The following is a 106,041-nucleotide window of genomic DNA, read 5'->3' as shown; positions in this document are numbered from 1 at the left end:
AGGCTTTTTGCTATGGGTCAAAAACAGAAAATGGCAGTGAAAGCCCCTCACCCCAACCCTCTCCCAGAGTACCAACCGGGAACATCCTGAACATCCGAGTGGGGGAGAGGGAACAGTCCGGCGTCGTGGATAAGCCCGTGCTGCTTCGGGAAGTGGGAACCTTTGATTAGCCATACTACTTCTGCAGTGATGAGTAAGCCTAAGTATGGAGTATGACGCAGGAATATCAGCGAGCTCGATCGATTCCCTCTCCTGGGGGAGAGGGTTAGGGTGAGGGGAAGTATGACTCGATCTGACAAATTAACCTGCCGGAAGACCCAGCAGGCTAACTCTTTGCAGAAGGGCCGAGTCGACCTCAGCCCAAATCAACACCTTAGTGTGCACTCCCCTGCGAAATCCCCAGCCCGGTTTGTGAACGTACAAACTGGGAACGGAATTTCACGCGTTCTTGCTGCCCAACCAACGAATTGTCGGTCACAGAGAAGAACCAGGTGCCGATAAAGGCGACCAACATAGAGAACAGCGCCGGATATTCGTAAGGGTAAATCGGTTTGGCATGGCCGAGGATCTGCACCCAAATAGTCGGGCCCAGGATCATCAGGATCACTGCGGTTAACAGACCAAGCCACCCGCCGATCATTGCCCCGCGCGTGGTCAGGCGTGACCAGTACATGGAAAGAATGATGATTGGGAAGTTACAGCTGGCCGCAATGGAGAATGCCAGCCCCACCATAAAGGCGATGTTCTGCTTCTCAAACAGGATCCCCAGCGCGATAGCCACCACCCCGAGCAACACCACGGTGATTTTGGAAACTTTCAGCTCATCACGCTCGGTCGCTTTGCCATTCTTGATGACACAGGCATAGAGATCGTGAGAAACCGCAGAAGCACCCGCCAAGGTTAGCCCGGCAACTACCGCCAGGATCGTGGCAAAGGCCACCGCAGAGATAAAGCCAAGGAAGAAGTTACCCCCCACCGCGTTAGCCAAATGCACCGCCGCCATGTTATTACCGCCCAGCAATGCCCCACTGGCATCCTTGAAGGCCGGATTGGCACTGACCAGCAGGATTGCACCGAAACCGATAATAAAGGTCAGGATATAGAAGTAACCGATAAAGCCGGTGGCATAGAACACGCTCTTACGCGCTTCTTTGGCATCGCTAACGGTGAAGAAACGCATCAGGATATGTGGCAAACCGGCGGTACCGAACATCAATGCCAGACCCAGGGAGAGGGCGGATATAGGGTCGGAGACCAGTCCGCCCGGGCTCATAATGGCAAGCCCTTTCGGATGCACCTTCACGGCTTCGGCAAACAGGGTATTGAAGTCAAAGTTGACAGATTTCATGACCATCAGCGCCATAAAGCTGGCACCGGCCAACAGCAGCACGGCCTTGATGATTTGCACCCAGGTGGTAGCCAGCATGCCACCGAACAGGACATACAGCACCATCAATATACCGACCAAGACAACGGCGACGTGATAATTGAGGCCGAAAAGCAGCTGGATCAATTTGCCCGCGCCCACCATCTGGGCGATCAGATACAGCGCTACCACCACCAGGGAACCACAGGCTGAAAGTGAGCGGATCGGCTTCTGTTTCAGGCGGTAAGAGGCCACGTCGGCGAAGGTATATCGGCCAAGGTTACGTAGCCGCTCGGCAATCAGAAACAATATGATTGGCCAGCCAATCAGGAAGCCGATGGAATAAATCAGCCCATCATAGCCGGAGGTATAGACCAGCGCGGAGATACCGAGGAACGATGCTGCAGACATAAAGTCGCCAGCGATAGCCAGGCCGTTTTGCAACCCGGTGATGCGCCCGCCAGCGGTGTAGTAATCCTGACGAGAGCGGGTACGTTTGGAAGCCCAGTAGGTGATGTAAAGGGTGGCACCCACGAACAGCAGGAACATGATGATGGCCTGGATGTTCAACGGTTGGCGCTGTACGGCACCTCCAATGGCATCGGCATGGCTTAGGCCTGGCAGGGCCAATAGTGTGGCAGCTGAAAGTAGGCGCTTCATTGCTTCACCTCGCGCAGGATTTCAGCATTCAGGCGATCAAATTCACCGTTGGCACGGTAAACGTAGATCCCGGTTAACACGAAAGAAATCACGATCAATCCCACGCCAACCGGGATCCCACGGGTAATGGTTAATCCGGGGCCGAGTGGAGTTCCCAGCCACTGAGGATCGAAGGCGATCAGTAAGATAAAGCCGACGTACAGCGCGAGTGTGATCAGTGACAGGAGCCAGGCGAAACGGCTGCGCTTTTGCACCAGCTCCTGAAAGCGCGGGTTTTCTTCAATCCTTTGATAAATATCTTCATTCATCCGAGTTTCTCCAATAGGTATTGAACAAGTACGCCACGCGATACCCTTCCAACTGGCAAATTGGCGCTCTGCGGGCCACCTTGGCCCATCCCAGCCAAATGTCTGGGATCGGCTTTACTGCAGTTGAAAGCTTTCAGGTATACAGGCCGTTCAGCTGCGCATGGCAGACGAACGGCCGGAGGCAGCGCGGATTAGGATGGAACTTTCATTGATTGTTTCTCTTCCAACAGCTTTTCGACTACAGCCGGATCCGCCAGCGTTGAGGTATCCCCCAGGTTACTGGTATCACCGGCGGCAATTTTGCGCAGAATACGCCGCATAATTTTGCCAGACCGCGTTTTTGGTAAAGAGTCGGTCCAATGGAGAACATCTGGCGTGGCGATTGGCCCAATTTCCTTACGCACCCAGTTGCGCACTTCGGCATACAGTTCCGGCGTTGGCTCTTCCCCATGATTCAGGGTGATATAGGCATAAATCGCCTGGCCCTTGATGTTATGCGGAATACCCACCACCGCGGCCTCGGCAATTTTGGGGTGGGATACCAATGCGGATTCAATTTCGGCGGTGCCCAGACGGTGGCCGGAAACGTTCAGCACGTCATCGACGCGGCCCGTGATCCAGTAATAGCCATCTTCGTCACGGCGTGCGCCGTCACCGCTGAAGTACATGCCTTTAAAGGTAGAGAAGTAGGTTTGCTCGAAGCGGTCATGGTCACCGTACAGAGTTCGAGCCTGGCCCGGCCAAGAATCGGTGATCACCAGGTTGCCTTCGCAGGCGCCTTCCTGCGGTGTGCCCATATTGTCGACCAATGCCGGTTGCACGCCAAAGAATGGGCGAGTGGCGGAGCCAGCCTTCAGCTCGGTAGCACCTGGTAACGGGGTGATCATGAAGCCACCGGTTTCGGTTTGCCACCAGGTATCAACGATCGGGCATTTTGCGTTACCAATCTTGTTGTAATACCACTCCCAGGCCTCTGGGTTGATGGGCTCACCCACGGAACCCATAATGCGCAGCGAATCGCGTTTGGTGCCTTCGATTGCTTTGTCGCCTTCGGCCATCAGGGCGCGGATTGCCGTTGGTGCGGTATACAGGATATTGACCTGATGCTTATCCACTACCTGTGACAGACGGTTTACGCCTGGGTAGTTCGGCACGCCTTCAAACATCAGCGTAATGGCACCGCAGGCCAATGGGCCATATAACAGGTAGCTATGGCCGGTAACCCAGCCCACGTCGGCGGTGCACCAATAGACGTCGCCATCGTGGTAATCGAAGACGTATTTGAAGGTCAGCGCGGCGTAAACCAGATAGCCTCCGGTGGTATGTACCACGCCTTTCGGTTTGCCGGTTGAGCCGGAGGTATAGAGGATAAACAGCGGATCTTCCGCGTTCATCTCTTCCGGTGGGCAGTCGGCAGAGACGCCTTCGGTCAGCTCATGCCACCAGAGATCGCGCCCTTCTTGCCAGTAGCCCGGCTTACCGGTGCGCTGGAAGACCACCACGTTGTTGACGCTTTTCACCCCTGGGTTCTTCAGCGCATCATCGACGTTCTTTTTCAGCGGTACCGCGCGGCCAGCACGCAGCCCTTCATCAGCGGTGATCACCAGTTTGGAGTTGGAATCGATAATACGGCCAGCAACGGCTTCTGGGGAAAAGCCCCCAAAGATCACCGAGTGCACCGCACCAATGCGGGCACAGGCCAGCATGGCGACGGCGGCCTCAGGCACCATTGGCATATAGATGGCCACCACATCACCTTTTTTCACCCCGAGCTTTTTCAGCACGTTGGCGAACTGGCAGACATCGTGATGCAGTTGCTTGTAGGTGACCTTGGCCGATTGGGTCGGATCGTCGCCTTCCCAGATGATGGCGGTTTGATCGCCGCGTTCGGCCAAGTGGCGGTCCAGACAGTTCGCCGCCAGGTTAAGGGTGCCGTCTTCAAACCAGCGGATGCTGATATGACCAGGATCGAAAGAAGTGTTCTTCACTGAGGTATAGGGCTTGATCCAATCGAGGATCTTGCCGTGCTCGCCCCAGAATGCCGCTGGGTCTTGTACAGATTGTTGATAATACTGCTGGTATTGCTCCGGATTGATCAGGGCACGATCTGCAATTGCAGAAGGAATGGCGTGTTTGTGCAGTTGGCTCATGGTTTTTCTCCTTAGAATTGTTAATGATATGTCAACTGATGGTTAAGTATAGTTTGCCATGACGCTTTGTTTCTTTTTTGGGCGGCAGATCACGCAACGAAGATGTTGATTTGTAATAGTTACTGTCGTAATTGTGTTGTGTAACTGTTTGGTTGACGGTGAAAAGACGGTAATGGGCGTATTTCTGTTAAAAAAGTTTTTAGATAACTAAAAACATTAAGCGTGAGGCATCGGCTTGAGGGTGCAGGAAACAATAAGTCCGAGGTTATATTTTACAGCGAATCAGAATCTATTAATAACTGCTATAAATACTCAGCGTAATTGTTAACTGCAATATGTCGACGGGTTATTTTTTACTGCCGTTATTATGTTGGTTTTTTGAAAGTACAAATAATAAGTTTTATGAATTGTTTTGTTGTCATTTATTAGTTACATGAATCATATTGAGCGTTGTCTCAGCTGTTAAAGGGGGGCACATGAGGACTTTGTTTTCTTTTGCAAAACCTTTTGTTAACAATGCAGAAACATATTTTTAGACTAAATATGCAAATGCAATGACAAATCACGCACTTTTATTTGGGTTAAAAATCGTCCTATCCTATCGACTATTGTTCTGCTCAAGCTAAAATTATGTTTTTTAGAACAAGTAATTATGTTTCGATACGTTTTTTGTTTGTTGGTTTTTTGCTGGTGAAACGGACAAAACCGAGATGAAACAAGGCTTGCAGAAGCCCGCCTTCAGATGGTACAGATTCATACTGCGTTACACCAAGGGCAGTTGGCGCAGAGGTTCACAAACATAAGCCTGCAATAAATGATTAAGTATTCCTTCCGGAGCCTAGGTGCTTTTTAACACGTTGGCACGGAGTCTTTGAGGACTTTTTGGGTATGAAAAATGTGAAAATCAGCCTGGCCTGGCAAATCCTGATCGCGTTGGTATTGGGTATTATCCTGGGCGCAGTGCTGCATAATCAAACAGAATCACGTGAGTGGATGGTCAGTAATATATTGAGCCCCGCCGGTGATATCTTTATTCGTTTGATCAAGATGATCGTGGTGCCTATTGTTATTTCCACGCTGATCGTCGGTATTGCCGGTATTGGCGATACCAAAAAGCTGGGCCGTATTGGATTGAAAACCATTATCTATTTTGAAGTGATCACCACCATCGCGATCGTCGTGGGTGTGACATTGGCTAATGTTTTTCAACCCGGGCACGGCATTGATATGTCGGCGTTGACCGCGGTCGATATCTCACAGTATGAAAAAACGACGGAACAGGTGCAAAGCGGCTCACATAGCCTAGTGGCCACCATCCTTTCGTTAATTCCTTCTAACGTGTTCTCGTCGATGGTCAAAGGCGACATGTTGCCGATCATCTTCTTCTCGGTGCTGTTTGGGCTGGGGCTGTCTTCCTTGCCGAAAGAGACCAAAGAGCCGTTGCTGAAGGTGTTCAAAGCGGTGGCTGAGAGCATGTTCAAAGTGACCCACATGATCATGCGTTACGCCCCGGTCGGGGTGTTTGGCCTGATCTCGGTCACGGTAGCCAACTTCGGTTTTGCTTCGCTCTTGCCGTTGGCCAAGCTGGTGGTGCTGGTTTACTTCGCCATCGCCTTTTTTGGTTTGGTAGTTCTGGGGGCTGTTGCGCGGCTGTGTAACCTGCGTATCTGGACGTTGATCCGCATCTTGAAAGAAGAGCTGATCCTGGCTTACTCAACGGCCAGTTCGGAAACCGTGTTGCCGCGCATTATCGAAAAGATGGAGGCCTACGGCGCGCCAAAATCCATCACCAGCTTCGTGGTGCCTACCGGATACTCTTTCAATCTGGACGGTTCTACGTTGTACCAGAGTATTGCCGCCATCTTTATTGCACAGCTATACGGTATTGAGCTGTCGCTGGGACAAGAGATCATTCTGGTTCTGACGTTGATGGTGACCTCAAAAGGGATTGCCGGTGTGCCAGGTGTCTCCTTTGTGGTTCTGTTGGCGACCTTGGGCAGCGTGGGTATTCCGCTGGAAGGTTTGGCGTTTATCGCCGGCGTTGACCGCATCCTCGATATGGCGCGTACGGCTCTGAACGTGGTAGGCAATGCGCTGGCGGTCTTGGTGATTGCCAAATGGGAACATCAGTTCGACCGTAAAAAGTCGCTGGCTTATGAACAAGAGTTCCTGGCCAGTAAAGTGACTCCTGCCAATCAGGCTTAAGTCGCTCCATCTCTTTTTCTCAAAACCCGCCATCGGCGGGTTTTTTTATTGAATGATGGCTAAATTGCTTCAATACTGGCGCTCTCTGTAAGGCCTGCTCAGGATGAGATTTGCCCCATGAAAAGATATGCGCTGTTGCTGGTGTTGCTAGCCCCCTATGTTCAAGGGCAGACGCTGGATGCCAACGATCCGCTACGGCGTGTCATTCTGGATCAGATGCGTGCCAATATCGGTTATCCCACCGATATCCAGTTTGTGGTTAAACAGCTGAGCGTTTCCGGCTCGCAGGCCTATTTCTGTGCCACCGCTAAAACCAATGATGGTAGCGGTAGTGCCAAAATTAACGGCAAGACGGTGGTCTACGATCGAGAATTGCAGCAGTCAGCGGAAGGCTTCTGGACGACGGTGAGCAATTTTGACTCCTATGTCGACTCACCGGCGCAGGCCCAATGCCATAGCACTATTCAAGATGAACCCGCAGCGAGCGGGTGCCAAAACGTCGGCCTTTATGATGCGGAGCGTAAACCGTTGCTGGACGCGGTCCGGCGCAGTTATCAAGGGGGGATTGCCCAACCCAGATTTGTGGTTTCTCACCTGTGCACAACCGGCAAGATGGCGTATTTCTGCGGGCGACTGGAAGGGGAAGAGAGCCAGGATCGGCAAGGGATGAATTACTACGATGCAGTTATGGCCAAAGATGCCAAGGCAGAGTGGCAGGCGCTGATGGTTGAGAGCAAGACCGTGGAGAAGTGCAACTTCAGTGGGCCAGCCTCGGCGATCACCGAACAAAAGCTGCTGGAAGCGGTAAATCAGCCGCTCCTCTCGGTGGCTCCTCAGGAGATCGATGACAGCCTCAAGGTCGAGATGCTCACCCAGTTCCAGCTATTCCAACAGGCGGTCAAGACGGCCGATATGGCCTATTTAAAGGCGCATATTGTCTTCCCGCTTGAGAACGTCGCTGATACCTTCCTGGCAGGAACGCCTGATGAACATCAACAGAGCATTACCCCTGCGTTGTTTGACCACTATGCGCAGCAAATCAGGGATGGTCTGAAGGAAATACCGCTGCTGGGTGTCAACCTCACTAAAAAGCAGGTGACTGATTTCCGGGTAAATTCATTAACCCCGTTGGAGCAGGCCAGAAAATACTTCCCAGCCGAGGAGGACGGGCAGTTCTATTACAATGATGGGGCGAAGAAAGTGCTGGTTGAAGGCACCTGCGATTCGGTCGGTTCGGGTGATTTTGAGGACGGAACGCTTGCCGTATTTATCGGCACGGGTTCCAACCTGCTGATCCCTGGGTTGTCAGAAGCCTGTGAGGGAGGTATGCGTGTAGAGTTTACTCTGCAACAAGGCACGCTGATGCTGACCAGAATTGATTTTGTCGGTTAAGCCGCTTACCAACCTAATCAATCTCTCACTTGCGCTGCATGAACTTACGCAGCGCTATCATGCCGGTCATCAAGATGGCTCCAGGCAACCAAACCCACAGTAATTCCGACATGATCACCGCATGCCCAGCAGGAGTCAGGTATTTCTCGAGGCTAAACGGCGCTACGCGGATCACCTGCCAGGGCGCAAAGAAACGCTCGTCACTCCATGGCCACAGCCAGCCGACGCCTTTGCCTCCGGTGGTCACCGAATCCAGCAAACTGTGGGATAACAGCGAGATAAACAGAAACAACCAGGTCTTGACGGGGTTAGCCTTGAACCAGCGGTAGAACAGCAGTGCCAAGCTAGGCATCAGGAATGCAAACAGCAGTGAATGCGTGAAACCGCGATGACCAAACTGATTGCCGTAAGCCACGCCGAATTTAAACGCTAATACGTCTGCATCCGGCAGCATAGAAAGAACCACGCCTGCGAGCAGCAAGCGGGCCGGTATGATTTTCTGGCCCAGCCCTAAACCAAGGCATAACGGCACTGCGGCGTGGGTAACGATCGTCGGCATAACTCTCTTCCATGATGAGGGGTAACGCTGTGCTTATTATGGTATAGCCATATCCTGCCGATCGCCACTTCGCTGCACCATCGAAATAATGATGCCGAATAACTCTTCCTTAGCCTGGGCTGCCGTAATCGCACCACAGCTGGTGGCGTAGGATAGCCCTTCTGCAGAGCCGAGCATACCCCATAGCGCGGCATCCTGAAGTTGGTTATCGCAGCAGAAGGGGGTAAAGATCTGGCGGCATTTCTCGATGAACACCACGGCGTAATCATTCCTGATTTTCTCAAGCTCGGGAGTACCGGCTAGTGCAGCCATGACGCTAGGCATCTCACGGCCTTGCAGCAGCACGCACTCAATGTAGGAAGTGGCAATGACCGAGGCTAAGGCTTCTAGCTCCGGTTTGGTATTTTGGATAGCTTCATCCATCCGTGCAGTCTGACGATTATCAAACTCTTGATACAGCGCGGCAAACAGGCCCGAACGGTTGGTGAAGTGATCATACACCACCGGCTTGGTGACGCCCGAGCGTTCTGCCAGGTGGCCGAGCGTCAGCGCTTCGGTGCCTTCTTCATTAATGATTTCCCATGCGGTTGTCAGCAACTGCTGATAACGCTCTTCTCTCGATAGCCGAACTCGTGAATGTGGTTTGGAGATCATGGCAATATTTACCCGTTGACAGTGTTATATACTAAAGGTAACTTACCGATGGTAACTTACTGTTGGTATATAGAGTACGTTTTATACCTCGCCCTGACAATAGGAGTCACCCAATGCACGCGCTCATCGTTGTGTCTCATCCTCTCGATACGTCATTAACCCATGGTGTTGCAGCAGCCATCGCCGAAGGGATAACGGCGACCGATCCCGCCCATACGTTTGAAATTGCCGACCTTACCCAGGAAGGTTTCAATCCGGTGTACGGTGCCGCTGATATCGCCGCATTTTTAAAAACGGCCACTGTTCCAGCGGATATTCTGGCAGAACAGGCACGAATTGATGCTGCGGATGCCCTGGTTCTGGTGTTCCCAATCTACTGGTGGACTATGCCTGCCTTGCTTAAGGGGTGGATAGACCGCGTGTTTTCCAATGGCTGGGCTTATGAAGAGACGGCAGATGGGGCAGTGGTCAAAAAACTGGGGCATTTACCGGTTCATCTGGTTGCCCTGGGGGCGGCAAGCAAAGGCGTCTATGACCGGCATGGTTTTACCGATGCTTTTAACGCGCAGATAACGCACGGTATTTTTGATTATTGTGGCGCTTCGGTTAAGACATCTGAAATGCTACTGCTGCCAGAACTGGGGGAGCCTAAGGCTTATCTCGATGCAGCGCGTCAAATCGGGCATGCTGTTTTTCAACCGGCTTACGCCGAGTAGTCCGTTGAGGAAGAGTCGCAATAAAGCTTCAAGAAATCAGTTGCGAGCCTCTTCCCCATTAAAGACTCTCGATCTAGTCCCCCAACGTTATCATCAACATCATCGGCTCAAGGGGGGGAAGGTTCAAATCCTACACGTATACGGAATTCTCTGACCTCAACGGATAACGCATGTACCAGCATTCCGCGAATGCCAATAGTTTCAGCAACCTGGATAACACGTAATTTTCTGTCTGATCACTTTGAGCTGGGGGCTGTTATCCCTACAGCTTGGCACATACTGCAGTTACGTGGCCCAAGATAATCCTCTATGGTTTAATAGTAATTAATCATGAAGGTCACAGCTGCATCGCCTTGTTGAGGCTCAGATCAGCAACCAGCCTTTTCAGCCTGAGATTTTCTTCTTCGAGCTGGCGCATGTGCTTCAGCTCTGAAGGGGAAATCCCACCGTATTTTTTACGCCACGTGTAAAAGGTGGCATCAGAGATACCCAGTTTACGGCAGACTTCAGGCACCGATGTACCTAGCTCGGCCTGTTTCAGGGCAAAGACAATCTGTTCTTCGGTGAATCGCGACTTTTTCATCGGCACAACCTCCACTCAGGGGAGTGTTTATCATTCCGGAATTCTGTTTCTGAATGGAGCAGGATTTTGGGGTAGGGTCATATATTCACTGCCCCCAGCCTTCAGCCAGTCCCTGTCCTGCCGTGACGGTGAAACGATTTTTGGCACGTGATACCGATTCAGGTGAATCCCCTCTGGTTACCGCATCACGGCTTTCCATGGCAGTCATAAAATCCAGATAACCATCAGAGGAAAAGCGGGACGCCGCCAGCGACAGGTTACTATTGGTTTCAGCAATCACTTTGCTGTATCTGAACCAATTAAAAAAATTAAGCATATAACTTTAACCAAGGCTATTTAATTTCGGCGTTAAACAAATTAACGGCACCGTAGTCGTTAACAAATTCACCGCTCACGGTATCCCCCTTATTAGAGGGTACTGCCAAGGTCAGGGTAGATCTCGGTGCTACCATTTCGCCTTCAATTTTTTTGCCATTTACCATCAGGCTGACAAAAGACACATAATAGGGGGTTGGGTTGAATGCCTGCAGGCTGCTGCCTTTTACGCTCCAAGTGACTGCCTGAGCGGCATCATTCGCGTTACCTGCCAATCCTGCTGGGCGATAAAAGACTTTAATGCGTGAGCGAAACGCCATTTGCAGGTAGTTTTCATCAGATTTTGCCTGTTTCTTGGCGGGCACCTCTAGTACGTTGAGCCAAAATACCGACTCTTTATCCATGGGTAACGATCCCTCTGAGTAACTAATCTGTAACGTCTGGCCCTTGCCTCCCTCTACTCGGTTTATTGGGGGGCTCAGTATAAAGGGAACCTTAATCGCTGCCGGCTTGGCATTGATATCACCCGTATCCAACCAGCTTTGGATCAAAACGGGAGAATTACCCGTATTATTAAGTCTGACGCTGACTTCTTTTTGATCTGAAGGATAAATAACTCGTGTCCCGTTAATCACGATACTTGCCAAACTATGAGTACTGAATAGGGCCACCACGGCTAAGCCAGCAACTCGTAAAATGTTATGAAAGGGAAAACACATAAAGTCTCCTGAAGTAGATTATTTGGGAGGGGAGCCCTTCCCTCAAGGCATTACTTGTATTGAATAGAGTAAACAACATTGCTGACGACGGTGCCTGGGGTGGTTGTACCCTCAGCATAATACTCAACAAAATAGGGCAAGTTAGTGCTACCAGACTTGACGTTTACAAACGAGTTACCGTTGATCTGTTCCGCGTTACCCGCTTTGATCACCGTTTGAGAAGTACTGGTGCCATCACGCAATTGCAGGCTGACGTTTTGTGCCGTACCAGTGTTATTAAGGCGGCCGGTAAGAACATCTACCGCAGCACCAGCTTGAAAGAAAGCGGAGGCGGTTTGCAAACTACCACTGCAGTTGGCCAGTGTCAGGGTGAAACCGGTGAGCCCGGCCGTCTGTGCCGCACTTCCTAGTTGACCAATACTAACAATTGGCAGGGTAACAATCGGGTTGCTAGCTTGGCCGTTGACAATGACTTCGCAGGTGTTATTACTTAACTGCCCCTGAAAATTGATGGTACCGTCAGAAGCAGCCTGCGCCAGACCAGAAGAGAGCAGGACGCCTGCAATAGCAGACAGAATAAATTTGTTCATTTACATTCCTTAATTACAGTTAACAAGGCACTGTGATTGTAAAAAGACGCTTAGAATAAGTACGTTAGTTGTAGAGCAAGAGCCCCTACCACCAAATAGAGTGTTCTCTCACCAAATTATCAGTAATAAGAAGACTATGCTTAACCTTTCCTATATAAAATAAAGAGATGACGTTCTATTTTTTAAGTGAAGTGCATTTCAATGAGGTGTAGCATAGAGATAAAATATAACCTCTGTAAATATAGTTTTTTCTATGGGTGATAAAAATAAGTTATTTTAAAAAATAAAAACCTTATAAAACAATGAGGATTATTTATAATTATTTTTAATACCCCTAGTATTTATTATTATACCTAACATTCATTACTTTTAGTTATCACCGATAGAAAATACTTCCTTCACAACGACCAAGTAAAATCTTATACTGGCTATAAATAAAACTAGGATTGCATCTGTTATTGCATGGATTCGTCTTTAACTAAAGCCATTAGCATATACAATATGTCCTTAATGGCTTTCTTTACAGGGAGAGGAAACCCTATCCAACCGCTAAATATCGTAGCTGCTAGAGTAATGAAAGTAGCAATGAGAGTGGAGGTTTAAAGAAGAAAGTCTTACCAAAACGTCATATCTCAAAAAAACACGAGGAAGTAATGAGAAGGAAAAAAGTCGTTTTGCAATGTTCCTGTAATTTTATGAGAACAGGGTTAGAAGCATTAATTAAAGATACAGATTTGTCAGTATCTCTTGATATTGTAGATACTAGTGACAGTTTTTCAGACTGTGAGGACGCTTTAAATGCCTTGCCGGTAGTAAATTTAGTCATCCTAACGGTCTGTAACCGTGATTATAACTTGGCCTCACTCTTGCAACTTGTTGGAGAGCGTTTGCCGAAAATGCATCCCAATAGCAAAGTTGTAATGATAAGTGATATAGCCGATGTCAACCCACTTAAATGTTACTTTAGTGGGTTGAGAAACGTCAGTATCATACTGAATAAGACAATAACGCTTGATGAGTTAAGCAGGGAATTGCTGAGCACTACCGCAAATAATGAGCAAATCTTCGGTAAAAGTTCAACTATGCTCACACCGCGTGAATTAGAGATTCTGCGCATGCTGCTGGAGGGTGATGCCGCTAGAAAGATAGCTAACGACTTGAAACTAAATTTCAGGACAGTAAGCCACCATAAACGTGCAGCCTTGGCTAAACTGGGGGTCCGTTCCTTATGTCCCTTAGTGAATTTGATAGGTAAAAGAAAATATAACAAGAGGGTTTCATCTTGGGGGAGGACCTTGGGTCAAATAAGAGTAGATAGCGCATTAAGTAGTACGGCAATATAAATTTATGGGTATAAAAGGGAAAGAAAGTAGCATAATGCTGGTGGTGGTTCGTTACTGATGAATTTAAGGCATATGCCCTAATACATTAACCGTCAACTTTGTGGGGAGTTGCCATGACAGCATCAGCCATCAATATCTCGTTTTATCTTGTCATTGCCTGTTTTTAACTAAGATAAAAACGAATTAATAGCAGCGTCGTTCCCTAACCGGTTTTGTCTTAAGAGGGTTTTATGTCCCTATAATGGAATATAAAAATCTTTAATATAGTGAGAAACAGATATCATCGTTATGAAAAATCTGCCCAAGCCTAACCAGCTTAAAGTATTCCAGTCGATTATCGAACACGGGAGTTTTCGGGCTGCAGCCAAGGCCCTGCATCAGACACAGCCTGCATTGACACAGTCAATGAATGAACTTGAGAAAATGTTAGGCACTTCACTTCTGATGCGTGGGCCGCGTGGTGTGGTACTCACCGAAGCAGGGAAGCTTTTTGAACCCCGAGTTCAATTGGTGCTGAAAGAGTTGGAGCGCGCAGTCAATGAAGCAAAGCAACTTAGCGCCACCTCTCAGGGAACCATTGAGTTGGGGAGTTCGTCGTTACCCTTTTTTACCATGTTACCAGCTGCAATCCAGCGTTTTAATAAACGCTTTCCGCAGGTCAACATCAATCTTACGGAAGGACAAATTTCCGAGCTATTACCTGCACTGAGGGGAGGGGAATTAGACTTTGTCATCGGCGCAACGTCGCCTGAAACGATCCTGGCTAGCGAATTTATTGAAGAGCCATTCTTTACCACTCCTTTTGCCGTGGTGGCACACCGAGATCATCCATTGGCTAAGAGTACTTCGCTGAGCCAGCTCAAACAGGCCAAATGGTATTTACCCACGGCGAAAATTGGTTACTTCGGTGAACTTGATGCACTACTGTTCCCCGAAGGGGAAGAGAATACACAGACCATTATCCGGGGGGACACGGCGGCCATCACGTTGCAAATGGTGATGAATGCTGGCTTTTTGACAGTGGCCGCGAAAGAGATGCTTCAGGTACCTTATCTAAGCCAGCAGTTGTGCATAATACCGATCGAAGAGCAACTACCCGATGCGTCCTACAGTTTTATCTACTCTCATCGTTTACCGTTGACGATGCATGCCAGGACCATGATAGATAAACTGCAAAGGGAATGTAAGATCTATCCTTGGTCCAGTGAGGTTGAATAATCAATGGCTTTACCCGTCGTCCTTCAAGTTGCCGCGGTGGTGAGTAGCCGCAACTTGAAGTGACATGAGCATAAATCGTTACGCCTCCCGCTATCTTGTTGTAATAAATTGATATTTAATAATATTACCGAAGACTAAATGGATTCTGTGAGACAAAAATAGTTGGTGTTTACATTTTTGGGTTCAGCATCTAAGCTTAAATTTATTCACTCTCAAGTTGTTATTTAGTCTGAAAATAGATGGTGGACTATGAAAGAACTTCCAAAAATCAATCAGCTCAGGGATTTTCAGGCGATTATCTATTATGGAAACATCAGAACCGCTTCACAGGCCTTGTTCAAAACCCAGCCTGCGATGACCAAAAGTATTCAGGAGTTAGAGCGGATTTTGGGAGTGTCATTATTATCCCGAGGTCCGCAGGGCATGGTTTTGACCAAGATGGGGCGTGTTTTTGAACATAGGGTTAACACGCTACTTAACGATCTTGAAAGAGCAGTAGATGAGTTGCATCAATTGAGTCAACAATCTCAGGGCAACGTAGTCTTTGGTTGTTCACACTTGCCTGCTTTAAGTGTGCTCCCTTCTTTGGTTAATAAATTTCAAGTCCAACACCCAACATCCAATATTACCATCATTGAAGGGCAACTTTGTGAACTGGTGAATTCACTTCGGCTAGGGCGATTGGATTTTTTTATTGGAATCGCGTCACCTGAGATATCAATGAGCGAGTTTATTGTTGAGCAACCGATCAAAGCGGAATTTTGTATTATTGCCAGAAAGGGGCACCCTCTCTCTCACTGTCGTTCATTAAGCGAATTGCAAGGGGCAAAATGGTATTTCCCTAGTACCAGAACAGGATATTATAAAGAGCTGGAGAAATTTATTTTCCCAAAAGGGAAGGGAAGCGCAGATATCGTGATTTATGGTGACTCATTGAGCATTGGTGAGCAAATGGTGTTAAATGAGGATTATTTTTTTATTGGCCCCAAGGCGGTTCTCGATGTCTCTTATGTAAAAGATCTTATCACAGTTATACCTATAAAAGAAAAACTGCCTGATGCCCTATATGTTCTGATTCATAAACAACAACATGGGTTGACCCCGCTGGCTAAACAACTGATGGATGAAGTCAAAGCGGCATGTTTAAAACTTCTCTCTGAGGAGAATTGATACTACGGAAGATTGTTCCCAAGAAGATGCGACCTAATTTGATCGCACCTTCCTTAACCAGACAGAGTCCTTATAGTGGGAAACGTAATATGGCGTTAAGATCGGCACCGGAAGGTAAATCGTCGCTGCGTACTGCTAAAACTCTTGCACCGGTCGCCATCGCTCTTTTGGCAATCTCGTCTATTAAATCGTAGGTGTCATCCTCATCATGGTCACTGAAAGTGATTAATCCCTGCTCATCAATGGTGCCTTTCAGCTTGCAGTCGAGGTTAATCAGTAACAAATCAATGGCGCCGAATGTGGCTGCTCTTGCCGCATCTGAAAGATCCTGAGTGACCCGGCGTTCTCCTAAGCGCGTTTCAAAGCGCGAGGCTAACGCGTTCAATTGCTCCTGATAATAGTTATCCATTAACGGCCGCACCAACGTTACCAATTCAGATGTACCAAGGTGCTCTGCATTTTTGAACAGCGTTTCATCTGCCAGGTTAGCCAACGAGTTTGTTGAGCGGTAGATTGAGGCCAGCGGCTCGGTACTGACAAGGAGAAGCGGAGAATCATGTCTGGCAAACAGTGGACGTAACGCCTGGTCAATTTTGCGAGTATATTGCGCGAGTCGCACTTTATGATGTGTCGCTCCATGATGGTGGTCATTCAATGCTGCATCCCCCATAGCATCCTTCATGGAGGTGGGCATCTCTGGCACTGTCATCTCTTCTGCGGGAGCATCAGCAAAAAACTCGATCAGGCGCGTCTGGTTTTCAGAGAGTGCAAGGATGTAGGCCGAATGTGGGAAGGTTAACGCACGCAGTAGTGGTTTAAGGTAGAAACGTTTGCCCACCTCTAGTCGATTGGATAGCTCATTTGCCAGCCGGTAAGTTCGGATACTGTCTGGTGTTGCAAGCACCGCCAGGCTGCGTGCATGCAGGTCCCAAAATGACTCATCTTCCAACACAGAACAAAGCTGTTCTTCCAACAAGGCAACACGGCGTTTATCCAGGCCACTGTCTGCAACCTGCAGCAGCGCCTCCTTGATGAAGTTACCAAGTTGAATTTTACTGGCCTCTAAGTGCTGACGTAGAGGCGAGGTTTCAAGATAAATCGAGATACAAGCATCCGCATGAATATCAGCTAAATAGGCATATTCTTCACGGCTAGGGATATCAACATAAAGCATGTGCACCTCGCAGAATGACAATATTATTTAGGTGGTACGGCTTCCTTGGGGGCTTTCCGCTAACATTTTGGTGAGAGCCTTAAGCAGACAAACAGCCCGTACCTTAACAATAGTTGCTTCCTTGCTGACCGGGGGACAATCAGGTGTTTTTTTATGCTGTTTTAATGAGGTACTCGTAAGACCTACATCGCCTACGCCGGAAAAGCCCAGCACAGCAGCCGCACGAGTATGGGATGCAATCTGAAATAGGCTTAAAGCCAGGAAGGTCGGAAAAGTTTGTGTGAAGGTAGCGAAGCGATGCTTTTACAGGCCATTGGTACCAACTGCGTCGAGCCTTTTTCGGGAGTGCGATCTTCGGCCTCAAGCTCTTTCGCATACAGGCGCCCCAGTAACCCGGTATCCCACATCATAATGGCCAGCCCCCCAAGGCCAAGTGAACGAACAAAAATCAATCTCCAGATGGCGATGTCTACAGCGAGCAGGTTACTCGTTGTATCCGATGAACTGATGGGAACTCCTAGGATTCAGGGTTATATCCCTATGTAGTAAACAGCTTGAATTTAGCAGATAGAGCTTAACTCGACCTTTCGTTCTCTTGATTACAAGGCGCTTGACACAAAGGTATTACGAAATGCTCGCTATAATTATTTGTGATCATTGGTTTTTTTTGAATGCGCAGCCAGTTTTTTCATTAATGGCGGATTGCGGAAAAAGAAACTCAATCTATTGCCAATGTAGTCGCAATTCATTAATGGTCACATTTTGCTAATGCTTTAATGCCTGTTTTCTTGATTTAATTAAATGTTCTTTATTTTTACAGTATTCATGCTGTCAATTTCCATGCGCTAATTAATTGATTTTTTATAATTAAATTCACAAGGGTTGGCTGGTTGTCTGTTTCGTTCGAGTTTTTGTCTTAATGAGTCATTTTCAAATACACAACCAAGCATTAGCATCACTTACAGCAGTACTTAACCTGAGGAAATGCTAAAAATGAGTGTTTTTATGCATAAACAACAGTGCGGTGATATACTTTCAACGCAGATAGAAATTATTGGGCGACATGATGAACAAGCTGAGAAATCACGGGAATATATTTCTAGGGTTTATCATGATAATTACAAGGCTACAGCTAATCCTGATCCGGATATTATTATTACTTGCAAGGATAAAGATTCTGGGGAGTTGCTCGCTTGTACCGGTATTTCTTTTTCTGCGCTAGGTCAATGCTTATTTTCTGAACGTTATCTAGATGCGCCGCTTGATGTATTAATTTCTCAGCAAACGGACCATGTATTATCTCGCCATCAAGTGGTGGAGATTGGTTCGCTAGCTTCTGATAATCCCAACGCCGCCGCAGATTTCATCCGCATTGTTCCCATTATTGCGTGGTTAATGGGCAGCAAAGCGATTCTGTGTACCTCCACCCGACGCCTGCGTAAATTATTGGCCTTCCATCAAATCCCCTTCACCATGTTAGCAGAAGCATCTTCCGCACGTCTTTCACCAGAAGAGAAAGTCGCCTGGGGTAGCTACTACGATCAGGCACCACAAACCGGTGTGATTTTGCTAGAGCAGTGTGGGCATTTGTTTAATCACTTTTGCGGGCGTTTGGTTTTCTCCGAGTTTGAACATCTGGTGCGCTCAGCCTTGGGATCATCGCAGGTAGCGGCATGAATATCCTGAATGCAATTTTGGCCCAGGCTGAAAAAAATCCGCAGGCGGCTGCGGTGATCCAACTACATAGAGCTCAAGATGGCCATTATCGGGAAACGACATACTACACCTATGAGGCACTTATTCATGAGGCGCACCAGCTGGCAGCAAAGCTGTTGGCGCATATACAGGGAGGAGCTCTTGTAGGCGTGGTGATGGGGAATACGCCGGAGTGGGTGCTGGCTGATGTGACACTGTTGTTGGCCAACTTGATTGAAGTCCCGGTTCCGTTGGCATTCTCAGGTGAGCAGGCGGCTTGGTTATTGCTCAACTGCCAAGTCATCTTAACCGATGAGATTGGGGCCGAACGCTTAGCGCATTGGCAGCAGAGCGGATTGCAACTCGCTGGTGCGATAATGGCGGTAACCTGCGGTGAAACGCCGACGCAGGCGCAGCCACTAAGGCATATTGCTGCACGTATGGCTGAAGATACCATTATTAAAGTGATTCACACATCCGGTACTACTTCGCAGCCTAAGGGCGTACTGATACGTCGCCACGGTTTAGATGCGTTGGTTGACGCGCTTTGGCTGCGAGCCGCAAAGGATGATTACCAGCGCTATCTGAATCTGGTGCCATTGAGCCTGTTGATTGAACAGGTGACAGCTCTGTATATGCCATTGACCTCCGGCGGTGCGGTGGTAATGCCGCCGCGTGATATGCCCCCGCTGGGTAGCCCAGGTGTCACGGCTTTAGAACGGTTGGCGATCCTTCGCCAGGCGAGCCCTTCATCGCTGACGTTAACCCCTGCGTTGGTTGAGGCGTTGGCAGAAAAAGCGCAGGCACATGGCGATAAGCCGGGCCTGATGACTGCACTGTTTGGGCGAGAAACGGTGCCACTGTTGGCAGCCGGTGGTGCACCGGTTAACGCAGATATCTTGTTCGAGTTGGAGCGGCTCGGTATCCCAATTTATCAGGGGTATGGTTTGAGCGAAAACAGTTCTGTTGCCACCTGGAACTCGCGCAATGCCAACCGTATTGGCACCGTGGGTAAGCCGCTAGCACACGTCGAAGTCAGAATCAGTGAAGAGGGTGAGCTTTGCTTGCGTAGCACTTCACTATTTGCAGGCTATTCGAATGAAGATCCCAGCAGTTGCTCAATCGATGAGGACGGATGGCTGCATACGGGCGATCTGGCGACCCAGGATGACGAAGGCTATATCTCGATCATTGGCCGCAAGAAAACCATGATCATTACTGCGAATGGACGCAACATCTCGCCTGAGTGGCTGGAGTCAGCCTACCGCACTGTACCCGGAGTTTTGCAGGCCATCGTCTATGGTGACAAGCAGCAGTTCCTCAGCGGCATCTTTGTGGTGGATGACATTGCACAAGCCCAAACCATACGTCAGGCCATCATTACGTTTGCCCGAGAAAATCTCAATGAGATCGAACAGATTGCTGAACCGGTCTTACTACCACATAGCCCCGAAATTATGGAACACCTGTTTACCGTTACTGGTCGCCCGCGCCGTAACGCCGTATTTGATTTTTTGCCCAACATGAGACTGCCATAGAATGAATATTCGTGAAACTACACATGTCAGTGATACCGGCCTGATAGTTACTTCTCTGGACGAGGGTGATGTCACCAGTCTATTGCCACATTACCTGTTCTCACAACTTACGAGGCACGGTTATATTGTATTACGTGGTTTTAAACACAGCATTGAACTCTTCTCGCGTCTGGTACGCCAAACTAGTGGCCGTATTAGTCTTGATCCAGCTCGTAGCTTTAACGGTGATACAGCGCAAAAGGTTGATGCCGGTTACGATAAAGTGGGCCTGCACTGTGAGAATGGAAACAGCCCGTTTTGGCCCGATCTTTGCTGGTTTTATTGTCAGAAGGCACCTGAGCATTGTTCACAAACCACCGTCTGCGATGGCAAACAGGTCTATCAGCACCTTACCCCGCATGCTCGTGCTGCGTTTAGCGCACAAGACATCATGTACTCCCGTCGCGTGGAAGAAAAAAAGTGGAAAACGTATGCTTTCCACGTGCTTGCCAGTCAGCCAAATGCTCCTGCCAGCATAGAGGAGACCACACTGGATCACCTATTATCGCTGGTCGTGGGTACGCCAGGGGCGAGTATTACGCTTAACGATGACGGCGCTATTCGCTATCGGTTCGAGACGCCTGCTATCCGCTCCAGCCGCATTAATCCGCGTGAGGCACTCAACTTTGCTAACAGCATATTTGGGCCATCCAACAACTATGAGAAGCCGTTGATCACTTTTGCTGATGGCGAGGAAATCCCGGCTGATCTACTCGCAGAAGCCGAGGCTGTGTGCGATCGCTTCACTTATGACATTGGTTGGCAGCACGGTGACATCGTGTTGATCGACAACACCCGCGTGATGCATGGTCGCCGCCAGATCGAAGATAAATCCCGCACTATTTTCAATGCGCTTTCTTATATTGCCTGATGGAACATTCCTCATGAATATTTTCAAACAGATCAATGAATACGCTCATCTCAACTATCTACATCCTAACCGAATGCCGTGGGAGCAAGCGGCAGTGGGTGACGAACTGGATTTCCTTTCGTGCGCGTTGGTAGGAGAAGCTGGTCAGGAAGATAAGGCCGTGGCCTATCTGTACAAAGAACTGGCGCAATTGGCTGAAATTGAAATGCATGTGGCCACTGTTATGAGCCGCACTTTGTGTGAATTGCAGGCCGATAACACTCCGTTTATGGCGGAGGATGGCCTTTATCACGCGGTTTCGTGTTTCGCAGCGGAAGAAATTAACCACGCCAACAGTTTCTATCAGTATGTTCGCCACTTATCGGGGCGCGATATCAAGCTGGAGAACAACCTGTTCAAACAGCGTATCGAACTTTACTGCGATGAGAATGATGCACCGCTAATTAAGCTGGCGGCATTATGCTCCACGGCCTATGTGGGCGAATCGATTATTACTGTCTTCGAGCGTCGGCTCAAAGTGTTGGATCCTATGCAACATAGTTTCCTGACGAAGCTGCTGCATTTCCATGGGCTCGACGAAGCGCGCCATATTCAGTGTGACCACGCTATTTTTGAGCAGGTAATCCCTACCTTCACGGCGGCAGAACGTAAGCGCATGCATCACTTGATCCAAGAAACGGAAGCGCTGAATACTCAATTGGCGAAGGCAAGTGCTGAAACGGTGAAAGCGGCGTTTGATTTGGATTACACAGAAGGGAATCACGCGGCGAAAACCCAGTTGGATATGACCATGCGCTTTCGTGAAATCGTTCAGTCTGGCGATGTGATCCGCAAAGTGGATGACTATATGGATGAAGAGACTGCGGCAATTGTTCGCCAGTTATCTCAGGCGTCGCGGGTTCATACGGGGTTGAGGCATTTATGAAAGAGCAAACATTAATAGCGGCAGAAATACCGCAAAAGAAGCAGAGTCTGGGCGTATTGGCAGTGATCGCCGCGCTATTTTTGGCGGCCGTGGATAGCACTATTGTTGCCACTGTGCTGCCTACAATCGGTCAACAATTGGGCCATCCTACCCTCTACCCCTGGGTCATGTCTGCTTTCCTGTTACCAGTTGCTTTGGTGGCTCCGTTAGCGGGAGCCTGTGGCGATAGACTCGGTGTTTCAGCAACGCTCAAGCTTTTCCTAATGTTATTTTTAGCGGCTTCGGTTCTCGCTGCATTGAGCCCAAGCATGCCTGTATTGATTCTGGCGCGGGCATTGCAGGGAGTGGGGGCCGGAGGCATTATTGTATTGTCTTATTCGCTGCTAGCAGCCCTGTTTGACATTGAGAAACGAGGGAAAATGCAGGGCATGTTGAGTGGGGTATGGGGGCTTTCTGCGATTGTGGGGCCTCTATTGGGAAGCGTGCTTGCAAGTACGCTTGGTTGGCGCATGATTTTTTGGTTCAATCTCCCTGTGGGCCTTCTGGCATTGCTGATGTTATGGGTAACCCCGACGGTAGGAAAAGGGGGGGGCAGGGTACGTGTCGATATATTGGCACAATTGCTGTTGATGATTTTAGCAAGCAGCCTGTTATTGCTCTTGAGCCAGCCTAAAGGTATGAACGGGATCATACCGATATTATGGGGCATGATGTTGGTGTCTCTGCTGCTGTTAGGGTTGCGTGTTCGCGCATGTCCAGAAAGTAGTCCCATTCCGTTACCATTCCTTCAGCGTAGGGCATTGTTTTCAGTCATTATTTTGGTGTTACTTTCCAGTGCGTGTTTATATGCCTCGGTCACGTTGATACCCTTGGCTCTGAGCCAACAAGCGGGTTCGGCAGTAGTAGCTGGTCTACTGATTATGCTGGCAGCGATGGGATGGGTGATAGGGGCGGCATTCTGTGGCAGTAAGTTGTCCCGAACAGGCTATTTGTATATGGCGCTTTTCGGCATGCTTTTGCTGGCGGCAGGAGCACTTTTGATGATCCCAGCCTTGGGGCACCATATGACCGCGTTGGTGGCTTTTGCGCTTCTGTTGATCGGGCTGGGAATGGGCTTTACGGCTACCACCACGTTGGTTTTTACACAAAATATAGCACCAACCGATCGTTTAGGAACATGGACCGCAACCGTGCAGTTTTTACGTAATTTGGGGGCTGCATTGGGGGTAAATGCTCTGGCTACCATACAGCTTCATTTGTCCGATGTTCATGCTTTTCAGGTTTGCTTCGGTATTCTGGGGGTGAGTATGCTGGTGGGTTTGTGTTTTACGCTGTTACTGCCCCGCACATACCCGAAAAAATAAGTATTTGGTGGAAGAAATGGATGAAACAACAGATTACGATGCATTGGTGATTGAACGAGTGCTAGACAGGGTGGTGGCGGAGGAAAATTTACCCCACAGCCACCCGCTTGGGCAATTCGTTTTGGTTAATCACGGGGTACTTTACGGACATACGCCGGAGCAACACTGGTTACTTAAACCCGGGATGGCTGTGTGGATACCTCCTAATACAATACATTGGGGACGGGCCTATAACCGTGTTGATCTGACAGTCTTCTACATTACGCCAGAACTGTGCTACGCACCCACTTCCCAAATTAAACTGCTTGATTCTTCATTACTTATCGTGGCGTTATGTGAGCGGTTGGCGGCTGCTAAGCAGCCTCTCACAGAGGCACGTCGCAACAGTATGTTGCAAATGCTGTTTGAAGAGATCGAAGAACAACCCGATAGCAATCTATCTTTGCCACTACCGAAAGATAGTCGCCTTAAAAAGGTCACTTGTAGCCTAATAGATAACCCAGCCCAGCGCCGTAGCCTGAGTGAGTGGGGGAGTCTGGTTGGGGCAACAGAGCGCACGCTAGCCCGCCTGTTTCTCAAAGAGACCGGGATGCGTTATACCGAGTGGCATAATCGTCTACTGCTTGCAGTAGCCTGGCAGGGGTTGGCTAAAGGGCTTTCTAACGGTCAGATCTCTGCAATGTTAGGCTTCTCCTCTGGAGATTCTTTTGGCCATTGGTTTCGACGAGTCGCCGCTAATTGCCCAGGGAGAGTCCGGAAATGTTTGCAGGATTATCCCTTGCGTAAGATTGATTAATCAGACAACGGCAAATTGTCCGTTTCATTCTATAAATTGTTTATTTTGAACATTCCTGCCATTTATTTTCTCACGTACTGTATAGCGCAATGCTGATATGAATGGAGAAAATGATGTTAAATTACGATTTTATCAAAGTAGTACATGTTCTGGCGGCTGTTGCTGCAACTGGGCCATTGCTGTTTTCTCCTTGGCTTTCCGCACGTTTAAAACGTTGCCAAGGGGGGAATAAAACCCTGCTGTTAAACGGCTTGAGTGTGGCTGATACTTATTACAATATTGCCGGTTGGGTACTTATGCTTAGTGGGATCGTCATGTTTTGGTTACAAGACTGGCATCAAGTATTTCAACTGTGGTTCATCCTCAGTGTGTTGGTATTTATCATTGATTCACTTGCCGAAAAACGCTTGCGCGATCCTGCAAACAAGGCTTTGGCCACGTTGCAACCCGGCGAACCCGGTTGGGACGAGAATACTTCTCGCTTACATAACGCGGTGAGTACTCAAATGGTATGTACCTTGTTGATCTTTTTCATCATGCTGCTACACAGCCAGTTACAGATAAACCTGTTGGCGTTTAATCTATTTTCCCATTCGCTTGGGTAACTGCTCCCCGCCGTACATGAACTGCACCCCAAAAAGTTGGGCACCAACTGAGTAAGGTGCATTTTTATGGGCAAACCCCGCCACACTCTGGAACTTCGTATTGCTGTCGTGAAGTTCTACCTCTAGAGTCACAGGTTAAATTTCCCGACCCAAGGGCTATTCCGGTCGTTTGACCACAGTTGTAACAGCATTTCCTTGAATCGTTCTGCTGCTGGGCTAAGTGAGGCCTCACGGCGTTGAATCAAACCGAGTGTTCTTCTCACCACCGGTTCAATCAAGGGGCGGCTCACCAAGGTAGGGTGGTCATCTTTGGGCATGGCCAGGCTGGGAAGTGCTGCAATCCCCAAGCCCGCCTCAACCAGCCCCAACGAGGTAGAAAGATGGCGAACTTCGTAAAACCAATTCGGATCCCACTTGGTATTCTCCAGGGCTTTCTCAATGAGAAGGCGATTACCACTTGAGCGTCTCACACCAATAAGTGGATACCCATCCAATTCCTCCCACATCACCAATGGCTTTTGAGCCAAAGGATGGTCTCGTCGACAAGCCAGCACAAAGGGCTCATTAACTAACGGCATGAATTCAACGTTGGGATGTGTGACATTGATCATGTTAATGCCGAAGTCAGCATCGCCATTTAGCACCGCTTCCAGGCAATTATTTGTACCGTGCTCAAGGATCACCGGGACTGTGATTGCCTTACTCACGTTCGTTGTACACGTGATGATTGGAATGCCGTGGTGGCAGTTTTTAATCAGTCAGGGTTTTTTGTAGAGGAAAACGTTTAGCGGGCTTATAACGGGGGGAGTTTTAACCCAAAAGCAAAAAACCCGCCATAGGCGGGTTCTTCTAAATGATGGTGCCCGGACTCGGAATCGAACCAAGGACACGGGGATTTTCAATCCCCTGCTCTACCGACTGAGCTATCCGGGCAACGGGGCGCATTAAACCGTATTGGCCGTGCGGCGTCAACGGATTTGTGACGAAAAACGTGAAAACAGCGCCGATTGCTGGCTTTTCAGGCAAAGGCCGCGTAATTCTACCTCTGTTGCCACCAGGTCACAGCGTTGCGCGCTTTAGCTTAACGCACCGAACTTACGGCACTGGGCAATATGCAAGATATCTTCGGCCAGCCGTTTGGCTACGGCGACATCCTGCAACTGGCGTTTTATCAGTAACTTGCCCAAGCAACCCTCCTGCACCAACTCCATTTGTTGCGCTACCGAGTCGGCGTCGTCGGCATCCATCTCACGCAACAGATCGCGGGTGAAGTCCAGTGAGGTGAGCTTCTGCTGCTCGGCCAGTTGATGGATCGGGTGGTCGCTCTCAGGGAAGAAGCTACAGGCGGCAATAAACAGGCAGCCAGGGTAACGTTCATTCTGTACGTGCTCTGCCAGCACGTCATAACGCGCCAGCAGCTTTTGCTGCGGGCTCAACGTCTCATCAAGCTGCAACTGGCGGCGCCAGGTATCAATTTGTTGGCCGTGGTAGCGCAGGCAGTCATACAGCAGTGCCTCACGGTCTGGCCAGAACGGTTTGAAATCGCTGTATGGCACACCCAGTTTTTCTGCCAGCATTTCCAAGGTGGTGGTCGCCAGGCCCTGTTTTTCCAACAGCTCCAGGGCTGTATTTAAAACCTGTTCACGTTGCACTAGTGCTCCCTCCAAAAAATGTTCTGAAACTCAGTGTCGTTTACCGAGTGGTTTTCTGCAAATGTGCGTCGAAGGCTTCTGCGTTCATAAAGCCCGTCACGCGAGCTGCGGGTAACTCTTTGCCATCTCGGTCAAAGAACAAAATGGTCGGCAAGCCAAGCACCTGCAAGTGCTTGAGCAAGGCTGCCTGTTCGGCATTGTTGGCCGTTACGTCGGCCTGCAGCAACACCGTATCGGCCAATTGGGCCTGCACCGCCGGATCGCTGAAGGTGTACTTCTCAAACTCTTTGCAGGCGACACACCAGTCCGCATACAGATCCAGCATTACCGGCTTGCCCTGCGCCTGTTGCAGCGCCTGGTTAAGCTGCTCAACGTTACTGATACGGGTGAAGTTCAGATGTGGCTGGGCCGCCTGCTCAGAGGCGGCGTTGCCGAATGCCCAGTCTTGCAATGGGCGCGCCGAAATCACCAGCGCCGCCAGTAGCAGCACCTGGATGGCTCGCGTCCAGCCACGGGATGATTTCAGGCTCAGGACGAATGCCCAGCCGAAGAATGCCAGGCCGAGCAGGCTCCACAGGCGCAGCCCCCAGACGTCGCCGATCACCCGCTCAAGCAGGAACACCGGCAGCGCCAGGATCACAAAGCCAAAGGCTTCTTTGACGTACTGCATCCACGGGCCGCTGCGTGGCAGCAGGCGGTTGCCGAAGAGCGTCACGATCACCAGCGGGATACCCATCCCCAAGGCATACAGATAGAGCGTGCCACCACCGGCCCACATATTACCGCTTTGGGCGATGTACAACAGGATGGCGCTGAGTGGGGCGGTGGTGCATGGCGAGCAGATCAGGCCTGCCAGAGCGCCCATCACAAACACGCCCACCAGCGAGCCACCCTGCTGGGTGTTGCTCCAGTTGGCCAGCCGCGTTTGCAGTGAAGAGGGGAGCTGCAAGGAGTAGCAGCCGAACATGGACAGAGCCAGGGCGACAAACAGCACCGACAGACCGATCAGCACGTAAGGGTGTTGCAGCGCGGCCTGGAACTGCAACCCGGCGGCGGCAACCACCAGGCCGAGCAGGGTATAGGTCAGCGCCATGCCTTGCACATATACCACGGCCAGCACCAGAATGCGCCCGCTGCTGTGTGGCCGCTCACGGCCCAGAATAATGCCGGAAATCAGCGGATACATCGGCAACACGCAAGGGGTAAACGCAATACCGATACCAATCAACAAGGCCCACAGAGGGGAGAAGGGCAGATTGGCCGGTGCTGTTTCTGCTGGTGCTACGGTTACCGCTGCTGCGGGCTCTGCGGCAAGCGCCACTGCGCTCAGTGGGATCACGCGGGTTTCCGGTGGATAGCAGAAACCGGCCTCAGCACACCCTTGATAGGTGACGCTCAGGCTGGCATTGTCACCCGCCTGCAACAGGGGAATGCTCAGGGCCAATGGCTCCTTGAATATCGCCACTTCACCAAAGAATTCATCTTTATGCTTCAGCCCGGCGGGCAGTTCGAACTGGCCTAGCGTTGCCTGCTGTGGCACCAGCTTGATTTGCTGGCGGTACAGGTAGTAACCAGGGCGGATTTGCCAGCTTAGCGTCAGTTGGGGGCCCTGTTGTTTAAAATCAAAGGCAAATGCCTGATCGACGGGGACGAACTGGTTGCCCGCGTTTTGGCCGAACAGTGAAGCCTGAGCCGCAGCGGGCAGGAAGAACAGGCTGCACAGCAGCAATATCAGTTTAATGAGGCGTTGATCCATGACAGGTAATCTTTATCTCCAGCCATCACCGGCAGTACCAACAGTTCGGGTGTCTGGTACGGGTGATGTTGTTTCAGGTAGGTGAGTAGCGCTTGTTGATGCTGGCGATCGCTTTTAAACAGCATCTGCACTTCGTATTCCTGTTGCAGTTTCCCTTCCCAGTAATACAGCGATGTTGCCCCAGGCAGCAGCGTGGCGCAGGCCGCCAGTTTCTCCCCCAGGACGCGTGCCGCCAGCTCTTGCGCTGTGGCTTCATCGGGTGCGGTACAGAGTATGACGATAGCTTCGCAATCAGACATCTTCGGCCCTCTCAACCAGGTTTGGTAACAGGGCACTATACCCTGAAGCGGTGTTGGCTAGAAGGTTAGATTATCAGCAGCAGGGGAATGAGGCGGAGAAAGCGGGGCCGAAGCCCCGCTTGAGGATCACAGAATAACGCTGCCAATCAGGAAGCCGAAGATGACGGCAAACGCCACACCCAAGGTGCCAGGGATCAGGAACGGATGGTTAAACACGAAACGCCCGATGCGTGTCGTTCCGGTATCGTCCATCTGTACTGCCGCCACCAGGGTAGGGTAGGTTGGCAGAATGAACAGGCCAGAAACGGCAGCAAAGGAAGCGATCGCCGTCAGCGGGGTGACGTTCAGGGCCAGCGCCATCGGCATCAACGCCTTGGCAGTGGCGGCCTGAGAGTACAGCAGCGCCGAACAGAAGAAGAAGATCACCGCCAGCAACCAGGGATGGGATTGGATCACGGTACCTGCAGTCTCTTTAATCCAGTCAAGGTTGGCCTGCACAAAGGTGTCACCCAACCAGGCTACGCCCAGGATACAGATACAGGCGCTCATCCCGGCCTTAAAGGTGCTGGAGTTCAAAATCAGGTCGGTTTCGATGCGACACAGGATGGTGGTCAGGGTGGCCACGCTCAGCATGATGATCAGGATAGCATTGGTGGTGTTCATCAGCGGCGTCGTCACCAGACCCATGCTTGGGCTGTTGATGATGGCATAAGCCACTACGCTCAGTACGCCAGCCAGGAACAGCAGCACGGAGGTTTTTGCACGCGGTTTGATCACGATGACGTTCTCACCACGCAGGGCAACCAGACCTTCTTCGAAGCGCTTTTGATACACAGGATCGTCAGACAGCTTGGAGTCAAACAACCAAGTGACCAGCAGCGACATCAGTATCACAGCCAGGAAGGTGGAAGGGATCACCACCATCAGCAAGTGTAGGTAACTCACGCCGTGGCCTTCCATAACGGAAGACATATACACCACCGCTGCCGAGATAGGCGAAGCGGTTATGGCAATCTGTGCGGAAACTACGGCAGTAGACAGTGGACGGCAAGGTTTGATGCCTTGCTCTTTAGCCACTTCTGCAATTACCGGCAGGGCCGAGAGGGAGATATTACCGGTACCGGCGAAGATGGTCAGGAAATAGGTGACGATTGGGGCCAGAATAGTGATGTATTTTGGATTTTTGCGCAGCAGCTTCTCGGTTTGCTGCACCAGATAGTCCATCCCGCCAGCGACCTGCATGGCGGCGATAGCGGCGATAACCGCCATAATGATTGAAATAACGTCGAAGGGAATGCTGCCTGGCTTAACGCCGATCATCGCCAGTACCAATACCCCAAGACCGCCTGCAAAGCCTATTCCGATACCGCCCAGTCTGGCCCCCAAAAAGATGGCCAGTAGAACGATCACCAATTCTACTACTAGCATAGTGTTTACCCCTTAAAATGGATTTTTATGAAAACCAAAGGTTGCAACTTTGTATTCTTAGAAAGAAAAAAGGCACGCTATCCAGAGGATTAGCGTGCCTTTCAGGCTACCGGATGAGTCTATTATTGTTCATTTTCATCTGTATAGCGTTTCGCCTTATAGGCCGGGTGCATCAGGTTCTCTACGGAGAAGATGTCATCCAGCTCAGCTTCGGTCAGTAAACCGCGTTCCAGCACGACTTCACGTACGCTCTTGCCGGTTTCAGCACAGATCTTGCCGACAATGTCACCGTTGTGGTGGCCAATGAACGGGTTCAGATAGGTGACGATACCGATAGAGTTAAATACGTAGTACTCGCACACTTCTTTGTTGGCGGTAATACCGTTAATGCATTTTTCCAGCAGGTTATAGCAGGCGTTGGTCAGAATGTGAATCGATTCAAACATCGCCTGGCCAATCACCGGCTCCATCACGTTCAACTGCAGCTGGCCTGCTTCGGCGGCCATGGTAACGCAAGTGTCGTTGCCGATCACCTTAAAGCAAACCTGGTTAACCACTTCTGGGATCACCGGGTTCACTTTGGCTGGCATGATTGAAGAACCGGCCTGCAGTTCAGGCAGGTTGATTTCGTTCAGGCCAGCGCGTGGGCCGGAAGACAGCAGACGCAGGTCGTTACAGATCTTGGACAGTTTGACCGCCAGGCGCTTGTGCGCACTGTGCACCATTACGTAGGCACCACAGTCGGAGGTGGCTTCGATCAGGTCTTCGGCAGGTACCACCGGCAGGCCACTGACTTCCGCCAGTTTCTTAACCGCCAGGTGTTGATAACCTTCCGGGGTATTCAGCGCGGTACCGATCGCCGTTGCGCCCAGGTTCACTTCCAGCAGCAACTCTGCGGTACGGTGCAGGTTACGGGTTTCTTCATTCAGCAACACGCTGAAGGCATGGAATTCCTGGCCCAGGGTCATTGGCACTGCGTCCTGCAACTGGGTACGACCCATTTTCAGGATGCTTTCGAACTCTTTGGCTTTACGGTCAAACCCTTCACGCAGTTGGTTGATAGCATCGATCAGTTTCTGGTTGGAGGCGTAAACCGCGATGCGGAACCCGGTTGGGTAAGCGTCGTTGGTAGACTGACACTTGTTGAGGTGATCGTTAGGGTTCAGGTATTGGTATTCACCCTTCTGGTGGCCCATCAGCTCCAAGCCGATGTTTGCCAGTACTTCGTTGGTGTTCATGTTCAGCGAGGTGCCAGCACCCCCCTGGAACACATCCACCGGGAATTGATCCATGCATTTGCCTTTATCCAGTACTTCATCACATGCCTGGATGATGACGTCGGCAATTTTACGTGGGATGGTTTGCAGCTCTTTGTTTGCCATGGCGGCGGCTTTTTTTACCATCACCATGCCGCGCACAAACTCAGGAACGTCGCTGATTTTACTGTTGCTGATATAGAAGTTTTCAATCGCACGCAGAGTATGAACACCGTAGTAGGCTTCTGCTGGGACTTCACGTGTTCCTAATAGGTCTTCTTCGATACGAATGTTGTTTGACATGAGAACCTTCTCTATGTTGCTGCCGAATATAATTATGTGCAGGATAACAAAATAATGTTGCCGAGCGGGTCAACTGCGGAAGTATTGACCGCAGCTATTGTCGCTGCCCAGATCATATGCTGGTTGGTAATAAATGAATGAACGTAGATCACTATCTGGTGCTTCAGCAAATGACAGCTTTTGATTTCTGTGAAGAGCTTCACGTTTGCAACATAGAGAATAAAAAAGATCGCCCGGTTGAAATGGCGGCCGGAAGCCCCCATTGTAGGAAGGTTGGCCGATTAGCGGCCCCATTTATCACGTATGCGCCATCGGGCGGGTACGCCGACTCTACCTAGAGGAGAGAACCAGGTGCGCTGGTTACCGTTATTGCTGATATTTCTACTGGCTTACATAGAGATATCCTTGTTTATTAAAGTTGCCGCCGTGTTCGGCGTGGCAATGACGCTGCTGCTGGTGGTGTTTACCTCCTGCGTCGGCGTTTCCCTGGTGCGTAATCAGGGCATGAAGACCTTTGTGCAGATGCAACAGAAGCTGGCGGCGGGCGAAAGCCCGGCAGCGGAGATGGTGAAAAGCGTTTCTCTGGTGCTGGCGGGGTTCCTGCTGGTGATACCGGGCTTCTTCACCGATTTCCTTGGCCTGTTGCTGCTGTTACCTCCGGTGCAGAAATCGCTGACGCTGAAGCTGATGCCGCATCTTGCCGTTTATCGCCCAGGCGGTTGGGGCCAGAATGGTGGAGCCGCCAACGGCAATACCTTCGACGGTGAATTCCAGCGCAAGCAAGACGACCGCTACACCTTGGATCATCAACCCGACGAGCACGACAAGCGTGACGATCGCTGATAATTCCCCCAAACGCGGCCAATCGGCCGCGTTTTTGCTGATGGCGTTCACGGCAGGCCATCAAATCGAAAATTTTTTTGCTGCTGCCCCTTGAAGGGGGATGGAACGCCCCCATTTCAAATCCCACGGAGCCGGTATCAATAATCCGGCGGACAACCCTAAATCTGATAGAAACCTTCTTACAGGAGAGCGTTCAATGAGTATTCGTCCATTGCATGACCGCGTTATCGTCAAGCGCAAAGAAGTTGAATCAAAATCTGCTGGCGGCATCGTTCTGACTGGCTCTGCAGCGGGTAAATCTACTCGTGGTGAAGTGGTAGCCGTTGGTAAAGGACGTGTTCTGGAAAGCGGCAACATCCAGCCGCTGGATGTGAAAGTAGGCGACATCGTGATTTTCAACGACGGTTACGGCGTGAAAGCAGAGAAGATCGACAATGAAGAAGTGTTGATCATGTCCGAAAGCGACATTCTGGCAATTGTTGAAGCGTAATAACGCTTTATAAATCTTCTGAACTGAACGAGTTGAAGGGAAATACCAATGGCAGCTAAAGACGTAAAATTCGGCAATGACGCTCGCGTGAAGATGCTCCGCGGTGTGAATGTTCTCGCTGATGCAGTAAAAGTGACTCTGGGCCCGAAAGGCCGCAACGTAGTGCTGGATAAATCCTTCGGCGCTCCTACCATCACCAAAGATGGCGTATCTGTTGCTCGTGAAATCGAACTGGAAGACAAGTTCGAGAACATGGGTGCACAAATGGTGAAAGAAGTTGCCTCTAAAGCGAACGACGCTGCGGGCGACGGTACCACCACTGCAACCGTACTGGCTCAATCCATCATCACCGAAGGCCTGAAAGCTGTGGCTGCCGGCATGAACCCGATGGACCTGAAGCGCGGTATCGACAAAGCGGTTATCGCTGCGGTTGAAGAACTGAAAAAACTTTCTGTACCTTGCTCTGACTCCAAAGCTATCGCTCAGGTTGGCACCATCTCTGCAAACTCCGACGAAACCGTGGGTAAACTGATTGCAGAAGCGATGGAGAAAGTGGGTAAAGAAGGCGTGATCACCGTTGAAGAAGGCACCGGCCTGCAAGACGAGCTGGACGTGGTTGAAGGTATGCAGTTCGATCGCGGCTACCTGTCTCCATACTTCATCAACAAGCCAGAAACCGGTTCTATCGAGCTGGAAAGCCCGTTCATCCTGCTGGCTGACAAGAAAATCTCCAACATCCGTGAAATGCTGCCAGTGCTGGAAGCCGTTGCGAAAGCGGGCAAACCACTGCTGATCATTGCTGAAGATGTTGAAGGCGAAGCATTGGCGACCCTGGTGGTTAACACCATGCGTGGCATCGTGAAAGTGGCTGCAGTTAAAGCACCTGGCTTCGGCGACCGTCGTAAAGCCATGCTGCAAGACATCGCTACCCTGACTGCCGGTACCGTGATCTCTGAAGAGATCGGTCTGGAGCTGGAAAAAGCTACCCTGGAAGATCTGGGTCAGGCAAAACGTATCGTGATCAACAAAGACACCACCATCATCATCGATGGTGTGGGCGACGAAACCACCATTCAGGGTCGCGTTTCCCAGATCCGTCAGCAGATCGAAGAAGCGACCTCTGACTACGATCGTGAAAAACTGCAAGAGCGTGTTGCTAAACTGGCTGGCGGCGTTGCCGTTATCAAAGTTGGCGCCGCAACTGAAGTGGAAATGAAAGAGAAGAAAGCCCGCGTTGAAGATGCCCTGCACGCTACCCGTGCTGCGGTAGAAGAAGGCGTGGTTGCTGGCGGTGGCGTAGCGCTGATCCGTGTAGCAGACAAAATTTCTGGCCTGAAAGGCGATAACGAAGACCAGAACGTGGGTATCAAAGTTGCCCTGCGTGCCATGGAGTCTCCACTGCGTCAGATCGTGATCAACGCCGGTGAAGAAGCTTCTGTGATTGCCAACAAGGTGAAAGCAGGCGAAGGCAGCTTCGGCTACAACGCTTACACCGAAGAATACGGCGACATGATCGCGATGGGTATCCTGGATCCAACTAAAGTGACCCGTTCTGCTCTGCAGTACGCGGCCTCTGTAGCTGGCCTGATGATCACCACCGAGTGCATGATCACTGACTTGCCGAAAGAAGACAAGTTAGACATGGGTGGCGCTGGTGGTATGGGCGGCATGGGTGGTATGGGCGGAATGATGTAATTCCCCTCACCTCTGTGAGCTAACCACAAAACCCGGCTTCGGCCGGGTTTTTTTATTCCTTTCTTCTGTGTGGGGCTGATTGTTGCGCCCGTGTTTTTCATCGTCAGCGGCTACTGATGCGTCAGTGCTGAATTTGATGATATTTTTGCAGACCGTATCTATTAAGCGTGTAAACTGATAGTTCATCAGCTGTCGCTCAAGACGTTGACCAGGCACCAGTGGCCGGTGGCAACGGATGCTTAAGAGATGGCAACGCTTTCTGATAAGCTTTTGCGTAATTCTCAACATCATATGGGGAACAAGATGCGGATTAAAGCCTTACTGGGTCTATCGGCAGCGGTGCTGCTGGCAGGGTGCAGCAGCACCAATGAACTGACCGCCGCAGGTCAACAGGTCAAATTTACCGACACCAAGCCTGCTGCAGAATGTCAGTTGGTAGGCGAAGTCACTGGCACTCAAAGCAACTGGCTGTCGGGGAGTGGTGGTGAGGGCAGCTCCATGCGTGGCGCGGCCAATGATCTGCGCAACAAGGCAGCGGCAATGGGTGGCAACGTGATTTACGGTGCGACTAGCCCAAGCCAGAACCTGCTTTCAAGTTTTGCGCCGCTGGACAGCAAAATGATCGGCCAGGTGTATAAGTGCCCGTAACGCTGGCATAAGCACCCGTATAAAACAAAAGAGGAATGCCAAGGCATTCCTCTTTTTGCGTTCATGTAGGGCACTCAGCTTTGCGTCAGGCGCAGATCCAACGGCGTTTTACTGGGTTCACCGCCGACTTCACGGGTCAGACGGGGTACCAGATAGCCGGAAACCTTGCTCAGCAAACTTTTCACGATCGCACGGGCCTCGTCATCGCTGACCATAAAGTGGGCCGCGCCCTGCACCTTATCCAACACGTGGAGGTAATAGGGCAGGATCCCCGCATCAAACAGGGCGTTACTCAGCGTTGCCAGCGTATCCGCGTTATCATTGATCCCTCGTAGCAGCACGCTTTGGTTCAGCAGCGTCACTCCAGCGCTACGCAACTGTGCCATACTGGCGCGCAGCGGTGGGTCAATCTCGTTGGCATGATTGATATGGGTAACCATCAGCACCTGCAGGCGCGATGCCGAGAAGCGTTGGCATAGCGTAGCGGTGATGCGGGCGGGGATCACCACTGGCAAGCGGGTATGAATACGCAGGCGTTTGAGGTGTGGGATGGCCTCCAGTTCCCCGATAAGCCAATCCAGTTCATGGTCTTTGGCCATCAGCGGATCGCCTCCGGAGAAAATAATTTCATCCAGTTCCGGGTGTTGACGGATATACTCCAACGCTTGAAGCCAGTTTGCCTTGTTGCCCTGGTTCTCCTGATAGGGGAAATGACGGCGGAAACAGTAGCGGCAGTTAACCGCACAGCCGCCTTTTACCAGCAGCAGGGCACGGTTGCGATACTTGTGCAGCAACCCCGGCACCACGCTGCGCTGTTCATCCAGCGGATCGGTCGTGAAGCCTGGGGCATCGATGAATTCTGCGCTGGCGGTGAGTACCTGGCGCAGCAGCGGGTCATTGGCATCACCAGGTTGCATACGCGCGGCAAAGGCTCGCGGTACGCGTAACGCAAACAGTCGGCGTGCATCGCGCCCCTGTGGCAGTTCCGGGTGCGTATTTAGTGACAAAAGCTGCAGTAATTCATCGGGGTCGGTAATAACATCGGCGAGTTGATGCAACCAATCTTCTCTATGCGCCGTGTTTTGGGTTATAATGTGTGCCATTTTTTTGGCTAAGCTACCAGTTTAAATTTTCAGAGGGCCATCATGGCGACTTATTCTAGCAACGATTTCCGTCCGGGTCTTAAAATCATGTTCGAAGGCGAACCTTACGCTGTTGAATCCAGCGAGTTCGTCAAACCAGGTAAAGGCCAGGCTTTTGCGCGTGTAAAAATGCGCCGTCTGCTGACCGGCACCCGCGTTGAAAAAACCTTTAAGTCTACCGACTCTTGTGAAGGCGCGGACGTGGTAGATACCAACATGAACTACCTGTACAACGACGGTGAGTTCTACCACTTCATGCACCCTGAGACTTTTGAACAGCATCAGGTTGAAGAGAAAACCGTTTCTGACGTGGCTAAGTGGCTGCAGGACAATGCGGAATGTATCGTCACCCTGTGGGATGGCCGTCCTATCGCTGTGCTGCCACCGAACTTTATCGAAGCAGAGATCACTGATACCGATCCAGGCCTGAAAGGCGATACCGCAGGTACCGGCGGCAAGCCAGCAACCCTGAGCACCGGCGCAGTGGTTAAAGTGCCATTGTTCGTGCAGATTGGCGAAGTGATCAAGGTTGACACCCGCTCTGGCGAATATGTCTCCCGCGTTAAATAAGTTTCAACAAAGAGGAACCCCCCGTGGTTCCTCTTTGTTATCCCTTCCCGTCACACGTTGGCAGATCCGCATGATGAAGAAAACGCTGTTAGCCGTGGTCTCTTTGTTGTTGTTGATGTCCCTCAGCGGCTGTAATACCTTCCGTGGTTTTGGTGAAGACGTTCAACACCTCGGCGGCGCGATTTCCCGCAGCGCTAGCTGATATCAATTAGCGCTATTAATCGGATGATACAGAAAAGTCCGTTTATTCCTGCAACCCTCCTGATTTTTACTACGCTTAGAGAGCCATACTTTTTCACTAATAACGAATAAGGGTAATCTTATGCTGAAGAAAAGTATTATCGCCATTTTCTCTTTGTTGATCCTGTCATCGCTGGTGGGCTGCAATACCACTGCTGGCGTGGGCAAAGATGTTGAGGCCGGTGGCAAGGCGATCCAGCGTAGCGCACAGTAAATTCCTTTGGGTTCAACGGTATTCCACGGCAGCGCTTGATTTTCCCTTCCGTGGAATACCCATTTAATTCTCTTGTTTGCTATAATCCACGTCTTCAATCAGCCAAGTGGGACGACCCGCCTGCGCTTCTGTTGTCTGGGGACGACCCCACCCGTTCTGGAGCCAGTTCCATGGCATGGATCATTTTACTTTTTGCCGGCCTGTTAGAGGTCGTCTGGGCTATTGGCCTGAAATATACCCACGGTTTTACCCGTTTGACCCCCAGCCTGATTACCGTCGCCGCGATGGTGGTGAGCATGGTGTTGCTGGCGCACGCCATGAAAACGTTGCCTGCGGGCACGGCTTACGCCGTGTGGACCGGAATTGGGGCGGTGGGTGCAGCGGTAATGGGCATGGTGCTGCTCGGTGAGTCGACCAACATCATGCGTATTCTCAGCCTGTGCCTGATCGTGGCCGGGATCCTGGGGCTAAAATTCAGCAGTCAATGAGTGGGCTGCTGATTGACCCAGATTAACGCTTCGGTATCAAAGCCGTAGCCCTTGGCAATTTGCACCAGTCTGTCGCGCGTGGCGGCGTCCAACGTCGGCGTGCGCGACAATATCCACAGATAGTCGCGGTTTGGGCCACAAACCAGCGCATAACGGTACTCCGGATCGAGTTCGATGACGTTATAGCCGCCATAGAAAGGGCCGAAGAATGAGACTTTCAGCGAGGCCGTCTGCGGCGAGCCGATAAAGTACGCCTTGCCTTCGCTCTCCTGCCACTGCTGTTTTTTGCTATCGAAACCCCGGTTAATCACCTTCAGACCGCCGTCTGTGCGCGGGCTATAATTGGCTGTAACCTGCTCCAGGCCTCTTTCAAAGCGATGATCCAGACGCGCGATTTCATACCAGGTACCCAGATAGCGTTTGCTATCGAAGTTATCTACGACCTTGACGTCCTTCGGGGGTGTCACGCTGCAGGCAACGGAAACGAGGGCGGATAATATGACGCAAAGTTTTGACCAAAAACGCATGAGTGACTCCTGTTTACCGGTATCAGATAGACAGTGTAGTCGACAGGGGGGGATAGCGGAATAGGCGGCCAACGGGAGTTGGCCGCCAGAGGTTTTACAGCGTGACGACCCCGATCAGGGTAACGACGCTCAGGATAGCTGCCAAGCCGTAGAATACCCATTTGCCAGCAGGCACGTGGATTTTCAGATCGTGCATGGCATGGTGGATACGGTGAAGCCCGCACCACAATGGCAAAATAATCATCAGCAGCAGGAACAAGCGGCCGATCCAGCTTTGGCAAAACGCCAGGACGCGCTCATAACCTAAAGCTTCGCCGGGGAACAGGCCGAGTGGCAGCAGGATGCCGACCAGCAGCACGATAGCCGGAGCAACGATCGCTCCCCACATACCGCCAGCACCAAATAATCCCCAGAAAACCGGCTCGTCAGAGCGCTTAGGTGATTGATTTATCATGTTTCCTCCGGATTACAGTAACGCTACGGCGAGAATGATCACGGTGACGACGATCGTCACTGCCCACAGCGCCTTAACGATTGGCTCCGGCCCCATTTTCTCGCTGTTGACGACGATATTGGCGGCTTTCGGTGCCAGATCGAACCAGGTTTTGGTATGCAGCGCGGCGGCCAGCAGGGCGATGATGTTAATCAGCAACACCAGCGGGTTTTGCAGGAAGCCGACAAACCCGGCCCAGCTTTCAGGGCCGCCCTTCAGGGCAAAGACGCCGTAGATCAGCACGATGCTGAACCACACCGCCAGCACGGAAGTGCCTTCACGTAGCATGTAGAAACGATAGAAACCCAGCTTTTGCCACCAGGTTGGCGTCATGGTACGCACATAGGGCTTACGTTGTGTTGTCATTGCTGTCTCCCCTCCCTTATTGCGGTTTCAGCATTGCGATCATGAAGTCTTTGGCACTCTCTACCTTGCCCTGCTGGATCGCAGCGGCCGGGTCGACGTGTTTTGGACAGACTTCAGAGCAGTAGCCAACAAACGTACAGGACCAGACACCGTTCTGGCCGTTAAGCAGCGGCATACGCTGTTTCTTGCCGTGGTCGCGGTTATCCAGGTTGTAACGGTGCGCCAGCGTAATCGCCGCGGGGCCGATGAACTCCTGATTCAGGCCGAACTGTGGGCAAGCGGCATAGCACAGGCCACAGTTGATGCAGCCGGAGAACTGGTGATACTTCGCCATTTGCGCCGGGGTCTGCACGTTCGGGCCATCTTCCGGTTTGCGATCGTTGCCGATGATATAAGGCTTAATCGCTTCCAGACTCTCGATAAAGTGGGTCATATCCACCACCAGATCGCGCTCGATCGGGAAGTTGCCCAACGCCTCAACCTTCATGCCATCGGTATATTCACGCAGGAAGGTTTTACAGGCCAGCTTAGGCACGCGGTTGACCATCATGCCGCAAGAGCCACAGATGGCCATACGGCACGACCAGCGGTAGGACAGGTCTGGCGCCAGGTTATCTTTGATATAACCCAGTGCGTCCAGCAGCGAAGTCTGCTCATCGTAAGGCACGCTGAAGGTCTCGAAATGCGGCTCGGCGTCGCGTTCCGGGTTATAGCGCATGACCTCGATTTTCAGGGTTTTCAGCTCAGCCATTCGCCTGCTCCTTATCCTTTCTCTCTTTGTCCTGCGCTTCGGCTGCGGCGCCATAAACACGCTTGGCCGGTGGCAGTTTGGTAATTTTCACGTCGCTGTACTCCAGGCGTGGTGCACCGTTCGGGTTATGGAACGCCAGTGTATGTTTCAGGAAGTTCACGTCGTCACGCTCGGTGCAACCTTCGTCGAGACGCTGGTGTGCGCCGCGCGATTCTTTACGGTTGAAGGCCGAGTGCGCCATACATTCGGCAACGTCCAGGCCATAGCCCAGTTCGATGGTGTACAGCAGATCGGTGTTGAACACGCTGGAGTTGTCGGTAATTTTGACGCGCTTGAAGCGCTCTTTCAGCTCCGCCAGCTTATCGATGGTTTTCTGCATCAGCTCCGGCGTACGGTAGATACCACAGCCTTCTTCCATCGACAGACCCATTTCATCGCGGATCTTCGACCAGTTCTCGCTACCTTCCTGCTTCATCAGGTTGCTGAGGCGGGTTTCCACGTCGCGGCCTTGTGCTTCCAAAGCGCTGCCGTTGGCCGGGCCACTTTCCAGTGCGCGGCGGGCTGCGTGTTCACCTGCCACACGCCCAAACACCACCAGCTCAGCCAGCGAGTTGGAACCCAGGCGGTTCGCGCCGTGCAGGCCAACCGAGGAACATTCGCCGACGGCGAACAGGCCTTTGATGCGGGTTTCACAGTTCTGATCGGTTTCGATACCGCCCATGGTGTAGTGTGCGGTTGGGCGTACCGGGATTGGATCCTTAACGGGATCGACCCCCACGTAGGCTTTCGACAGTTCACAGATGAACGGCAGACGCTCCAGCAGTTTCTTCTCGCCCAGGTGGCGCAGATCCAGATAGACCACGTCGCCGCGGGGGGTGGCGATGGTGCGGCCAGCACGCCACTCATGCCAGAAAGCCTGTGACACTTTGTCACGTGGGCCCAGTTCCATATATTTGTTTCTTGGCTCGCCCAGCGGGGTTTCCGGGCCCATGCCGTAGTCTTGCAGATAACGGTAGCCGTCTTTGTTAACCAGAATACCGCCTTCACCGCGGCAGCCTTCGGTCATCAGGATGCCTGAGCCTGGCAGGCCGGTTGGGTGATATTGCACGAACTCCATGTCGCGCAGTGGCACGCCGTGGTGGAACGCCATCCCCATACCGTCGCCGGTGACGATGCCGCCGTTGGTGTTATAGCGATAAACACGGCCTGCACCGCCGGTGGCCATGATGACCGCGTTGGCACGGATCTGCACGCGGGTGCCTTCCATCATGTTCATGGCAACCACGCCGCGCGCCTGGCCATCATCTACCAGTACGTCCAGCACGAAGTGCTCATCGAACCGTTGGATTTGCGGGTACTTCAGCGAAGTCTGGAACAGGGTGTGCAGCATGTGGAAGCCGGTTTTATCGGCGGCAAACCAGGTACGTTCAATCTTCATGCCGCCAAAGCGGCGCACGTTGATCGAACCGTCTGGCTTACGGCTCCATGGGCAGCCCCATTGCTCCAACTGGGCCATTTCACGTGGGCAGCTGTGAACAAAGTGATCGACCACATCCTGCTCACACAGCCAGTCGCCACCGGCTACGGTGTCCTGGAAGTGATAGTCGTAGCTGTCGTGATCCTGAGTGACTGCGGCGGAGCCTCCCTCGGCGGCTACCGTGTGGCTACGCATCGGATAGACTTTAGATATCAGCGCGATTTTCAGTTGGGGATTGGCTTCCGCGGCGGCTATAGCGGCCCGTAAACCAGCTCCCCCGGCACCAATGATGGCTAGGTCGGCGTTAAAGGTTTGCACTGCACTCCTCCAATGTTCTCGTTAAAACGACAATTTAATTAATCTATGCTTAATATTTATAAAGGTGCTTCGGGTGCTAAGCTAAATTCAGTGACTTTTTAAACTAAACACTAAGGATAGATAACTGCTACCGAATATAGGGTTATCACTATACCTAAAGTTAAGTAGTAGAAATTTGATGTGATCGATTGTTTTGCCTTTTAACCGTTACGCAAGAGGCATTCCTGCAAAAATAAGGTGTTGCCTCGCCTTTGTCTTTGATTAGCGTGATTGTCGGTGGTTTATATGGCTTATATGTTTTTTATGATTTTAATGTAGACCAGCGCACACAATAGCCAAGAATTTGTTTGCATGAGAGGATGCGAGTAGACTGCACCCCCTGTTTGATTTCGGAGTAATTACCATGAGCGAAACGGCAAGCTGGCAGCCAAGTGCACCCATCGCCAATTTGTTGAAACGCGCAGCGATACTGGCTGAGATCCGGCGTTTCTTTGCCGATCGTGGCGTATTGGAGGTTGAGACCCCGGCGATGAGCCAGGCGACAGTCACCGACATCCACCTGGTCCCGTTCCAGACGCGCTTCGTCGGCCCAGGCGCGGCAGATGGCCTGACGCTGTACATGATGACCAGCCCGGAATACCACATGAAGCGTCTGCTGGCGGCAGGGAGTGGCCCGATCTATCAGCTGGGACGCAGCTTCCGTAATGAAGAAGCGGGGCGGCATCACAACCCTGAATTCACCATGCTGGAATGGTATCGCCCGCACTATGATATGTATCGCCTGATGAACGAGGTGGACGATCTGCTGCAACAGGTACTGGACTGCGACAGTGCCGAAACCCTGTCCTATCAGCAGGCGTTTCTGCGCCATCTGGATCTCGATCCGCTGTCGGCGGAGAAGGCGCAGCTGCGCGAGGCTGCGGCCAAGCTCGATCTGAGCAACATTGCCGATACGGAAGAAGATCGCGATACCTTGCTGCAACTGCTGTTTACCGTGGGTGTCGAACCCCATATCGGCCGTGATAAACCGGCATTCGTTTACCACTTCCCGGCATCACAGGCCTCGTTGGCAGAGATCAGCACCGAAGATCACCGTGTCGCAGAGCGGTTTGAGGTTTATTTCAAAGGCCTTGAGTTGGCGAATGGTTTTCGCGAGTTGACCGACGGCGATGAGCAGCGCCAGCGCTTTACCCAGGACAATCGCAAACGCGTGGCGCGTGGCTTGCCGGAGCACCCGATTGATAACAACCTGCTGGATGCTTTGAAGCATGGCATGCCGGAGTGTGCTGGCGTGGCATTGGGCGTCGATCGTTTGGTGATGCTGGCGTTGGGAGCCGAAAGCCTGAGCGAAGTGATCGCGTTTCCGGTCAGCCGGGCATAACGTTTTCGCCTCCATGAAAAAGGGTTCGGCTTGCCGAACCCTTTTTGCTTTTATAGCCCGCCTGACTCGCGGCGTGTATTGCGCGGTGGGGTTGAAGGCGGCGTGCGGCCATTACTGGTCATGCGCGACAGCGTCTCGGTGCGAACCTGGAACGGTGGGTATGGCAGCGTGATGCCGTGTTCACGGTAACCCGCCAGGATCAACTGGTGGATCTCATGGCGTAACGGCATGCGGTGGCCCATTTCGGCAGCATAGATACGCAGTTCGAAGATCTGAATACCCTGTTGCAGATCGACCAGATAGGCTTCCGGTGTTGGGTTATCCAGCACCAGTGAGCAACGTTCGGCCGAGTCGATCAGGATCTTGGTCACTTCTTCCGTATTCGCCTCTGCCGGTGCCGGGACGGTCAGCACCACACGGGTCAGCGTGTCCGACAGCGACCAGTTGATAAACTGTTCGGTGATAAAGGCCTTGTTAGGCACGATAATCTCTTTGCGATCCCAGTCTGAAATGGTAGTGGCACGAGTATTGATCTTGGTGACGGTGCCCGTCAGGTTACGGATCGTCACCGTATCGCCGATGCGGATCGGTTTTTCAAACAGAATGATCAGGCCTGAAATAAAGTTGGAGAAGATCTCCTGCATACCAAAGCCCAAGCCCACGCTGAGCGCGGTGACCACCCATTGCAGTTTCGACCACTCGATACCGATCCAGGAAAAGCTGAGGATCGCCCCGAACAGCAGTAACAGGTATTTGGTGATGGTGGTAATGGCGTAGCCGGTGCCGGGCGTCAGATCCAGGTGCTGCAACACCGCCAACTCGAGCAACGCTGGCAGGTTACGCACTAGCTGCATGGTGACGATCAGCACCAGAATGGCGATCAGCAGTGCCCCCAAGGTGATTGGCTGAGCGATATCAATGCCATTCACCGTGGAGTTGACATCCCAGAGCTTGATATTTTCCAGGAAGCCGAAGGCCGAGTGGATCTCTGACCACAGGACGATCACCGAGACCAGTGCCACCATCGTCAGGATCGAACGCACCAACCTCAGCGACTGGGCGCTGATGGCGTCCAGATCGATTTCCGTCTCATCCACCTCAATCGCACCTTCGATGCTGTTCGGGGTATGTGAGGATTCTTCTTCGCCTTTGGCACGTTGCGCCAGGATATCGGCACGGCGCTGTTTGGCACGGTCAAAGGCGATGCGGCGGCGTTGGATCAGCATCCAGCGGCGGATAATGTGGTAAATCACCAACAGCAGGAACCAGATGGCAACCGAGGTCTCCAGGCGTGCCAGCAGTTTCTGTGCGGTGGTCAGATAGCCGACGGTGGAAGCCAGAGCGGCAATCAGCGGTGCGGAAAGCAACAGCCCCCACAACGCGGTATTAATCAGGTTTTCGCCGGAGCCTTTGTTATCCAGATAGAGTGGAATACCTGCCCGCTTCAAGCTGTTGGTGACCAGCGCCAGCGCCAGACAGAGCAGAATGAAGCACAGGCGGCCAAGGGTATTGGCGAATTCGCGATCGTTGAGATTGTCGAAGGTGATCAGCGCCATAATCAACGGCACGATCAGCCAGATCGACATCTGGTAATAACGCATGGCGCGGGAAACCTGTTTCACCGGCCAGCGGAAATGCACGATGAACAACCCTTGCGGATGGGCGAAGGCGGCGCTGATCATACAGATCCACAGCACTGGCAGCGTGGCGGTGACGCCCTCACCGATGGCGACAGCAACCGGATACGGCCAGGCATTTTGCAAGCCGAAGCCCAGCGCTGCCCACAATACCGGCAGCGGTAAGGCCACCAGGATCGACCAAAATACGGTACGCAACGTCAGCAGGAATTCATCTTGCGTGACCTTGCCTACTCTGCTGCTGGCCCGTGCCAGGAACGCATGGTAATGCTTACGCGAACTGATGCTGAAAATCACCAACAGCACCGCGCCAAACAGCGGGATCAAGGTTTCCCGGCTAGTGACCATCATCACGAAGGCGCCACTGAGCTGCGTCAGGGTATCCAATGACAATACACGGGTCAGATCCTGTGCCACATTGAGCGGATACGACAGGGTGATAGGGCTGATGTCTGGCACCCAGAACAGGTACCGGTGCGCTGCATCCTGAATTTCGTTCAGCGCATCAACCAACTGGGTGTTGGCCACCTTCAGCTTGGTCAGCTCAAGGATCTGGGTATCGCAGCCGGACAGCAGCGAATTCAACAGATCACGCTGGGTGCGTAGCTGGGCATCGACGATACGCTGCTGGGCGCTGGTCAGCGGGCTACCGTCATCTTGTTTAAACTCTTTGGCTCGCTGTGGCAGGCTTTCCAGTTGGTTTTCAAAATTCAGGCGTTGAACGCGCAAATCGGCCATGGCGCTGTCCAACTGCCGGGGTTTTGGCATTTCTGGCAAAATGGCGACCTGGGCGCGCAGGGTTTCCCCCAGCGCAGTAGAGGCGCTCAACCATTGGGACTGCTCAATGATGGTGCTCAACGCCTGGCGTACCTGCAGCGTTTGTGCGGCGGCCTGGCGCTGTTGGGAAGAGATCAGATCCATCTGTTGCGCCTGATCGTTCAGCGCAGCAGAAAGTTCACGGTTGATTTGCAACTGCTTGCGCAGGCTGGCGGGTAAATCGCCATTCTGCTCGGCCAATTGCTCGGTTTTTTCCAGCGCCCGTTCCGCTTCTCGCTGGCGTTGGCTGTTGAGGTTGTTACGTAGCGCCTGTAACTGGACATCAATTTTTTCATGCCGCGTTTTGTAGACATCGGCACGCATCCGCGCCAGTTCCTGGCGGTTATTGGCCGAGAGTTGAGCCAGGTCCAGCTCATCCACTTTCGCTTTACGTGCCGCTGCCTCTGCCTGTAACAGGGCAAGCTGCGCCAGTGCCAATGGCGTGGTTTGGTTATTGCCCTGAGCCTGTAGGCGGCGCTGAACTTCCGTTAACGCTCGCCGGGCTTCGGTTTGTTGCTGTGGCAGTTGGCTGAGAGAGTCGCTGATCTCGCGTGTCCGGTCCTGCTCCTGTTGCAACAGGCGGGCCTGTTCCAGCAGTTGACTGCTGGTTTGCAGAATTAACTGTTCCAGATCGCTGGCGGGCAGGTTTTCGCCGTTGGGCAGGATTTTGGTTTCTTCGAGGGTGAGCTGGCGGCGCAGCTCCTGCGTCATCTTCGGGAAATCGTCAATAACCCGCTGATACTGCTGTGAATTTTCCTGCGACTCTTTGCGTTCGGTGAGCCAGTTGATGGCGCTTTGCAGCGCCTCAACCACTTCCGCCTGATTAGGCGCGTTTTTATTGCCCTCGGCCAGCTTCAGTTCTTGCCGTAACTGGGACTCGTTGGGGATCGCGGCGGCGAGAACCGGCTGGATCAGTAGCAGGCTGAGCAATAAAGCGATAATCAGGCGCACAGCATTAATTCCCTTCGAAGGTGGCGTCTGGTGCAGCTGTGGCTTCAGCAAAAGCCTGGCCCATCCGGGTTACGGTGCCGTTGTTCAGGTGCGGAGCGAACTGCACGCTGCCAGGTGTGAACAGGTTGATGACCGTGGAACCGAGTTTGAAGCGGCCCATCTCTTCACCTTTAACCAGTTGGATCGCGCCTTCCATGCCTTCGGCTGGATAGGTCCAGCGGCGGATGATGCCTTCGCGGGGTGGCGTGACGGTACCGGCCCAGACGGTTTCGATGCTGCCCACAATAGTCGCCCCGACCAGGATCTGCACCATCGGCCCAAAGGCGGTATCGAATACGCAGATCACGCGCTCATTGCGCGCAAACAGATTCGGCACGTTGGCGGCGGTCAGCGGGTTAACCGAGAACAAATCGCCCGGCACGTAGATCATTTCGCGCAGTACGCCGTCACATGGCATATGGACACGGTGATAGTCGCTTGGCGCCAGATAGGTGGTGGCGAACAGGCCGTTACGGAAAGGCTCCGCTAACAGGTAGTTGCCAGCCAACAGGGCTTCCAGCGTGTAATTATGGCCTTTGGCCTGGAAAATTTGATCGTCGCGGATCGCCCCGAGCTGGCTGATGGCACCATCTGCTGGCAGTGTCAGCACGTGAGGCTCCGCTACGATCTGGCGTGCGCCATCACGTAATGGGCGAACGAAGAATTCATTGAACGTGGCATAGGAGGCTAAATCCGGGTTCTGTGCTTCCTGCATCTGTACGCGGTAATAGCGGGCAAACGCTTTTACCACCAGCTTCGTCAGCCAACCGGCTTTTTTATCTGCGCCCCAGCCCGCCAGGCGGGTTAACGCCAGCTTTGGCAGCCAATACTGTAATTTAATCTTGATGCTATCCAGCACATTAACCTCTTGAAAGGGGGTATAAGGGCGGGGAGTGCGATTAGCGCCACCCCCGCACTGTGGATCAGTTATCTGCGTCCGAGAAGTTTTTGCGGGTTTTAACCTGCGCCATGCTTTCCAGGATGCGGTGATAGTTGTCGAAACGCTCTTTGGCTATGGCACCACTTTCCATCGCGGCGCGAATGGCGCAGCCCGGATCGGTATCGTGGCGGCAGTCGCGGAATTTACAACCGCCTAAATAGTCACGGAATTCGACATAGGCCTGGGTGACCTGCTCTGGCTCCAGATGCCACAGACCAAATTCACGCACGCCAGGGGAGTCGATAACATCACCGCCATGTTGGAAGTGATACAACCGCGCCGCCGTGGTGGTATGTTGCCCCAGGCCGGAGACGTCGGAAACCTGATTTACCAGAATTTGCTTTTCCGTCTGCGGCAGCAGAGCGTTCAACAGGCTGGATTTGCCCACGCCGGACTGCCCGGCAAAGATGCTGATACGGTCGACCAGTGCCTGTTCAAAGGCTTCCATCCCTTCGCGGGTCTGGCTGGATACTTCGAGAACGCGATAGCCAATATGGCGATAGATGTCCATCATTCCGTCGACCACCTTACGCGCTTCGGCGTCCAGCAGGTCGATCTTGTTGAGCACGATCAGCGGCTCGACTTGCAGCGTTTCGCAGGCGACCAGGTAGCGATCGATCATGTTGAGTGAAAGTTCGGGCAAAATGGCCGACACGATGACGATCTGATCGATATTGGCGGCGATGGGTTTAACGCCGTCGTAGAAATCAGGGCGGTTCAGCACCGAGGTGCGTTCATGCACCGCTTCTACGATGCCTTTGACCCCCGCATGAGTGCCTACGCCAGGGCGCCAGACCACGCGATCGCCGGTAACCAGCGAACGTAGGGTGCGGCGAATGTTGCAGCGATGCTGGACGCCGTCTGCGGCTTCCACGTCTGCATGCATGCCAAAGCGGCTGATGACGATCCCGTCCTGCGGTTCGCCCAATTGGGAATCATCCAGCTCCGGCTTGTTGTCAGTACGCTTTAGGCGACGCTGATGGTTGGCCTGTACGCGGCGTTCTTGACCTTTGGACAGTTTGTTCTTACTCACTGAGCCTCACTTGAATCGGCATTTATCGCTCGGGGCGAGCAAAAAGGCTATGATACACGCTATTTTATATTAAATAACCGTTCTTGGCCGCCACGCACGCTGGCATTAGCCGCGGGCTTGCCCGTGGTTTGTTTATCTTTCGGCTTTATACGCAGGAAAAATCATGACAGGAAACGAAAACAACCTGATTTGGATCGATCTGGAGATGACCGGGTTGGACCCTGAACGCGATCGTATTATCGAGATCGCGACGTTGGTGACCGATGCCAATTTGAATATCCTTGCCGAAGGACCGGTGATCGCAGTGCATCAATCAGATGAGCAACTGGCGCTGATGGATGACTGGAATGTGCGCACGCATACCGGCAGTGGGCTGGTGGAGCGTGTGAAAGCCAGCCAGCATGACGATCGTGCCGCCGAACTGGCCACTATTGCTTTCCTGCAAGCGTGGGTGCCAGCAGGTAAATCACCAATCTGTGGCAACAGCGTTGGCCAGGATCGCCGTTTCCTGTTCCGCTATATGCCGCTGCTGGAAGCCTACTTCCACTATCGCTATCTGGATGTCAGCACTTTGAAAGAGCTGGCGCGCCGCTGGAAACCGGAGATCCTGCCAGGTTTCAAGAAGCAGGGCACCCATCAGGCGTTGGATGATATCCGCGAATCCGTTGCGGAACTGGCGTACTACCGCGAGCATTTTATTCAGCTGTAGTCGGCATCAATTTCATAAAAGGGGGCGGAGGATTAATCCACGCCCCCTTTTCTATTGCGTGGATCTAGGGTTTGGCTTTAGGGACGAAGGGCGGTTTGGCAAACCAGACCAGCACGATGGCTAGCAGAAACACGCCAGCCAGCGCATAAGAAATATCATTGAAGGCGATCTGTGCGGCCTGTTCGGAGACCAGGTTATTCAGCCGTTCATAGCCTGACTGCGCCTGGCCCAGCCCTAAAGTTGTGACCGCCTGACGAGTCTCTTGATCGTAAACGGTCAGGGATTCGCCTAATTGGGCGTGATGGGAAACCGCACGGCGATCCCACATCAAGGTCGTAATGGAGACCGCCAGGCTGGCACCTAACGTACGCATAAAGGTGGCAAGCCCTGAGCCAGCCGCGATCTCGTTCGGTTTGAGGTCGGAGAGCAAGATGGCGTTGATCGGCATGATAAACAGTGCCAGCCCTAACCCCTGCAACAGTTGGATCAGTGCGATATGCTGGAAATCAATCTCAATGACAAAGCCTGAACGTAGGAAAGAGGCTGTGGCCAGCAGTAAGAAAGCCCCGCACACCAGCCAGCGCATGTTGAAACGTGACGCATATTTGCCCATAAAGGGCATCAGCAGCAGCGGCAAAATCCCCATGGGGGCTACGGCCAACCCTGCCCAGATAGGGGGGTAGCCCAAGGTTCGCTGTAGCCAAAGTGGCATGATGACGTTAGTGGCGTAAAAAGCGGAATAGGCACCGATCAGTGCAAGCGTACCCACCCGGAAATTGCGATGACGGAATAGCTGCAGATTGACGATCGGCTGTGAGTCGGTCAGTTCCCAGATAACAAAAAACAGCAAGCTGACTACGGCGACGATAGCCAGCACGACGATCTGGGATGAATTGAACCAATCCTCTTCGTTGCCTTTATCCAGCAAGATCTGCAGTGCGCCCACCCCCAGGATCAACGCGACTAGCCCAACGCGATCCACCTTGGCACGCATGGTGCTCTCGGGGCGGCCATGCATTTGGCTGGCAACCAGAGTACAGGCAAAAATGCCGACCGGAATATTGATCAGGAAGGTCCAGCGCCATGAATAAAAATCGGTGATCCACCCACCGAGCAAGGGGCCCGCAACCGGAGCGACTACGGTGACCATGGCGATCATGGACAGGGCATAACCTCGTTTTTCTGGCGGGTAAATCGACAACATCAGCGCTTGGGTTGTCGGGATCAGTGGCCCCGCCACGGCCCCTTGAAACACGCGGCAGAGAATTAACATTTCCATATTGATGGCCATTCCGCACGCTAATGAGGCGGCAGTGAACAATCCCATTGACCAGAGAAATAGCCGCAGCTGGCCAATGCGACGCACCAGAAAACCCGTGAGTGGCAAGGCAATCGCGTTGCTGGCGGCAAAACTGGTAATCACCCAGGCGCTTTGGCTACTGCTGGCTCCCAGATTACCGGCGATGGTCGGCAAGGAGACATTGGCGATAGTGCCATCAAGCACATACATAAAGACCGCCAAAGCCAGGCCAAAGGTGGTCCAGTTGAGGCTGGGGGGACGGAAATCCTGGGCGGGGGTCGTGGAGCTCATAAATGCCCCCCATTAGCCTTAACGATCCGTTCGATCAAGGCGTCTGACTGACTCAGTTGATCGCGGTAGACATCGGTCGCCAACAAGGGCTCTGGCGATTGTTGGGCTAATAACGCACCGTTACGATCATGCAGATCCACATTGACCTGCATGGACAACCCAATGCGTAGCGGATGGTTAATGAGCTGCTCGGGCTGAGTTAGGGAGATCCGTACCGGTACACGCTGAACGATTTTGATCCAGTTCCCCGTGGCATTCTGTGCTGGCAGCAGCGCGAATGCGGCACCGGTGCCAATACCCAAATTCTGTACCTGGCCGTTATAGCGTATGGTTTTGCCATAGACATCGGCATAGATCTCTACCGGTTGTTCGATGCGAATATCACGCAGTTGAGCCTCAGTGAAATTAGCCTCGACCCAGACTTTATCCAGTGGCACGACGGCCATCAGCGCTTCGCCTGGCTGTACTCTCTGGCCCAACTGCACCTTACGTTTGGCGACATACCCCGTGACTGGGGCGACGATGGTGGTGCGTGAGCGATCGAGGAAAGCGATACGCAATGCCGCTATTGCTGCCAGCACTTCGGGGTGTGAAGTCAGGCTGGTGTTATCAACTAATGAGAGATTTTGCTGGTACTGTTGCTCGATAGCGTCGAGCGCGCTCTGTGCTTCCAGAAAGGCGTTGTTGGCATGGGCTAATTCCTCTTTAGATATGGCACCAGAAAGGGTAAGGGCACGGCGTCGTTGGTAATCGGCGCGAGCTTTGTCCCGCGTGGCTTGGCGGACAGCGATTTCGGCCTTGGCACCGGTGACCGCGCTATACAAACCACGTACTTTTCGCACCACGTTAGCCAGATGGGCCTCGGCATTGTCCAGTGCCAGTTGGCTGTCACCAGGATCAAGCTTAATCAGCGTATCGCCAGCGAACACCAATTCGCCATCATCGACGTTGATGGAGACCACGGTGCCATGAAACTGTGGCGTGATCTGTACGACATCCCCCTGAACATAGGCGTTATCGGTGCTGGCATACCAGCGACCATACGCACCATACCATCCTCCCCAGAGGATAGCGGTAAGCAGACAGGCTGCCCCCAGTAAATACAGTAGCCAAGGGCGTTTACTGCTCGCAGGGGTGGGGGGAGTGGTCTTAACATCGTTCATTAGGGGGCCTCTGGTTGGTCAAAGAGCGGAGAAAGTATGAATAATGGACAACTGTCGAAAAGTTGGATAACGTTATTTATGCTAAAAATAATGAGAAACAATCATGACGGTAGCATTGCTTGCCAATCATCCATCCGACCTCAGTGAACGTGCCGATGGCCCTTCACTGATCGCTATGTGGGGTGAAGACGATCCGGGTCTTGAGTTTCGTCTGGGGACGCGTGAATACGATTGGCACCAGCATTTGCGGGGGCAGCTGTTCTGCGTGGAGAACGGCTTGTTGCATGTTCGCACCAGGCAGGGCTCCTGGCTGTTACCACCGAATCGTGCCGGCTGGATACCTTCACACGAGCCGCACAAAGTCAGCATCAGCGGCGTCATGAGCGGCTGGACGGTGCTGATTACGCCTGATGCGAGCAAAGACTTGCCCGATCAACCCTGTGTGATTGGCATCAGTGAGTTGATGAATGCGTTAGTACGCCGCGCGGTGTCTTGGTCGTTTGAAGAGACTTTGCAAGTTGAACAGGAGCGAATGATTGCTGTGCTGTTGGATGAAATCCGGCGTTCGCCTCATCAGCCGCTGCATTTGAGAATGCCTACCGACCGGCGCTTATTGCGGATCACCAATGCGATCCTTGCCGCGCCTGATGACACCCGGACCTTGCAAGCCTGGGCGGCTTGGGGAGGGCTTTCGCCTAGCACCCTGTCGCGTTTGTTTATGGCCGAGACGGGCAACAGCTTTGCACAATGGCGTCAACAGGCAAGGTTGTCCCACGCGTTGGAAATGCTGGCTAATGGTATGGCTGTGAGCAGTATTGCTGATGCTCTGGGGTATGCGACCCCCAGCAACTTTATCGCGATGTTCAGACGGTGTTTTGGCGATTCACCCGCCCATTATTTTTCCAAGCGTAAGTCGCTGTGATTCGATCTATTGGTCGTTCACCGTGATGAGGGACCAAATCCTGACCTTGGTTGCCCGCAAAGCAGGTTTTTACCTATCCCGGCATGAAAATTCACCATTTCGGTGCTTAAAGCAGCAATCAGACAAAATTCGCGTTTTTTTGCTTTCAGGGGCTTGCGGCGAAAAGGATTTCTCGTATAATGCGCACCCCGTACCGATGAAGAATTTCGTTCCATTCACCATCGTTACGCCGGGCGGGAATAGCTCAGTTGGTAGAGCACGACCTTGCCAAGGTCGGGGTCGCGAGTTCGAGTCTCGTTTCCCGCTCCAAATTCAACAATGCTGCTTGATGTAGCATGATGAAGAAAAAGTAGTTAAAGTAGTACCCATGCGACGCGGGAATAGCTCAGTTGGTAGAGCACGACCTTGCCAAGGTCGGGGTCGCGAGTTCGAGTCTCGTTTCCCGCTCCAAAAATTTCAAAGGCCATGTTGTTCATTGTTGGCCGGATGCTTCAAGCATATCAATGCGGGAATAGCTCAGTTGGTAGAGCACGACCTTGCCAAGGTCGGGGTCGCGAGTTCGAGTCTCGTTTCCCGCTCCAATTTTATCTCCAGTTTACATTCAATCCTACGCCGCTTCCGGTGTGACTTTCGCTCGGTTATACATACTCAGAAAATATGTTGTGAACAGAGTTATCCACAGTTTCTGTACATAATACCTTCTGTGCAAAATTGCAACGTTGTACAAATGAAATTTATATCTCATTGATAATCATCAATATTTATTTCTTATAAAACGTTATCTCGATCACTTGCTCTTTTTGTGACGCTTGAAAGACAACGCATTTTTATTTTTATGCACAAATCCACAGGGAGAGTCTGAGGGTTTTCTAAGCATCCCTCGGTAATCCTTTCTCGACCGCCCGAATTAAACGTTTTTTCTGCGTAGTCTGCACCTCAACCGCCAGGGCTTCACGGCGTGCAAGCTGTTGAGCCAGTGCCCAATTGATGTGCTCGTCCAGCATCGGATCCTGACCTTGCCGAGTCTGCAAGCTGATAACGATCTGATCCAGATAAGGGGCGTTGCCGAGTGCTACCGCGATATTGCGTAACCAGCGCAAATGGCCGATACGTCGGATGGCAGAGCCTTCGGTGATACGGAGAAACTTCTCCTCATTCCAGCCAAACAGCTCGATCAGTTGCGGAGCATGCAGCGCAGCGCGGGGGCTGAAATCGTCTTCATCCGTCAACTGCGAGAAGCGGTTCCAAGGGCAAATGAGCTGGCAATCGTCGCAGCCGTAGATTCTATTGCCCATCAGAGGGCGGAATTCTTCTGGAATAGCGCCTTCCAGCTCGATGGTCAGGTAGGAGATGCAGCGCCGGGCATCGACGGTGTAAGGGGCAACTATCGCACCGGTGGGGCAAGTGGTGATGCAGGCGACACAGCGGCCACACTGCTCTTCCTGCGGCTTATCCACCGGCAGGGGCAAATCGATTAACAACTCGCCCAGGAAAAACCAGGAACCAGCGTCGCGGTTGAGGATCAGTGAGTGTTTACCAACCCATCCGATGCCGGCTTTTGAGGCCAAGGCTCGCTCCATGATGGGGGCCGAATCCACAAAGGGCCGGAAATTCAGTTCACCGCAATAAGCCTGGATTTGATCGCCGAGTTTTTTTAGCCGTTGGCGAAGCAGCTTGTGATAATCACGCCCCAGCGCATAACGGCTAACGTAGCCCAACTGCGGGTTTTTTAACGTACTGGCGAACGCGGCTTTCGCGGGCAGATAGTTCATGCGCACGCTGATCACCCGCAGCGTGCCGGGTAATAATTCATGTGGCCGTGCACGCATCATGCCGTGGCGTGCCATCCACTCCATCTCGCCGTGGTATTGCTTATCCAGCCACGCCTGCAATCTGGGTTCTTCCGCGCTGAGATCGGTATCGCAGATCCCCACTTGCTGGAATCCTAGCGATTGCCCCCATTGCTTGATATGTTGGGCGAGTTGATCGAGATCGAGGGGGTGTGTCATGACGGGCCATAGTGAGAAACAATACTGTTCCAGTTTACCACACTCTGTTTGGTCTGCAGACTGGATCCGCCAGGCAGAACCTGCTGCTGCCGCAACGCTTGGCCTCTCTTTGTATTCGTTAATGCAGCGTGCCGGTGCGGCGGCTTATGAGCTGGCGTGCGACCGCTATCCGGCCAGCAGGCATTGGCTGGTGCTGTGTGGGCATGGCAATAACGGTGGCGATGGTTATGTGGTTGCTCGTCTGGCCCGTGCTGCGGGCATCAAGGTGACGCTCATTGCCTGCGAAGGCGTTCGTCCATTGCCACCAGAGGCCGCCACTGCCCGGCAAGCCTGGCTGGAAAGCGGCGGAGAAGTCCTGCCCGCGACCAGCCGTTGGCCAGAGGATGTTGATCTCATCATTGATGGATTGTTAGGCACCGGGTTGGGGGCGGCCCCCAGAGCGCCCTATGATGCGCTGATCGAGGCGGCCAACCGAGCCGATGCGCCAGTGGTGGCTTTGGATATCCCTTCAGGCCTGCTGGCTGAAAGCGGAGCCGTGCCGGGAGTCTCGATCCGTGCGGCACATACGCTGACTTTTATTGCACTCAAACCAGGGTTGCTGACCGGGCAGGCGCGTGATTGGGTGGGGCAACTGCATTACAGTACGCTAGGACTGGTGGATTGGTTGGCAACACAGTCTCCACAGATCGAGCGTATTACGGCTGGCGATTTGGCCAGGTGGCTGAAGCCTCGCCGTCCTTGTTCTCATAAAGGGGATCATGGTCGTTTACTGTTGGTCGGTGGCGATCACGGTTTTGGCGGAGCTATCCGCATGGCTGCGGAAGCCGCACTGCGTGCCGGGGCTGGACTGGTGCGAGTGCTTACTCACAGTGAGAACATTGGGCCGCTGCTGACCGCCCGGCCTGAGTTGATGGTGCAGCGCCTGAGTGACGATATTCTACAACAGGCGCTGGATTGGGCTGATGTGGTCGTGATTGGCCCGGGGCTTGGCCAGGGCGATTGGGGCCGCAATGCGTTGCAACAGCTGCAAGCCAGTGATAAACCAACATTATGGGACGCTGATGCGCTTAACTTACTGGCATTACACCCCGAGAAGCGTCAGAATCGTATTATTACCCCGCATCCTGGTGAAGCCGCGCGATTATTGAGCTGCCGCACCGCTGATATTGAGAGTGATCGCTTACTTGCAACCCGCAGGTTGGTCGCGCAATACGGCGGCGTTGTGGTGCTGAAAGGCGCAGGGACCTTGATCGCTGATGAGCATGGACAGATGGCGATCGCCGACGTTGGCAATGCTGGCATGGCATCCGGTGGCATGGGAGATGTGCTGTCGGGTATCATTGGCGGTTTGTTGGCGCAAAAGTTGCCGCTATATGATGCTGCCTGCGCGGGCTGCGTAGTGCACGGCGCAGCGGCGGATCATGTTGCTGCAAAACAAGGAACAAGGGGATTACTGGCCACCGATCTGCTGGCGGTGATCCCTCATTACGTTAACCCTGAGTTGGCAAAATAGACATTATCGAATGAAAGAACTCGTTTTACCGCTGCCGGATGAGGCAGCCACAGTCGCACTGGGGGCCGTCCTGGCCCAGGCGTGCGATCGTGCCAGCGTGATTTATCTTTATGGGGATTTGGGTGCCGGTAAAACCACCTTCAGCCGCGGCTTTTTGCAGGCGTTAGGCCATCAGGGCAATGTGAAAAGCCCAACCTATACGCTGGTGGAACCTTATGCGCTGCAACCGCTGGCGGTCTATCACTTTGATCTTTATCGCCTGGCTGACCCGGAAGAACTCGAATTTATGGGTATCCGCGACTATTTTGCCCAGGACTCGATTTGCCTGGTGGAGTGGCCGCAGCAGGGTACCGGCGTGCTGCCCGATCCCGATCTGGAACTGCATCTCAGTTACCAAGACGAAGGGCGTCAGGCGAAGCTCCAGGCGGTTTCCGCCTATGGCGAACAATTATTGGAAAGTATTCAGAGGCAACAAGGATGACGCAGCAATGATGTATGGGTTAAGAAGATTTGCTGTGATTGCCTTGCTCGCGTTGCTGGGGCCGTTTGGTGCCTGGGCGGCATCGTCCCTCTCCGACGTCAAAGTGACCAATGCTCAGCGTGAAGCCACGGTGTCAGTGAGCTTTACTGGCCCTCCCTCGTATAGCTTCTCAACCATACATGGTCCAGAACGGGTGGTCCTGGACGTGAATCAAACGGGCAAAGTGGGCGGCCTGCCGTTGAACTTCAGCGGCCAAAACCTGGTAAAAAGCATTCGTTCCAGTAAGCCGAAAGATGCACAAAGCGTACGCTTGGTGTTTGATTTAACCCAACGTGCCAAAACCCGTGTGGCGACGCGTCAAGAGGGCAACAGTTACATCGTCGTCTTCACCATCACCTCAGAAGCCAAAACGACGACAAACACTGTCCGTAAGGCACCGGTGCCTGTGCCGGTGGTGACTGAGCCAGTGCGTAAAGCACCGGTTACGTCGAGTAACGCCAATCCATTTACTCCGAAGTCGGCTGCGGTATCAGGCACGGCAACCAGCATTACCCCACGTAGCAGCCGAGTGTCGGCCGGTTCTGGCGATCGGGTGGTGGTGGCGATCGACGCAGGCCACGGTGGGCAAGATCCTGGCGCTATCGGGCCAAACGGTCTGAAAGAGAAAAACGTCACTATTGCCATCGCGCATCGCCTACGTGCGTTGTTGGATGCCGATCCGATGTTTAAAGCGGTGATGACGCGTAACGGGGATTATTTTATTTCGGTGATGGGCCGTTCAGACGTGGCGCGCAAGCAGGGGGCCAACGTGTTGGTGTCTATCCACGCGGATGCCGCGCCGAATCGCAGTGCCAAAGGGGCTTCGGTTTGGGTATTGTCCAATCGCCGGGCTAACAGCGAGATGGCCGGTTGGTTGGAACAGCATGAGAAACAGTCCGAACTGCTGGGTGGCGCGGGCGATCTGTTGGCCAACAGCCAGGCCGACCCTTACCTGAGCCAGGCGGTGCTGGATCTGCAGTTCGGTCATTCGCAGCGCGTCGGTTATGACGTGGCCGTTAAGGTCTTGCAACAGTTACAGGTCGTAGGTTCATTGCACAAACGCCGTCCGGAACACGCCAGCCTGGGAGTGCTGCGTTCACCGGATATTCCATCGCTGCTGGTGGAAACCGGGTTTATCAGTAATAGCACGGAGGAGCGACTGCTGGGCAGTAGCGCATATCAGGATAAAATTGCACGGGCGATCCACAACGGCCTGCGCAGTTATTTCCTGGCGCATCCGCTACAAGCCGACCCAAAGGTGGAAAACCGCCCGCTGGACGTCGCAGCGGCGGTTAACTCCACGACAGACGATCTCAGACAGCCTGAGCCGGTGACCAGCCCGGCCAGAAGTAGCGCCAGCGTAGGAAAAACGCAGATCCATGTGGTGAAGCGGGCGGAAACGCTTTCCGGCATTGCCGATAGCTATGGCACCAGCATGGCGGCGCTACGTGAGCTGAACAAGCTGAAAAAAGACGGCGTCTGGGTTGGTCAGCGTCTGAAGGTCCCCGCTGGGAAAACGGCGGCAGTACCGGTTCAGGCCAAGGCAAAAAGCACCAAACCGAGCAAACATAAGGTGACTCGCGGTGATACGCTGTCATCCATCGCCGCGCGATATGGCGTCAGCGTCAGCGAGCTTAAACGGGTTAACAAATTAAAGTCGGATGTTGCGCCGCTGGATCGGACGCTGATCATTCCGTAGGCTTGATGCCAACAACAGAGGGAGCCCCATGTCTATCCAGGTGTTACCGCCACAGCTAGCCAACCAGATTGCCGCCGGAGAAGTGGTCGAACGGCCTGCGTCGGTGGTCAAAGAGCTGGTAGAAAATAGCCTGGATGCTGGGGCAACGCGGATTGATATTGATATCGAACGCGGCGGGGCCAAACTGATCCGCATCCGTGATAACGGCTGCGGCATTGCCAAAGCCGACCTGGCCTTGGCCCTGGCGCGCCATGCCACCAGTAAGATCAGTACGCTGGACGATCTGGAGGCCATAGTCAGCCTGGGCTTTCGCGGCGAAGCGTTGGCCAGTATCAGCTCGGTGTCCCGTCTGATGTTGACCTCACGCACGGCGGAACAGAGCGAAGCCTGGCAAGCCTACGCGGAAGGGCGCGATCAGGCGGTCACCGTCAAACCGGCAGCTCATCCGGTGGGCAGCACGCTCGAAGTGCTCGATCTGTTTTACAACACCCCCGCACGGCGCAAGTTCATGCGCACCGAAAAAACCGAATTTGGCCATATCGACGAAGTGGTGCGGCGCATTGCGCTGGCGCGTTTCGATGTGGCGATCAACCTCAGCCATAACGGCAAGCTGATGCGTCAGTATCGCGCGGCAAAAGAAGAAAGCCAGCATGAGCGGCGTCTGGCCAGCATTTGTGGCCCCGCCTTCTTGCAGCATGCGTTGGCGATTTCCTGGCAGCATGGCGATCTCAGCATCCGCGGCTGGGTGGCGGATCCGCAAGGGGCGCGCCAGCTTGGCGAAATGCAGTATTGCTACGTCAACAGCCGGATGATGCGCGATCGGCTGATTAATCATGCCATTCGTCAGGCGTATCAGGATCAGTTGAAAGACGATCAGTTGCCTGCCTATGTGCTGTATCTGGAAGTGGATCCGCATCAGGTGGATGTCAACGTCCATCCGGCCAAGCATGAGGTGCGTTTTCATCAGGCTCGGCTGGTACATGACTTTATCTACCAGGCGGTTACTACGGTGTTGCAGCAGGCGGGTAATGTCGCGTTGCCATTGGCTGAAGAGTCCTCAGAGCAGGAGGCTCCCGTTTGGCAGCCGGAGAACCGCGTTGCCGCCGGTGGCAACCACTTCTCCCAGCCTGCGCCACAGCGTGAACGTCAGCCTGCTGAACCCTCCGCTGCCCGTGAACGTGCCCCGCAGCCAGCCTATCAGGCCGGTGCGGGTTACCAAAAGCGTGAAGGCGAGCTGTATGGCAAGCTGTTGCAGGCTACGCCGCCAGCAGATACGGTAAAACAGCCGCTGTTCCCGCCGGTTAACGCCGTGCAGGAAACGCCGCTCGCCGGTAGTCAGCACAGTTTTGGCCGCGTTCTGATGATTTGCCCGCCGAGCTATGCGCTGGTGGAACAGCGTCAGCAGTTGGCGTTACTGAACCTGACCATGGCCGAACGTTGGCTGCGTCAGGCGCAGCTTTGCCCGCCTGAAGAGGGATTACGGCCACAGCCGCTGCTGATCCCGATTAAGCTGACGTTGAATAAAAATGAAGCGGCCGCCTGCGTGCAACATCAGGCGCTGCTGGTCAAAATGGGGTTGGAGCTGCAATCCGATCACGGTCGTGTGACTTTGCGCGCAGTACCTTTACCATTACGCCAACAAAATTTACAAAAGTTGATACCCGAGCTGTTAGGCTATCTGGCGGAACATCAGGAGATGTCGCCAACGGTGCTATCCATCTGGATCGCCAGCCAATTAGGCAGCGAACATGAAGTGTGGAACAGCTCGCAAGCGATACAATTGTTGACAGAAGTTGAACGACTTTGCCCGCAACTGGTCAAATCCCCTCCTGCCGCTCTTTTACAACCCGTTGATTTGCAGGCTGCATTGGCAGCGCTTAAGCATGACTGAAATTGAAATGACCCCTCGTCCCCCAGCCATTTTTATCATGGGGCCAACGGCCTCAGGCAAAACCGCCTTGGCGATGGCGCTGCGTGAGCGCTTGCCCGTCGAACTGATCAGTGTCGATTCCGCCCTGATTTATCGCGGTATGGATATCGGCACCGCCAAACCCTCGGCGGAAGAGTTGGCCCTGGCGCCACACCGGTTGATCGATATCCGCGATCCTGCGCAAGCGTACTCGGCAGCCGATTTTCGTGCCGATGCGCTGCGCGAAATGGCTGATATTACTGCCGCTGGGCGTATTCCGCTGTTGGTGGGGGGCACAATGCTTTACTTTAAGGCGTTACTCGAAGGTTTATCGCCGTTACCTTCTGCCGATCCCGCCGTGCGCGAGCAGATTGAGCAGCAGGCAGCGGAACACGGTTGGGAGGCTTTGCACCGCCAATTGCAGGCGATAGACCCGGTTTCCGCGTTACGTATTCATCCGAATGATCCACAGAGACTCTCCAGAGCACTGGAAGTTTTTTTGATTTCGGGTAAAACTTTAACTGAACTGACTAAAATTTCGGGTGAATCGTTGCCGTATCATGTTCACCAATTTGCGATCGCGCCAGTCAGCCGGGAGTTGTTGCATCAACGTATCGAGCTGCGGTTCAATCAGATGTTGGCGGCGGGTTTTGAGGCGGAAGCGCGTGCACTTTTTGCACGGGGTGATTTGCATACGGATTTGCCTTCCATTCGCTGTGTCGGTTATCGCCAGATGTGGTCATATTTTTCTGGCGAGATTAGTTACGATGAGATGGTTTTTCGAGGTATTTGCGCAACACGTCAGTTGGCCAAACGCCAGATGACCTGGTTACGGGGTTGGGAGTCGGTTCGGTGGTTGGACAGTGAAAAGCCGGGAGAGGCTTTAGACTCGGTAACACAGGTTGTTAGTGCATAGGTTGAGTGATTGTGTACAATTGATGAGTATTCAGCGCGCAAATTTTTTAGGTCGTTTATTTTGAGCCGACAGGTTCTTGGTTAAAAACAACAAACAAATAAGGAAAAGATAGAATGGCTAAGGGGCAATCTTTGCAAGATCCGTTCCTGAACGCATTGCGTCGTGAACGTGTTCCGGTTTCTATTTATTTGGTGAATGGTATTAAGCTGCAAGGCCAGATTGAGTCTTTTGACCAGTTTGTCATCCTGTTGAAGAACACGGTGAGCCAGATGGTTTATAAGCACGCTATCTCTACCGTTGTTCCATCGCGCCCGGTATCGCACCACAGCAACACCCCGAGCAGCGGCGGCACCAGCAATTATCACCATGGTAACAACCCGTCTGCGCCGCAACAGCCGCAGCAGGAAAGCGATGACGCTGAATAAAGCGCGTTGCGAGTCAACCATGACGGGGTGCATAAGCAGCGCAGTGCTGTTTATGTCCCCCAAACTCGCGGTTTTGTTCCGTTTGAGAGGTTGCACGCTTGTTTGACCGTTATGAAGCCGGTGAGCAGGCCGTCCTGGTTCATATCTATTTCTCGCAAGACAAAGATACAGAAGATCTCAGTGAGTTCGAATCGCTGGTGTCCTCTGCGGGCGTTGAGGCTTTGCAAGTGGTTACTGGTAGCCGCAAAGCACCTCACCCAAAATACTTTGTCGGTGAAGGAAAGGCCGAAGAAATTGCAGATGCGGTGAAAGCCAGCGGCGCGTCTGTTGTCCTGTTTGATCACGCCCTTTCCGCAGCGCAGGAGAGAAATCTCGAACGCCTGTGTGAATGTCGGGTGATCGATCGCACCGGGTTGATTCTCGACATCTTTGCCCAGCGTGCCCGTACCCATGAAGGTAAGCTGCAGGTAGAGTTGGCGCAATTGCGTCATATTGCCACTCGTCTGGTTCGTGGTTGGACTCACCTTGAACGTCAGAAAGGGGGGATTGGCCTGCGCGGGCCGGGGGAGACCCAGTTAGAGACTGACCGTCGCCTGCTACGCGATCGTATCAGCCTGATCCTGCGTCGCCTTGAGCGGGTAGAGAAGCAGCGCGATCAAGGGCGACGAGCACGTACCCGTGCCGATGTGCCAACCGTATCGCTGGTGGGTTATACCAACGCCGGCAAATCAACCCTGTTTAACCGAATTACGTCTGCCGGAGTGTATGTGGCGGACCAGCTATTTGCCACCCTGGATCCTACCCTGCGGCGCATTGACGTGGCGGACGTAGGCGATACCGTGTTGGCGGATACCGTAGGTTTTATCCGGCACTTGCCGCACGATCTTGTTGCCGCGTTCAAAGCGACACTGCAAGAGACGCGCCAGGCCTCTCTGTTGTTACATGTGATCGACGCTGCGGATACCCGGGTGGATGAAAACATTGAAGCGGTGAACTCCGTGTTGGCAGAGATTGAGTCGGATGAGATCCCTACACTGTTAGTGATGAACAAAATAGATATGCTGGATGACTTTGTCCCGCGTATCGATCGCAACGAGGAAAATTTACCGATCCGAGTGTGGCTGTCCGCCGCCAGCGGTGAAGGTATCCCGTTGCTATTTCAGGCGTTGACGGAGCGCTTATCGGGGGAAATCGCGCATTATGAGCTGCGCTTACCGCCACAGGCTGGCCGTCTTCGTAGCCGTTTCTACCAGCTTCAGGCGATCGAAAAAGAGTGGAATGAAGAGGACGGCAGTATCGGCGTGGTGGTGCGTATGCCGATCGTGGAGTGGCGTCGCCTCTGCAAGCAGGAACAGGAACTGATTAACTTTATCGTATGATCATATCCTGTTACATTTGTGTGCCCGCTCAATAGAAGAGTGGGCTAAGCATTAGCCTGAAGTACCCAATCACAGAATAATGGAGCTAAAACATGGCGTGGAATCAGCCCGGTAATAACGGACAGGACCGCGACCCGTGGGGGAGCAGCAATAATAATGGCGGCAACTCTGGCGGTAACAATAAAGGCGGTCGCGATCAAGGACCACCGGATTTAGACGATATCTTCCGCAAGCTGAGCAAGAAATTGAGCAGCCTGACCGGCGGTGGCAAAGGCTCCAACGGCAATAACAGCGGTGGAACGGGTTCAATCGGGCCGGGCTTCAGTGGCAAGATTGTCGGCATTGCTGCGGTTGCGGTGGTGGTGATCTGGGCCGCCAGCGGTTTCTATACCATCAAAGAAGCCGAACGTGGTGTGGTCACTCGCTTTGGTAAATTCAGCCATCTGGTGCAGCCAGGTCTGAACTGGAAACCGACGTTTATCGATCAGGTTCGCCCGGTTAACGTGGAGTCGGTCCGTGACCTGTCCGCGTCCGGTGTGATGCTGACTTCCGATGAGAACGTGGTGCGCGTCGAGATGAACGTGCAGTACCGCGTTTCCGATCCGGCAGCCTATCTGTTCAGCGTAACCGATGCCAACGACAGCCTGAGACAGGCGACAGACAGCGCATTGCGTGGTGTTATCGGTAAATACACCATGGACAAGATCCTGACCGAAGGCCGTACCATCGTCCGTAGCGACACTCAGCGTGTACTGGAAGAAACCATCCGTCCGTACAAAATGGGGATCACTCTGCTGGACGTCAACTTCCAGGCTGCACGTCCGCCGGAAGAGGTGAAAGCCGCGTTTGATGATGCGATCGCCGCACGTGAGAACGAGCAGCAATCCATTCGTGAAGCAGAAGCTTACGCCAACGAAGTTCAGCCGCGTGCCAACGGTGCTGCACAGCGCCTGCTGGAAAATGCGCGCGCCTACCAGGCCCAGACCGTTCTGGAAGCCCAGGGTGAGGTTGCTCGTTTCGCCAAGCTGTTGCCGGAGTACAAAGCCGCACCGGAAATTACCCGTGAGCGTCTGTACCTCGAAACCATGGAAAAAGTGTTGAGCCACACCCGTAAGGTGTTGGTGGCAGACAACAAAGGCAATAACAGTCTGATGGTGCTGCCACTGGATCAAATGCTGCGCGGTGCCGGTAAGCCGGTTACCGAAGGCAGCAAAGATGCCGGACAGAACCTTCTCGCCCCTGCGCCAGCCTCGACTCCTTCATCGGATGCGAGCACTAACAGTTCCAGCAGTGGTTCCATCATGGACCAACGCCGGGCTAATGCGCAGCGTAGCGACAACACACGCGTAGGGAGAGAATAATCAATGCGTAAGTCTTTCATAGTTATCCTCGCGGTGGTGTTGGTAGCCCTTTACGCCTCAATGTTTGTGGTTCAGGAAGGCGAGCGCGGCATCGTGCTGCGTTTCAGTAAAGTTCTGCGCGACAGCGAAAACAAACCGCTGGTTTATGCACCGGGTCTGCACTTCAAGATCCCGTTTATTGAAACCGTGAAAATGCTGGATGCCCGTATCCAGACCATGGACAACCAGGCCGATCGCTTCGTGACCAGCGAGAAGAAAGACCTGATCGTCGACTCCTACCTGAAATGGCGTATTAGTGATTTCAGCCGCTACTACCTGGCGACCGGTGGTGGTGATGTTTCTCAGGCGGAACTGCTGCTGAAACGCAAGTTCAACGACCGTCTGCGTTCCGAGATTGGCCGTTTGGACGTGCGTGACATCGTGACTGACTCCCGTGGCCGTCTGATGGCAGACGTGCGTGAGGCGCTGAACACCGGTACCGTGGGTGACGGCGAAGAAGCCGCCGCCAGCGAAGCCGATGACGCTATCGCATCTGCCGCAGCCCGCGTTGAGCGTGAAACCAATGGCAAACAGCCAGCGGTTAACCCGAACAGCATGGCAGCCCTGGGTATTGAAGTGGTGGACGTCCGTATCAAGCAGATCAACCTGCCTGCGGAAGTGTCCGATGCGATCTTCCAGCGTATGCGTGCAGAGCGTGAGGCGGTAGCCCGTCGTCACCGTTCACAAGGTAAAGAAGAGGCTGAGAAGCTCAAAGCGACCGCCGACTACGAAGTGACTCGTACCATCGCGGAAGCCGAGCGTCAGGCACGTATCACTCGCGGTGCGGGCGATGCGGAAGCGGCCAAGCTGTTTGCCGATGCCTTCAGCCAGGATCCGGATTTCTACGCTTTCATCCGTAGCCTGCGTGCTTATGAAACCAGCTTCGGCCCTGGCAATCAGGACGTGTTGGTGCTGAGCCCGGACAGCGATTTCTTCCGCTACATGAAGTCGCCGGTTGCTACGCGCAACAGATAACGTCAGCATGATGGCGATCCCCGATAGCTTTCAGGCCATGGTTTGAAAGAATAGGGGTAGAACCAAGGCCCGTTTAAACGCGGGCCTTTCTTTTTTTGGGGGAAGGATGAATTCGACAATCTGGCTGGCGCTTGGGTTGGTTTTGGTGCTGGAAGGGCTGGGGCCGATGCTGTTCCCACAGGCTTGGCGTAAAATGGTCCAGACGATGTCGCAACTGCCCGATGCCACACTGCGGCGTTTTGGTGGGGGATTAGTGGTTGCAGGCTGTGTGATCTACTACATGTTGCGTGCACGCACGGGGGTTTAAAGTTTAGCCGAAAAAGTACGCAATCGTATGCTAAAAGTGCTGAAACTGAAGAATTAGGGTGGTAGAATCCATTTTTAAGCAACCTGGTGATTTTAAAATGGGTAAGAACGTCGTCGTACTGGGCACCCAATGGGGTGACGAAGGTAAGGGTAAGGTCGTAGACCTGCTGACTGAACGGGCTCAATATGTTGTGCGCTACCAAGGTGGCCATAACGCTGGCCACACTCTGGTTATCAACGGTGAAAAAACCGTTCTTCATTTAATTCCTTCAGGTATCCTGCGTGAAAACGTGACCAGCGTCATCGGCAACGGTGTCGTTCTGGCGCCAGACGCGTTGATGAAGGAAATGGGTGAACTCGAAGCGCGCGGCATCCCGGTACGCGAACGTCTGTTACTGTCTGAAGCCTGCCCGCTGATCCTGCCTTATCACGTCGCTCTGGATAATGCGCGTGAGAAAGCGCGTGGCGCCAAGGCCATCGGCACCACCGGTCGTGGTATCGGCCCGGCTTACGAAGACAAAGTTGCCCGTCGCGGTCTGCGCGTTGGTGACCTGTTCGATAAAGCCACCTTCGCCACCAAGCTGAAAGACATCATCGATTACCACAACTTCCAGCTGGTTAACTACTACAAAGTAGAAGCCGTCGATTACCAGACCACCCTTGACTATGTGTTGTCGATTGCCGATATCCTGACCGGGATGGTAGTAGACGTCTCCGAACTGCTGGATGGTGCGCGCAAGCGTGGCGATCTGATCATGTTCGAAGGTGCACAGGGCACTCTGCTGGATATCGATCACGGTACCTATCCGTACGTGACTTCCTCCAACACCACCGCTGGTGGCGTAGCAACCGGTTCTGGCATTGGCCCACGTTATGTGGACTACGTGCTGGGCATCGTGAAAGCCTATTCTACCCGTGTAGGTGCAGGTCCGTTCCCAACCGAACTGTTCGACGAAACCGGCGAATACCTGTGCAAACAGGGTAATGAGTTTGGTGCCACCACTGGCCGTCGCCGCCGTACCGGCTGGTTGGATGCGGTTGCCGTTCGTCGTGCCGTGCAGATCAACTCCCTGTCTGGCTTCTGCCTGACCAAGTTGGACGTGCTGGACGGCCTGAAAGAAGTGAAGATCTGTGTGGGCTATCGCATGCCGGATGGCCGCGAAATGACCACCACGCCGCTGGCTGCAGAAGGTTGGGAAGGTATCGAGCCAATCTACGAAACCATGCCGGGCTGGAGCGAAACGACGTTTGGTGTGAAAGACTACAGCAAACTGCCACAGGCAGCGCTGAACTACATCAAACGCATCGAAGAGCTGACTGATGTACCGGTAGACATTATCTCTACTGGCCCAGACCGTAGCGAAACCATGATCCTGCGCGATCCGTTCGACGCATAATCTGTTTGCTCTACTGTCACCAAACAAACCGGGCCAAGTCCCGGTTTGTTTGCCTCATGTATCCTCCCCGATGGCGTTTTCACCTCACAAAATCCTTTCGTTGCTCCGGTTGAGAGTCGGCTATGTACTAAATAATTAGCTGCGAACTCTCTGGCTGGTTTATCATCCAATAAGATAGTAAAGAAAATCGCCGAAAATCGGCAGATACCCAGAGGTAAACGTGCAGTTAACAAGTTTTACTGACTATGGCCTACGGGCATTGATCTATATGGCATCATTGCCTGCGGACAAAATGACCAGCATCTCTGAGGTTACGGAGGTGTACGGGGTTTCCCGTAACCATATGGTAAAAATTATCAATCAGCTGAGCCGTGAAGGCTTTGTAACCGCCGTGCGGGGTAAAAACGGCGGTATACGCTTGGGTAAACCGGCTGAGAGCATCCGTATTGGCGACGTGGTGCGGGCGCTGGAGCCGCTTTCGTTGGTTAACTGCAGCAGCGATTTTTGTCATATCACCCCAGCCTGCCGTTTGAAGCAAGTGCTCCAGCAGGCGGTAAAGAATTTCCTTGAGGAGCTGGATAGTCACACATTGGCCGACATGGTCGAAGACAATTCACCGCTCTACAAGCTTTTGCTTGTCGAATAAAGCGTTACTGAGAAGACAAGGCTCAGCGACACCCTGCTGATGACAACGGAGGAACCTCAATGTCACAAGATCCATTCCTGGAACGAGAAGCAGAAAAATATGAATCCCCAATTCCTAGCCGCGAATTTATTCTGGCCCATTTGGCGAAACGTGAAACGCCGGCCAGCCGCGAAGAGTTGGGCAATGAACTGAATTTATCCGGCGAAGAAGCGCTGGAAGCCCTGCGCCGTCGCCTGCGTGCGATGGAGCGTGATGGCCAGTTGGTCTTTACCCGCCGCCAGTGCTATGCCCTGCCGGAGCGTCTGGACCTGCTGCGTGGCACGGTGATCGGTCACCGCGATGGCTTCGGCTTCTTGCGGGTTGAAGGGCGTAAAGACGACCTTTATCTCTCCGCCGAGCAAATGAAAATGGCCATCCACGGCGATGTGGTGTTGGCTCAACCGCTGGGCGAAGATCGCAAAGGCCGCCGTGAAGCGCGTATCGTGCGCGTGCTGGTACCCAAAACCAGCCAGATTGTTGGCCGCTACTTCACCGATGCCGGTACCGGCTTCGTGGTGCCGGATGACGGCCGCCTGAGCTTCGATATTCTGATCCCTGCCGACTCGGTCAGCGGGGCGCGGATGGGCTTTATGGTGGTGGTCGAGCTGACCCAGCGCCCAACGCGCCGCACCAAAGCCGTGGGCAAGATCGTCGAGATCCTGGGTGATAAAATGGGGACCAGCATGGCGGTGGATATCGCATTGCGTACCCATGAGATCCCGCATACCTGGCCACCTCAGGTGGAGAAGCAGGTTGCCGACCTCAGTGAGCAGGTGCCGGAAGCCGCCAAGAAAGGGCGTGTGGATCTGCGTCACTTGCCGCTGGTCACCATTGATGGCGAAGACGCCCGCGATTTTGATGATGCCGTGTACTGCGAGAAAAAACGCGGTGGTGGCTGGCGCCTGTGGGTCGCGATTGCCGATGTCAGCTACTATGTGCGCCCGCGCACGGCGCTGGATGACGAAGCCCGTAGCCGCGGCACCTCGGTCTACTTCCCATCGGAAGTGGTACCAATGCTGCCGGAAGTGCTTTCCAACGGCCTGTGCTCGCTCAACCCACAGGTCGACCGCCTGTGTATGGTGAGTGAGATGACCATCTCCGCATCGGGCCGTCTGTCTTCGTTTAAATTCTACGAAGCGGTAATGAGCTCCCATGCGCGCTTAACCTACACCAAGGTCTGGCATATCTTGCAGGGCGATCAGGAGCTGCGCGAGCAGTATCATCCGTTGGTCAAACACCTGCAGGAGCTGCATGCGCTGTATAAAGTGCTGGATCAGGCTCGTGCCGAACGCGGTGGTATCGCCTTCGAAACCGAAGAAGCCAAGTTTATCTTCAACGCTGAACGCCGTATTGAACGCGTCGAACCAACGGTACGTAATGACGCGCACAAACTGATCGAAGAGTGCATGATCATGGCGAACGTTGCGGCGGCACGCTTTGTCGAGAAGCATAACGAACCCGCGCTGTTCCGCGTGCACGATCGTCCAAGTGACGATCACATTTCCGCATTGCGCAGCGTGTTGAGCGAGCTGGGCCTGACGCTGGGTGGCGGCCTGAAGCCGCAGCCGAAAGATTACGCCACTTTGATGGACGAGGTATCTGAACGCCCGGACCGTGAAATGCTGCAAACCATGCTGCTGCGTTCGATGAAACAGGCGATCTACGATCCGGAAAACCGTGGCCACTTCGGCTTGGCGTTGGCCTCTTATGGCCACTTTACTTCACCGATCCGTCGCTACCCGGACCTGTCACTGCACCGCGCCATCAAGTACGTGTTGGCGAAGGAGCATGGCGAACAGAAAGAGCGCTGGACGCCAACCGGAGGCTGGCACAGCGATCTGGAAGAGATGCTGCAACTGGGTATGCACTGCTCGATGACCGAGCGCCGTGCCGATGAAGCTACGCGTAACGTGGCGGACTGGTTGAAGTGCGACTTTATGCAGGATCACGTTGGTGAAGTGTTTAGCGGCGTTATTGCCAGCGTCACCGGCTTTGGTTTCTTCGTCCGCCTGAGCGATCTGTTTATCGATGGTCTGGTACACGTGTCCACGCTGGATAACGATTACTATCGCTACGATAATATCGGCCAGCGTCTGATCGGCGAATCTTCCGGCATGGTCTATCGCCTGGGAGATACGGTGGAGATCCGCGTCGAGGCCGTGCATATGGACGAACGCAAGATCGACTTCGCCCTGGTTTCCAGCACCCGCAAACCGCGTGGTGAAGGCAAAACCGAGCGCGAACGTGCCAAGAATGGCGGCCAGCGTACGCTGCGCGACGGTGCCGGAGCGGGCCGCAGTCAGGCTCAACGTAAACGCCGTGGCGGCAAGACGCCTGCCAACTTTGAGCCAGACAGCGCCTTCCGTAAAAAAGATGGGGCCAAGGCCAAACCCGCAGACAAGGTGAAGCCAGACCCGAAGGCGAAAGCGAAAACCGATCCGAAGGCAAAAGCCAAAAAAGCGTCTGATAAAACCAAAAAGATAGCGGCAGCGACCAAAGCCAAGCGTGCCAGCAAGAAGAAAGGTGCCGAGCAGGGTTAACCTGCCGCACGTTATTATCCCCGGCCGGGTCATCCCGGCCGCACAGTTAAAAGAGCATCATGAGCGAAATTATCTACGGTATTCACGCTGTCAAAGCCCTGCTAGACAACGATCCACAACGTTTCCTGGAAGTGTTTATTCTCAAGGGGCGTGACGATCGCCGCTTACAGCCTTTGATTGCCGAGCTGGAAGCGACCGGTATTGTGATCCAGGTGGCTAACCGCCAATGGCTGGATGAGAAGGTCGAAGGGGCCGTCCACCAGGGCATTATTGCGCGGGTGCGTGAAGGGCGGAAATATCAGGAGAACGATTTGCCTGGGCTGCTGGAAAGCGTTGGAACGCCATTCCTGCTGGTGTTGGACGGCGTTACCGATCCCCATAACCTGGGGGCTTGCCTGCGTAGTGCCGATGCTGCCGGTGTCCATGCGGTGATCGTCCCACGCGATCGCTCTGCCCAACTGAATGCGACGGCGAAGAAAGTGGCCTGCGGTGCGGCCGAGAACGTCCCACTGATCACTGTCACCAACCTGGCTCGTACCCTGCGTTTGCTGCAAGAGATGAACATCTGGATCGTGGGCACGGCGGGTGAAGCCGACCACACGCTGTATCAAAGCAAAATGACCGGCCCGATGGCGTTGGTTATGGGCGCGGAAGGCGAAGGTATGCGTCGTTTGACCCGTGAACATTGCGACGAACTGATCAGTATTCCGATGGCCGGTACGGTTTCCTCGCTGAACGTCTCGGTAGCGACCGGTGTCTGTCTGTTTGAAGCGGTGCGCCAGCGCAGCTGATGATTTAATAGGGGTGAAATCTGTCACCCCTACCTCTAATCTCCTATCTTGTGATCCCGCCAGCGGCAGAAATCCAGCTAATGACCATAATTACCCCTGAAGCGTTAATCAGGGAGCAAATTCATGGTCTGGACTACGCATACCGTCTTTAACCAACCCAAGCCCTTGGGCAACAGCAATCTCTTCCTGTCCGATACGCCGTTGCGTGAAGCGTTGCAGCGCGAGTTGGCGGGTTGGGATAGTGACGTTCTGGCCTCGCTTGGGCAGCAGTTAGGCACGCAGGAGTCGCTGGAGTTGGGGCGGCTGGCCAATACCAACCCACCAGAGTTGCTGCGCTATGACGCTACCGGGCAACGCCTGGACGACGTGCGCTTTCATCCAGCCTGGCACATCCTGATGCAGGGGCTGGTCGCTAACCGGGTGCATAACCTGCCGTGGCAGGAAGATGCCCGTATTGGCTCCTTGGTGGCCCGCGCCGCCCGCTTTGTGTTGCACGCTCAGGTGGAGGCCGGCACGCTCTGCCCAATCACCATGACCTTTGGCGCTATCCCACTGCTACAGCGTTCCCTGCCAAAGGAGTATCAATCCTGGCTAACCCCGTTACTTTCCGATCGTTATGACCCTCATCTGTTGCCCGGTGCACAAAAGCGCGGGCTGTTGATCGGCATGGGGATGACGGAAAAGCAGGGCGGCTCGGACGTGCTGAGCAATACCACCACCGCCGTGCCGCTCGCCAGTCGTGGCAATGGGGAGGCTTATCGCCTGGTGGGCCATAAATGGTTCTTTTCGGTGCCACAGAGTGATGCCCATCTGGTGCTGGCGCAAACGGAAGGCGGGCTGTCCTGCTTCTTTCTGCCAAGGATCTTACCTGATGGCACGCGCAATGCCATCCGCCTGGAGCGGCTTAAAGACAAGCTGGGCAACCGTTCCAATGCCAGTAGCGAAGCCGAGTTTCAGGACGCCACGGCCTGGCTGTTGGGTGATGAAGGAGATGGCGTCAGGCAAATCCTCAAGATGGGCGGTATGACCCGCTTCGATTGTGCTTTGGGGAGCCATGGGCTGATGCGCCGCAGCCTTTCGGTGGCGCTGTACCATGCTCTGCAACGGCAGGCGTTTGGTAAATGCCTTATTGAACAGCCATTGATGCGGCAGGTGTTGGCCCGTATGGCGTTACGGCTTGAAGGGCATACCGCCTTACTCTTTCGTTTGGCGCGAGCCTGGGAAAGTCGGGGGGATGCAGGAGAAACCGTTTATAGCCGCTTACTTACTCCGGCCGCGAAATACAGCATTTGCCGTCAGGGGGCACCATTTATCGCTGAAGCGATGGAGGTGTTAGGGGGTATTGGTTATTGTGAAGAGAGTGAGTTGCCGCGGCTTTATCGTGAGGTTCCGGTTAACAGCATTTGGGAAGGTTCAGGCAACATCATGTGCCTGGACGTGATGCGCAGCCTGCATAAGCTGCCGGGTGCGTTGGAATTGCTGCAGCAGGAGCTGTTGCCGGTGCGCGGGCAGAATCGGTTGTTCGATCGCGCTTGGCGGCAGTGGCAGCAGCGTATGCGCCAGCCGCGTGAAGAAATGGGGCGTTTGTTAACCCAGCAGTTATTCGATCTGTGCTGTGCCGCCCAACTGCTGCAACATGCCAGCCCGCCAATTGGTGAGGCCTGGTGCCATTTAACGCTGGATTATCGTGGGGATAGAATGCTGCCTGCTGAGGTGTGCGATACGCTGCTTCAGCGGGCTATGGGGAACTAAAACAGGAGCTCGGGCTTATCGTCTAGAGAGAAATGCCATCAGATAATATGCTGATGGCATTGGATGTATAATTTCCTGTCTGATTTCAGCTCGAATGATTAATTATAGAAATATCTCGCATGATATTAATTTCGTGTGAGCGCCTAAGATGTGTTCTGCTGTAATTTTAAGGATGATTCTCGTTAATGTGTGGGATATACCCTTTTTTGGGTTCTGCTTAACTAATTGGCTGAGTGGCTAACAGGTTGTATGTTACATTTTTAATGTAATGGAGACTAAGCACGGCTCGTGAGTGCCAATCTGTGCTAATTATTTATTTGGGAAAGTCTTTTTTTTATTGCGGCTTGTTCGCGGCAATCTACTGACTTTCCTATTGTGTAAAAGGAATTAACAGCATGACATGTAGTAATCTCTCGTCTACAACCGAATTATCGATACGTAAAGAAAAGAGCAGCTCATCTCTGCAGATGAATCTTTCGCCACTCTACTTTGCCGGGCTGCTGGCTTTTGGCTGCGTCTCCGTGGCTAATGCGGCTATCGTTGCCGATGCCGGGCAGGCATCTAGCCTTGGGGTTAATGCCGGGGCGAATGGTTCGACCGTGGTGAATATCAACGCTGCGGGTAAAGGGGGTGTTTCGCATAATATCTTCAACCAGTTCAACGTTGATAAAAACGGTGTGGTGCTGAATAACAGCGTCGATGGTGCGAATAGCCAACTGGCGGGGAGTCTCGCAGGTAATGCGAATTTAAGCGGTGGGGCGGCCTCGGTGATCCTTAATGAGGTCAATTCTAATCGGGCCAGCGTGTTAAATGGCATGGTGGAAGTTGCAGGCCAGCAGGCTCAGGTAATTATTGCCAACCCGGCAGGTATTACCTGTAGTGGCTGCGGCTTTATTAATGCCAGCAGAGCAACGCTGACCACCGGTACTGCCCAGATTGCCGATGGTGCCATACAGGGATATAAAACGGAAAAAGGCACCATTGTTATTAATGGCAGTGGCCTGAACAGCGGCGACAGTAATTATACCGATCTGATTGCTCGCTCGGTGGTGATTAATGCCGGCGTCTGGGCCAAGGATTTGAAAGTGACCAGTGGCCGTAATAACGTCAATGCGGATAACACCCAGGCGACTGCACTGGCCTCGGCGTTGGGCAGACCTGGCGTTGGGATTGACGTTGCTGCTTTGGGGGGGATGTATGCCGGCAAGATCACCTTGGTGGGAACAGAAAGCGGAGTGGGCGTTCGAAATGCCGGTACCATCGCGGCTTCCACTTCAGATCTGGTGATGGACGTTAATGGTGTGCTGGATAACCGTTCTGGGACCCTATCCGCCGCACGTGCCAACAAGCTGAACACCACCGGCACTATTAATAATACCAGGGGGAAAATCACCGGCGGGAACGGTGGTATCACTATCAATACCCATAAAAACCGCCTTACCAATACCAACGGCAACATAGCGGCCATCGGCTCTGTGAGCATCAATAGCGGGCAATTGAACAATACCAACGGTATGGTGCAAGCCAGTTCACAGGTCACTATCGATACCAATGGGCAGTTGCTGACCAATACTGGCCGCAATAATGACACCGGCATTTACAGCACCTTGGGTATAGTGCTGAAAACGGGTCAGTTGAACAATAACAATGGCCTGATCACCACCAGTGGTAACTCCACTATCATCAGCGGTGAGTTGGATAACCGTAATGGGCAGATTTTTGCCTTTGGCTCTTCGTTGTCCGATCTGTCGATGACCGTTGGCGGCACGCTTGATAACCGTGGTGGCGAAATAGCGGCTCAACATCACGTAAATCTGTCTACCAGCGGTACGTTGAATAATAGCGCTAACGGTAAAATGAGTGCCGGTGACGATTTTAAGCTGACGACAAACAAAGCAGCGCTCAATAACACCAACGGTTTGATTGAGTCGGCTGGGGCGTTGGATATCAACAGTGGGCTACTGACCAATAGAACCGGTAGTTTGCAAGCGACCAAGATGCTGAACGTAAACACCAACGGCAGTAACCTGCTCAACGAGAGTGGGCAGATCTCTGCCATGGGGGATATCCAGCTCGCCAATATCAACGCCATGGACAACCGGGATGGCAGTGTTAGCGGTGAGGGCAAGCTGTTGCTGCAGGCAAACAGCCTGGATAACCGCACGGGTGGGTTAACCCTGGACAAGGGCAATGACGTTCGCATCCAAAATGCCCTTAATAACAACTATGGCGTGATCCGTAGCGAGTTGGGTAGCACGGAGCTATACGCCAGCACGGTCAACAACAATGCGGGCATGTTGGGGGGGCAGGAAGTTCATGTGCATACCGATACATTGCGCAATGACGAGGGGCTGATTTTTGCCGAGAAGACGGCAGAAATAAAGGCGGCGACTCTCTATAACCGTAATGGTGAGAATTTTGGTCGAGTGATGGGCGTGCATATCGATATGCCGGAGGACACTCAGGGGGGCATTATCAGTATGGGCGATCTGAGCATGACCGGTAACCGGGTGTACAACAGTCGGGGTCTGATTGCTGCCAGCGGCGGCAACTTGAACATGAAGTATGCCGGCAACGTGGATAATAACCGCGGCACCCTTTCAAGTGTGGCTTATCTGTCGCTGCTGGCTAACCGCCTGGATAACGGCAATGGCACGATATCTTCAACAGGTAGCAGTAGAGTAGAAGTGGCTTCAGCCTTTACCAACAGCGGCCTAGTCCACGGTAGAGAAGAGCTGGATATTCGCGTTAACGGGGCATTGACCAACAGCGGTCAATTGTGGTCCGACAAGGTCACCACGATCAACAGCCAGAATTTAACTAACCGGCGCGGCGCGGTGATCGGCGGCCTGGAAGGGGTAAAACTGAACCTGACGGGGAGATACACCAATAACGGTGATGTAACTGGGCCGGTAATCAAAGAGTAATCGCGGAAATATCTTTTACGGGTGTCTATTCGGGCACCCGTTTTTACTTATCTCTCAGAGCCCGCACTACCGATAAAGTATCGCCTGTGAATACCACTGGCCCGGCACGATGGTTTCGCTGTTCATGATGATCATGTAATAGCGTGCCCCGCTGGCGTTAGCTTTGCGCTGGATCTCGGCTTCCACGTTCATCGGGCTGCCATGCACTAGCGCGCTGATCGTCCCCATCTTCTCCAACTCGGTGGTTTGGGCACGGGTGATCTCCTGTGCCTGAGCGGTAGGCGGCGGTGGGGGTTTGGGCGTGGTTTTAAATACGCTGCAGCCGGATAACAAACCAAACAGCAATAGGGTGATCAACGAACGGGAAAGATTCATGCTGGCCTCATCGCTATTTAGCATAGAGTAGAACGGTTTGAACTACGGTTTCGGGCCGATATTTGCCATCATAGAGAAGATTGGGCACAGGGGGAATACATGATCGAGATCCATGATGAGCGGGTGGGTGACGTTGCGGTGATCCATGCGGTGCCAGCCGGGCGCTATGAGCAGCCGTTACCCACGATCTTTTTCTATCACGGCTATACCTCATCGAAAGAGGTGTACGCTTATTTTGCCTATGCGCTGGCCAAGGTCGGATTCCGGGTGGTGCTGCCCGATTGTGCGATGCACGGTGAGCGGTTTGATGGTGATGAAGCACGGCGGCTGGCGCATTTCTGGGAAATCCTCAAAAGTAACGTCGATGAGTTACCCGCGCTCAAAACGCACTTTGAGCAGCGTGGGCTAATTGCCGGGGATCGCATTGGCGTGGCGGGCGCTTCGATGGGGGGAATGACCACCTTAGGGGCATTTACCCGTTACCCTTGGGTGAAAGCTGCCGCCAGCCTGATGGGGTCGGGCTACTTTACTTCACTGGCGCAGACGTTGTATCCGCCATTGGATGCGCATGGTCAAGCGCTGGAGCAGTCCGCGCTCAAGGCACGTCTTGCGCCCCTGGTCGCTTATGAGGTTGAACATCATTGGGAGAGTTTTGCCGGGCGGCCACTGCTGTTATGGCATGGTGAAACCGATGATGTAGTGCCCGCGTTGGAGAGTGAGCGCTTGGCCGGCGAGTTACGCCGGCGCGGCCTGGATCGTCGGTTGACCTACCTCACTGAAGCGGAAGTACGCCATCGTATTACCCCTGGGGCTTTGAACGCTACCGCCGCCTTTTTCCAGGATTCGCTGTAAAAAGCCCCCGAGGGAGGGGGCAAGGCCTGGCTGTTACTGATCGACCGCCTCTTGGTGCGGCTGGGTTCCCTGGTGCTGCATTTTCGGTTAGCGATAAAGCTCGGCGCTGACGTGGATAGACGCGGTGCTGCCTGGCTCATGTAGCGCAACAATCCGGTAAGCGCTGGCGCCGCGTTGATCGGCAATCTTGTTGATTTGGGACGTTGCGTCGTCGGGCGAAACCACTTCCTGATCGAGGCTGACGAAGCCAATGCTTTGGCGCTCTGCGGCCTGGTGTGCGGTGATCTCAGTGGCGGCCATGGCGTTGGCGGAAAGCAGCAACGCGATAGCGGTAGCGATGGTGATACGTTTCATAGACACCTCTCTTAACCCTTTGCTACGGCGGCGTGTCACTTGGCCCACCGCCGATATACTGTTCATTAAGCAAAAAGTTATTTATCAATCTTGAATAACTGCAACCCTTTATCGCTGCGCTTTCTGCGGCGGATAATTTAACTTTAGTCCGATAGTCAGGATTAAAAAGGGTGAGATTTTGATGGCCTTATTCAAAAAAAATGATAATGATTTCCAGTGGGCTGATGATTTTGTTGAAGGATTTTTAAAACCTATGGATCGGCATACATCGCTTTTTCTGCCAGCAAATCGTGCTATTCCTCGTGGCCTTACGCATAAACCTCAATAAATCCTACTCAGTCCTTGAGTTCCCCCCCTTGCGCCGGTATGATTACGCGTCATTTTTCAGCCGCACACATACACACGTTCCTTGCTTCCATGGGCCGCGGTTGACCCTGACAGGAGGCTGAATAATCCGTAAGGAGCAATTCGATGCGTCATTACGAAATCGTTTTTATGGTCCATCCTGACCAAAGCGAACAGGTTCCGGGCATGATCGAGCGTTACAGTGCTACCATCACTAACGCGCAAGGTCAGATTCACCGTCTGGAAGACTGGGGCCGCCGTCAACTGGCTTACCCGATCAATAAACTGCACAAAGCCCACTACGTTCTGCTGAACGTTGAAGCTCCGCAGGAAGCGATCGATGAGCTGGAAACTAACTTCCGCTTCAACGACGCCGTTATCCGTAGCATGGTTATGCGCGTTAAGCACGCGGTAACTGAAGCATCTCCGATGGTTAAAGCGAAAGACGAACGTCGTGGCGATCGCCGCGAAGACTTCGCTAACGAAACCGCAGATGATGCAGATGCTGGGGATTCTGAAGAGTAATTGCTGTCGTGACGGCTAATCGTCTGGTGTTGTCTGGCACAGTGTGCAAGACGCCGGTGCGAAAAGTGAGTCCTTCCGGGATACCCCACTGCCAATTTGTGCTTGAGCACCGATCGTCGCAGATGGAAGCCGGATTCAGCAGGCAAGCATGGTGCCGAATGCCCGTGGTTGTCAGCGGACAACAGTCACAAGCTTTAACTCAAAGATTAACGGTCGGCAGTCAGGTTACCGTTCAAGGCTTCGTTAGTTGCCATCAAGGGCGCAACGGGCTGAACAAATTGGTCCTGCATGCCGAGCAGATTGAATTGATAGATTCTGGAGACTAGCCAAATGGCACGTTATTTCCGTCGTCGCAAGTTCTGCCGTTTCACCGCGGAAGGCGTTCAAGAGATTGACTATAAAGACATCGCTACGCTGAAAAACTACATCACTGAAAGTGGTAAAATTGTCCCGAGCCGTATCACCGGTACTCGTGCAAAATATCAGCGCCAGCTGGCCCGTGCTATCAAGCGCGCGCGCTACCTGTCTTTGTTGCCGTACACTGATCGTCATCAGTAATCGGCCACTGTCCATTAACGACTTTGAGAGGATAAGGTAATGCAAGTTATTCTGCTTGATAAAGTAGCAAACCTGGGCAGCCTGGGTGATCAGGTTAACGTTAAAGCGGGTTATGCCCGTAACTTCCTGGTACCACAGGGCAAAGCTGTTCCTGCTACCAAGAAAAACGTAGAGTTCTTCGAAGCACGCCGTGCTGAACTGGAAGCCAAACTGGCTGACGTTCTGGCTGCTGCTGAAGCTCGCGCAACCAAGATCAACGAACTGGGTTCAGTCACCATCGCGTCTAAATCAGGCGACGAAGGTAAACTGTTCGGCTCTATCGGCACCCGCGACATCGCTGACGCAGTTACTGCGGCAGGCGTTGAAGTTGCCAAGAGCGAAGTTCGTCTGCCGAACGGCGTTCTGCGTACCACTGGTGAGCACGAAGTGCACTTCCAGGTACACAGCGACGTGTTCGCACAGCTGAATGTAGTTGTGGTTGCTGAAGCTTAATCGGCTTTAGTACACCAAGTTAAAACGCCAGCCTAGTGCTGGCGTTTTGCTTTTCAGCGCCGGGTAAAACGCGCTACTCTGAGGCTATCTGTTGGCAAGGAGAGGCGAAAATGGCAGAAGTTATCTTACAGCGAGTCTACGATTTCAGCGGCCCGGCACCGGAGCACTGCTATCTGACTGACCGGCTATGGCCGCGCGGTGTGAGTAAGGAAAGGTTGCAGGGCGTCATCTGGCTTAAGCAGGTGGCACCGGATACGGCGTTACGCCAGTGGTTTCATCAGCATACTGACCAGTGGGATGAGTTTGTTGCACTCTATCGCCAACAGCTGGCCGCTAATGATGCCTGGCAGCCGCTGGTGGCGTTGTTAAGGAAAGGAGAACCGTTGACCCTACTGTATGGCAGCAAGGACACACAGCACAACCAAGGGGTTGTACTGCGTGATTTTCTGCTGGATCAGCTTCAAGATTAGCGAATGCGCAGGTAGCTGCCATCGCTCTGACGGCGAAACAGGACTTCACTGTTATCCACTGTGGTGACTGAGAGCGCGGTGATCACACCGTTAGCATTGCGTTCGATACGCACTTCTTGCCCGGCCTTCAGATTGCTGAGCGGCTTATCGTTGCCTTCAACCCGCGCCATGGCAAACACCTCGTTCACCGGCAGGTTGTTGTCACGGAACAGCTGCGCCAGGGTTTGGCCTGCCTGGATCTGATATCGCTGCCAACTATCGCTTTCGCCTGCCGTTTGCTGGCCGTCGTTTTGCAACTGAGCCTGTAACGGTATCTGGTTTTCCTGGCTGGTGACCGGGAACGGACGCGCGTTATCGTCGGAATACGGCCAAAGCAGCGACAGTAGCAGGATAGCACCAAAAATAATCACCCAACGGCGGTGAAAATACGGCAAAGGTTCCATCCAGTGGAGGCTGTCCGGCAGGTGCCATATTTTCAGCAACAACGCTTTGAGCCTTTGCCCCTTACCGCTCTGCTGTGGCGGTGGTGAGTCTGGCTCATCGGTGGTTGCTGGCGTTTCCGGTGCCGGACCAGGCTTCAGGCGTTGGCTCAGATTCAGCCAGGTGCGCAGCAATGGCTGGTAGACACGGGTGGTTTTCCTTCTCCTGGGCGCGATTCTGCCCATGGTGACCTCTCTTCAACTGCGTAAAATTGTCACTTTACAAAAAGTGTATCGCTGACCCCAGTATACCCTATGGTTTCAAGCCGCAGTGCACTTGTGCACCGTCAGGGGCGAATAGTCTCTGCACTGCGCCACTTCGATGCCAGCCTTGAGCCGTACCGGGTCTATATCGCTAACTGTTTGAAGCGATTGGTAGCCGAGAGAATAATGACACCAAACGTTAACAGCAGGTTATTGTTTCTTTTTCTACGACAAAAGTCATCATTCTCCACACAAGATTTTACCCGGCTTTGCCGCGCTGTTATGCTGCGCTTTCGACTTTTTACAGACTAAAGGAAAACCCCATGACAACCCCTTCTTTTGATAGCGTTGAAGCGCAAGCAAGTTACGGGATTGGTTTACAGGTCGGTCAGCAACTGCAAGAGTCCGGCCTGCAAGGTTTACAACCAGAAGCTCTGCTGGCTGGCCTGCGTGACGCGCTGGAAGGGAATGCCCCGGCGGTTCCGGTAGATGTGGTCCATCGTGCGCTGCGTGAAATCCACGAACGTGCGGATGCTGTGCGTCTTGAGCGCCAGCAGGCGATGGCCGTTGAAGGCCAGAAGTTCCTGGAAGATAACGCCAAGCGTGACGAAGTGACGCTGACCGAGTCTGGCCTGCAGTTCTCCGTGCTGGAGCAAGGCAATGGCCCAATCCCATCACGTCAGGATCGCGTGCGTGTGCATTACACCGGTCGCCTGATCAACGGTGATGTGTTCGACAGCTCCGTTGAACGTGGTCAACCCGCCGAGTTCCCGGTCAGCGGTGTGATCCCAGGCTGGATCGAAGCTCTGACGCTGATGCCGGTTGGCTCAAAATGGCAGCTGTATATCCCTCACAACCTGGCCTATGGCGAGCGTGGTGCAGGAGCATCCATCCCGCCATTCAGCGCGCTGGTGTTTGACGTTGAGCTGCTCGAAATTCTGTAATCTACGTTGTGTCCCTCTCCCTTTGGGAGAGGGTTTAGGGGGAGGGGCTATTTGCCGCTCAGTGCGCGTGGGAACAGTAGGTTGTTCTCCAGATGGATATGCTCCATCAGATCGCTGATAAACGTATTGATACCACTGTACAGCGCCTGCCAGGTATTGCATGCCCCATCAGGTGGCGTGACGTTGTTGGTGAGGAATTTCACCACCTCCAACTGCTCGCCAGCCTCATCATGTTCATGTTCCATCACCGAAATCGGCCCTGCCGCCTGTTGCCCCATGCCTTGTTTAATCAGCGGGAACAGGATCTGTTCTTCCTTCATCATGTGATTTTCCAGATCGAGCCGGATCAGGTTTAGCTGCTTGGCCAGTCCGCGTGGGCAGGTGGGCTTGTCGCCGTGAACGCGTTCAACCTTTTCCGCCATCAACACCAGTTCTGACAGCTGTTCACGGTGGCGTTGGTGGAAGCGTGGCAGGATGTAATCGATGATCTCAGCCAGCGGAGCCCGGCGCCAATCGCGGGTATCCACCGGGTCTGCCGCCAGCGCGGCCAACTCACTTTCCAACTGATCCAGATCCAGTTCTTTGCGGCTGGCAGCGCGCTCCAGGGTTTGTTTACCCCCGCAGCAAAAGTCCAGATCGTAGTCGCGGAACAGCTTGCTGGCACGTGGGATCGCGATGGCGAGTGCGCCTAGGGATTGGTTACGGTAATCCATGATGATGCCCCTTTAAAGGAAGAAAACTATAACATGCATTTTAAATGCAATTTAAAGGGGGCGCCATGGTTAAAAAGGGGTAGAGGCTAAAAGGCGCGCCGTAACGCGCCTAACGCGCAATTATTTGGCTTGTAGGTCGATCTTATACAGCTCAAAGCCGATGCTGTCGTTACCCGCCGATTTCATAGGATACTGGGCGTTATCCTTAATAAATGCAGCAGCCTTCTCGCTAGGGGAGGTCTCAAAGCGGATATCCAGCGGCTGTGGGCTGTGGAAGCTGGCCAAACGCCAGTTATTGTCCGCCTGTGGATGCACCGCGCCGTGCTTCTGGGTTTCTTCGCTGATGTAGGCCGCCAATACCGCGCGGTTCTCATCCGGTGAAGCAAAGGCAATATGCTTATCGCCCGTTCCGGCAAACTTACCGCCGTAGGCACGGTAGTTGTTGGTCGCAACCAGGAACTGGGCGTCAGGATCGATCGGCTTGCCCTTAAAGGTCAGCTGCTTGATACGCTCCGCCTGGTCATTGATCAGCGTACACTCTCCGTCGTAACGTGCCGGTTGGCTGACGTCGATTTGATAATTGACGCCGTCGATCACGTCAAAATTATAGGTGCGGAAACCGTCCCAATTGATCAGCCCCTGCGGTTTGCTACTGTTAACGTCAATTTGGTTGAACTGCCCGGCGGAGCACTCCAGCCACTCTTTCACTTCCTTACCGCTGGCTTTAACCACCACCAAGGTATTCGGGTAGAGATAGAGATCGGCGGCATTGCGGAAGGTGAGCTGGCCTTTTTCCACCTCGACAAAGCTGGCGGGATCGTTCTTGCGGCCGCCCACTTTGAACGGTGCTGCAGCGGCCAATACCGGCAGATCGGCCAGATCCGGATCGCCTTGAATATAACGCTCAACGTAGGCTCTTTGCGCATTGTTGACGATCTGCACGGTAGGATCGTCCTGGATCAGGGCCAGATAGCTGTACATATTGCCGTCCGACTTGCCGATAGGCTTGCTGACGAACTCACGCGTTCCCTTATGATCTTCCTCTAACACCTTGACCAGCGCGGGATCTTCCGCTGCCAACGAACGCTTGTTCTCTTTGTCATAAACCGGCCTGGCCTGTGCCTTCGCTGCGGTAACCTTCCAATTTCCCTCATCGTTATTCAATTGCAGATCCACGATGCCGAGATGATCGCCCCATTGGCCGGGCATCACCGCAGGTACGCCGTTCAGCAGGCCTTTATCGATATCCGCGCCTTTGATATTGGCGAAATCCTTGCTGGGGAACACCGCGTGCGCATGGCCGAACATGATGGCATCGATGCCTGGAACCTGGCTGAGGTAGTACACCGAGTTTTCCGCCATGGCCTTATAGGGATCGCTGGAAAGGCCAGAGTGGGGGATCGCGACGACCAGATCGGCACCTTGTTTGCGCATTTCCGGTACATAGCGTTTGGCGGTTTCGGTGATGTCGTTTACGGTCACTTTCCCCTGCAGGTTGGCTTTGTCCCACACCAGGATCTGCGGCGGCACGAAGCCGATATAGCCGATACGTAAAGTATGAGCTTGGCCATCACGGTCTTTTACCGGGGTATCGACAATAATGTAGGGAGTGAACAACGGTTTTTGCGTGGTGGCATCAATAACGTTGGCGTTGACGTAGGGGAATTTGGCACCGGCCAGGGCATTCTTCAGATAGTCGAGCCCGTAGTTGAACTCGTGATTACCGATATTGCCCACCACATAATCCAGGGTATTCATCGCCTTGTAGACCGGGTGGGTATCGCCAGGTTTCAAGCCCTTGGCGGCCATATAGTCAGCCATTGGGCTGCCCTGGATGATGTCACCGTTATCGACCAGCACGCTGTTGGTCACCTGCTGGCGAGCGTGTTGGATCAGGCTGGCGGTGCGCACCAGGCCGAATTTATCGGTGGGCTTATCCTTGTAATAGTCGAAGTCCATCATATTGCCGTGCAGATCGCTGGTTTCCAGCACGCGCAGGTCAACCGTGGCTGCCTGCGTTGAGGCGCAAACCAGCAGGGCCAGGGCAGATAGTCCCAAAGGGCGCTTGATCATGGTTATCTCCATTGGATTAATCTTAGAGTGGCATCTCAAAGGGGTATGTAATTACCACTCTCTTTATCAGCAAACTGTGAAGTCTGGCATAAATTGGCCGAATGTAACGGACAGATATGCAAAGTTGTGACAGAGAAGACTTGAATAAATACCGCAGCTTAGCGAGTTGAGATGGATATTCCGCCCAAAAAAAACTAGGCTGCAAGCTATAGAAAGGGGAAATGTCCCACGGAACTTAATGTCTGAGGTGCACTATGTTGGAGCAGATTTGCCAACTGTCCCGCGAGGCGGGTTCGGCGATCATGGCGGTATATCATGGTGAACAACCGCTTGATGTGGCGCAGAAAAAAGATGATTCACCGGTGACTGCCGCGGATTTGGCCGCGCACCATATTATCAAACGAGGTCTGGCGGCACTGACGCCGGAGATCCCACTGCTCTCAGAGGAAGACCCTCCTGCCTGGGAAGTCCGCCGTAACTGGACGCGTTACTGGCTGGTCGATCCGTTGGACGGTACCAAAGAGTTTTTAAACCGTAACGGTGAGTTCACGGTCAATATCGCGCTGATCGAAGAGGGTGAGGCGGTAATGGGAGTGGTCTATGCTCCGGCGATGGACGTGCTGTATCTGGCCGAACGCGGCAAGGCCTGGAAGGAAGAGGGGGGCCGACGTCGTGAGATTAGCGTCAGTAATGCCGAGCTACCGTTGGTAGTGGTCAGCCGCTCTCATAGTGATGAGGAATTACAGGATTATCTGCAACAGTTGGGCGCACACCAAACCATCTCTGTAGGTTCGTCACTGAAGTTCTGCCTGGTGGCGGAAGGGCGGGCGCAGCTTTACCCACGGTTTGGGCCAACCAATATCTGGGATACGGCGGCAGGGCACGCGGTAGCGGTAGCAGCCGGGGCTCAGATCCACGATTGGCAGGGCAAGCCGCTGTTATACACCCCGCGTGAGTCTTTCCTGAACCCTGGCTTTAGGGTTTCTCTGTTTTAGGCTGCGCACCGCGTATCGCCGTGCGGGACGCCGTTTAAGCGCTATTTCAGCAACTGGTGCAGCATCTCCATCACCTGCTGCACCTCTTGCGGCGTCAGTGCGCCATCTTTGGCAAACTGGATCTTGCCTTCTTTATCGAGCACCACAATTGCCGAGCCTTTTGGTTGCAGGTCCCAGGCTTTTTTGACGTTGCCATTACTGTCGACAATGAACTGCGACCAAGGGAACTCTTTCTTGCTGTCTTCAATACTGTTACGCACAAAGATGGCGGTGCCGATGATGGCGTCGTCGGTATTGACGATGGTCGTCGTTTGGTAACGATCGTGCGGTAGCTTAGCGGCTTTGATGGCTTCAATCAGCGGATCGTTGAGCTCTTTGGCCGAAGTGCGGCCAGCAATATGTTGCACCACTCGCACTTTTCCACTGAGCTGCGCGCTATTCCAACCTTTGTAGCTAAACTTATTATCAACATAGTCCAACTCACCTTTATCGCTGACGCCGATAGGTGCCACGCGCTGGTGGAGCTGAAGGTTGTGAGCAGAGGCCAACATCGGGGCCAACAGCAGCGATATTATCAGCATGCTATTTTTCATGCGTTCTCCTGCAGAGGGAAATAAGTCTCAATATGACTCAAGGTGATTAAAGCATAGGTGCTCATCCGAGGTCTGTCCTGTTAACCGGATCGCAGTTTTTCCTTCTGGAGACAATTACGCGCTTTTTGAATGGATATACTGCAAAGGTTATAAATAGGTATACACAATTCTGTCAGCAAGTGTAAATCCAGGATAGAAATCCAGGCGAAGTTGAACGAAATGGTCTTTACTCAGTCTACTAGAAAGCAATCAAGTTGCGCTCCGAATGTCGAGGTGGCCACTTTGGCCGCTCGCTGAGCGCATGGATCCAATGGGAGGAGAGTAACAACTATGAGAATCTTCCAGCGTTATAACCCACTGAAAGTGGCTACGTATGTAAAAACCCTGTTCCGGGGGCGGCTGTACATCAAGGATGTGGGGGCGTTCGAATTCGACAAGGGGAAAATCCTGTTGCCGAAGGTTCGTGACAAACGCCACTTCAATGTGATGTCAGAAGTTAACCGGCAGGTGTTGTTACTGCAGGCCGAAATGGGCTAAAGCGCGATGTATGGAGTACCTGCAAAGCAAAGTAACTGCGGCCCCTTAGGGGCCGCTAATGTTTCTACCGCAGGAGAATTTAGGCCTGAGGTGTTTCATCTGGGGCTTTTGGTAGCACGGTGATCGGTTTGTCGACCAGCCTGGTGACCAATAGCTGATCAATTTTGTAGCTGTCGATATCGACCACTTCAAACTTGTACCCGGCATATTTTACAAAGTCGGTGCGCTTCGGGATTTTGCGCAGCATGTACATCATAAAGCCGCCAATGGTTTCGTAGTTGCCAGCCTGTGGGAACTCATCGATATGCAGTACACGCATCACGTCTTCGATTGGCGTCCCACCTTCAATCAGCCACGAGTTCTCATCACGCGTCACGATCTGCTCTTCCTGGCCTTGGCCTACCAGGTCACCCATCAGCGTGGTCATCACATCGTTCAGCGTAATAATCCCGACCACCAAAGCATATTCATTGAGGATCACCGCAAAGTCCTCACCCGCGGTTTTAAAGCTTTCCAGCGCTTCTGACAGGGTCAGAGTATCCGGCACGATCAGCGCCGAGCGGATCTGCACACCGCTGCTCAGTACCAGGCTCTGGTTGCCCAAAACGCGGTTCAGCAGGTCTTTGGAGTCAACATAGCCAACGACCTGATCGATATGGCCGTCGCATACCAGGAACTTGGAATGCGGGTGAGTGGAGATCTTTTCTTTAATACTGTCTTCGCTTTCCCGCAGGTCGAAGTAAATCACGCTTTCGCGGGACGTCATCGAAGAGGGCACGGTGCGCGATTCCAACTCGAAGACGTTTTCAATCAGCTCATGTTCCTGTTTGCGCAGTACCCCGGCCAGCGCGCCAGCTTCCACCACCGCGTAAATATCTTCGGAGGTGATGTCGTCTTTACGCATCATCGGCAGCTTGAACATGCGGAAAATCAGGTTTGCCATGCCGTTGAAGAACCAGACCAGCGGGCGGAACAGCATGATCGAGAAACGCATCGGGTTGATGATCCGGACGGCAACCGTCTCTGGTGCAATCATACCGATGCGCTTCGGCGTTAAATCCGCGAACAGGATGAACATGCTGGTCACCATCACAAACGAGCACATAAAGCTTACCTGTTCGGAAATCTCGGGTGACAGAAAACGGTCGAAAATCAATTTGAAACTGGGGGAGAAGGCTGCATCGCCAACGATACCGCCGAGGATGGCCACGGCGTTGAGGCCGATTTGCACCACGGTAAAGAAAATACCCGGGGTTTCCTGCAGCTTAAGGACCCTGGCGGCATTGATGTTACCTTCATCAGCCATCAGTTTGAGTTTGATCTTGCGTGACGCAGCCAGAGAGATTTCTGAAAGCGAGAAAAACGCACTCACTGCGATCAGAAAAAGAATCAGTAAAATACTGTTTAACATAGTCTATCCATTCGTACCGACGGGATGTCGGCGATCTTTCGGAGGGGTAATACCGTTTAAAAAGGTGGATCCAAGGTGCGTTATATCACGCGCCCACAAAAGCGGGCCGCAAACGCGGCCCAACACAGTATAGCAGTTGCCCCGTGAGGGCCGCCAGTGGTTAAAAATTAACAGCTTAACCCTGTGGAGGCAGGCACACCCCAATGCCGCCCAGGCCACAATAGCCGCCTGGATTCTTATGCAGGTATTGTTGGTGGTCATCTTCTGCATAGTAGAAAGGCAGTGCCGGTGCGATTTCAGTGGTGATGGTGCGCTGATCGCCCGCTTTATCCATCGCCTGTTGGAATGCTTGCAGGCTTTGCTCCGCTTCGGCCTGTTGTTCTGCATCCAGGTAGTAAATAGCAGAGCGGTATTGGGTACCGATATCCCCGCCCTGACGCATGCCCTGCGCAGGATCGTGGTTTTCCCAGAATACCTGTAACAGTTGGCGATAGCTGATGACCTGCGGGTCAAAGACTACGCGTACCACTTCGGCATGCCCAGTCTGGCCGCTGCATACCTCGCGATAGGTTGGATTTGGCGTATAGCCACCGCTGTAACCTGCGGCAGTGCTATAAATCCCCGGCTGCTGCCAAAACAGGCGTTCAACGCCCCAAAAGCAGCCCATGCCGAAGATGGCCGTTGCCATCGCCTCGGGTACGAAGGTCATGGAGTGGCCGGTCACCTCGTTAAGCGCAGCGACGGGCATTGGCGTTGTACGGCCAGGAAGCGCACTTGCCTTATCGATGTTGTGAGACTTATCAAAAGATTGCATCATGTTTGACTCCCATTGCCATAATAAGAATTAGCCTAATAGGGACGCGTGTCAGTTGTAACTGGCCGCTTCTTTGCCCACAATAAGCCCTATCTAAGGTTTATGTATCAGCTTAACGCAGTATTTTGAGCGCCAAAAGCTAAGAATGCGTCTTGTTTTCGGTAACGGTCGATGCCGCATGGGCAGCGTCTGGGATCTAAAGGTAAGGGGGGCAGTCTGATAGCGCAGCACCGCCCCAGCACCAGAGCAAAGGTACTGACAGGACAGAAAAATCAATTAAGGAGCACCTGTGCCACGATATCGTGTCCTTTGCATGTTATGTGCGCTATTCGTTACGCCGTCGGTGTTAGCAGCGAATGTGCGGCTGCAGGTTGACGGCCTGAGTGGGGATTTGGAGCGCAACGTTCGTGTGCGCCTTTCGGCGATCACGCCGGAAGAGGTTAATGCCGAAGGGCGTTTTCGCGCTCGGGTGGATGCTGCCATCCGCCTGGGGTTGCGGCCGTTGGGCTATTATCAGCCTACGATTGAATTCACCTTTGATGATAACCCGAAGCTTTCGCGGCCGGTATTGATCGCCAAGGTCGATCCGGGTGAACCGGTGCGTATTGCAGGTGTGGATATCCAGCTGCAAGGCGGGGCCAGAACCGACGAAGATTACCTGAATCTGGTCAGAACCGATCGCCCAACGATTGGCGAGATCCTCAACCATGGTCAGTTCGACAGTTTTAAAAGTTCGCTGACCAACCTGGCGCTGCGTAAAGGCTATTTTGATGCTCAAATGCTCAAGAGCCAACTTGGCGTGGCGGAAGAGTTGCATAAGGCGTTCTGGGACATTGATTTCGACAGTGGTGAGCGCTATCACTTCGGCAAAGTGATTTTCAAGGGCTCGCAAATCCGCGAGGACTATCTGCAAAATCTGCTTCCCTTCCATCAGGGGGATTATTACAGTTCGAACGATCTTGCCGAACTTAACCGCCGTTTATCTGCCACCAACTGGTTCAACTCGGTGGTGGTGTCTCCAGACTTTACCGACTCTAAAGAGAGCAAGATCCTGCCGTTAGATGCGGTGGTGACGCCACGAAGCAGCAATATCGTGGAGCTAGGTGGTGGTTTTTCTACCGACATTGGCCCGCGTGTACGGGGAACCTGGCGTAAGCCCTGGCTGAACGATCGGGGCCACAGCCTGACCACCACCGCCAGTATTTCCGCGCCAGAGCAGCAGTTGGATCTGACCTACAAAATCCCGTTGCTGCGTAGCCCGCTGGAACAGTATTACCTGTTGCAGGCCGGTTTCAAACGTACGGACCTGAACGATACTCAATCTGACAGTACCAAGGTCGTGGCTTCTCGTAACTGGGATCTTTCCAGCGGTTGGCAGCGTGCGATCAACCTCAGCTGGCGTCTGGACCACTTTACCCAAGGTACCGTCACCAATACCACCATGCTGCTTTATCCTGGTGTGTCCATCAACCGTACGCGTTCACGCGGTGGCCTGATGCCGGTATGGGGCGATAGCCAGCGCTACTCCATTGACGTGTCGGATACCACTTGGGGCTCCGGGGTCGATTTTGCGCTACTGCAGGCGCAGAACGTCTGGATCCGCACCTTGGGCGAGAAAAACCGCTTTGTGGTCCGTGGCCAGGTCGGCTGGATCGAAACCAACGATTTTGACAAGGTGCCGCCGGATTTGCGCTTCTTCGCCGGTGGCGATCGCAGTATCCGTGGTTATAAATTCCAGGGCATTTCCCCGCGTGGAGATGATGGCAAGCTGACCGGTGCCTCTAAAATGGTGACGGGGTCGCTTGAGTATCAATATAACGTCACCGGCCGTTGGTGGGGGGCGATGTTTGTGGATTCCGGGCAGGCGGTCAATAAATTCTCAGACAGCGATTTCAAGACGGGGGCGGGCGTCGGCGTGCGCTGGCAGTCGCCGGTAGGGCCGGTGAAACTGGATATCGCCGCGCCGGTTGGGGATAAAGAGACCCACGGCCTACAGTTTTATATCGGTTTGGGGCCTGAACTATGAGCCTGATAAAAAAGATTTGTCTGGGATTTTTGATCCTGCTGTTGCTGCTGATCGGCACGTTGGCGTTTTTGCTTGGCACCACGACCGGCTTGCATATGGTGATCAACGGGGCTGCCCGCTGGGTACCCGGGTTAGAAATTGCGGAGGTCAGCGGTGGCTGGCGCGATCTGACCCTGAAAGGCGTGAAGTATCAGATGCCGGGCGTGGCGGTTAACGCCGGGCAGTTCCATCTCTCGCTCGATCTCTCCTGTTTTAAACGCAGTTCATTGTGTGTCAATGCGCTGACCGCACAGGATGTTGATGTGGTGGTGAAAACCGCCGAAATGGCGCCTTCTGCGCCGGTTGAGGAAAGCAGCGAACCGATCGGCGATCTCAGCACGCCTTATCCCATTACCCTGCGTAAGCTGGCGTTGAATAACGTCAAGGTTACCGTGGACGACACGGCGATCTCGCTGGGGGAATTCAGCACTGGCGCACAGTGGCAGGAACGTGCGTTGACGTTGATGCCAACTACGGTTCGCGCTTTGCTGGTCGCCTTGCCAAAAACGCCGGTCAACCCTTTACCGGAGGCGCTGCAGCCAGCTGCGGAGAAAGTGGCGGACAAGTTGGCAGAGAAAACGCCGGTTGTGCCAGCATTGGTGCCACCGCCAGTGGAAGAGAAACCGTTGGGCGAAACCCTGAAGGCGCTGTTTGCCAAACCGCTGCTGCCGGATCTGCCAGAAATTCGTCTGCCGCTTGATATTACCGTTGAGGAAATCAACGGCGAGCAGCTACATCTGACCGGGGACACTGAGGTGTCGATCACCCGCTTGCAGCTGCAGGCCAACACCAAAGATCAGCACATTCAGTTGGATCGCTTTGACGTGAGATCGCCGCAAGGCATGATTTCCGCCAAAGGGCAGGCAACGCTGACCGGCACTTGGCCGGTGGAGATGGTGGCCAACAGCACGCTGAATATCGATCCGCTGAAAGGCGAGAAGATGAAGCTGAATGTGTCTGGTGGGCTTCGTGAAGAGCTGAAAGTAGCGCTTAACCTGTCTGGCCCTGTTGGTGCGCAGCTGGATGTGCAAACCCAGTTGGCAGAGGTGGGGTTGCCCTTGGCGTTGACGCTGCAAAGCAAACAGCTGAAATGGCCGCTGACCGGCGAGGCGCAGTATCAGGTTAATGACTTCCGCCTGCGCTTTAACGGCAAGGCCGCGGATTATGCGTTATCTACCCGCGCCAATTTCAAAGGCCAGGATCTGCCACCAGCAGTGCTACAGCTGGATGGTAAAGGTAACCTTGAACAGTTCAGGCTCGAGCGCTTGCGGTTGGTTGCGCTGGAGGGGAATACCGATCTGACGGCGCTGGTGGACTGGAGTAAAGCGATCAGTTGGACATCACAACTGACGCTTTCAGGCATTAATACCGCCAAGCAATGGCCGGAATGGCCAGCGCGCTTGGAAGGGAAAATCACTACCCGTGGCAGTCTGCACGGCGGCAGTTGGCAATTACAGGTACCGGTGCTGCAGCTTGACGGCAATGTGAAACAAAACAAGGTATCGGCACGTGGTTCCCTGCGTGGCAATGCGGCCGGGCAGTGGACGATCCCAGGTATCGATCTGGCGTTAGGGCGCAATACGCTCAACGTCAAAGGCCAGTTGGATGAGAAAAGCTGGGTGCTGGATGCCAATGTTGATGCAGCACATCTCGATGGCGCTTTGCCTGGCCTTGCTGGGAATGTCCGCGGGCAGTTGAAACTGCGCGGGAATATGCAGGCACCACAGTTATTGGCAGACCTGACCGCGACAGGCCTGCAATGGCAGGCGCTGCACATCAATCGGATTAAGGTCAACGGCGATGTCCGTTCCAGCGATCAGATCCAGGGGCAGCTGGCGGTACGGGTTGAACAGCTCAAACAGGATACGTTGCAGGTCAATCTGTTGACGTTGGATGCCAAAGGCAGCGAGCGCCAACATCGGTTGCAATTGAATATCGATGGCAAGCCAGTCTCCGGGCAATTGGCGCTGGAGGGCAGCTTTGATCGCCAGCAACAACGCTGGCGAGGCAACCTGAACAACACTCGCTTTGATACGCCGGTAGGCGAATGGCGTCTTAGCCGTGCCATCGCGTTGGATTACCTGAATACGCAACAGAAGATCAGCGTAGGACCGCATTGCTGGGTGAACCCGAATGCTGAGCTGTGCGTTCCTAGAACCATCGAGGCGGGGGCCAGCGGCCAGGCCAGCGTAGTACTCAACCGCTTTGACCTGGCGATGATCAAACCGTTCCTCGGGCCGGATACCTCCATGAACGGGGTCTTTACTGGTCGAGCTGACGTGAGTTGGCAACCGGGGGGCGCATTGCCACAGGCGAAGGTTTCACTAGTGGGCAAAGGGGTGAAAGTGGTGCAGCAGGTGCAAGGCAACGCATTGCCGATTGCCTTTGACACGCTAAACCTCAATGCAGGACTGAACAATGGCCGGGCGCAGGCAGACTGGCTGATCAAGCTGACCAATAACGGCCAGTTTAACGGCAACGTTCAGATCGCCGATCCGCAGGTACGCCGCACTATCAGCGGCAACGTAAATATCACCAATGTGTCGCTGGCGCTGCTTAACCCGATACTGACGCAGGGCGAGAAAGCTGCGGGGATGCTGAATGCCAACCTGCAATTAGGCGGTAATGCGCAGAATCCGCTGGTGTTTGGCCGTCTGGCGTTGGATAAGGTGGCGATCGTTGGCCACTGGATGCCGTTTGATATGACCGAAGGCCGCCTGGCGATGAACTTCAACGGGATGACCTCGACCCTGGAGGGATTGCTGGCGACCACTCATGGGCAGCTCAACCTTGCCGGGGATGCCGACTGGCGGGATATCAATGCCTGGCGTGCACGTATTGCAGCCAAGGGCGATCGGCTACGGGTGACCCTGCCGCCAATGATACGTATTGATGTTTCGCCGGATGTGGTATTTGAAGCCACGCCGCAGCTGTTCTCACTCAACGGTAGCGTAGCTATCCCTTGGGCGCGCATCACGGTGCAGGAGCTACCAGAAAGTGCGGTCGGAGTTTCTCCTGATGAAGTGATGTTGAATAACCAGCTCAAGCCGATCCAACCGGCGACGGCAGGGATCCCAATCAACAGTAACCTGACGATCCGCGTGGGTAACGACGTGCGTCTGGATGCATTTGGTCTGAAAGCCAGCCTGCGTGGCGATCTGCGTGTGGCACAGGACCAAAATGGTCTGGGGGTGCATGGCCAGATTAATATTCCATCGGGGCGCTTCCATGCTTATGGTCAGGATCTGCTCGTGCGCAAAGGCCAACTGATCTTCTCTGGGCCACCGGATCAACCGCTGCTGAATATTGAGGCGATCCGTAATCCGGACGCTACGGAAAATGATGTGACCGCCGGTGTCCGCGTGACCGGCATGGCCGATGCGCCAAGGTTGGAAGTGTTCTCCGATCCGGTCATGTCTCAGCAAGAAGCGCTGTCTTACCTGCTGCGCGGCCAGGGATTAGGGGCTGGCGGTGCCGATGGCAATGCCATGACCTCAATGTTAATTGGCATGGGGGTTGCACAAAGTGGTCAACTTGTGGGTAAAATCGGCGAGGCGTTTGGCGTAAGTAATCTGGCCCTGGATACCGAGGGAGTTGGCGACAGCTCTCAGGTAGTGGTGAGCGGCTATGTCCTCCCTGGCTTACAAGTAAAATATGGGGTGGGGATCTTCGACTCATTGGCCACGCTGACGTTGCGATACCGCCTGATGCCTAGGTTGTATCTGGAAGCGGTGTCTGGTCTCGACCAGGCACTGGATGTGCTCTATCAGTTTGAGTTTTAGCTATGCGAATAATTGTCTACGGCAGTTTACGACGCAAACAGGGAAACAGCCATTGGATGACCAACGCCCAATGGTTGGGTGAACATGAGTTAGAAGGCTACCAGCTGTATAATCTGGGCCACTACCCGGCGGCGATCCCTGGAGAGGGCACGGTACACTGCGAAGTGTATCGTATTAACTCATCGATTCTGGCCGAGCTGGACGAGTTGAAAAGCAATACCAAAGACTACAAGCGCGAGCTGATCCGTACGCCTTATGGCAGTGCGTGGATCTACCTGTATAGACACAGCGTGGACGGTTTCCCGCGGATTGAAAGCGGTGACTGGCTGAAGCGTCTTGACGAAAAGCAGTAAAAAAAAACACCGCTCATTTGGGCGGTGTTTTTTTATCAGTTCGGGCGAGACTTACTTCTTGGCGCGCTCGAAAGAGGCAACGATCTCAGCTTTGGCTGCGGCAGCGTCTGCCCAACCTTCTACTTTGACCCATTTGCCTTTTTCCAGATCTTTGTAGTGTTCAAAGAAGTGGCTGATCTGCGCTTTCAGCAGTTCTGGCAGGTCGTTCACATCTTTAATGTGATCGTACTCTTTGGTCAGTTTGCTGTGCGGTACGGCAATCAGTTTGGCATCTTCACCGGCTTCGTCGGTCATTTTCAGCACGCCAACTGGGCGGCAGCGGATCACAGAGCCTGGTTGCAGTGGGTATGGGGTCGGCACCAACACGTCTACCGGATCACCATCCAGTGACAGGGTGTGGTTGATGTAACCGTAGTTGCACGGGTAGAACATCGCCGTGGACATGAAACGGTCAACGAACAGCGAGCCGGTTTCCTTGTCGATTTCGTATTTGATTGGATCGGCGTTAGCCGGGATTTCGATAACTACGTAGATGTCTTCTGGCAGGTCTTTGCCAGCAGGGACCAGGTTCAAGCTCATGTCGGTTTCCTTTAATCAAACCAGAAATGGAGTGGCGGCTATTATAGCGGAGTCTTTTGTGATTTCCCGCCCTTTTCATCATTGAGCTGCTGCCTGGTCGATAACAGCAACTTTTCCAGATTAATCCCTTAATGATTGAAGTTTACTCCCCGGCTGCCGATAACTTCCTCAAATAATAACGGTCCAGCAGCTAGCTGAGCCTGCCTTCTTGCCTCCTCTACATCTGAAGCTACTTTTTTCTAAAGCCGGGAAACACTCATGTTAAAGAAGATCACCGTTAAGGCCGGGCTGATTGCCCTGTTGAGCCTGATGACGTTGCTGTTGATTGTTGTCAGTATCATCGGGGTTAAAGCCATTAACGACGGAACACGTTCGCTACAGACTCTGAACCAGATCCTGGGGGAAGAACTGGGTTCGTTGGCCAACAGTTCCAACCTGGCGCTACGGGCCAGAACGGCGGCCTCGCTTGCAGTACGCCAGCGCGAGATTGGTCAAATTGAGGTTGCTGACGCCTCGGTGGGGCGTATTTATGGCTATCTGGAACAGTCGAAAAAGGAAATGGCGCGCTTTGTCGACGTGGGAACGGTGACCGAACGGGGTCGCCAATTCTCAATGCGGATGCAGGAGAGCTATCGCGCCTATCTGGAGCAAGGTATTGCGCCCATGGCGGCAGCGATAAAGGCGGGGAAGTTGGATGACTATTACGCCATTCAAGAAAATCATATCTCTAAGCTGAGTATTGCTTTTGAAGCCGACCTCAGTGAGTTCCGCGCGTTTGCCATGGAGATTGGCCAGCAGCATGCGCATGAGGCAGAAAGTAATGCCAGCACCAAGATTATCCTGATCGTTGTGGCTGGGCTACTCAGCGTGTTACTGGCGGTGTTGGCCTGGTTTGCTATGCGTGTGATCTTGCTGCGCCCGTTAGATGAGTCGATCGTCCAATTGGAGCATATCGCCGCCGGAGATCTGACCCACGAAATCAGCGGTGAAGGTGATACCGAAATGGGGCGCTTGGTGAGTGCCATGCAGCGTATGCAGCAGTCGCTGGTGATGTCGGTCAGTAAGGTCCGCGATGCCAGCAGCCAGATCGATACCGGCTCCCGCGAGTTGGCTGCGGGTAACCTTCATCTGGCGCAGCGTACGGAGGAATCGGCCGCTTCGCTGGAGCAAACCGCAGCCAGCATGGAGCAGTTGACCTCTACGGTGAAAATGAATGCTGAAAACTGTGAACAGGCTAACCAGTTGGCAATGAGCGTCTCCGATATTGCCGAGCAGGGCAGTGACGTGGTCAGCCAGGTGATGAACAAGATGCAGGCCATTACCGATAGCTCCCGACGGATTGCCGACATCATCAGCGTGATGGACGGTATCTCCTTCCAGACTAATATTCTGGCGCTTAACGCGGCGGTAGAGGCGGCACGTGCCGGTGAGCAAGGTCGAGGTTTTGCTGTGGTGGCCGGTGAGGTACGCAGCCTGGCCCAACGTAGTGCGCAATCGGCAAAAGAGATCAAAGGGCTGATCGAAGTGTCACAACACCGCGTGCGGGAAGGTGAACAGATGGCGGCTACGGCGGCGAAGACCATGAACGGAATAACCGGGGAAGTCGGGCGCGTCACGGCGCTGATGCGTGAAATCTCTGCGGCCACTCGCGAGCAAAGCAGTGGTATCGAACAGGTCAACCAGGCGGTAGTGCAAATGGATCAGGTGGCACAGCAGAATGCGGCGCTGGTGGAAGAGTCAGCGGCGGCAACTCGCTCTTTGGAAGAGCAGGCGCAGCTATTGGCACAGAGTATGGCTGTGTTCAAACTGTGATGTGAAGGGGCGGCATACCGCCCCTTTTATAGCGTTACTGGTCCGGGAAATCAGCAATAAAGCGTTCGGCGTCTTCTACCATCGATTTGGTGCCGACGAAGAATGGCGCACGTTGGTGCAGTTGTTGCGGCACGATATCCAGAATGCGGTTTTTGCCATCGCTGGCTTTACCCCCGGCCTGTTCAGCCAGGAACGCCATCGGGTTGCATTCATACAGCAGACGCAGCTTGCCCTGTGGGTGGCTGGCGGTGCTTGGGTAGATATAGATGCCGCCTTTGAGCAGGTTACGGTGGAAGTCGGCAACCAGTGAACCGATATAGCGTGAGGTATAAGGGCGCTGGGTGGCTTCATCCTGCTCTTGGCAGTATTTGATGTATTTCTTCACCCCGAGCGGGAACTTGATGTAGTTACCTTCGTTGATGGAATACATGTTGGCTTTTTCCGGGAAGCGCACTTTCTCGTGGGAGAGGCAGAACACCCCCAGAGACGGATCGTAGGTGAAGGCATGTACGCCATAACCGGTGGTGTAAACCAGCATGGTGGAGGAGCCATAAACCACATATCCGGCCGCTACCTGTGCATGGCCAGGCTGCAGGAAATCTTCTTCGGTGACTGGCGTGCCAATCGGGGTGATGCGGCGATAGATAGAGAAGATCGTCCCGACCGAGACGTTCACATCAATGTTGGACGAGCCGTCCAACGGATCCATTAGCACCACATACTTGCCATTCTCAGCTCGCTCGCCGTCGAAAATCACGATCTCGTCTTCTTCTTCCGAAGCGATGCCCGCAACTTCACCACGAGCCTTCAACGCGGCTTTCAGCTTTTCGTTCGCGAACAGGTCCAGCTTCATCTGAACTTCGCCCTGAACGTTTGAAATGCCGTTAGTCCCCAAGATATCAACTAAACCCGCCTTGTTGATATCACGGTGAATGATCTTGGCACCCAGTTTGATGGCAGAAAGCAATGAGGTCAGCTCACCGGTGGCGTGAGAGAAGTCGTGTTGTTTCTCGACGATAAATTCGCCTAACGTTTTCATGACACAATCCCTGAATCTACGGATGGATAGCGGCTTGTTAACATACCGCCAACGTTTTCGTCAGCAGTGTAGCCCAAAGCAACTTGCGATTCATAGGCAAATCCATTTCTTCTGAGCGATTCTGAGCGCTAGAATAGGCAGTAAATCGATGCACTAAAATGAGAAACCTAATGCGCATACATATTCTTGGGATCTGCGGCACCTTTATGGGTGGGCTAGCCATGTTGGCTCGTTCACTGGGGCACGAGGTGACCGGTTCAGATGCCAACGTCTATCCTCCGATGAGCACCTTACTGGAAAAGCAGGGGATCGATCTGATCCAGGGTTACGATCCTGCCCAGTTGGATCCGGCTCCGGATCTGGTGATTATCGGCAATGCCATGAGCCGTGGTAATCCGTGCGTAGAAGCGGTATTGGAACAGAGCATTCCTTACATGTCTGGTCCTCAGTGGTTGCATGATTATGTCCTGCGCGATCGCTGGGTGCTGGCGGTAGCGGGAACACACGGTAAAACCACCACTGCCGGGATGGCGACCTGGATCCTGGAAGCCTGCGGCTATCAGCCGGGTTTCGTGATCGGCGGCGTACCGGGTAATTTTGATGTCTCGGCCCGTCTTGGCGGCAGCCCGTTCTTTGTCATCGAAGCCGATGAGTATGACTGTGCCTTCTTCGACAAACGCTCCAAGTTCGTTCATTACTGCCCACGCACGTTGATCATGAACAACCTCGAGTTCGATCATGCCGATATCTTTGACGATCTGAAAGCCATCCAGAAACAGTTCCACCACCTGGTGCGCCTGGTGCCGGGCCAAGGCAAGATCATCCTGCCGGAAAACGATACCCATCTGAAACAGGTGATGGCGATGGGATGCTGGAGCGAACAGGAATGGGTCGGGGAAGGGGGCGCGTGGCGTGCACACAAACTGACGACAGATGCCAGCCATTACGAAGTGTTCCTCAACGGCGAGAAGGTGGGGGAGGTTAACTGGGCGTTGGTGGGCGAACACAACATGCATAACGGCCTGATGGCGATCGCCGCCACCCGCCATGTTGGCGTGCAGCCAGCCGATGCTTGCCGAGCGCTGGGTGACTTTATCAATGCCCGCCGCCGTCTGGAATTGCGTGGTGAAGCCAATGGCGTCACGGTGTATGACGACTTTGCCCATCATCCGACCGCCATTTTGGCTACCTTGGCGGCACTGCGTGGCAAAGTGGGCGGCACCGCACGCATCCTGGCCGTGCTGGAGCCTCGCTCAAACACCATGAAAATGGGGATCAGCAAAAACGATCTGGCGCCCTCACTTGGCCGTGCCGACGAAGTGTTCCTGTTCCAGCCTCACCACATTCCTTGGCAGGTAGCGGAAGTTGCCGAAGCTTGCGTCCAACCCGCGCACTGGAGTGCCGATCTGGATACTCTGGTGGAGATGATTGTGAAAACCGCGCAGCCGGGTGACCATATTCTGGTGATGAGCAACGGCGGGTTTGGCGGCATTCATGACAAACTACTGGCAGGGCTGGCTAACAAGGCCGAACCGAAAGAAACCTACTGACGTTTAGCTAAACGGGCGCCGTATGCGGCAACCCTAGCAATATGAGGCCGCTGATGCGGCCTTTTTTACGCCCATAAAAAAGCCCTCGCGAGCGAGGGCAATGGGGTTCGTCGGATAGGACGACGATAATTTCCAAGGTACTAGCGTTTACCTGAGAACTCGGCAGTGGCAGTGACGAGGGTAGTCAGTTCAGTAAACGCGGCCTCGGTTTTTTACTTGTAGATTTCAGCCGTTGCGTGCCAGTTACCATTTTCATAGGCTTCGATCACACGGTAGGCTTTGGCCCCTTGCTGGTCCGCTTTATCAGACAGCGCCTGACGGATATCAGAAGGTGCGCCACCCACGCCGCTAGCGGTAATGGTGCCGACGGACTGCAGATTGCTGGCTTGGGCATCAGTGACCAGGTTAGCCGCAGAAGCACCGAAAGAAACGGCAGACAGCAGGCTAAGTGCAACGAGAGTAGTTTTCATGTTCATGATACTTCGATCCTTAATCGTTCAGAGATAACGGCCTGGAAGGGCTTTACAGCGTTTTTTATACTTGAAGGCGGTTATCTGCTTGTTTTTTTACCAGAGAGTTGTCGTGCAATGCTCACATCACATCTTGTACTTATTTGTAAATCTCGGCGGTAGCGTGGTAGTTGCCTTCGTTACGAGCTTCGATCACACGGTAAGCGGTCGCGCCTTGGGCATCGGCTTTGGCAGATAGCGCCTGACGGATATCAGAAGGTGCTGCACCGACGCCGCTCACGGTGATGGTACCGGCAGACTGCAGTTTTTCAGCCTGTGAGGCATCAATGGATTGTGCTGCGAATGCACCGAAAGACAGCATGGACAGCAGGCTAATTGTTGCTACGGTAGTTTTAATTTTCATGATTTATCCTCTTCGTATTCTTTTATCAGTTCCGAAGAACTGTGATTTACGTCACGAAAATGAGTATACATCTAGTAACGGTAAAAATTAATAGCTGACTAACAGTTTCTAGTGAAACTTTATTAGGGTGAACGTTACTTTTAATAACCTAATGGAATAAAAAACGGCGATAAAATACACTTTCGATGTTAAATTTTTGTAATTTCAATGAGCTAAGTGCTTTTAACTAAAAGTGCGGAAACTTCCAGTCACTATCGCTAGCTACATAAAAATGTCATTGATATGTGCTGCAGGTCGGCTTTTTCGAAGATTTAAACGTGGTAGGCAGCGCGGAAGAAGTAAATGAAGGGTTAATAAAGGATGAGCGGCCCGCGACGGAGAGCCGCAGGCTGCGCTGAATACATCAAAGTTCCTGTTCGAACAAGGAGAGAATGGCTTCAAACAGTTGGCGTGCGGTAAATGAACTGGCCGGAGTGACAAAAATGGTGTCGTCACCGGCAATGGTGCCCAGGATCCCTTCGGATTTGCCCAGTGAGTCCAACAGGCGGGCAATCAGCTGCGCCGCACCAGGGCTGGTATGGATCACCACCACCGCGTCGTTATGGTCCACGTCCAGCACCAGATTCTTGAGCGGGCTGGTGGTGGTTGGGACACCAAGTTCGGCCGGGAGGCAGTACACCATTTCCATTTTTGCATTACGCGTGCGTACCGCTCCGAACTTGGTCAGCATGCGCGATACCTTGGACTGGTTAATGTTCTCGAAGCCTTCTTCTTGCAGCGCCAAAACGATCTCGCCTTGAGAACTGAATTTTTCTTCTTTCAATAACGCCTTAAACGCCTTGATCAGATCTTCCTGCTTTGCGGGATTACGCATTTTGCACCGTGGAATGTTGGTAATAGAGTTGATTATTATGCATATAAATGCATTTTTATGCAATATGGGGGCCGTCTGGAAAATCAAAAATGCCCAGACAGAAAGGCAAGAGCGCGATTTTAACAAAATCCGTTGCTCATGAATATGCCCTTTCGGTGCGGGAAGCGAGTCAGCTCTCCGGTAACGAAAATGTTATTAAAATGATGTTGTTCTGATGTTACGTAAGGGTGTAATGTAACCGCCGGTTAACGCGATCGTGAAAAGCTTGGCACTATTTTCGATTAGTGTGCGCTATGCCCTTAATGCATAAGCTATTTACTTTAAAATGCTCGCAACATCGGCCATTTTATTGCGCCAGATCTAAAACCGACTGTTAAGAGGTTGTTTTTAAAGGCGTGATAAATTAAGGTCCGTGACCAAAGAATTCACGGCGCTTTTATATTTAAGACAATAAAGGAGTATAGGATGAAAGTTGCAGTTCTCGGTGCTGCTGGCGGTATTGGCCAGGCCCTCGCCCTTCTACTCAAGACCCAGCTTCCTTCAGGTTCTGAACTCTCCCTCTACGACATTGCCCCTGTTACCCCAGGCGTTGCCGTTGACTTAAGCCACATCCCAACCGCAGTTAAAATCAAAGGCTTCAGTGGCGAAGATGCAACCCCTGCGCTGCACGGTGCGGACGTGGTGCTGATTTCTGCTGGCGTTGCGCGTAAACCAGGGATGGATCGTTCCGATCTGTTCAACGTTAACGCTGGCATCGTACGTAACCTGATTGAGCAAGTGGCCAAAACCTGCCCGAAAGCCTGCATCGGTATCATCACCAACCCGGTGAATACCACGGTGGCCATTGCGGCAGAAGTGTTGAAGAAAGCGGGTGTGTACGACAAAAACAAACTGTTTGGTATCACATCGCTGGACATCATCCGTTCCAACACCTTCGTCGCGGAACTGAAAGGCAAACAACCGGAAGAACTGAACGTACCGGTGATTGGCGGCCACTCAGGCGTGACCATCTTGCCTCTGCTGTCGCAGATCCCAGGCGTAAGCTTTAGCGATCAGGAAGTGGCTGATTTGACCAAACGTATCCAGAACGCGGGTACCGAAGTGGTTGAAGCCAAAGCCGGTGGCGGCTCTGCAACCTTGTCTATGGGCCAGGCTGCTGCACGTTTTGGCCTCTCTCTGGTGCGTGCGTTGAGCGGTGAGAAAGGCGTAGTGGAATGTGCCTATGTTGAAGGGGATGGCAAATATGCCCGCTTCTTTGCACAGCCACTGCTACTGGGTAAAAATGGTATCGAAGAGCGTAAAGACATCGGTACCCTGAGCGCCTTCGAGCAAAAAGCGCTGAGCGAAATGCTGGACGTACTGCACAAAGATATCGAACTGGGCGAGAAGTTTATCAACAACTGATCCCTCAGTATGTGATGTTTTGATAAGCCGCCGGGCCGAATCCGGCGGCTTTCTTATGTTTATCATGATTTGATTCGACTTTTCCGATCTCGCAGATGATGGGTAAGCGGATCAAAATACCTGCTCGGCCAGATCTCTGCCGGGTGTACGTTCAGTGCATCAGCAATCAACCACTCTCCCTTGGGCCAAGGACGTGACAGCGCGTTGGCCAACGTCGATGAACTTAGCCCTGCCCCCCGTGAAACCGCTGCCAGAGTGGTACCTCTCTTCTTCAAAGCCGCGATGACGTCTGCTGGATGCCAATCTGGGTCCCGTGAATTCATATTTTCATTCCTTTTTTGATTAGAGAAAGTTCTGTTAGTGGTATAACTAACAGGTCAGTATTAATCGTTTGAACAACGTGAAGCGTTTATTCAGAAACTAGGATACCACCAAGTTTCCCAAAAATACCTTATGGTTTCTGAAAAATTTGTCTTGCCACACTATTGTCCCGAGATCATGGCTATGAAAAACGAGTGGTTTGCTGCCAAGGAGCTGATAGGCATCGCAGGATTACCGTCCTCTACACAGGGAATCAATCTGATGGCCCGGCGCGAAAATTGGCTCAGCCGTCGCCGCAAAGGCGTGCAAGGCAAGGCGCTGGAATATCATATCAACAGCTTGCCAACCGGCGTCAAAAATCTGCTGGTATTGCGCGAAGAGCCTGCGATCTACGAGGCCGGGCGTCAGGACCCACTTGCCGTGTGGGTTGAATACTATTACCAACTTTCAGACAGTGAGCGTGGCAAAGTGATGGCGTTTTTGATGCGCGAAGGTATGGATAGTCTGCTGACCTGGATTGCTGAAAAAAATAAGCAGTGAGTCATTCCTCAACTGACCTGCGCTACATAGGGGCGCTGTATGCTGCGCCCAACAAGTTACTTTCTGCGCCGCCTCTGTGTTTCCCTTTCCTTGTTTGATAAACATTTCTTGAGTATTTCGCCAAATTTTTGGTTATTGGCAGCGGTCTGGTTAATGTTATAACTAACTCATTGGCATTAGTTGTTCATGCAACTGGAAGGTCTGATAAGTCAGTTAGAGGCAACGCCGAGATCAAGGAGAGGGAATGGACAAGGAGTGGTTTACTGCCAACGAACTGAAAGAGAAGGGCGAATTGGGCAGCTCCCCGCAAGGGATCAATAAGCGAGCACGTGAGCAAAACTGGCGATGGCAGCGGCGTTTTGGCAAGCAGGGGGTGACTAAGGAGTATCATATCAGCAGCCTGCCCCTCTCGACTCAAAACGAGTTGTATCCCCAGAGATATCCCCTTGCCGCAGAGGAACCGGCGGCTTATACCGTTTCCTGTGATGGCGTTCCTTGGGCACGTTTGCAGAGCTATCTGACGGGTATGAAACCAGAAGAATACGCGGTTTTATTGAGTTTTCTGGCGAAGAATGGGGCTGCGGGGCTACTGGATCTCATTAGCAAGGCAAATAAATAGGCCTGTAAAACAGGCCTGTTTGAATATTAAGAAACTTAAATTTCTTAAAAGTCTCGTTGAACCGCCAGATGCGCTAATCCTTCCAGTGCGGTTCGATAAGGAGAGTCTGGCAAAATCTGCAATGCGGCGATCGCCTTATCCGCTTCTTCTTCTGCGCGCTGACGTGTATAGGTGAGTGAACCACACTCCTGCATGGTAGCCAGAACCGGCTCCAGCAGATGGCGGCCATTCCCCTGTTCAATCGCGCCGCGGATCATCGCAGATTGCTCGGCATTGCCATTATGCATCGCATGTAACAACGGCAGCGTCGGCTTGCCCTCGTTCAAATCATCGCCGGTATTTTTACCCAGGGTCACGCCGTCTGCACTGTAGTCCAGCAGATCGTCGATCAGTTGGAATGCCGTACCAAGATAGCGGCCATAGTCTTGCAGCGCCTGCTCTTCGGCCGGGTTAGCCTCGGAGAGGATGGCTGATGACTGGGCTGCCGCTTCAAACAGACGAGCGGTTTTGCTGTAGATGACCCGCATATAGTTTTCTTCACTGATATTCGGATCGTTGACGTTCATCAACTGCAGCACTTCACCTTCGGCGATTACGTTGACCGCTTCGGACATGACTGCCAGCACGCGCAGCGATTCCAGGCTGGTCATCATCTGGAAAGCACGCGTATAAATGAAATCACCCACTAGCACGCTGGCAGCATTGCCAAACGCCGCGTTGGCAGTCGCCTTGCCACGGCGCATGTCGGACTCATCCACCACGTCATCATGCAACAGGGTAGCGGTATGGATGAACTCTATCAGGGCTGCGACGGCAATGTGTTTATCACCTTGATAGTGCAAGGCCCGTGCCGCCAGAACGGCGATCATCGGGCGAATGCGCTTACCGCCACCGCTGATAATGTAATAGCCAAGTTGATTGATGAGCGTGACATCAGAATTCAACTGTTCGAGAATTGTTGCGTTCACGGCCGCCATATCTTGCGCGGTTAACTCAGTAATTTGTTCTAGGTTCATTGTATTTTTTTCAGCTGTGTTTCTGTTGACCGCGATGAGAACGCTGCTCACATCGGTACATGGCGGTAACTGTCCTGTTGATTGTACTTGAAAATCGGCGCAGATAAACGTTGTGAGAGAAACTGTGTTTTTTTTCTTCTTTTTTCACCTTCTGGCCCTAATCTGCTCTTGTCATATGCGGGATTATTGCGTAGAATTCGCGCCCTATTGTGAATATTTATAGCGCGCTCTGTACTGAACAGTT

General features: G+C 53.1%; 100 protein-coding genes, 4 tRNA genes and 4 pseudogenes. 61 read left to right on the top strand and 47 right to left on the bottom strand.

Translation table 11 applies throughout. The features are described 5' to 3' along the window. Positions 1–373: 373 nt before the first annotated feature. From actP to acs, 3 genes are all read right to left on the bottom strand, one after another. Positions 374–2,026 (bottom strand): cation/acetate symporter ActP, encoded by a 1,653-nt coding sequence (gene actP / locus N6G83_RS48220; RefSeq protein ID WP_024531056.1) that lies wholly within the window; start codon positions 2,024–2,026, stop codon positions 374–376. Next, on the bottom strand, positions 2,023–2,334 hold the full coding sequence (locus N6G83_RS48215) for a DUF485 domain-containing protein (RefSeq protein WP_021182245.1): 312 nt from the start codon (positions 2,332–2,334) through the stop codon (positions 2,023–2,025). Before N6G83_RS48215 ends, actP begins: the two co-directional genes overlap by 4 nt. Positions 2,335–2,525: 191 nt before the next feature. Continuing rightward, positions 2,526–4,484 (bottom strand): acetate--CoA ligase, encoded by a 1,959-nt coding sequence (acs, locus tag N6G83_RS48210; RefSeq protein WP_024531057.1) that lies wholly within the window; start codon positions 4,482–4,484, stop codon positions 2,526–2,528. 888 nt (positions 4,485–5,372) lie between these two features. Between acs and gltP the strand changes: the two genes are divergently transcribed. Both gltP and N6G83_RS48200 read left to right on the top strand, forming a co-directional pair. Continuing rightward, the gene (gltP, locus tag N6G83_RS48205) at positions 5,373–6,689 is read left to right on the top strand and encodes a glutamate/aspartate:proton symporter GltP (RefSeq protein ID WP_024531058.1); all 1,317 of its coding nucleotides are present in this window, start codon (positions 5,373–5,375) and stop codon (positions 6,687–6,689) included. 117 nt (positions 6,690–6,806) lie between these two features. After that, the gene (locus N6G83_RS48200; RefSeq protein ID WP_211134732.1) at positions 6,807–8,081 is read left to right on the top strand and encodes a hypothetical protein; all 1,275 of its coding nucleotides are present in this window, start codon (positions 6,807–6,809) and stop codon (positions 8,079–8,081) included. A gap of 25 nt (positions 8,082–8,106) precedes the next feature. Here the strand turns inward: N6G83_RS48200 and N6G83_RS48195 are convergent, their stop codons facing one another. Then, positions 8,107–8,640, bottom strand: coding sequence for a metal-dependent hydrolase (locus N6G83_RS48195; protein WP_211134731.1), 534 nt, complete (start codon positions 8,638–8,640; stop codon positions 8,107–8,109). A 36-nt stretch (positions 8,641–8,676) separates the two neighbouring features. Further along, complete coding sequence (locus tag N6G83_RS48190; RefSeq protein ID WP_199063654.1) at positions 8,677–9,291, bottom strand: TetR/AcrR family transcriptional regulator; 615 nt, start codon at positions 9,289–9,291, stop codon at positions 8,677–8,679. A gap of 116 nt (positions 9,292–9,407) precedes the next feature. Between N6G83_RS48190 and N6G83_RS48185 the strand changes: the two genes are divergently transcribed. Then, positions 9,408–10,010: an NAD(P)H-dependent oxidoreductase gene (locus N6G83_RS48185; RefSeq protein WP_199063651.1), complete on the top strand. Its 603-nt coding sequence runs from the start codon at positions 9,408–9,410 to the stop codon at positions 10,008–10,010. Between the two features lie 73 nt (positions 10,011–10,083). Here the strand turns inward: N6G83_RS48185 and N6G83_RS48180 are convergent. The 5 genes and pseudogenes from N6G83_RS48180 to N6G83_RS48160 form a co-directional block, all read right to left on the bottom strand. Next, positions 10,084–10,243: pseudogene (locus N6G83_RS48180) on the bottom strand (GNAT family N-acetyltransferase); the annotation flags it as partial. Positions 10,244–10,356: 113 nt separating this feature from the next. Next, positions 10,357–10,593, bottom strand: a pseudogene (locus N6G83_RS48175) (transposase); the annotation flags it as partial. A gap of 85 nt (positions 10,594–10,678) precedes the next feature. Then, positions 10,679–10,909: a fimbria/pilus outer membrane usher protein gene (locus N6G83_RS48170; protein WP_143182309.1), complete on the bottom strand. Its 231-nt coding sequence runs from the start codon at positions 10,907–10,909 to the stop codon at positions 10,679–10,681. Between the two features lie 16 nt (positions 10,910–10,925). Beyond that, the gene (locus tag N6G83_RS48165) at positions 10,926–11,627 is read right to left on the bottom strand and encodes a fimbria/pilus periplasmic chaperone (protein ID WP_074031778.1); all 702 of its coding nucleotides are present in this window, start codon (positions 11,625–11,627) and stop codon (positions 10,926–10,928) included. 50 nt (positions 11,628–11,677) lie between these two features. Beyond that, entirely contained in the window at positions 11,678–12,217 is a 540-nt protein-coding gene (locus N6G83_RS48160; RefSeq protein WP_199063649.1) for a fimbrial protein, read from the bottom strand. A 653-nt stretch (positions 12,218–12,870) separates the two neighbouring features. Between N6G83_RS48160 and N6G83_RS48155 the strand changes: the two genes are divergently transcribed. The 3 genes from N6G83_RS48155 to N6G83_RS48145 all read left to right on the top strand — a co-directional run bounded on the left by N6G83_RS48155 (position 12,871) and on the right by N6G83_RS48145 (position 15,948). After that, positions 12,871–13,560, top strand: a complete 690-nt coding sequence (locus N6G83_RS48155; RefSeq protein ID WP_260524227.1) for a LuxR C-terminal-related transcriptional regulator — start codon at positions 12,871–12,873, stop codon at positions 13,558–13,560. A gap of 288 nt (positions 13,561–13,848) precedes the next feature. Beyond that, positions 13,849–14,778, top strand: a complete 930-nt coding sequence (locus tag N6G83_RS48150) for a LysR substrate-binding domain-containing protein (protein WP_074031781.1) — start codon at positions 13,849–13,851, stop codon at positions 14,776–14,778. Positions 14,779–15,027: 249 nt separating this feature from the next. Beyond that, on the top strand, positions 15,028–15,948 hold the full coding sequence (locus N6G83_RS48145; RefSeq protein ID WP_260524226.1) for a LysR substrate-binding domain-containing protein: 921 nt from the start codon (positions 15,028–15,030) through the stop codon (positions 15,946–15,948). Between the two features lie 70 nt (positions 15,949–16,018). Here the strand turns inward: N6G83_RS48145 and N6G83_RS48140 are convergent, their stop codons facing one another. Together N6G83_RS48140 and N6G83_RS48135 are read right to left on the bottom strand one after the other, a co-directional pair. After that, the gene (locus N6G83_RS48140) at positions 16,019–17,122 is read right to left on the bottom strand and encodes a hypothetical protein (RefSeq protein ID WP_024531077.1); all 1,104 of its coding nucleotides are present in this window, start codon (positions 17,120–17,122) and stop codon (positions 16,019–16,021) included. A gap of 177 nt (positions 17,123–17,299) precedes the next feature. Beyond that, a pseudogene (locus N6G83_RS48135) lies at positions 17,300–17,604 on the bottom strand (phosphonate ABC transporter, permease protein PhnE); the annotation flags it as partial. A 523-nt stretch (positions 17,605–18,127) separates the two neighbouring features. On the opposite strand from N6G83_RS48135, the gene N6G83_RS48130 reads away from it, so the two are divergent. The 7 genes from N6G83_RS48130 (at position 18,128) to N6G83_RS48100 (ending at position 24,955) form a co-directional block, all read left to right on the top strand. Then, positions 18,128–18,799, top strand: coding sequence for a thermostable hemolysin (locus tag N6G83_RS48130; RefSeq protein WP_235163344.1), 672 nt, complete (start codon positions 18,128–18,130; stop codon positions 18,797–18,799). Continuing rightward, positions 18,796–20,355: an AMP-binding protein gene (locus N6G83_RS48125; protein WP_260524225.1), complete on the top strand. Its 1,560-nt coding sequence runs from the start codon at positions 18,796–18,798 to the stop codon at positions 20,353–20,355. The genes N6G83_RS48130 and N6G83_RS48125 overlap by 4 nt, the downstream gene beginning before the upstream one ends. 1 nt (position 20,356) lies before the next feature. Then, a complete protein-coding gene (locus N6G83_RS48120; protein WP_260524224.1) occupies positions 20,357–21,265 on the top strand; it encodes a TauD/TfdA family dioxygenase in 909 nt (302 codons plus the stop codon). A gap of 13 nt (positions 21,266–21,278) precedes the next feature. Next, entirely contained in the window at positions 21,279–22,190 is a 912-nt protein-coding gene (locus tag N6G83_RS48115) for a hypothetical protein (RefSeq protein ID WP_260524223.1), read from the top strand. Next, entirely contained in the window at positions 22,187–23,554 is a 1,368-nt protein-coding gene (locus N6G83_RS48110; protein ID WP_260524222.1) for an MFS transporter, read from the top strand. The genes N6G83_RS48115 and N6G83_RS48110 overlap by 4 nt, the downstream gene beginning before the upstream one ends. Before the next feature lie 16 nt (positions 23,555–23,570). Further along, positions 23,571–24,350 carry an AraC family transcriptional regulator gene (locus N6G83_RS48105; protein WP_098929025.1) on the top strand — a complete coding sequence of 260 codons (780 nt, stop codon included), beginning with the start codon at positions 23,571–23,573 and terminating at the stop codon, positions 24,348–24,350. A gap of 110 nt (positions 24,351–24,460) precedes the next feature. After that, the gene (locus tag N6G83_RS48100) at positions 24,461–24,955 is read left to right on the top strand and encodes a hypothetical protein (RefSeq protein WP_260524221.1); all 495 of its coding nucleotides are present in this window, start codon (positions 24,461–24,463) and stop codon (positions 24,953–24,955) included. 128 nt (positions 24,956–25,083) lie between these two features. On the opposite strand, the pseudogene N6G83_RS48095 reads toward N6G83_RS48100, so the two are convergent. The 7 genes and pseudogenes from N6G83_RS48095 to aspA all read right to left on the bottom strand — a co-directional run. Continuing rightward, positions 25,084–25,635: pseudogene (locus N6G83_RS48095) on the bottom strand (LysR substrate-binding domain-containing protein); the annotation flags it as partial. Positions 25,636–25,812: 177 nt separating this feature from the next. Continuing rightward, positions 25,813–25,888: transfer RNA gene (locus N6G83_RS48090), tRNA-Phe, on the bottom strand. Between the two features lie 143 nt (positions 25,889–26,031). Further along, positions 26,032–26,607: a transcriptional regulator gene (locus tag N6G83_RS48085; protein ID WP_211135866.1), complete on the bottom strand. Its 576-nt coding sequence runs from the start codon at positions 26,605–26,607 to the stop codon at positions 26,032–26,034. 40 nt (positions 26,608–26,647) lie between these two features. After that, positions 26,648–28,363 (bottom strand): protein-disulfide reductase DsbD, encoded by a 1,716-nt coding sequence (locus N6G83_RS48080; RefSeq protein WP_211135865.1) that lies wholly within the window; start codon positions 28,361–28,363, stop codon positions 26,648–26,650. Next, entirely contained in the window at positions 28,339–28,662 is a 324-nt protein-coding gene (gene cutA / locus N6G83_RS48075; RefSeq protein WP_021807588.1) for a divalent cation tolerance protein CutA, read from the bottom strand. The genes N6G83_RS48080 and cutA overlap by 25 nt, the downstream gene beginning before the upstream one ends. Positions 28,663–28,788: 126 nt before the next feature. Beyond that, on the bottom strand, positions 28,789–30,090 hold the full coding sequence (locus N6G83_RS48070) for an anaerobic C4-dicarboxylate transporter (protein ID WP_024484767.1): 1,302 nt from the start codon (positions 30,088–30,090) through the stop codon (positions 28,789–28,791). A 122-nt stretch (positions 30,091–30,212) separates the two neighbouring features. Beyond that, positions 30,213–31,649 carry an aspartate ammonia-lyase gene (aspA, locus tag N6G83_RS48065; protein WP_024530206.1) on the bottom strand — a complete coding sequence of 479 codons (1,437 nt, stop codon included), beginning with the start codon at positions 31,647–31,649 and terminating at the stop codon, positions 30,213–30,215. A gap of 351 nt (positions 31,650–32,000) precedes the next feature. Between aspA and N6G83_RS48060 the strand changes: the two genes are divergently transcribed. From N6G83_RS48060 to N6G83_RS48045, 4 genes are all read left to right on the top strand, one after another. Next, the gene (locus N6G83_RS48060) at positions 32,001–32,492 is read left to right on the top strand and encodes an FxsA family protein (protein ID WP_074032280.1); all 492 of its coding nucleotides are present in this window, start codon (positions 32,001–32,003) and stop codon (positions 32,490–32,492) included. A gap of 196 nt (positions 32,493–32,688) precedes the next feature. Beyond that, positions 32,689–32,982: a co-chaperone GroES gene (locus N6G83_RS48055; protein WP_004952634.1), complete on the top strand. Its 294-nt coding sequence runs from the start codon at positions 32,689–32,691 to the stop codon at positions 32,980–32,982. A gap of 48 nt (positions 32,983–33,030) precedes the next feature. Beyond that, the gene (groL, locus tag N6G83_RS48050; protein ID WP_024484769.1) at positions 33,031–34,677 is read left to right on the top strand and encodes a chaperonin GroEL; all 1,647 of its coding nucleotides are present in this window, start codon (positions 33,031–33,033) and stop codon (positions 34,675–34,677) included. A 303-nt stretch (positions 34,678–34,980) separates the two neighbouring features. Then, positions 34,981–35,325 (top strand): DUF4156 domain-containing protein, encoded by a 345-nt coding sequence (locus N6G83_RS48045; protein WP_039996283.1) that lies wholly within the window; start codon positions 34,981–34,983, stop codon positions 35,323–35,325. 74 nt (positions 35,326–35,399) lie between these two features. Here the strand turns inward: N6G83_RS48045 and epmB are convergent, their stop codons facing one another. After that, positions 35,400–36,428 carry an EF-P beta-lysylation protein EpmB gene (gene epmB / locus N6G83_RS48040; RefSeq protein WP_024530203.1) on the bottom strand — a complete coding sequence of 343 codons (1,029 nt, stop codon included), beginning with the start codon at positions 36,426–36,428 and terminating at the stop codon, positions 35,400–35,402. 42 nt (positions 36,429–36,470) lie between these two features. Here epmB and efp point away from each other — a divergent pair, with 42 nt between their 5' ends. The 4 genes from efp (at position 36,471) to sugE (ending at position 37,979) form a co-directional block, all read left to right on the top strand. Further along, positions 36,471–37,037, top strand: coding sequence for an elongation factor P (gene efp, locus N6G83_RS48035; protein WP_024484772.1), 567 nt, complete (start codon positions 36,471–36,473; stop codon positions 37,035–37,037). A 70-nt stretch (positions 37,038–37,107) separates the two neighbouring features. Further along, positions 37,108–37,239: an entericidin A/B family lipoprotein gene (locus N6G83_RS48030; RefSeq protein ID WP_021807578.1), complete on the top strand. Its 132-nt coding sequence runs from the start codon at positions 37,108–37,110 to the stop codon at positions 37,237–37,239. A 120-nt stretch (positions 37,240–37,359) separates the two neighbouring features. Next, entirely contained in the window at positions 37,360–37,491 is a 132-nt protein-coding gene (locus N6G83_RS48025) for an entericidin A/B family lipoprotein (RefSeq protein WP_024530202.1), read from the top strand. A gap of 170 nt (positions 37,492–37,661) precedes the next feature. After that, positions 37,662–37,979: a quaternary ammonium compound efflux SMR transporter SugE gene (gene sugE, locus N6G83_RS48020; RefSeq protein ID WP_021182101.1), complete on the top strand. Its 318-nt coding sequence runs from the start codon at positions 37,662–37,664 to the stop codon at positions 37,977–37,979. On the opposite strand, the gene blc is transcribed toward sugE, so the two are convergent. The 5 genes from blc to frdA all read right to left on the bottom strand — a co-directional run bounded on the left by blc (position 37,973) and on the right by frdA (position 41,911). Further along, the gene (gene blc / locus N6G83_RS48015; protein ID WP_074032281.1) at positions 37,973–38,506 is read right to left on the bottom strand and encodes an outer membrane lipoprotein Blc; all 534 of its coding nucleotides are present in this window, start codon (positions 38,504–38,506) and stop codon (positions 37,973–37,975) included. The genes sugE and blc overlap by 7 nt on opposite strands. A 94-nt stretch (positions 38,507–38,600) precedes the next feature. Beyond that, positions 38,601–38,960 carry a fumarate reductase subunit FrdD gene (gene frdD / locus N6G83_RS48010; protein ID WP_021182103.1) on the bottom strand — a complete coding sequence of 120 codons (360 nt, stop codon included), beginning with the start codon at positions 38,958–38,960 and terminating at the stop codon, positions 38,601–38,603. A gap of 12 nt (positions 38,961–38,972) precedes the next feature. After that, a complete protein-coding gene (gene frdC, locus N6G83_RS48005; protein WP_021182104.1) occupies positions 38,973–39,365 on the bottom strand; it encodes a fumarate reductase subunit FrdC in 393 nt (130 codons plus the stop codon). A 16-nt stretch (positions 39,366–39,381) separates the two neighbouring features. Then, positions 39,382–40,116, bottom strand: coding sequence for a succinate dehydrogenase/fumarate reductase iron-sulfur subunit (locus tag N6G83_RS48000; RefSeq protein WP_024484774.1), 735 nt, complete (start codon positions 40,114–40,116; stop codon positions 39,382–39,384). Next, positions 40,109–41,911: a fumarate reductase (quinol) flavoprotein subunit gene (frdA, locus tag N6G83_RS47995; protein WP_211135864.1), complete on the bottom strand. Its 1,803-nt coding sequence runs from the start codon at positions 41,909–41,911 to the stop codon at positions 40,109–40,111. The genes N6G83_RS48000 and frdA overlap by 8 nt, the downstream gene beginning before the upstream one ends. A 403-nt stretch (positions 41,912–42,314) precedes the next feature. Here frdA and epmA point away from each other — a divergent pair, with 403 nt between their 5' ends. After that, positions 42,315–43,292 (top strand): elongation factor P--(R)-beta-lysine ligase, encoded by a 978-nt coding sequence (gene epmA / locus N6G83_RS47990; protein WP_021807574.1) that lies wholly within the window; start codon positions 42,315–42,317, stop codon positions 43,290–43,292. Positions 43,293–43,342: 50 nt separating this feature from the next. Here epmA and mscM read toward each other — a convergent pair whose 3' ends face one another. The 3 genes from mscM to rsgA form a co-directional block, all read right to left on the bottom strand. After that, a complete protein-coding gene (gene mscM, locus N6G83_RS47985; protein ID WP_024530198.1) occupies positions 43,343–46,696 on the bottom strand; it encodes a miniconductance mechanosensitive channel MscM in 3,354 nt (1,117 codons plus the stop codon). Positions 46,697–46,700: 4 nt separating this feature from the next. Then, positions 46,701–47,594 (bottom strand): archaetidylserine decarboxylase, encoded by an 894-nt coding sequence (gene asd / locus N6G83_RS47980; protein ID WP_211135863.1) that lies wholly within the window; start codon positions 47,592–47,594, stop codon positions 46,701–46,703. 64 nt (positions 47,595–47,658) lie between these two features. Continuing rightward, complete coding sequence (gene rsgA / locus N6G83_RS47975; RefSeq protein WP_024530196.1) at positions 47,659–48,708, bottom strand: small ribosomal subunit biogenesis GTPase RsgA; 1,050 nt, start codon at positions 48,706–48,708, stop codon at positions 47,659–47,661. 163 nt (positions 48,709–48,871) lie between these two features. Between rsgA and orn the strand changes: the two genes are divergently transcribed. Then, on the top strand, positions 48,872–49,417 hold the full coding sequence (gene orn, locus N6G83_RS47970) for an oligoribonuclease (RefSeq protein WP_024530195.1): 546 nt from the start codon (positions 48,872–48,874) through the stop codon (positions 49,415–49,417). 64 nt (positions 49,418–49,481) lie between these two features. Here the strand turns inward: orn and N6G83_RS47965 are convergent, their stop codons facing one another. Together N6G83_RS47965 and N6G83_RS47960 are read right to left on the bottom strand one after the other, a co-directional pair. Further along, a complete protein-coding gene (locus tag N6G83_RS47965) occupies positions 49,482–51,008 on the bottom strand; it encodes a DHA2 family efflux MFS transporter permease subunit (protein WP_211135867.1) in 1,527 nt (508 codons plus the stop codon). Further along, positions 51,005–52,171, bottom strand: coding sequence for an efflux RND transporter periplasmic adaptor subunit (locus N6G83_RS47960; protein WP_211135322.1), 1,167 nt, complete (start codon positions 52,169–52,171; stop codon positions 51,005–51,007). The genes N6G83_RS47965 and N6G83_RS47960 overlap by 4 nt, the downstream gene beginning before the upstream one ends. A gap of 103 nt (positions 52,172–52,274) precedes the next feature. On the opposite strand from N6G83_RS47960, the gene N6G83_RS47955 reads away from it, so the two are divergent. The 4 genes from N6G83_RS47955 (at position 52,275) to N6G83_RS47940 (ending at position 53,674) form a co-directional block, all read left to right on the top strand. After that, the gene (locus tag N6G83_RS47955; RefSeq protein ID WP_074032079.1) at positions 52,275–53,093 is read left to right on the top strand and encodes an AraC family transcriptional regulator; all 819 of its coding nucleotides are present in this window, start codon (positions 52,275–52,277) and stop codon (positions 53,091–53,093) included. Between the two features lie 233 nt (positions 53,094–53,326). Continuing rightward, positions 53,327–53,402, top strand: a tRNA-Gly gene (locus tag N6G83_RS47950). 65 nt (positions 53,403–53,467) lie between these two features. Next, a tRNA-Gly gene (locus N6G83_RS47945) sits at positions 53,468–53,543 on the top strand. Between the two features lie 55 nt (positions 53,544–53,598). Further along, positions 53,599–53,674, top strand: a tRNA-Gly gene (locus N6G83_RS47940). A gap of 288 nt (positions 53,675–53,962) precedes the next feature. Here N6G83_RS47940 and queG read toward each other — a convergent pair. Then, a complete protein-coding gene (gene queG / locus N6G83_RS47935; protein ID WP_024530191.1) occupies positions 53,963–55,102 on the bottom strand; it encodes a tRNA epoxyqueuosine(34) reductase QueG in 1,140 nt (379 codons plus the stop codon). Between queG and nnr the strand changes: the two genes are divergently transcribed. From nnr to N6G83_RS47855, 16 genes are all read left to right on the top strand, one after another. Then, the gene (gene nnr / locus N6G83_RS47930) at positions 55,101–56,615 is read left to right on the top strand and encodes a bifunctional ADP-dependent NAD(P)H-hydrate dehydratase/NAD(P)H-hydrate epimerase (protein ID WP_211135323.1); all 1,515 of its coding nucleotides are present in this window, start codon (positions 55,101–55,103) and stop codon (positions 56,613–56,615) included. The genes queG and nnr overlap by 2 nt on opposite strands. Positions 56,616–56,625: 10 nt before the next feature. Then, positions 56,626–57,096 carry a tRNA (adenosine(37)-N6)-threonylcarbamoyltransferase complex ATPase subunit type 1 TsaE gene (gene tsaE / locus N6G83_RS47925; protein ID WP_021178997.1) on the top strand — a complete coding sequence of 157 codons (471 nt, stop codon included), beginning with the start codon at positions 56,626–56,628 and terminating at the stop codon, positions 57,094–57,096. Positions 57,097–57,103: 7 nt separating this feature from the next. Next, entirely contained in the window at positions 57,104–58,834 is a 1,731-nt protein-coding gene (amiB, locus tag N6G83_RS47920) for an N-acetylmuramoyl-L-alanine amidase AmiB (RefSeq protein ID WP_211135371.1), read from the top strand. Positions 58,835–58,862: 28 nt separating this feature from the next. Then, positions 58,863–60,725 carry a DNA mismatch repair endonuclease MutL gene (mutL, locus tag N6G83_RS47915; protein WP_211135325.1) on the top strand — a complete coding sequence of 621 codons (1,863 nt, stop codon included), beginning with the start codon at positions 58,863–58,865 and terminating at the stop codon, positions 60,723–60,725. Further along, positions 60,718–61,659: a tRNA (adenosine(37)-N6)-dimethylallyltransferase MiaA gene (gene miaA / locus N6G83_RS47910; protein ID WP_199062803.1), complete on the top strand. Its 942-nt coding sequence runs from the start codon at positions 60,718–60,720 to the stop codon at positions 61,657–61,659. Before mutL ends, miaA begins: the two co-directional genes overlap by 8 nt. Before the next feature lie 113 nt (positions 61,660–61,772). Then, positions 61,773–62,084: an RNA chaperone Hfq gene (gene hfq, locus N6G83_RS47905; protein WP_021179001.1), complete on the top strand. Its 312-nt coding sequence runs from the start codon at positions 61,773–61,775 to the stop codon at positions 62,082–62,084. A gap of 98 nt (positions 62,085–62,182) precedes the next feature. After that, a complete protein-coding gene (hflX, locus tag N6G83_RS47900) occupies positions 62,183–63,463 on the top strand; it encodes a ribosome rescue GTPase HflX (protein WP_024483336.1) in 1,281 nt (426 codons plus the stop codon). Positions 63,464–63,555: 92 nt separating this feature from the next. After that, positions 63,556–64,824 (top strand): FtsH protease activity modulator HflK, encoded by a 1,269-nt coding sequence (gene hflK, locus N6G83_RS47895; RefSeq protein ID WP_074032084.1) that lies wholly within the window; start codon positions 63,556–63,558, stop codon positions 64,822–64,824. 3 nt (positions 64,825–64,827) lie between these two features. Beyond that, the gene (hflC, locus tag N6G83_RS47890) at positions 64,828–65,838 is read left to right on the top strand and encodes a protease modulator HflC (RefSeq protein WP_024530186.1); all 1,011 of its coding nucleotides are present in this window, start codon (positions 64,828–64,830) and stop codon (positions 65,836–65,838) included. A 106-nt stretch (positions 65,839–65,944) separates the two neighbouring features. Next, a complete protein-coding gene (locus N6G83_RS47885; RefSeq protein WP_074032085.1) occupies positions 65,945–66,145 on the top strand; it encodes a DUF2065 domain-containing protein in 201 nt (66 codons plus the stop codon). Between the two features lie 97 nt (positions 66,146–66,242). After that, positions 66,243–67,541, top strand: coding sequence for an adenylosuccinate synthase (locus N6G83_RS47880; protein ID WP_024483338.1), 1,299 nt, complete (start codon positions 66,243–66,245; stop codon positions 67,539–67,541). A gap of 220 nt (positions 67,542–67,761) precedes the next feature. Next, a complete protein-coding gene (gene nsrR, locus N6G83_RS47875; protein ID WP_024483339.1) occupies positions 67,762–68,187 on the top strand; it encodes a nitric oxide-sensing transcriptional repressor NsrR in 426 nt (141 codons plus the stop codon). Between the two features lie 59 nt (positions 68,188–68,246). After that, the gene (gene rnr / locus N6G83_RS47870) at positions 68,247–70,766 is read left to right on the top strand and encodes a ribonuclease R (protein ID WP_199062805.1); all 2,520 of its coding nucleotides are present in this window, start codon (positions 68,247–68,249) and stop codon (positions 70,764–70,766) included. A 59-nt stretch (positions 70,767–70,825) separates the two neighbouring features. Continuing rightward, positions 70,826–71,557: a 23S rRNA (guanosine(2251)-2'-O)-methyltransferase RlmB gene (rlmB, locus tag N6G83_RS47865; protein ID WP_211135327.1), complete on the top strand. Its 732-nt coding sequence runs from the start codon at positions 70,826–70,828 to the stop codon at positions 71,555–71,557. 123 nt (positions 71,558–71,680) lie between these two features. After that, positions 71,681–73,309 carry an isovaleryl-CoA dehydrogenase gene (locus tag N6G83_RS47860; RefSeq protein ID WP_024530182.1) on the top strand — a complete coding sequence of 543 codons (1,629 nt, stop codon included), beginning with the start codon at positions 71,681–71,683 and terminating at the stop codon, positions 73,307–73,309. Positions 73,310–73,704: 395 nt separating this feature from the next. Then, on the top strand, positions 73,705–76,236 hold the full coding sequence (locus N6G83_RS47855; RefSeq protein WP_211135336.1) for a filamentous hemagglutinin N-terminal domain-containing protein: 2,532 nt from the start codon (positions 73,705–73,707) through the stop codon (positions 76,234–76,236). A 66-nt stretch (positions 76,237–76,302) separates the two neighbouring features. On the opposite strand, the gene bsmA is transcribed toward N6G83_RS47855, so the two are convergent. Continuing rightward, complete coding sequence (gene bsmA / locus N6G83_RS47850) at positions 76,303–76,611, bottom strand: biofilm peroxide resistance protein BsmA (protein WP_024530180.1); 309 nt, start codon at positions 76,609–76,611, stop codon at positions 76,303–76,305. 99 nt (positions 76,612–76,710) lie between these two features. On the opposite strand from bsmA, the gene yjfP reads away from it, so the two are divergent. Beyond that, positions 76,711–77,463, top strand: a complete 753-nt coding sequence (yjfP, locus tag N6G83_RS47845; protein ID WP_211135345.1) for an esterase — start codon at positions 76,711–76,713, stop codon at positions 77,461–77,463. An 87-nt stretch (positions 77,464–77,550) separates the two neighbouring features. Here yjfP and N6G83_RS47840 read toward each other — a convergent pair whose 3' ends face one another. After that, a complete protein-coding gene (locus N6G83_RS47840; protein WP_024530178.1) occupies positions 77,551–77,817 on the bottom strand; it encodes a DUF1471 domain-containing protein in 267 nt (88 codons plus the stop codon). A 181-nt stretch (positions 77,818–77,998) separates the two neighbouring features. Between N6G83_RS47840 and N6G83_RS47835 the strand changes: the two genes are divergently transcribed. From N6G83_RS47835 to N6G83_RS47810, 6 genes are all read left to right on the top strand, one after another. Then, positions 77,999–78,145 (top strand): hypothetical protein, encoded by a 147-nt coding sequence (locus N6G83_RS47835; protein WP_211135354.1) that lies wholly within the window; start codon positions 77,999–78,001, stop codon positions 78,143–78,145. Between the two features lie 143 nt (positions 78,146–78,288). Continuing rightward, positions 78,289–78,687 (top strand): 30S ribosomal protein S6, encoded by a 399-nt coding sequence (gene rpsF, locus N6G83_RS47830; RefSeq protein ID WP_004933634.1) that lies wholly within the window; start codon positions 78,289–78,291, stop codon positions 78,685–78,687. Positions 78,688–78,695: 8 nt separating this feature from the next. Further along, positions 78,696–79,013 carry a primosomal replication protein N gene (gene priB, locus N6G83_RS47825; RefSeq protein ID WP_065684090.1) on the top strand — a complete coding sequence of 106 codons (318 nt, stop codon included), beginning with the start codon at positions 78,696–78,698 and terminating at the stop codon, positions 79,011–79,013. Positions 79,014–79,017: 4 nt separating this feature from the next. Then, entirely contained in the window at positions 79,018–79,245 is a 228-nt protein-coding gene (rpsR, locus tag N6G83_RS47820; protein ID WP_000135199.1) for a 30S ribosomal protein S18, read from the top strand. A gap of 39 nt (positions 79,246–79,284) precedes the next feature. Continuing rightward, positions 79,285–79,737, top strand: a complete 453-nt coding sequence (rplI, locus tag N6G83_RS47815; protein ID WP_004933629.1) for a 50S ribosomal protein L9 — start codon at positions 79,285–79,287, stop codon at positions 79,735–79,737. A 110-nt stretch (positions 79,738–79,847) separates the two neighbouring features. Then, the gene (locus tag N6G83_RS47810; RefSeq protein ID WP_211135357.1) at positions 79,848–80,207 is read left to right on the top strand and encodes a DUF488 domain-containing protein; all 360 of its coding nucleotides are present in this window, start codon (positions 79,848–79,850) and stop codon (positions 80,205–80,207) included. Here the strand turns inward: N6G83_RS47810 and N6G83_RS47805 are convergent. Further along, complete coding sequence (locus N6G83_RS47805; RefSeq protein WP_211135359.1) at positions 80,204–80,872, bottom strand: OapA family protein; 669 nt, start codon at positions 80,870–80,872, stop codon at positions 80,204–80,206. The two genes, N6G83_RS47810 and N6G83_RS47805, sit on opposite strands and share 4 nt — an antisense overlap. A 341-nt stretch (positions 80,873–81,213) precedes the next feature. On the opposite strand from N6G83_RS47805, the gene N6G83_RS47800 reads away from it, so the two are divergent. Next, positions 81,214–81,834 (top strand): peptidylprolyl isomerase, encoded by a 621-nt coding sequence (locus N6G83_RS47800; protein WP_021179017.1) that lies wholly within the window; start codon positions 81,214–81,216, stop codon positions 81,832–81,834. 47 nt (positions 81,835–81,881) lie between these two features. Here the strand turns inward: N6G83_RS47800 and ytfE are convergent, their stop codons facing one another. Together ytfE and N6G83_RS47790 are read right to left on the bottom strand one after the other, a co-directional pair. After that, positions 81,882–82,547 (bottom strand): iron-sulfur cluster repair protein YtfE, encoded by a 666-nt coding sequence (ytfE, locus tag N6G83_RS47795; RefSeq protein ID WP_211135361.1) that lies wholly within the window; start codon positions 82,545–82,547, stop codon positions 81,882–81,884. 120 nt (positions 82,548–82,667) lie between these two features. Next, positions 82,668–84,620: a bifunctional 2',3'-cyclic-nucleotide 2'-phosphodiesterase/3'-nucleotidase gene (locus tag N6G83_RS47790; RefSeq protein ID WP_211135363.1), complete on the bottom strand. Its 1,953-nt coding sequence runs from the start codon at positions 84,618–84,620 to the stop codon at positions 82,668–82,670. A gap of 254 nt (positions 84,621–84,874) precedes the next feature. Between N6G83_RS47790 and cysQ the strand changes: the two genes are divergently transcribed. Then, positions 84,875–85,615, top strand: a complete 741-nt coding sequence (gene cysQ / locus N6G83_RS47785) for a 3'(2'),5'-bisphosphate nucleotidase CysQ (protein ID WP_211135365.1) — start codon at positions 84,875–84,877, stop codon at positions 85,613–85,615. Between the two features lie 41 nt (positions 85,616–85,656). On the opposite strand, the gene N6G83_RS47780 is transcribed toward cysQ, so the two are convergent. Continuing rightward, a complete protein-coding gene (locus tag N6G83_RS47780; RefSeq protein WP_024529089.1) occupies positions 85,657–86,208 on the bottom strand; it encodes a YtfJ family protein in 552 nt (183 codons plus the stop codon). A gap of 330 nt (positions 86,209–86,538) precedes the next feature. On the opposite strand from N6G83_RS47780, the gene N6G83_RS47775 reads away from it, so the two are divergent. Further along, positions 86,539–86,745, top strand: a complete 207-nt coding sequence (locus tag N6G83_RS47775) for a DUF1107 domain-containing protein (RefSeq protein WP_021179022.1) — start codon at positions 86,539–86,541, stop codon at positions 86,743–86,745. 79 nt (positions 86,746–86,824) lie between these two features. On the opposite strand, the gene N6G83_RS47770 is transcribed toward N6G83_RS47775, so the two are convergent. Beyond that, positions 86,825–88,156 (bottom strand): hemolysin family protein, encoded by a 1,332-nt coding sequence (locus N6G83_RS47770; protein WP_021179023.1) that lies wholly within the window; start codon positions 88,154–88,156, stop codon positions 86,825–86,827. Between the two features lie 175 nt (positions 88,157–88,331). After that, the gene (gene msrA / locus N6G83_RS47765; RefSeq protein WP_143182300.1) at positions 88,332–88,970 is read right to left on the bottom strand and encodes a peptide-methionine (S)-S-oxide reductase MsrA; all 639 of its coding nucleotides are present in this window, start codon (positions 88,968–88,970) and stop codon (positions 88,332–88,334) included. A 289-nt stretch (positions 88,971–89,259) separates the two neighbouring features. Here msrA and N6G83_RS47760 point away from each other — a divergent pair, with 289 nt between their 5' ends. The 3 genes from N6G83_RS47760 to N6G83_RS47750 are packed head-to-tail and all read left to right on the top strand — an operon-like array spanning position 89,260 to position 95,170. Further along, on the top strand, positions 89,260–90,996 hold the full coding sequence (locus N6G83_RS47760) for an autotransporter assembly complex protein TamA (RefSeq protein WP_024529086.1): 1,737 nt from the start codon (positions 89,260–89,262) through the stop codon (positions 90,994–90,996). Further along, positions 90,993–94,817: a translocation/assembly module TamB domain-containing protein gene (locus N6G83_RS47755; protein WP_211135367.1), complete on the top strand. Its 3,825-nt coding sequence runs from the start codon at positions 90,993–90,995 to the stop codon at positions 94,815–94,817. Before N6G83_RS47760 ends, N6G83_RS47755 begins: the two co-directional genes overlap by 4 nt. A gap of 2 nt (positions 94,818–94,819) precedes the next feature. Continuing rightward, complete coding sequence (locus N6G83_RS47750; RefSeq protein WP_024483355.1) at positions 94,820–95,170, top strand: gamma-glutamylcyclotransferase; 351 nt, start codon at positions 94,820–94,822, stop codon at positions 95,168–95,170. A 51-nt stretch (positions 95,171–95,221) separates the two neighbouring features. Here the strand turns inward: N6G83_RS47750 and ppa are convergent, their stop codons facing one another. Next, positions 95,222–95,749 (bottom strand): inorganic diphosphatase, encoded by a 528-nt coding sequence (gene ppa / locus N6G83_RS47745; RefSeq protein WP_021179028.1) that lies wholly within the window; start codon positions 95,747–95,749, stop codon positions 95,222–95,224. A gap of 258 nt (positions 95,750–96,007) precedes the next feature. On the opposite strand from ppa, the gene N6G83_RS47740 reads away from it, so the two are divergent. Then, complete coding sequence (locus tag N6G83_RS47740) at positions 96,008–97,561, top strand: methyl-accepting chemotaxis protein (RefSeq protein ID WP_211135369.1); 1,554 nt, start codon at positions 96,008–96,010, stop codon at positions 97,559–97,561. A gap of 34 nt (positions 97,562–97,595) precedes the next feature. On the opposite strand, the gene fbp is transcribed toward N6G83_RS47740, so the two are convergent. Further along, the gene (gene fbp, locus N6G83_RS47735) at positions 97,596–98,600 is read right to left on the bottom strand and encodes a class 1 fructose-bisphosphatase (protein WP_029711176.1); all 1,005 of its coding nucleotides are present in this window, start codon (positions 98,598–98,600) and stop codon (positions 97,596–97,598) included. A 170-nt stretch (positions 98,601–98,770) separates the two neighbouring features. Between fbp and mpl the strand changes: the two genes are divergently transcribed. Continuing rightward, entirely contained in the window at positions 98,771–100,150 is a 1,380-nt protein-coding gene (gene mpl / locus N6G83_RS47730; protein WP_024483358.1) for a UDP-N-acetylmuramate:L-alanyl-gamma-D-glutamyl-meso-diaminopimelate ligase, read from the top strand. A 212-nt stretch (positions 100,151–100,362) separates the two neighbouring features. Here the strand turns inward: mpl and yhcN (N6G83_RS47725) are convergent, their stop codons facing one another. The 3 genes from yhcN (N6G83_RS47725) to argR form a co-directional block, all read right to left on the bottom strand. Then, positions 100,363–100,626 carry a peroxide/acid stress response protein YhcN gene (gene yhcN / locus N6G83_RS47725; RefSeq protein WP_021179031.1) on the bottom strand — a complete coding sequence of 88 codons (264 nt, stop codon included), beginning with the start codon at positions 100,624–100,626 and terminating at the stop codon, positions 100,363–100,365. Between the two features lie 133 nt (positions 100,627–100,759). Beyond that, positions 100,760–101,023, bottom strand: coding sequence for a peroxide/acid stress response protein YhcN (gene yhcN / locus N6G83_RS47720; protein ID WP_021807531.1), 264 nt, complete (start codon positions 101,021–101,023; stop codon positions 100,760–100,762). 403 nt (positions 101,024–101,426) lie between these two features. After that, positions 101,427–101,897 (bottom strand): transcriptional regulator ArgR, encoded by a 471-nt coding sequence (gene argR / locus N6G83_RS47715; RefSeq protein ID WP_021179033.1) that lies wholly within the window; start codon positions 101,895–101,897, stop codon positions 101,427–101,429. A gap of 465 nt (positions 101,898–102,362) precedes the next feature. Between argR and mdh the strand changes: the two genes are divergently transcribed. After that, complete coding sequence (gene mdh / locus N6G83_RS47710) at positions 102,363–103,301, top strand: malate dehydrogenase (RefSeq protein ID WP_021179035.1); 939 nt, start codon at positions 102,363–102,365, stop codon at positions 103,299–103,301. A gap of 62 nt (positions 103,302–103,363) precedes the next feature. On the opposite strand, the gene N6G83_RS47705 is transcribed toward mdh, so the two are convergent. Then, entirely contained in the window at positions 103,364–103,624 is a 261-nt protein-coding gene (locus N6G83_RS47705; protein ID WP_071783710.1) for a helix-turn-helix domain-containing protein, read from the bottom strand. Positions 103,625–103,805: 181 nt separating this feature from the next. On the opposite strand from N6G83_RS47705, the gene N6G83_RS47700 reads away from it, so the two are divergent. Both N6G83_RS47700 and N6G83_RS47695 read left to right on the top strand, forming a co-directional pair. Further along, positions 103,806–104,162 carry a DNA-binding protein gene (locus N6G83_RS47700; protein ID WP_211134896.1) on the top strand — a complete coding sequence of 119 codons (357 nt, stop codon included), beginning with the start codon at positions 103,806–103,808 and terminating at the stop codon, positions 104,160–104,162. A gap of 244 nt (positions 104,163–104,406) precedes the next feature. Continuing rightward, positions 104,407–104,781 carry a DNA-binding protein gene (locus N6G83_RS47695; RefSeq protein ID WP_199063286.1) on the top strand — a complete coding sequence of 125 codons (375 nt, stop codon included), beginning with the start codon at positions 104,407–104,409 and terminating at the stop codon, positions 104,779–104,781. A gap of 44 nt (positions 104,782–104,825) precedes the next feature. Here N6G83_RS47695 and ispB read toward each other — a convergent pair whose 3' ends face one another. Both ispB and N6G83_RS47685 read right to left on the bottom strand, forming a co-directional pair. Beyond that, positions 104,826–105,797 (bottom strand): octaprenyl diphosphate synthase, encoded by a 972-nt coding sequence (ispB, locus tag N6G83_RS47690; RefSeq protein ID WP_021807527.1) that lies wholly within the window; start codon positions 105,795–105,797, stop codon positions 104,826–104,828. A 47-nt stretch (positions 105,798–105,844) separates the two neighbouring features. Further along, positions 105,845–106,041 (bottom strand): hypothetical protein (locus tag N6G83_RS47685; protein WP_260524220.1); only part of this gene is annotated, 197 nt, incomplete at its 5' end.

Source organism: Serratia sp. PL7 (genome assembly GCF_945957435.1).
Note: the sequence above shows the minus strand (reverse complement) of the source record. Positions and strands in the feature narration are given on the sequence as shown.

Excerpts from the sequence above, each read along its gene's own strand:
- actP (WP_024531056.1), bottom strand. The coding sequence starts at position 2,026 with ATGAAGCGCCTACTTTCAGCTGCCACACTATTGGCCCTGCCAGGCCTA.
- N6G83_RS48215 (WP_021182245.1), bottom strand. The coding sequence starts at position 2,334 with ATGAATGAAGATATTTATCAAAGGATTGAAGAAAACCCGCGCTTTCAG.
- acs (WP_024531057.1), bottom strand. The coding sequence starts at position 4,484 with ATGAGCCAACTGCACAAACACGCCATTCCTTCTGCAATTGCAGATCGT.
- gltP (WP_024531058.1), top strand. The coding sequence starts at position 5,373 with ATGAAAAATGTGAAAATCAGCCTGGCCTGGCAAATCCTGATCGCGTTG.
- N6G83_RS48200 (WP_211134732.1), top strand. The coding sequence starts at position 6,807 with ATGAAAAGATATGCGCTGTTGCTGGTGTTGCTAGCCCCCTATGTTCAA.
- N6G83_RS48195 (WP_211134731.1), bottom strand. The coding sequence starts at position 8,640 with ATGCCGACGATCGTTACCCACGCCGCAGTGCCGTTATGCCTTGGTTTA.
- N6G83_RS48185 (WP_199063651.1), top strand. The coding sequence starts at position 9,408 with ATGCACGCGCTCATCGTTGTGTCTCATCCTCTCGATACGTCATTAACC.
- N6G83_RS48170 (WP_143182309.1), bottom strand. The coding sequence starts at position 10,909 with ATGCTTAATTTTTTTAATTGGTTCAGATACAGCAAAGTGATTGCTGAA.
- N6G83_RS48165 (WP_074031778.1), bottom strand. The coding sequence starts at position 11,627 with ATGTGTTTTCCCTTTCATAACATTTTACGAGTTGCTGGCTTAGCCGTG.
- N6G83_RS48160 (WP_199063649.1), bottom strand. The coding sequence starts at position 12,217 with ATGAACAAATTTATTCTGTCTGCTATTGCAGGCGTCCTGCTCTCTTCT.
- N6G83_RS48155 (WP_260524227.1), top strand. The coding sequence starts at position 12,871 with ATGAGAAGGAAAAAAGTCGTTTTGCAATGTTCCTGTAATTTTATGAGA.
- N6G83_RS48150 (WP_074031781.1), top strand. The coding sequence starts at position 13,849 with ATGAAAAATCTGCCCAAGCCTAACCAGCTTAAAGTATTCCAGTCGATT.
- N6G83_RS48145 (WP_260524226.1), top strand. The coding sequence starts at position 15,028 with ATGAAAGAACTTCCAAAAATCAATCAGCTCAGGGATTTTCAGGCGATT.
- N6G83_RS48140 (WP_024531077.1), bottom strand. The coding sequence starts at position 17,122 with ATGCTTTATGTTGATATCCCTAGCCGTGAAGAATATGCCTATTTAGCT.
- N6G83_RS48130 (WP_235163344.1), top strand. The coding sequence starts at position 18,128 with ATGCATAAACAACAGTGCGGTGATATACTTTCAACGCAGATAGAAATT.
- N6G83_RS48125 (WP_260524225.1), top strand. The coding sequence starts at position 18,796 with ATGAATATCCTGAATGCAATTTTGGCCCAGGCTGAAAAAAATCCGCAG.
- N6G83_RS48120 (WP_260524224.1), top strand. The coding sequence starts at position 20,357 with ATGAATATTCGTGAAACTACACATGTCAGTGATACCGGCCTGATAGTT.
- N6G83_RS48115 (WP_260524223.1), top strand. The coding sequence starts at position 21,279 with ATGAATATTTTCAAACAGATCAATGAATACGCTCATCTCAACTATCTA.
- N6G83_RS48110 (WP_260524222.1), top strand. The coding sequence starts at position 22,187 with ATGAAAGAGCAAACATTAATAGCGGCAGAAATACCGCAAAAGAAGCAG.
- N6G83_RS48105 (WP_098929025.1), top strand. The coding sequence starts at position 23,571 with ATGGATGAAACAACAGATTACGATGCATTGGTGATTGAACGAGTGCTA.
- N6G83_RS48100 (WP_260524221.1), top strand. The coding sequence starts at position 24,461 with ATGATGTTAAATTACGATTTTATCAAAGTAGTACATGTTCTGGCGGCT.
- N6G83_RS48080 (WP_211135865.1), bottom strand. The coding sequence starts at position 28,363 with ATGGATCAACGCCTCATTAAACTGATATTGCTGCTGTGCAGCCTGTTC.
- cutA (WP_021807588.1), bottom strand. The coding sequence starts at position 28,662 with ATGTCTGATTGCGAAGCTATCGTCATACTCTGTACCGCACCCGATGAA.
- N6G83_RS48070 (WP_024484767.1), bottom strand. The coding sequence starts at position 30,090 with ATGCTAGTAGTAGAATTGGTGATCGTTCTACTGGCCATCTTTTTGGGG.
- aspA (WP_024530206.1), bottom strand. The coding sequence starts at position 31,649 with ATGTCAAACAACATTCGTATCGAAGAAGACCTATTAGGAACACGTGAA.
- N6G83_RS48055 (WP_004952634.1), top strand. The coding sequence starts at position 32,689 with ATGAGTATTCGTCCATTGCATGACCGCGTTATCGTCAAGCGCAAAGAA.
- groL (WP_024484769.1), top strand. The coding sequence starts at position 33,031 with ATGGCAGCTAAAGACGTAAAATTCGGCAATGACGCTCGCGTGAAGATG.
- N6G83_RS48045 (WP_039996283.1), top strand. The coding sequence starts at position 34,981 with ATGCGGATTAAAGCCTTACTGGGTCTATCGGCAGCGGTGCTGCTGGCA.
- epmB (WP_024530203.1), bottom strand. The coding sequence starts at position 36,428 with ATGGCACACATTATAACCCAAAACACGGCGCATAGAGAAGATTGGTTG.
- efp (WP_024484772.1), top strand. The coding sequence starts at position 36,471 with ATGGCGACTTATTCTAGCAACGATTTCCGTCCGGGTCTTAAAATCATG.
- N6G83_RS48030 (WP_021807578.1), top strand. The coding sequence starts at position 37,108 with ATGATGAAGAAAACGCTGTTAGCCGTGGTCTCTTTGTTGTTGTTGATG.
- N6G83_RS48025 (WP_024530202.1), top strand. The coding sequence starts at position 37,360 with ATGCTGAAGAAAAGTATTATCGCCATTTTCTCTTTGTTGATCCTGTCA.
- sugE (WP_021182101.1), top strand. The coding sequence starts at position 37,662 with ATGGCATGGATCATTTTACTTTTTGCCGGCCTGTTAGAGGTCGTCTGG.
- blc (WP_074032281.1), bottom strand. The coding sequence starts at position 38,506 with ATGCGTTTTTGGTCAAAACTTTGCGTCATATTATCCGCCCTCGTTTCC.
- frdD (WP_021182103.1), bottom strand. The coding sequence starts at position 38,960 with ATGATAAATCAATCACCTAAGCGCTCTGACGAGCCGGTTTTCTGGGGA.
- frdC (WP_021182104.1), bottom strand. The coding sequence starts at position 39,365 with ATGACAACACAACGTAAGCCCTATGTGCGTACCATGACGCCAACCTGG.
- N6G83_RS48000 (WP_024484774.1), bottom strand. The coding sequence starts at position 40,116 with ATGGCTGAGCTGAAAACCCTGAAAATCGAGGTCATGCGCTATAACCCG.
- epmA (WP_021807574.1), top strand. The coding sequence starts at position 42,315 with ATGAGCGAAACGGCAAGCTGGCAGCCAAGTGCACCCATCGCCAATTTG.
- orn (WP_024530195.1), top strand. The coding sequence starts at position 48,872 with ATGACAGGAAACGAAAACAACCTGATTTGGATCGATCTGGAGATGACC.
- N6G83_RS47965 (WP_211135867.1), bottom strand. The coding sequence starts at position 51,008 with ATGAGCTCCACGACCCCCGCCCAGGATTTCCGTCCCCCCAGCCTCAAC.
- N6G83_RS47960 (WP_211135322.1), bottom strand. The coding sequence starts at position 52,171 with ATGAACGATGTTAAGACCACTCCCCCCACCCCTGCGAGCAGTAAACGC.
- N6G83_RS47955 (WP_074032079.1), top strand. The coding sequence starts at position 52,275 with ATGACGGTAGCATTGCTTGCCAATCATCCATCCGACCTCAGTGAACGT.
- nnr (WP_211135323.1), top strand. The coding sequence starts at position 55,101 with ATGACGGGCCATAGTGAGAAACAATACTGTTCCAGTTTACCACACTCT.
- queG (WP_024530191.1), bottom strand. The coding sequence starts at position 55,102 with ATGACACACCCCCTCGATCTCGATCAACTCGCCCAACATATCAAGCAA.
- tsaE (WP_021178997.1), top strand. The coding sequence starts at position 56,626 with ATGAAAGAACTCGTTTTACCGCTGCCGGATGAGGCAGCCACAGTCGCA.
- amiB (WP_211135371.1), top strand. The coding sequence starts at position 57,104 with ATGATGTATGGGTTAAGAAGATTTGCTGTGATTGCCTTGCTCGCGTTG.
- mutL (WP_211135325.1), top strand. The coding sequence starts at position 58,863 with ATGTCTATCCAGGTGTTACCGCCACAGCTAGCCAACCAGATTGCCGCC.
- miaA (WP_199062803.1), top strand. The coding sequence starts at position 60,718 with ATGACTGAAATTGAAATGACCCCTCGTCCCCCAGCCATTTTTATCATG.
- hfq (WP_021179001.1), top strand. The coding sequence starts at position 61,773 with ATGGCTAAGGGGCAATCTTTGCAAGATCCGTTCCTGAACGCATTGCGT.
- hflK (WP_074032084.1), top strand. The coding sequence starts at position 63,556 with ATGGCGTGGAATCAGCCCGGTAATAACGGACAGGACCGCGACCCGTGG.
- hflC (WP_024530186.1), top strand. The coding sequence starts at position 64,828 with ATGCGTAAGTCTTTCATAGTTATCCTCGCGGTGGTGTTGGTAGCCCTT.
- N6G83_RS47885 (WP_074032085.1), top strand. The coding sequence starts at position 65,945 with ATGAATTCGACAATCTGGCTGGCGCTTGGGTTGGTTTTGGTGCTGGAA.
- N6G83_RS47880 (WP_024483338.1), top strand. The coding sequence starts at position 66,243 with ATGGGTAAGAACGTCGTCGTACTGGGCACCCAATGGGGTGACGAAGGT.
- rnr (WP_199062805.1), top strand. The coding sequence starts at position 68,247 with ATGTCACAAGATCCATTCCTGGAACGAGAAGCAGAAAAATATGAATCC.
- rlmB (WP_211135327.1), top strand. The coding sequence starts at position 70,826 with ATGAGCGAAATTATCTACGGTATTCACGCTGTCAAAGCCCTGCTAGAC.
- N6G83_RS47860 (WP_024530182.1), top strand. The coding sequence starts at position 71,681 with ATGGTCTGGACTACGCATACCGTCTTTAACCAACCCAAGCCCTTGGGC.
- N6G83_RS47855 (WP_211135336.1), top strand. The coding sequence starts at position 73,705 with ATGACATGTAGTAATCTCTCGTCTACAACCGAATTATCGATACGTAAA.
- bsmA (WP_024530180.1), bottom strand. The coding sequence starts at position 76,611 with ATGAATCTTTCCCGTTCGTTGATCACCCTATTGCTGTTTGGTTTGTTA.
- yjfP (WP_211135345.1), top strand. The coding sequence starts at position 76,711 with ATGATCGAGATCCATGATGAGCGGGTGGGTGACGTTGCGGTGATCCAT.
- N6G83_RS47840 (WP_024530178.1), bottom strand. The coding sequence starts at position 77,817 with ATGAAACGTATCACCATCGCTACCGCTATCGCGTTGCTGCTTTCCGCC.
- N6G83_RS47835 (WP_211135354.1), top strand. The coding sequence starts at position 77,999 with ATGGCCTTATTCAAAAAAAATGATAATGATTTCCAGTGGGCTGATGAT.
- rpsF (WP_004933634.1), top strand. The coding sequence starts at position 78,289 with ATGCGTCATTACGAAATCGTTTTTATGGTCCATCCTGACCAAAGCGAA.
- rpsR (WP_000135199.1), top strand. The coding sequence starts at position 79,018 with ATGGCACGTTATTTCCGTCGTCGCAAGTTCTGCCGTTTCACCGCGGAA.
- rplI (WP_004933629.1), top strand. The coding sequence starts at position 79,285 with ATGCAAGTTATTCTGCTTGATAAAGTAGCAAACCTGGGCAGCCTGGGT.
- N6G83_RS47810 (WP_211135357.1), top strand. The coding sequence starts at position 79,848 with ATGGCAGAAGTTATCTTACAGCGAGTCTACGATTTCAGCGGCCCGGCA.
- N6G83_RS47805 (WP_211135359.1), bottom strand. The coding sequence starts at position 80,872 with ATGGGCAGAATCGCGCCCAGGAGAAGGAAAACCACCCGTGTCTACCAG.
- N6G83_RS47800 (WP_021179017.1), top strand. The coding sequence starts at position 81,214 with ATGACAACCCCTTCTTTTGATAGCGTTGAAGCGCAAGCAAGTTACGGG.
- ytfE (WP_211135361.1), bottom strand. The coding sequence starts at position 82,547 with ATGGATTACCGTAACCAATCCCTAGGCGCACTCGCCATCGCGATCCCA.
- N6G83_RS47790 (WP_211135363.1), bottom strand. The coding sequence starts at position 84,620 with ATGATCAAGCGCCCTTTGGGACTATCTGCCCTGGCCCTGCTGGTTTGC.
- cysQ (WP_211135365.1), top strand. The coding sequence starts at position 84,875 with ATGTTGGAGCAGATTTGCCAACTGTCCCGCGAGGCGGGTTCGGCGATC.
- N6G83_RS47780 (WP_024529089.1), bottom strand. The coding sequence starts at position 86,208 with ATGAAAAATAGCATGCTGATAATATCGCTGCTGTTGGCCCCGATGTTG.
- N6G83_RS47775 (WP_021179022.1), top strand. The coding sequence starts at position 86,539 with ATGAGAATCTTCCAGCGTTATAACCCACTGAAAGTGGCTACGTATGTA.
- N6G83_RS47770 (WP_021179023.1), bottom strand. The coding sequence starts at position 88,156 with ATGTTAAACAGTATTTTACTGATTCTTTTTCTGATCGCAGTGAGTGCG.
- msrA (WP_143182300.1), bottom strand. The coding sequence starts at position 88,970 with ATGCAATCTTTTGATAAGTCTCACAACATCGATAAGGCAAGTGCGCTT.
- N6G83_RS47755 (WP_211135367.1), top strand. The coding sequence starts at position 90,993 with ATGAGCCTGATAAAAAAGATTTGTCTGGGATTTTTGATCCTGCTGTTG.
- N6G83_RS47750 (WP_024483355.1), top strand. The coding sequence starts at position 94,820 with ATGCGAATAATTGTCTACGGCAGTTTACGACGCAAACAGGGAAACAGC.
- ppa (WP_021179028.1), bottom strand. The coding sequence starts at position 95,749 with ATGAGCTTGAACCTGGTCCCTGCTGGCAAAGACCTGCCAGAAGACATC.
- N6G83_RS47740 (WP_211135369.1), top strand. The coding sequence starts at position 96,008 with ATGTTAAAGAAGATCACCGTTAAGGCCGGGCTGATTGCCCTGTTGAGC.
- fbp (WP_029711176.1), bottom strand. The coding sequence starts at position 98,600 with ATGAAAACGTTAGGCGAATTTATCGTCGAGAAACAACACGACTTCTCT.
- mpl (WP_024483358.1), top strand. The coding sequence starts at position 98,771 with ATGCGCATACATATTCTTGGGATCTGCGGCACCTTTATGGGTGGGCTA.
- yhcN (WP_021179031.1), bottom strand. The coding sequence starts at position 100,626 with ATGAACATGAAAACTACTCTCGTTGCACTTAGCCTGCTGTCTGCCGTT.
- yhcN (WP_021807531.1), bottom strand. The coding sequence starts at position 101,023 with ATGAAAATTAAAACTACCGTAGCAACAATTAGCCTGCTGTCCATGCTG.
- argR (WP_021179033.1), bottom strand. The coding sequence starts at position 101,897 with ATGCGTAATCCCGCAAAGCAGGAAGATCTGATCAAGGCGTTTAAGGCG.
- mdh (WP_021179035.1), top strand. The coding sequence starts at position 102,363 with ATGAAAGTTGCAGTTCTCGGTGCTGCTGGCGGTATTGGCCAGGCCCTC.
- N6G83_RS47705 (WP_071783710.1), bottom strand. The coding sequence starts at position 103,624 with ATGAATTCACGGGACCCAGATTGGCATCCAGCAGACGTCATCGCGGCT.
- N6G83_RS47700 (WP_211134896.1), top strand. The coding sequence starts at position 103,806 with ATGAAAAACGAGTGGTTTGCTGCCAAGGAGCTGATAGGCATCGCAGGA.
- N6G83_RS47695 (WP_199063286.1), top strand. The coding sequence starts at position 104,407 with ATGGACAAGGAGTGGTTTACTGCCAACGAACTGAAAGAGAAGGGCGAA.
- ispB (WP_021807527.1), bottom strand. The coding sequence starts at position 105,797 with ATGAACCTAGAACAAATTACTGAGTTAACCGCGCAAGATATGGCGGCC.